This is a genomic window from Lysinibacillus sp. NPDC097231, from assembly GCF_044761885.1.
Lineage (GTDB): Bacteria > Bacillota > Bacilli > Bacillales_A > Planococcaceae > Lysinibacillus.
This window is the reverse complement of record NZ_JBIWDH010000017.1, coordinates 1-84,079: the sequence shown is the minus strand read 5'-3', so window position 1 is coordinate 84,079 and position 84,079 is coordinate 1. Positions and strand designations below refer to the sequence as shown.

Below are 84,079 nucleotides of genomic sequence, written 5' to 3'. Positions count from 1 at the left end.
AGCACAAAGTGAAAACTCCTCTCGTGGTTTGTCTCAGCAACAATTACGATACGTGAGTTTTCACTTTTTTTCTATACTTCAATGTAAATTTATTGAATTTTTATATGGTCAACCCCAAGTTATGGTGAAGAGCCCAAAAATACAAAGCTAGTTTCATAAGAACACCCTAGAGCAAGTTAAACATGGCGAAGAAAGAAACAATTAGATTGCCCATGCTATGTATACCCCAGCTTGTAATTATAGAGCCATTGGATTTTTGTTCATCGATCCACCCCATTAAATAACCTGCTAATCCGGTAGACATCACAAGCAACACAACAACTCCAAAAGGAATAACAGATAAAGATAACAGCATCAATCCGTGAATACTACCAAATAGTAAGCTTTGCACAATATTTCCAATCCGAAAACCAAATGTATGCGCAAATCTTTTTAATAAAAAGCCTCTAAAAAACAGCTCCTCTGACAAGCCCGTTTGGATAATTGCATAGAGAAGTGCAGGGATCAACCCGGAAAAACCGAGTCCTGCAAAACGTTTAAATGCTAAAAGTGAGCTGTCTACAAAAAAATAGATGATCGAATAATTCGTTACGAATAAAAAAACATTTATGAGTAAAAACCATACTAAATAATTACCTTTTTTCTCTATGACAGGCTTTTTAATGCCAATCCATGTTAAAAATGATTGTTGCTTTCTCGCAGTGAATAGCCACCAAAAAAACGGAATCACTGAAAATAGAATGACTTGCATGATGGCACTTATAGCACTATTAATAATCATCATTTTTCCCCCTGCTTTTAAGTTTTTTATGAAGAGATCATGATCATGTCTTTATGTTAAGAATATAAAATAGCGGAGTGAAAATCAAGATTAATTTAATGATAATCATTAAATTATTATTCTTTATGATTAAATAGTAAATGCTAATCATAAAAATACAGCGACTAGAAACATCTTAGTCGCTGTCATTCCTTATTCGGATTTCGTTCTATAAAATCAGTAATTTCATCCTTTAAATCATAAACCAACGTGAAATATTGATGCTCGCTCATAGCACCCTTCTCTCGCCACTTTTGCATTTCTTGATAATGAAATTCCAAAAATTAACTTTCGATTTCTCGACGCTCAATGCCTTCCTTTGTTGCCATATCGACAATCGACAGTCCGTCTTTCCAGTATTGATCATACACTTCTTGCGTAATTCCAAGCACTTTACAAATAGCATCATAATCGTATTTCACATGATAAACTACTTGACCTTCCTCGCCATTGGCATGTTGTTGAATGACATTGTTGGCATACCCAACCGGGGCAAAACTCATCATAAGACTGCTAATAAGAAATATTTCTTTGAATGGTACCCTCATGTTAAACCTCCTTAATGTTTTCACTAGTGTGTGAGGTTTTAACAATCATATTCCTATGAAGATAACCGATTACAATGCCTTCCGAAAAGAATAACACCATTTGTCATAACCTAATCGTTCCTCATAAAATCGATGGGCATCGTTCCTTTGAATGCCTGACTCTAAAGCAATATAGTGTGCACCCTTTTCTTGACCCCATTGATGAATATATTCCAATAATTTCTCACCATAGCCACATGAACGGTTGGCCTCGTCTGTTACTAAATCATAGACATAAATATGACGTTCATTGTAGAAATTAATTCGCCAGCTTATACCGGTCACTGCCACTATTTGCTTGTTCTTATAGAAAGCAAACAATGTATAGCCATCTTGCATCATTTCCTCTAATAAGAGAAGGTACTTTTCCAACGTTAATTCCGTGCGAAGCTGCACCATAATGGCATAAGCTTCAACCCATTCCTCACGTGTTGATAGTTGTTTGATGGTTTCTGCCATTTTTTCGAAACTCCTTTCCATTACCAGTACTTAATATAATGAAAAACTTCGTGATCTATTTTCATCCCAAGCTTGTCATATAGTTTTTGAGCGCGTACGTTATCTGACGCTGTTTCTAAGGTAATATAACGTGCATCCTTCTGCACGCAGTATGAATAACACTGTTCCATTAAGCGCTGTGCTACACCACGTTTTCTGGCATGTTCGGCCACAAATAAATCATTTAAAATAAAGGCCTTTTTCATCGCTACAGATGAGAAAACAGGATACAGCTGGACAAACCCAACCGGCTGCTCTTCTATATAAGCTAGAAAAATAATCGATTCGTCCTTCTGTAAACGCTCCATTAGAAATTGTATAGCCTGCTCTAAGTCTGATGGTTGACCATTAAATTGGCGATATGCATTAAATAAAGGCACTACATCTTCAACTGTTGCTAATGTTACTGTACAAATTTCCATAGACTCTCTCCCCATTTCTTTTTATATGTACTTCTTGTATGATGATAAAAAACAATCTGACATTTAAAAAGAAACAGTTCTAAACATTTCAACATGTCAAGGAGGGCAAATATGGATGATTTTATTTTTTTACTCACTAACGAACAGGCAAAATATAAACAGATTTACCAGCAAATCAAAACATTAATCGAGCAAGGTAACTTAAAAACGAATGATTCTCTCCCTTCTATTCGAAGGCTGGCTGATACTTTACATGTCAGTCGCAATACTACATTGACTGCCTATGAGCAGCTCATAGCTGAGGGATACATACGTGGGGAAGGGCGAAAAGGTTATTTTGTGAATGAATTTGAGAAAGTGTTCTTACAAGAGGAGCAACGACCAAGCGATCCCAATAAGAATCAAATAATTGGAGATATCATCATTGATTTTCGCGTAGGCGCCGTCGATCAACAGCATTTTCCTTTAAAGCTTTGGCGGCAGCTTGCCAATCAAGTATTACAGATGAAAAAATGCTATGGATATGGGGAGCCTTTCGGTGAAGCTCTTTTAAAGGAGCAGCTCGTACATTATTTGCTACAAGCGCGTGGCGTTCGTGTCGATTCAGAGGACATTATTATTGGTAGCAGCACACAGCAACTATTAATGTATTTAGGTTTTTTGTTAAAGGAGGAATTTTCAAGTGTTATCTTAGAAGATCCTGGCTACAACGGTGCACGAGAAGCATTTAAACTGCATGGCTTCCAGATAGAATCATTACCGGTATTTGAAAACGGTGCACAGCTAAAGCATTTAGCGCATTTACATTCACGTTTACTATATGTCACCCCTTCCCATCATTTTCCATATGGTGTGTCAATGAGCATTCAGCAGCGACAAACTTTAATCCAATGGGCAAAAAATGTCAATGGCTATATACTGGAGGATGATTACGACAGTGAATTTCGCTATACACAACAGCCATTTCCCGCTCTCGCCTCCATCGACAAGTCACGGGTCATCTATATAGGCACATTTTCAAAATCCTTTTTACCAGCTACTCGCTTAAGCTATATGGTACTACCGAAAGCACTTATTTCCCCATATAAAGAACGCTTTGCTGATTTTGAACATAATGCTTCGTCCCTACATCAACTGACAATGGCGAAATTCATGGAACAAGGGGAATGGACGCGGCATATTAAAAGAATGCGCATCACCTATAAGCATAAAATCACGGTTCTTGTACAGGAACTTCAACAACAATTCGGAGAAAAGATTACGATATTAGGAGCGCAATCTGGTCTTTATATATTGGTGAGGGTGCATACACAGCTTTCAGAACAGCAGCTCATTGAACGTGCAGAACAATACGGCGTCAAGGTCTACCCTACGAGCCCATATTTTTTTCAATACCAAGTCGATGAACCTATCATCCGATTAGGTTTTAGTAAATTGGTGCTGGATGAAATTGTCTTAGGTGTGCAGCTGTTGAAAAAAGCTTGGATAAGGGAATGAACAAGGAGCTGTCCAAAAAGAGGGTTTTTAACCAAAAATGAATAAAAAGTGAAAGGCAGAAACGTTGATTTGACAACGTTTCTGCCTCTTCAATTTCATGTGATTTTACTCCAAAAGGGACTTATGGGACAGCCCCTTCATTCATGATCTCGATAATCATAGGTTTCATCAGGCACATCCAATGTCACGCCATTAATATTGACTGTATCATCGTCGTTCCAGTAAATGTGGGCTTCATTTTCTCGATATTGCCAATAAATCTTCTTCGATTTTTTATGTTCTTTATTGAAAACTAATTCTCCTAAGACCGTAAAAGAAGTTGTTGCACCACCATTTGAAACGTAGGCTTTCACAGTATAGGTGCCATTTGGAGAAGTAGATTCCGCAACAAGCTCCTGTTTAAACCTACTCCAATCAAAAAACAACCAATACATGCTATATCCTATAATGCCAGCAAAAAACAAGAGCCAAATAAGTAACATTAGAAGAACTTTTTTGTATACTTTTTTGCGTTCAAGCTTCTCAGCCTTCTCCACCTACATCCCCCCCAATCTGTTCATATAGAGACGATTTCACAGAAGAAGTTGTTTCCTTAATTAGGGATTTCATCGTATTGTATGGAGCCGGACGAGGTTGCCGCTGGCCTGAGCGGTTTTCTCTCTTACCTGAGCGGTTCTCCCGCCACAGGACGTAGCGTTCTTAGACTGAGTTATTCTATTTCAGCGGATGTTTGGACACCGCTGAAGGAAGTTAAAAGTAATCAATAAATGTTGGGATGCCCACCGGTAGCACTGCTTCTAGTAGCGCAATTTCAATGGTATTGCCCTGTAAACGTTCAATTTTTTCTAAATAGCTTGGGCGTTTATAGCCTAGTAGCATGGTGGCAAGTGTTTGTACCGTGAGCTGAATGGCATTTTCGGACATTGTGTCACTGACCTTTTCAACCGTAACCTTTCCACCCTGCATTGTGATGACAAATGTGCCATTATTCCATGCCACAATACGATCACTGACCGCTAGTCGAAGCTGAAAATCATTTCCCATAAATGGATAACGTAGCAAAAATTCTTTGACATCGACTATTCGTGCCATAAAATATGGGGATACCTTTTGAATGATTTCACTATCCTCTAATAAAAACGCAACTGCCTCATTACCAGTTGTTTTTCCATAAACATTGTAGATCATTGAACTATGAGCAGAAACAAAATTCCATAGGCCTTTTCGCGCCTCTTCCTGCAAATAGACAATTTCATCAATGTAATAATTTTCCTCCATAATACGATAAAACATATAGCCCTGCGGCATATCATCCTCGTCATAATACACCGCTGCCTGAAGGATTACATCACTATCAATAAATTTCTCTTCCCAAAAATCTTCCTGAAACTTCTCATTCCAGGCAATGCTATTACGTACCATCACACCATGCGTTCTTTGCGCATAGCGTGCATAAATAGCTACAACATCATTATGCTTAGGATCGACACGTCGTATTTTTCCGTTTAATCCTGCGTAGTGAGGAAGCTGCGTATCCTTAACCTGAAACTCCACAATATCACTTATAATTTCCCAACCCTTTTTGCGGTAATACGGGATAGAATATGGAAATAAATAGGAAATGCATTGTCCTTCATTTCGCATGCGTTGTAAGCATTCCATAATGAGGCTCTCCATCAGACCGTGCTTTGAATATTCAGGATATGTTCCTACTGCCGTTATGCCACCCATTTCGTAAATTCTGCCATGAACATTTACCTCAAAAGGAAGGCTTAAAATTTGAGATACAAGCTGTGAACCATCGAACCAACCAATTGCGTGTCCCTCATTAAATTGCTTACTTTTAGCATTGACAAAGCGACGATCTTTATGAATAGACATGGACATTTGAAAAACATAATTCAGTAAATCTATCGACTGTGCCATTTCATTTAATTGAATTTCTCGCATGACTAAGCCTTTTCGTTGATTCATGATTCTCTCTCCTCATCAAATAACTCTTATAAAATGGTTTCCGGTGCATTTAAAAAGCGCTTCGTAACAATGTAATGAATGGTATCCTCATAGCGAATAGACTCCATGTCTCCGTTATCAAAACTGTAGATGGTCGCATTCGGATAGCCAAGCAAAATTGGTGAGTGCGTAGCTATAATAAACTGAGCCTCATGCTCTAAATCTTTCATAATTTTCAGGAGACTAAGCTGTCTAGTTGGTGACAATGCCGCTTCAGGCTCATCCAACAAATAAATAGCCTTCCCTTTAAAGCGATGCATAAATAGCGATAAAAAGGACTCGCCATGTGATTGATGATGCAACGACCTACCACCAAAAGCAGCATACTTTTTCCTTTTGTCACGTTCTTCTAACAAATCAATATGACTCGCAAATTGATAAAACGTTTCCGAACGTAGGAAAAAACCATTCGTCACTTTTGGCATCCACGACAAACGGATATATTCCCCCAGTGAAGACTCCGCCTTATGTACTTCATATAAATTTTGACGCCCCCCCCCTGCTGTATTAAAATCACAGCGATCTGCAATTGCCTCTAGCAGGGTGGATTTACCAGAGCCATTTTCCCCGACAAAGAAAGTCACATTGGTAGGAAACTCTAGCTCCTGTAAACCTTGCAAGCTTGGAATATTAAAGGGATACACATCTTTATTTACAATGTTATCCTGTAACACCTTACATGATTTTAAATACATTTCATTTCCTCCCTAGTACTAGTATACCGCGCACTTGCTACTCTGAAACCGCCCTTTTTTCCAAATATAAGCTACAGACACCTAAAATAAACAATACACTTATCCCTATAAGGGAAATAGGTGACCAAGATAGCCTTGGATCAAACATTTGAAAGAAAAATGTGAATATTGGGACAAAGCATAAACTCATCATTACTATTAAAGTTGAACAATACTGAATTCCTACCTGCAATAAATACATCGGCAGCATGACACCCATTGCTGTGACTGCAACTATCCATAAAATATTTCCCGAGAAATAATCAAAAAATATGTCGAAAGTTGCAGAAAAAGATAATAAAATTATGCCATAATAGCGATTAGCCAAAATCATTGAGGTTGTCCAACCAGCCTCACTCAACCTCTTTGAATACATTGTACAGAGAACAGCCCCAATCCCACAGCCTACACTCGCTATTAATGCCAGAATCACTGGCAATGTTATGTCCATGTGAACAGCTGATTTCCCACTAACTACTGCTACTATTAATATAGTACAAGCAATAAATGTACCTGATGCAATTACCCATTGTGCTTTTGGAATCGATTCTTTGGCTAAAACAGCTAGTATCAAGACAAAAAGCGGCCCTATGCCCATCTCAAGCGCACTGACAATCGCTGACTCTACATATTTTAAAGCGAAATAAAAGCCCATAAATGCTAACACCGATGCGGCATTCAGCTTCACGACATGACGAATATTTCCCTTCCATACATTCTGTTGTTTATGTTTGCGCGCAAAGAAAGAAAAATAGATAGCTGTCATGAAAAAACTAATGCCCGTAAATAAAAATGTTGGCACCTCTTGCACCTGCTTGGCATAAAACACCTGGCTCATCGATGTTAGAAGAGCCGATATCACAAGAGCAATTAACCCCACTGTTGTTGCCTGTTTTTTTGTTATTTCCACCCCATTATCCCCCTTTTTCCGACACTAATCTTTATGTTTTACCGTTTTGTCGATGAAGCTAAGCTTTATATGAGCAAATTTCCTAGCGAAACGTTCCCTTTCCTCTCCTTCCATTTCCCAAAATAAAAAAACTCCGTCTCTAATAAATATAGAGACGAAGTTATCCGCGGTACCACTCTGATTAGCTAAAAAGCTCACTTTCCTATAACGGTAGTTGCCGTTTATGCTTACTTCATTCAGCATAAAAACTCCTGGACGAGTTCACAAATGGTTTGCGATGATTTTCACCAGCCATCATCTCTCTAAAGCAAACTACATTCACTACTACTTCCAATCATTGTTAAATTATTTCGATAATAATTCATTTCAACTTTTTCGTCAAGCCCACAAAGACGCTCAAGTTAAGTGAACTTTCTATAGGGCAATAGATTTCCCACATATATTTCTTACTTCATTTCCAAACACAGCTTCCTATCAAACGTTCTATATTTTTAGTCATCATCATACATTGAGGAAAACCTTTCACTCTACAAAATTGACCTATACATTTTGCCTACGTTGTTACAACAGAAAGGTAAAATCACGCTCCCCTTCACTACTGGGAGGCATTTTTAAAAATATAGTCATAAGGAGAATTGGAAAGATGTTTGTGACACATTTTTATGAAAACAAGACGTCCGTTTTAAGTCAGCTGCTCGTAAATCTACCTACTGTCGAAGAAAATATTAAAATTAAAGGTCGTAAAGCAAAAGTTGTTCAGGTTATTCAATTAGACGACCACAACTATCAGGTGAGTATAATTTTTGAAAAAGTGCCTAAAAAGCAACCAATTAAAGAACTTGGAAAGAAAAAGAGATAGCTCTTTCCTTTTCATCTATAACGCTATCGTTCAAAGATGCAATGATAGCGTTTTTTCTTGATAACTCATTGCAAATCATTCTCAATGAACATTATCTTCCTCAAGCAAAATTATTGACTTTTTAATTGATAACAATTATCATTATCAATAGATTATTTCTTTTCTCCAAATTGCTTAATTCAGAATCCCCCTCTTTTTTGAAATAAGCATGTATCAAACGGATATTCTTACATCAGACTAAGAATGTCCGTTTTTTAACTATATTTTGGCTGTTTCAGCGGAATATTTACATAAACAAAGGAGCTGTTTTACATGGATTATCGTATTGAAAAAGACACTATGGGTGAAATTAAAGTACCTGCAGATAAAATTTGGGGAGCGCAAACACAGCGCAGTAAAGAAAATTTCCAAATTGGTACCGAACAAATGCCAATTGAGTTGGTTCAGGCAATGGCTATCTTAAAGAAAAGTGCTGCTATCGCTAACAACAAACTTGGCAAACTGTCAGATATCAAGACGAACGCCATTGTGCGCGCAGCAGATGAAATATTAAATGGTCAGTGGGACGATCAATTCCCTCTTGTTGTTTGGCAAACTGGTAGTGGTACACAGTCTAATATGAACGTTAATGAGGTCATAGCACACCGTGCGAACCAAATCTTAGAAAATGCTGGTGAAGCTGAGCGCATCCATCCAAATGATGATGTCAATAAATCTCAAAGCTCCAACGATACCTTCCCAACAGCTTTGCATATTGCAGGGGTATTAAAGGTTGAGGATTATTTATTACCAAGACTTCGCTTATTAAAGGCAACATTAGATGAGAAAGCTGAGCAATTTAAGGATATTATTAAAATTGGTCGTACACATTTACAGGATGCGACGCCACTTACTTTAGGTCAAGAAATAAGCGGCTGGGCAGCCATGCTTGGGAAATCTGAGCACATGATTATCCAGAATATTAACTATATGAAGGAACTAGCAATTGGAGGTACAGCGGTTGGTACTGGTATTAACGCACATCCAGAATTCGGAGATCGTGTTGCAGCAGAAATTAGTGAATTAACAGGTAAACAGTTTACCTCTGCCGCAAATAAATTCCATGCCCTAACAAGTCATGATGAAGCAGTTGTCGCACATGGCGCATTAAAGGCTCTTGCGGCTGACTTGATGAAAATCGCCAATGATGTACGCTGGTTAGCAAGTGGCCCTCGTTCAGGTATCGGTGAAATTACGATTCCAGAAAACGAACCAGGCTCATCCATAATGCCTGGTAAAGTGAATCCAACCCAAAGTGAAGCGATGACAATGGTTGTTACACAAGTCATTGGCAATGATGCAACAATTGCCTTTGCCGCTTCACAAGGTAATTTTGAGCTGAACGTCTTCAAGCCAGTGATTATTTATAACTTCTTACAATCGACTCGCCTATTAGCAGATACAATGAAATCATTTAATGATCATTGTGCTGTAGGAATTGAGCCAAATACAGAAGTACTTGATCACAATTTACAAAATTCATTAATGCTTGTAACAGCATTAAACCCTTATATCGGCTATGAAAATGCAGCTAAAATTGCGAAGAAGGCCCATAAAGAAGGTACAACATTGAAAGAAGCAGCAATCTCAACAGGTTTACTAACAGATGAACAATTCGATGAATATGTTGATCCTGCGACGATGATTTATCCGAATGTAAAATAAAATGAATGCAAGTTGACACATAAAGCAGACCAAGCGTTGGTATATTAACGTTTTAGATAAAGAATCATTTTTTGAACCAAGCATGTTTATGTAAATTACGGCATGTTTTTGGCCGAGTGAAGCTAGATTGAGCTAAAAAAATACGGCAAGCGTGTGTACAGGAATGTGTGAGTCAAAAAGAAAGATTGAGGCTAATATGCTTCAATCTTTTTTATTTTCTAGTATGCGTTTTTACTAATGCTCTATATAATAAAATCATATTAGCTCAATTTTACAGTAATAATTAATATATCACCCGTTTACCGAATAAGGAAAAGAGTGATTTTAATGGAAATCAACTCTTTATAACCTGAATTTCATAAGAAATATCTTTTTTTGGTAGCTCAGAGTTCTTGAGAATTAATAAATCTTCTAACTCCTTTTTCAAATTTTCGCTGGATAGCTCACTGGTCTTAGCAATTGTTATTTTTAGTATTGGTTCAGGTTCAATTAAAGGAAGATAAACTTGCACATCGTTATAATTCTTTTCCTTTATATAATTAAATACAATACTTTCAACCATCGACATAAAATGCTCCGTCTCAACTTCTTGTAAACTTTTTTTTGTAATATCGATGTTGAATTGGCTCAAATCCGTTCTATTTATATGTTGCTCTAAATACCTTTTCAGTTGTTCTTCACTTTTAGTTTCATCCATTACAATTAAAATTGTTGAGTCCGGGGTCTTTTGAAAACTAAATAAGCCAAATTCATCCCACGCATTATCAAGGACAGATGCAATACGGTTCCATCGTTTCTCATTATTATTGTCATTATTAGAATAACTATCAAACTTGTTGGTATATATGTTAGTTACTAAGACGACTACAACAACTATTATTAAAACAGAAACAAACTTTTTCATGACATTTCCTCCCCTTCAGATATATTTTAACCAATCTGCTCCATTAGCTGCATATAAAAGAGCTGAGCATGCGGTCAAACTGAAATGGTTCTCTTTGTTCAGCTATGTACTTAATTTGTTATCCTTAAGAAAATCAACGATCATTTTCTTTTCATGCTCTAGCATCATATGCATGTGTCCGCACTCTTTTAGCATATGTACGGTGTTATTTGGGATGATTCTTTTTGCTCTTGGTAATACTTTTCTCGCTGGAAATAAACAATCTTTTTCTGCTGCGATAATAAGTGTTGGTGCTTTACACTTTTGCATTAATCGCTCATTCACATTGGATGGCATCCCTACTTTTGTTTTAACATGATCAAAACTATCTTTCACCATATCCAAAGTATCTTTATCAAGAATGTCTTCTTTAATAGCCATAAATAAAGCCGTTTCTTTTATATATTTTTCTATCTTTGTTAGTTTATATTTGAGTAATGGTATCATCATTTTCACAGTACTGATTGGAAAAGCATTATTAATTCCTGATGGCACAATTAATACGGATTTTTCTACTTTTTCTGGAGCAATACACATTAGTTTTGCCAAAACTCCACCACCAAACGAAACCCCTAAACAAGCTATTTTATCAAATCCAAGCCCTGTAATAACGTCATTTGCCCACTTTCCATAATCATAATTTCTAGGAGAGAGACTCACTTCATCACTTTTTCCAGGATGGCCAATAATATCAACCGCATAGATGTGAAAATCCTTAAGCAGGAATTTATAAGTTAGTAAATTATAGGCTGTCGTACTATTCCCGCCATGAAATACTAGCAATGGTTCACCCGATAGATTGCCAGTTTCAATGATATGTGTTCTTCCAAAACGACTATGAACATAAACATCCTTACATGAATAATCCAATTTCTTCAACTGAGCATCATAAAGCTTTAATGACATTTCTCTTCCAGACTGTGTTTTGTATATACTCATATAGTCCTCTCCAATATCTAAATTTGCCTACCACGTCCTGTTACGCTACCTTACTGAGTCTACCTTTTACTAGTATAATAAAAGCGCGCTCAAATTCTAGATGTGACTTCTAGATGTGAAAAATTGAGTCCCTCTTTTTCTATAAGGATTACATTATCCTTCTTAGCCAATTCATACTGCCGATGCATCTGCAATTCCCGAACCAATAATTAGATAATCGGCATATTGGTCTGTCATCAACTATCATCCTTTTGTGAATTACTCATTTCTGTTGTTTTTTTAGAGAAACTATTAAATTTTATTTGAAAAATTGTATTTGTTAGAATCCCAGCAACCAAGCCCCAGAACGCAGCCCCTATACCCAAAAAGGAGATACCTGATATTGTAACTAGAAAAGTAATTAATGCACTTTCCTTTTGAGTACCTTCCATTGCGGATGCAAGGCTTGTACTAAGTGAAGCAAATAGAGCCAAGCCAGCAATGACTGCTATAAACTCACTAGGAAGTGCTTGGAAAATTGAGGCCATTGCAGCTCCAAATATACCAAAGATTAAATAAAATAATCCACATGAAATACCTGCAATATATCTTTTATTTTTATCTTCATGAGCTTCTTTTCCAGTACAAATTGCCGCAGTAATTGCCGCTAAATTAATAGCATGAGACCCAAACGGAGCCAATAAAATAGAAAATATACCCGTTGTTGTAACTAATGGACTGATTGGTACATTATATCCATCTGCTCTTAATACCCCTATACCCGGCGCATTTTGAGACGCCATAGTCACAATACATAATGGGATGCCAATTCCAATTAAAGCATCAAACGAAAATGTAGGAGCTGTAAAAATAGGATTCACTAAAGATATATCAATACTTTCAGTCTTTAGATTTCCTGTAAAATATGTAATCAATAACCCTAAAAATAATGTAATGACAACCGTATAACGTGGTGAAAGCCTTTTAAAAATTAAGAAACACAGTATCATCGGAAAAACCAATTCAGGTAGATTTCTTAAAGATGTAAAAACTTCAACTCCAAAGTTTAAAAGAATTCCAGCAAGCATAGCAGTTGTGATCGAATATGGTATTCGATTCATTATTTTCTCAAATAATCCTGTCCATCCTAAGAATGTAATGATTACTGCAGAAAAAATGAATGCTCCAATAGCATCTGTATAGGAATAAATTGACCAACTTGAAACTAGCAAAACCACTCCTGGTGTGGACCACGCTGTTATAATTGGAGCTTTAAACCAAATACTCAATAAAATACAGGTTATCCCACTACCTATAGAGATTGCCCATATCCACGAAGATAAATGTGCATCACTTAAATGCGCTACTTGAGCAGCTTGGAAAACAATTACTAATGGCCCTGCATAAGACACCATTGTAGCTATTAATCCGACAACTACAGCTGATATTGATAAATCTTCTTTTAACATTCCTATATTAATGGAGTGTCTTGAATTCTTTAACACAAAGCAACCCTTCCCCCAGTACCCGTTTTCATTAGATTTATTTCCTTTATCACTTCACTTTTCTATGCTTTTTATACTAACACAACAAACGCTCATCAAAAACCATTTTTTTCCACATTCTAAAGGTATCGAGATATCTAATATGTGAAAGATTGGCTGTATAAAAGAAAAACCAGAATGGAGAAATCCATTCTGGTTAAAGTCTAACTTTTAGGGGTCACTTCATTGTGGAGTGGTCATATTTCTTATCTTTATAAAGTTGTACGTCTTGCTTCATTTAGTTAAACCTTAAGTCAATATGCTCTAACGGCCAACAGATGATGCTTGTTGTACCCATTATTTTTTCTTTAGCGATAAATCCTACTTCTGGATCTCTACTATCCTTACTTATACGACGATTATCACCTAATACAAAGTAATACCCTTCAGGTACAGTAGTTTCACCAAAATCTTGTTCTAACGTAAAATCGTAAGTGAGTAACCCAGAATCTGTTAATTCCTTCTTGTATTGATCTAAATAAGGTTCACTGTACTTCTCTCCGTTTATGTATAGTTGATCATCCTTATACTCGATTTTATCTCCTGGTAGACCAATGACACGTTTAATATAATTTTCTTCTTTCATTTGAATCACTACAATGTCAAATCGATCAATCGACTTAAATTTCGGACCGATTCTGTTAATAATAACACGGTCGTTTTCTTCAAGTGTCGGCATCATTGAAGCACCTTTTACGAGTACTGGCGTAAATAAAAAATGCTTGATTACAAACGCAACCAATAGAGCGAATGCAATTGCCTTTAGCCATTCAACAAACTCATTTTTTTGTTTTTCCTGTATTTGTTCTTCCAAAATATCACCTCCAAATGTTTATATTAATTAATACGTATAAATAAATAAAATGGTTTCAATTTTTCGTTAGTATATCCAAATATTCCTACACAACCAAAAAAGCACAGGCCAACATTCATCGAATACCTGCACTTTTAATAAGAATTTTAGAATTTTTTTATTTCAATGGTTGTTGCAATTGAGCTTAAAATACCTATCGTTCCTAAAACTAATAACGACTTCGATGGGCCAATAATTCCCAGTGTCAATCCTCCTACACCTACGACAGTTGTAAAATACCTACTATATTGCAGTTTCGATTTCGTTACTCTTGGTGTATTTACGTCTACACCAACCATCTTATTTACCTTAACTAAAGCGGCATCCAATTGTTTAATCATTTAATTTACCTCCGTTAGAATTAATTTATCAACATACTAATAGCCGGATTAATCAACAGCAAAAAACTGGAGGCTAAAATATATATTCCATATTTTTTCTTTCTTAAAGTACAATACAAGCCAATTATAAACACCACAAGTGCAAGTCCAATTGATATGTAGCTGAATATTCCAATTGAATTATTTTGTTGCAAGATATCTAATATTAAATTTTTCATTAGTATTCCCCCCTAAATTTTTGTTTGCGTATTGCTTATCGAGACACTATGGCTCAATTTTATTTACCAAAAAAAAGATTTGGCAAAAATTTATTTTCGAATCTAATTAGTATCATTTAGATCAGTCCTTTCATGTTGTACTTTAATTGTACGAATCGATTTTCTCTTTTTTCTTACTCATTCCTAACAAGTTTATTAATTTTAATAGACTTTTTGGGCAGTTGAAATAAAAACTCCTCAGATGATGTAAGGCAATAGAGTGATAGGACGAATATCAATTAATCCTTTTTTGATTAGAATTTTTTCGGTATGACTCTAAGTTTAGGAACCTCTACAAAGTTAACCTTCAGGAAAAGAAAAAACGAATAAGCTAGTACGTATATACTTGATTACTCGTTTTTACTGTGTTTTATTTTTTAATCGGAATTTCCTTATCAAAAAAGACGATTGATGCAATTTCCTTGTCATTGATCACATTTTCAAACGTTTTAACCGTAAAAAATTGAGTGCCATTCTCCGTCAAATGCAATCCGTTAAACAGGCTTGTCGTTTCTGATGTACCGTCCTGATACTTTATTGTGATCGGGTAGTCATCCAGGTGTTGATTTACGCCAACTTCCTTTAATGAGCCGGCAGCTTCGTTAATTTCATTCATTGAACTGCTCTCAATCTTTAACGAAATCGAAATCGGTGAGACGGAAATCGTTTTAAGTACCGCCCCATAACCAAACATAGAAATGCTTTTGTTGACCTCATAAGGAGTAGAGTACGCCTTGAAATCTAGCTTAAAATCTGTTTCCCAAGCACCTGGTATGACTGTTGTAAAGATACCTGGAAATGGATCTGCCGCTTGTAAATCTTTGAGTTGGAAATGAACGTTTTGACCGGCTATGGAATTTTTCGTCATGATACTCATAACCAAGCTAATTTTATTGTCACTCCAATTGCCATCGTCAAGCACGTCGAATCCTACACTCATATAGTCCTGATTTGTCGTTATATCGTATCCCAAAAAGCGGTATCGCGCTGCGTCTAATACCGTACCCTCCGGTGCCGTAAAATCCATTAAAATATAGGTCAAATTACTGTCGCCTATCACTTGCTTAATATTAAGTGTCCCATTGTTGTTTTTTACCTGTTTATCAACCATATAAGCCCCATTTGACAAATATGTTTCTTGTTCCTGATTTACCGGATTAAGAAATTTCATAAACGTTTCATCCAACCCTATATAGGCCGCTGCAAAAGCGGTTGTGGCTAGACAAACTATCAACAAGGCAGTCAATACTGCAGGTCTTAAACGTTTCGCTAGTGTATATCCCCTGTTTTTTTTATTTTCAACCTTGCTTGGCACTAAAATGTTATGTAACATCTTTTCCTTTTGTTCGATCTTAGGTGTAAGGGCTTCGAAAAGCCGATTGATATTTTTGTTACTCAATACAATTCCCTCCTAAGTCAATTTTAAGGCGTTTACGACCTCTGGATAGTTGCGTTTGAATCGTGCTTTCTTTGTATCCCAACAACACTGACATTTCTTTTATCGTGTAGCCCTCGAAATAGTACAGATATAAAACTGTTTTGTATTTTTCAGGAAGTGAAAGCAGTCTTGCAAGTACCTTCCCAGATGGTTCATTACCATTCCAAGAAGAAACCTCTGGTAAAGCGTCTAAGGCAACGCGCCGGGTTTTCCACCAATTTTTAAGCACATCTTTACAGTAATTTCTGGTGGTTACCGTCAACCACGCTTTTTCATGCTCATGGTCATTAAAAACCATTTGATATGTAATAAGTTTTAGAAATACAGATTGAACAGCATCTTCTGCATCAACGGGATTTTTCAAATAGATATAGCAAAGCCTGTAAACTAAATCTACATGCCGTTGATAGAGTTCAGCCAATTCTTTATCCGTATGCAATAAAGAATTGTTCTCCATTTTTTCGCCTCCTGTAAATAACACGATTGGTGACTTAGAAAAATCCCATTATTGTAAAAAAATTTTTATAATACGTAAATTGTTGTGTTTTTATTTTTATGGATAGAAACAGCATAAGCGACAAACAGCACCCATCTCCCTCCATGAATTTATGTGTTTTATCTTACTTTCCTCTGCTATGCTAAAAGTAAACTGATTTTATTGGAGGGGGATAAAATTGACACCAGCTGAATTAATTTATTTTAGCGTGATTGCTTTTGCTCTATTAATCATTATTTTACTAATCACTTTCATTTTTAGAAAACGAAAAAAAAGCGTATTAGCTATTATTATTGTGCTGATTATTGGCTATATAAGCTATATTGCTTACTATCCTACTTTAAAAATCAAAACTCATGCAGAAAGATATATTCAATTAGAAACTTATTTAAAGCAAACATATCCTAATCAACAATTTTCGATAACGCCTGAGCACTTTGAGGATGGCTATACAGTTGGTCAGTTTAGTGTGAATGCAATGGAAACACCTCAAATTGGTGTCGACCTTAGAGTTGATAAACATGGAAAAGTTAAGCAAGTCTCTACATGGTCAAATGAGGAATACCCTACACAAGAGAATCTATGGAGGGTGCTCAAATTTCACCTTTTTGAAGAATATACACTCGATAAAAATATACCTGTCATTACAAAAAAAGATTTTTGGTTTAATGGAGATGGATTAACTGTATTTGCTTTAAAGATTGATGATTCACCAGCCATTGCTGTTTTTACATATAGTACAGGTGGATACAGTTTTCAACATTTTGTCGAAGGTAAACCTGATGAAGTGATTTCTGTTGAAACTGATGATTTTGTCTTTGCCTATATGGATGAAAAGTATACGGGCAAAGCAGCAACAATTACTACAAAGTCTGGGAAACAATATGAATTAAATCCAGATAATCAAAAAATGAAATTAACTATTATTCCTATTGCTAAATAATCTTTCATAACTTTACTTTCATACTGTAAAACGGTTGTTATTGAGGATTTTCTACAGTTGGTTCATAATTAGTATTAAAATCTGTTACTGCGTTTCAACATTCATTTTTACTCTGCAATGTTTTCGCCCGCTACATAAAATATCCATTTCAAAAAGGAGCTGAATGATATGCAACCATTTACCAAAAATGTGATAGCTGTGATAAAGAATATACCAACTGGTAAAGTAATGACTTATAGCCAAGTGGCAGCATGTGCGGGTAGTCCTAGAGGAGCAAGACAAGTTGTAAGAATACTTCATACAATGAGTGAAAAATATAATCTTCCTTGGCATCGTATCGTAAACATCAAAGGGGAAATAACTTTTAAAAATGCAGCGTATCAAAAGGCTCTGTTAGAAGGGGAAGGGGTTGTTGTTACACAAGCCCTTACGCTCAACCTAGTGGAGTATCAATATAAAATAGACCCCATGGATTATGATTTCTGAAACATTCTTAAATACTTAATGATTCAAATGCTTCTTGAAACTCTTGCTTTCTTTTTCGAACTGCAAAATAAATTTTCTCCATGGAGTATATTGCAAATAAACCTTCCTTAGAAATATAAAACAGCGTAGTTTAAATCCCATACTACGCTGTTTAAGAGGTTTTTCATAAATAATTATTTAATACTAACTACTTTTTAACCTCTTTTACATATTCCCATGTTTCACCATTATCTTTTGATTGATAAAGTGCACTGCTATTACCATTATAATCTCCATCTGATCCTTGTCCAACTAACATATTTAAAACGCCATCTTTCTCATAAGGCATACCGGGAGAATCGAAAGGACTTATAGACTGCCCACTTTCTAATGTTACTTCTTGAGGTATATAATTTACCTTTTCAAAAGATATGCCCCCATCATTTGTACGATACATCTCTCCGTTAGTACCAGAAGGGCTAATTGCTCCTATAAACCCAAGTTTATCATTTATAAAAGTTATTCCTGATACACTACCAATTCCTCCGTTGAATGGATCTTCATTGATAACCTCCCATGTTTCAGCCCCATCTTTAGTTTTACTTAGTGAATAGAAACTACTTCCTAATGCTTTATCTGTAAGATTTAGTTGATAACCAACTTCTTTTGATAGGAAAAACTGTTCCTTGTTATTAGTTACCTCTTGTTGCTCCTCTTTAGAACTATTATGATTTGACGTATTATTTGATTGACTCCAACTTGGGTCACCTATTAAGTTATACCTAGCTGGTACTACCTCTTTCTCTCTTCCAGGGACAAATATGGATACTGTATATCCAATTATTTCAGATGTTGCTATTTCAAGGTGATGCTCCTTACCTTCCTCATTAATATTAATAATTCCCTCTGTGTTATATCCCCAATTTCGTTTACCAAAATAAACTAAGCCATACTTACTTTCATTCCACTTACTAACGACTTGCTGAATTGGAATAGCATTAACCGTTTTAATTAATGGTTCTACTAATTTATCACCATCATAATCAGCATTTGCATATCCATTTAGCCAGAAAGTAATCTTTTGTGACTTATTTTTATCATAAGTTATTAAGCAACTTTCTTCTTTCCCATCCACATTTTCCCCATAAACAAATGTATCAAAAGATGTGATTGTTCCGTCTGAATTAAATGTAAGCTTAAAATCACTTGCCATATATAATTTTTTTGGCAAAGTATATTTCTTATTTATATCTTCAAAAATACCTTCTACCCCATCTTCATATATATTATTATGTTCAAATTTAACAGATCTTTCATTTTTTAATCTTTCTATAGTCCACGCAAGTTTCCCACCATAATTTGTTGCACTTTTATAAATCTCAACTCCATAAAATAATGTAATTACCATAATAGTTATTATAGAAATATATCGCCATGCATTTGATTTTTTAGAATCATATTCTCGATCTTTCATCATTCTAATTGTAGTAAATGCAATAATAGATATTAAAAATACAATGCATAATAGTAAAAAATAAATATTATTATTAATTCTCCCATACTTACATAATGAAGCTAACTCATAGCAAAAAATCCAGTATCCAATTATTAATATTGGATTTGTTAATAATGATCTAAGTATCACTTTTGTGTTTTTCCTAAATATAAAAATCCCCCCTAATCTAATTATTATTAAGTTCCCGTCCTGTTTACAAAAAAACCTATTTAATTTAGTATACCAGTTTTAAAATACTTCCAATTACAACTTCTTCAGGATAAATAAATGGATGGTCCGTTTTCATAATTCACTTCCCCAAAAAAGAGCCTATTCAAGACTACTAATCTTGAATAGGCTAACTTCATTTTAAAAACCAAACTTATTTATGGTACTTGTTCACCAGAACTAATATTAAACTGTATAACTTCAATCAAAGTTGGCTCTGTTTTTTTCTTTTAGTAGTACTAACTGAATGAGAGAGACTTTCTTTTTATATCAAGTTCATTATATTCTCCATATTCTTCATTTATCTCTTACACCGGCAGAGATACCGTACCCCACTTAAAAGGGAGACAGCTTTGCCTCCCCTTCTTTCCCAGTCATGTATCAAGACTTCTACCTCCGTCATTTTCCCAACGATCAATATCATCCCAGCCGTCTGGTATTCCCCCACCTCTAGGAATGGATCCATTGCTTGCTACGAAAATATTCACCATATCATCAATGACATGTTATACATCATCCTTTTTATTAATATTCTTTTCTATTTTATGTCATGTACTATGTTTTAGTTCATGAGCCAAAAAGGAAGTTTGATGCACATTGTATCTTGAGTGATTTTTACTTTAGTCAGAAATAATGATAACATTTTCTGCCACGTACTTCTGGTCGCCTAAGCCAGCTCGTTCAATTAAATTAAAGGATACTTTTTGCCCCTGTTGAAGGTATCTAAAGTTGTCTGGAAATCGTTCTCTATCATATGAAATAGAGCTAAAATGAACGAAAACATGTATTTCTTCCTCATGATCAAGCATGATACGTCCATACCCTTCTTCTTCTTTAAACCATTCAACAGTTCCCTCTCGTTTCAAATCAGCACGCTCCCTCTAAGCTCATTATTTAAATTTGGATAACTTTACCTATATTATACATTTTTTAAAGAGAACTGTCATATTCAATGACAAAACCCAGCAAGCAAAGGTGCTTAGCTGGGGTATCATCATGCCTTCCATCGTCCCATCACAATCGTATGATAGTAATTGCCATCAGAAAGACGTTTATCATTTTTTAAAATTCCTTCTACTGTAAAGCCAAGCTTTTCATAGAGCTTAGTCGCTTTGTCATTTTTCCCTAAAACTTGCAAGGCTATTTTTTTAATATCATTGGCATCAGCCCAGTCTATAGATGTTTTCAAGAGATTTTTACCGATGCCGTAACCCCAGAATTCTTTAATAACGCCTACACCAAATTCCACTTTGTGGGCCAATCTTTTTAATGGTGACCCTGCACATCTTGAGAATCCAACGATACGGTTATCGACAACTGCTACTAAGCATATATTTCTTGGGCTCTCCGTATCTACGCGAATAATCTGTTCAAATCCTACTATATCAATATAGTCTTCTCCCTGTTCTCGATCGAAGTTCTCTGTTTCTCCATCCAGTTGTACCCTTAGGTCAGATAATGCTGGAGCATCTTCTATATTCGCGGATCGAATTGTGTACCGGAGTCCATTTACATGAAATTCTTGGTTATTTATTAGCATGATAAAACCTCTCTACTTAAAAATATTTTGCCCAATGTTAACAAAGCGGTTATGCCAAATCGATTCGTGATGCTTGATAATTTGTTGCGCATCTAATACTCGACTATCAACTGTACTATGCGCACCTTCTATTAAAATATTATGATGATATCCATGGCTATAAGCACTGCGAATGGTTGTATCAAGACAAAATTCTGTTTGGGCACCAGCAAAAATAAGCTGTTCAATTTTTTGTTCCTGCAAATATTGCGCTAATTCTGTTTGATAAAAGGCATCCCATGTTGTTTTTTGAATCACCTTATCCTCTGGCTGTCGAAGAAGCCCATGATAAAGCTCCCAGCCCGGCTTGCCGAATGCGAAATCATCATCTTCATTTGAATCTGTGTGTTGGATAAATATAATTGGGACTTCGCTGTGACGTGCACTTGTTATTAAAGAATTAATGTTTGCTACCACTTTTTCTGAGTCAAATAAGTAGTTTTGGCTATCCAAAAAGAAAGCCTCCTGCATATCTATAATGATTAATGCTTGTTTCATGTAATTCTCCTTTAAGAATTCGATTTTAACTCTACTATTTTACAGAAATTTTTGTCCTATTTAAAGAAAATTATGAAAAACGAGCATCCCAACAGGGGGATAATGTTATGTTGCTTGCCTTAATTATCTAAGTTTTATGCATTTTCTAACATTCATCACGGTATACTTTTCTGTTTATTCTTTATGATGCGAGCTGTAGCAAAGATACCTAATTGCCCCAGTACGTCACTTGCCTCCCGCTCCTGTCATTATTAGTTGCCACCATGACATAAGAAACCCCTCCATTGCACGAAGCTACGAAGGGGTAAGAAATTAGAGTTATTTCATTAATTCTTCAACAAATTCAAGTGGTACATATGTTTTTCCTGGTTCTAATAAAGCTGGGGCTACTTCAAAATTACGAAGTGCTTTATTATATCCGTATTCTTTTTGATCGCGGGTAATTGTATAAGATAAAGCGCCTTTTGAAATAATAGCACCTTTTCCTGTTGCTTCTACTTTAAAGCCTAACTCCTCAACAATTAAACGAAGCGGTACCATTTTTGTACCTTTTACTTCATAAAAATCTTTGTTAATAATTTCTTGTACAACAGAGTTAGATGGAGTAGATGGTGTTGATGGTTCAACCTCCCCTGGTTTCTCTGCAATCGTATCTAATACAACTACTTTTGAAGGTGGTGTTTGAGCTGGAATGCTCATTGTTGCAATTGTATAGAACACTAGTAAATGCTGCTCCGCTAAATCCTCTGCCTTTACTTCTTTACCAGATAGGCTAAGTAATTCTGATTCTTTCCCAACATTTAGTTTTAATGTGTTATCTGTATTAACTAAATCTTTATTGAAAAAGTCAACTTCAACCGTTCCTATTTCTTTTGTTTCCACAATAATTACCTCTGGGTTATATTGTGGTGGATAAATCATCAGCATTGGCTTGTTTGCATATGTGTAAGCCATTACTTGATCACCTTTTTGCAGCTTTACTTCTTTACCAGTATTATCGAAAACAAGTGTAGTATCATTCACAACAAATACATTTGTATTTTCGCCTTCATTAACTGTGTAATATGTAGCATTATCACGTTTTTCTACATTTTCTATTGTACCAGCAATTTTAATAAAAATCGGCTGAACTTGTGGTTGCTCCATATTATCAGTAGCGCTCGTTACAACTACTTCTCCTTCGTTTGCTGATGCAGATGGAACACCGATCGCGCCCCCTATTAATAATGCTGACATAGCAAATGGTACGACTTTCGTCATTTTCATAAAAAAGCATCTCCTTCATTCACGAATTCATAGAAGTAGTCGATTATAAAATGAAAAAGGTTACAACATTACCCTAAAAAGCTTTAACGGGTATTCATCTGTGGCGCGCGGGTTTTACCTTCTCTTCCGCGGGTATTTCATCGCAAAGCGCGGGTTTTCCCTCCTCTTCCGCGGGTATTTCACCACAAAGCGCGGGTATTTCCAGCTCAAATAGCATTAAAATATAAATTGGAGTCGATTTAGAACTCGTTGTAAAAAGTATTGATTTTCACTTTGCTTTGTTCGGATTTCTAACGCTACTTCTGGTTGATCGGTAATGACTCCGCTGACATTTTTCTCAATAAATTCATGTAATGAACGATCTTTATTTAATGTCCATACAAACAAATCGATTTTTTGTAGCTTCATTTCCGCGATCAGTTGCTCGGTTACCCATGATTCCTCCAGTGCAATAAAATCTACTGTTTCAACGATAGGCCCGATATTTAATGCATAGACAATACCCACCCGCAAGTTAGGTGCTATTTTTTTCAACTGTGTCATCATTTGTGCATCTGCTGATTGTACATAGTGCGTATCTAACACCTTATAAGCGCGTAGCTTTTCTACCAATTTAGGCAAGACATCTTCTGTTTCTTTGCCATGGACCTTTAATTCAATCAGCAGGCCAACGTCTAGAGCTTTTGCGATTTCAATAAAATCGTCTAATGAAGAAATTTTATCGCTATAGCCATTGGCATGAATCGTCAGCGTCTTTAATTCACCAAGGGTCATATTGGCGATGACACCATTTTTACCTGTTAATCTTCTTAACGTTCGATCATGGAAAACAACGAATTCTCCATCTGCCGTTTGCTGAATATCAATTTCGATGAGGTCTGCACCAGAACTAGCTGCGCTGACAAGACCGCTGATTGTATTTTCTACATTGCCTTCTGTATAGCCACGATGCGCAATAATCTTCGTATCTGGTGCATAGACACTTTTCTCTAACGAAATAACATTCATCACACTTAAAATGACGAAAATTACGAAAGCAATGAGAGTCAATGGCTTAAAGCGCTTTTTCTTAAATTTTTGTGTAAGCGTTGATCTGCGTGAAAAGGAAGTATTATAGGTAATGGCAACCATTACTTGTGAATACGTAGCTTGCAGTAAACTAAATAACACGACAAAGACCATTTCTAAAAAAGCAAGCGTCATCCCCGCTGTAACAAGTGCTGCACTCGGCATGAAACGCTCCAAAATATATAATGGCAATGTGCTAATAATCGTAATCCCAAATAGCACAAGTAAATGTCCCATCAACAGCATGGCTAATAAAACAAGCAGTTGAAACAATCCACGTCTTGAAAAACGCCAGCTTTGTAGCAGTGAACGAAGAATAGATATCCTTGGTTGAATTGTAAAAATTGGCAACGTCAAAATGCTTCGTACACCCACTAATACAAAGACACTAGTAACCGCAATATAAAGTAGTGTGCCAGAGCGCGTGCTCAACATTTCATCTGTCAAAAAATGTGGAATAGAGATTGCTTGCGTCAACGTTAGCGGAAGCAAAAATGAAGCTAATGGCAATAATAGTGCAAGATAGATTATCAAGAAAATAACTTGCACACTAAAAAAATAAATGACTTTACGATTAAGCTGCTGCCATATGTGCAGAAATCGATAACGAATACCCCGTTGTTGGTGAAAGGCCATTAAAAAAAGAAAGCCCATTTCATAATAAATAAATAGCATGATTAGCATGATTAATAGAAATATCATCGTGATAACAAAGGGATGAGCAATAAAGCTTTGAATATTTTGCTCAGTAATATGTGTAAAGCCAGTTACTTGCAACATTAGCTTAAATACGATAGTTGACACAGGAATAATAAATAAAAACTGAAATAACCTAGTCAGAGCGAAAACTTGGATATAATCAATGCGATAGATATAAATATTGTAGATGGCTTGTTGCATTACTTGTCCTGCTTTGTGCATTCACTCACCCCAGTCCATACCATCGTCTTCTTCATCTTCCAATCAAATTGAATTTTGTCCCATATAATATGCGAGGAAGAATCATAAGATTTATGTATTTATGGCGTCTATAAACATTTTCTTGAAACTTTTTAGCAGGAAGGACAGTAAATAACATAATCGATACTAATTGAAGGGACTTAACAATTATGAAACAAACCATTTTTAACCTGGGAGATGTCGTCAGTACAACCGTAATTCTTGTTATTTTCCTCGCCATATTTTTCGTGATGATAAATATGATTAAAAAGATGAAATCTACGGCTCCTCTTCCTCCACAACAAACACTTCCGCAAAAAGTAGATGACTTAACATTACGTGTAAAAAATCTCGAACAACAACTAGAAAATTTAACTGAAAAACGATAGTATGTGCTACAAGCATTCTTGGAGAAATTAAAAATCGCCGTAAGGATTACCCTTCACAGCGATTTTTTTCATAAAGTAAAGCTTTATTAGAGTGAGTTTCTTCATCCCCACTTTTACGAACGGTACATTTCACTCCTGACTTCTTTTAAATTACTGTCCTTCATAAACAATACGGCCATCTACAACTGTATAGGCAACTTTGACATGTGGAATGTTTTCAATATCTATAGTAAAAAGATCTTCTTCTAGAATAGTGAAGTCTGCTGTATAGCCATCTTCAATCTTACCTCGAATATGATCTTGTCCGATAATTTGCGCCGCTCCAACAGTGTAAAGTTTTACAGCCTCAAAGCGTGAAATTTTCTCCTGAGGATTGTAGCCGTCATGTGTCTCTCCAAAATTCCTTCTTGTCACTGCAGCATATAGGCCATACAAGGGATTGGGTACTTCAATTGGGGCATCACTACCACCTGCAACAACCAATCCACAATCGAGAAGCGATTTTAATGGATGCAAGCCTCGTACACGCTTCTCCCCCAGCCTCGCTAGTTCTGCCGCATACTCCCCTTGTACAAACTGTGGCTGCATATCGACTGCGACAGGTAATGTAGCTAGTTTTTTTAAAATACTTTGATTCACTAAGCTACAATGAATAACACGATCTATTTGACCTTCACGAGGTGGATGGGCGAAAAATACTTCTAAAATGGTTTCTATGGCTAAATCTCCAATGGCATGCACTGCCACTGTTTGTCCATGCGTGCGTGCAAGTTGCACATACTCCACTAATTGTTCTTTTGAATGTACAAGCATACCGTTATTGTCTGGTTCATCACAGTACGGTTCACATAGTGCAGCAGTACGCCCCCCAAATGCTCCATCGATAAAGATCTTCATCGCACCAAATTCTAAATATGGAGAAGTAGTTTCGTTCATATTTGCCACTTCTTCAAATACCGTGTGATGTTGTAATAAATGAACTTTAAACGATTTCTGTGCCTCCACAATCTTACGAAAAGCAGTAATTGGTTGAATCGGTGGGCCGTAATAGCTCAAATCCTCAGAATGCCCACCTACTAAGCCGTATGATTGAAGGGAAACGATCGCCTTTTCGAGAGCATCCTCTATATACGCAGGCGTAATATGAGGCATATGGTTGACGATCATATACAACGCGGCATCTTTTAAAACACCCGTTAGCTGTCCGTCCACCTTATCAATCACGCCGCCCTCTGGCGATGGTGTCTCATTGGTAATGCCTGCAAAAGCTAGCGCCTTGGAATTAGCCAAGATTAAATGATGACAGCTTCGTTTGATGATTAAATGTGCTTCACCCTGTGCGTCAAGCTCTGCTAATGTCGGATAAATTGGAACGTCGAATTGTGTTTCATTAAGCCCTATCGCAATGACCCAATCATTAGCAGGAACCTTTGTCATTCGTTCACGAACAATGGCCAGTAGCTCGTCCTTACTTTTGACGTTGGACACATCAATATGCTTTAGTTTTTCCCCATAACCGATGATATGTAAATGACTATCGACAAAGCCTGGATACATCACTCTTCCATGTAAATGTTGGATAGAAGTAGCTTGTGGCGACAAGCTATCAACTGAGCCTGTCGCCACAATTTTCCCTTCATTTACAAGGACTGCTTCAACTGTTTCGCCAACATGTGCCATTGTGTAAATTTTCCCACCAGTCCATAACGTTGCCAAAACAATTCCTCCTATGCTGTTGCTTCAATTAAACGAGCTGATTCTAAACGGCGTCGAACAACAACACCAAGCCATGCAGCTAACACTGCTTTTACTAAACCTAGAATAATAAATGGTGCTGCTCCACCCATAAATGCACCCATCCATGTTAAGCTCATCGCAAATTTTAACCATACTGTACCAAATGCCAAAGTTACAACCATTCCGATTACGTTTGAAACAATTGCATGTGGAATCGTAAGACCAAATTTCTTTAAATAAAGACCCATGATGATAGCTGTTGGTAAAAAGCCAACTATGTAACCGCCAGTTGGGCCAAAGAGAATACCAGGACCACCAGAGAAATTGCTATATACTGGTAAACCAGTTGCTCCTATTAAAATATATAATAACACCGATAATGTACCTAGTCTTGTACCTAAAATCGTTACGACTAAGCCTATCGCTAGTGTCTGCCCTGTAATCGGTACAGGTGATAATGGAATTGGGATACTTATTTGTGCTAATACTGAGATAATTGCTGCTCCAAAAGCCGTTAATACGTATTGATATGTACTACTATTTTTCAAACTAAACTGCCTCCCCTTGTGCGTTAACTATATATGAAAATAAGTTAACACAAAGATAAAGCAAATAAAAACTGTTGTCAATCAATTTTGAAAAATTGCGATAAAAAAAGAAATTACTATAGTGAACTAGCAATTTCTTTTCATAAAAGCCATTACCAAAGTGGTGTATTCGTGGGATCGTCCTCTTGTAATTCAAATAAATAAGGGGTTATTTGATAAATCAAGAAAATTGCACCAACTAGATAACATCCAATTCCAATAAAAAGGTTATCAAAAAAATAATGTGTAAAGATAATCAGCGGCAAATGCATATTGACCATGCCTGCTAGTTGCATGGATTTCTTTGAACGGTATTGTTTTTTTCCACAATTAGGACATTCTATTTCTCCGTTTTTCCAATAAAATTTATGTGCTTGTTTTAAGGCCCATTTTTCACCACACTGAATGCATGTAGGTAAGCCAAATCGCTTTTTTTTCAATCGGAGCTTTGTGAAAATGGCGACAATCATAAATAAACTAATTAAAAGAATACCTCTAAACCAGTCATTTTCTAAAACCACCCACATGACTGACGTATCTACTTCTGGTTGTGAAGCTGTTTGATGCTGAGTTTTTAACGGTTGATTTTTATTCTGTAATAATAAAAAACTAAAGGAAATCACTATGATTATAAACGTCGTAAGCACAGCTCGATATTGCCAAGGACTACTACCTCTTCGCGTGCTTTTTCGACGAGCTTTTTGAGCAATCGCCTGTTTTTTTTCATCAGTGAGCTTTACTTCTTGAAGTTCTCTTAATACATCTTCTTTAAATTGATTCATGGCGTAACACCTCCCAATCATAGTCACCGATAGCTGCTGCAAGTTGTTTTCTAGCACGTTGTAATCTTGTCCGTACGGTTCCTTCTGGACAACGCACGAGCTGTGCAATTTCCACGGTCGTCATATCCTCGAAATAATAGAGAATAAGCACCTCTCTATATGTCACAGATAATCTAAACATAGCTTCCACTAGCTCTCGTTTTGTGGACTTAGCAAGAAATTCTTTTTCAGGCGTAACTGCTGTAGTACGCCCTGTTATTTTTTCAAAGAGTGTCAGTCGTTTACTTTTCCAGCTACGCAAATAATCATGGCTACGATTGACCGTCATTTTCACTAAATATGTACGTAATGATGATTCCTGACGAAATTGCTCCTGCTTTTGATAAAAAGCGATAAACACATCCTGCACAATGTCCTCAGCCGTTGCTTCATTCTTTACATATAAATAAGCAACCTTCAGTAAATAATCACCGTGCGCTGCAATAATTTCTTCAATATCCATCGTTGTCCTCACCTTCTTTCTTAAACTACTGACGGACGCCGCTACATTTCCGATTCAAATTAATGAAAAATTTTTTCTTGCCTTAAGTGGGGGTGCTCTCATCCCCTCTATTGTTAGTCTTCACCAATCGGGCTTTTACGGCTCATTAAAGCGGGATAAAAACACCCCATAATCGTTAGTGTATATTCTAACAATTACGGGGTTGAAATGGTGATGCTGACAAACTTAAATACCGATCTCTCGCATTTTTACCATGACTTTATTCATACGGTCATCAATATCTGTGCCTGTGAATTTCTGAAACCTTATTTCACTTACGATGTTGCCATCGCCCATAAACAGTATACGCTCAGTCCTAGCAGCAATCTTTGGGTCATGCGTGACGAGCAGTACGGTAGTTCCTTCCGTGTTTATTTCAGAAATAATGTCCATAATTTCCTGCGCAGATTTTGAGTTAAGTGCGCCAGTCGGTTCATCACCGAAAATAATTTTGGGATTGTTCATAAGGGCGCGGCAAATTCCTGCTCGCTGAAGCTGACCTCCCGAAACTTGGGTAATATCACGCTTTTCCAGTTCCCCAATGCCAATCTTAGTCATTAAGGCTCTTGCTCTTTCAGTAATCTTCGCTACGTTTTTTCGATTATCCCGCATGGAAGGAAGGATGATGTTATCGAGAATGTTTAGATTTTTTAGCAAAGTCGGCTGCTGAAATATAAAACCCATTTTAGTTCTGCGTAGATCGGCAAGTTCCTTTTCACTAAATGCAGATAGATCACTACCATCAAACGAAACCTTTCCGCTGTTAATGCCGTCCATTCCACTTATTGCATACATCAGTGTTGATTTACCTGAGCCTGAGGGTCCCATAATCGAAACGAACTCTCCCTCGTTGATGGCAACTGACACGCCATCGAGAACATTATGCTGTTCATTGTCTACTCCGAAAGATTTTACAATATTTTCACCGATAATAATCTTCTTCATAATCTACTCCTTCATATTGTCAGTTATTTGTATGTGACCCGCTCTAGCTGTGCCAATAATCGTTGCGATAAGCACGGCGCATATCATTAATAATGGACTTAATAGGTAGGCCGAAAGTGGATGCACCACAAAGTTAAATGACGACGCTCCAAACGACGAGATAACCGCACTCGCCATTACTTCTCCGAGCGTATTTGCTAGAAGTGTCCCAAGAACGATTCCTACAATCAGCACAAATACCGAACGCGCCATAAACTGTAAAGTAATATCCGAGTTTGTAAAACCTAACGATTTCATGACAGCAATAGTGTACCTGTCCTTTGCGACAAGCATTTTCATAAACAAAAGCGTCACCAATATCGTTATTATCAGCGCAACAACTACTGCAGCATAGGAAGCTGTACCGACAGAGCTAATTGTCGAGCCGAATGTTTGTGCCATATATTCATCAATGCTCGAAACCTTTGCAAAATTAAATGTATCCACATATTCTGAAATTTTTTCTGCAACAAGAGATTTATCCGAAAGCTCTACGTAAATTACGCACCACATTGTATCCGCTAAATGGTCCTCAAAAACAGCCTTTGCCGTTTTACCACCATTCGTAATGTCAGAATAAATGCCACAAAGCGTGAGAGTTCTCTCCTTGCCATCAACAACTAGTGTGATGATATCGCCGATTTTTCTGCCTAGTTCATCAGCATTCATAACGGAAAGTGCTATTTCGTTTTCAGTGACAGGTGCCCTGCCCTCAGAATACTCTACAGGGAATATCGAATGGTCACCAAGCTCAATTTTTATGCCTTGTTCAGATCCATTGTCCGTTTTTACTTTGAATGTTTTGGTCGTAAGCACAGCATATTTTGTGATTGTTTGGTCGTCCTGTAGCGTCTTTACAATTTCCGAGGCTTTGCTAGATATATTGTCTGTTTGCTGAACATCAATGCGCAAATCACTACTTCCTATCCCCATATAGGTAATGAAATTTTTGGAGGAAATCGTGTTATATAGGTTCTGTGGAACGATAATGATAAATGTTGAAATCACAAGTACCGCAAGCATTGTAGCGTAAAGACTTTTTCTTGTTAGAACATCTTTTATGCCAAGAAAAATATTGGTATTAAACAGCCTGTTTCTGCTCAAATAAAAATGTTTTGCGCCTGCAGATTTTTCCTGGGAAGTGCCAAAGCGTATTGCTTCCGCGGCCGATATTTTCCGAAAGCATTTCAGGACATTGCTGACATAAGCAATAATTGCTAGAAACACGAGCAAGATGCCGACTATTCCGAAAAATAAAGCGCTAGAAGAATTGTCACTTTCCCCCATATAAAGTCTTATATTTTCCAGAAGCATGCCTCTAAATACAAAGGAAAGTGCAAATCCGATCGTACAGCCAACTGCCGCAAGCATTGCGTATTTGGCTAGATAAATCTTTTTTATGTCGGAAACGCGGAGCCCTATTGCCTTCATAACGCCTATTTCACGGTAATCGTCTTCGATTTTCGCTAGTAGTGTAAAGCGTATGCACATAAATGCGATGGTCACAACAAGTACACTGACTAGGAGTATGACTGCAATCATTAGCCCATCGGAAATGGCATTGAGCATTTTGAAAAGTGGATATGTAATGGTTGGTCCGTTTGCTTCCAGTCCTGCGGAGGTGTAGGCTGCTTCAAATGCACCAATGGCAGATATGTCCTTTAACCGGAACTCAATCAGAAATTCCGTACTTCCGAAATTCTTGAGAACCGCATAATCATTTTGACTAACAAGAAACCTCTTGGACGAGGCAAGTAATGAATTCATTTGAGAATCGCGGAGAAAGCCAGCAACGGTCAATTTCTTGCCGTTAATCACAACCTTGTCACCAACTTTTACAGTACCATCCTTCATATAGCCTACCGGAGCATAAATCTCTCCATCGTTCACATTGATAATATGACCATCAAGATCTAGAAGATAATCAAATTTTTTGCTCTGTGTGCTGAAGCCGTTGTCCTGTACACTATCCGCAAGCGATTTTCCGTCAATGACAATTTGCGCACCGTCCACATTGAGAAATTCAAGCACCTGATATTCATCGACATGACTGTTGTGCTTTGCAAAATCGGTAAGTCGTTCAATATCAATGTCCCCCGAATGCATCTGCATAAAATGCGGCGTTTTCGACTGCTTCATTAGCGTATCAATCGCACCCGAAAGATTTACGATAAGTATTGCCGAAAGAGCAACAAGCATAGCCGCAGTAGCAACAAACATCATAGTTGTCACTGTTATCAGTTTGCTTTTTGCGATGTCATTACGGATTATTCTGTTATACATAGGTCACCTCTTTTTTCAAGCTTTTTTAGCATTTACATGTTGTGAAGCTAAAAATCAAATGATCGCCTTCGAACAAAAAAGTTGAGGTCATAAATTCAAGGAAGGATACGACCCGAGCAGTTCTCCTTTGCACCTGAGCGATTTTCTCTTTGACCCGAGCAGTTTTCCCTTGCACCTGAGCGATTTTCTCTTTGACCCGAGCAGTTTTCCTTTGTACCTTCCCAGACATCACAGGCACAAAGGAGGAAAGTCCGTTTCCTTTTACTGAAATAGCATGAATAATTGCCCTGAATTATTCAGTGCCGTTGCCAATTTCTCAACCTTCATTTCCGCTGCCAAACATCTTCATCATGTACATCAGACTTCCACTTTCGACACCGAGTAGCCTTTCTACGTTAAATATAAAAGCTGGTATTCGTAAAGCTCGCTCTTCATTCGTCATGTCCACCATATCATCATCGAAAACGGTATTCGTATATGCCACAACCATTTCCATACATTCATACGGATGCGGCGTATTGAATAGCCCCTGCTCAATGCCCTCGCGGATGATTTCCGTCAGTATTGCCGGGACGTTATTGATGATGACCTTTTGTATTTTTTGATGCATCAACGCGTTTTGTGGCTTATGAATATGATCAATAATTTCCTTACCGTTGCCACCACTTATATTCAGTGCCATGACAACGCGAATAATACGCTCATTGACCTCTATATTCTTATCAGCGGCAATTTCCTTCGCCGCTCCTAAGATAGAGAAAGTATAGCGCTCAATCAACGCGTCCATAATATCTTCCTTCGACTTGAAGTGATAATACAGCGTGCCCCGCGCAATTCCAACCTTTTCAAGAATATCGTTTGTACTTGTTCCATCAAAGCCCTTCAGAGTGAAAAGCTCATCAGCTGCATCAAGTATATCGTTCCTACGCTCCTCAGCTTTTTTTATAACTCTCATCATAACAATTCCTCCACATTTAGACCGACTGTCTGTCTATTTTGTAATTCCATATTAGCATGTGTGATTAACTATTTGCAAGAGCATTTGGATTAATTTTGAAATCATCACAATATTGTGTACGAAAAAATCTGCAAACTTTCCCATGAAAGTTTGCAGATGATTAATTAATGTGAAACTTAATCAGTAAATTTCTCTCTTTCCTCTAAATAATTTTTATACGCTTCTTCGACTTTATCACTTTTAGGTACTATTTTTTTATGAATATCGTTTAACAAATATAATCCTCTAAAAATACAACCCATAACAATTCCAATAGCAATAAGACCACCCAAAAATGGGCCAACCATTAATACTAATATCCATCCTAATACTAAACTTAAAATTATGGATAAAAACAAATACATGTAACCCCTCCATCTTTGCTTAAAACCTTTTTTAACGCTTGTGCTATTTACTCCAATTTCAGTTAACCAAAATTTGGTTGTACCCCCATCTGTTATAATAACACGTATTAAAAGCTCGGGGGTGGTAAGCATGATTTACAAGCAAACGGAAAAGACAATTGAAACGAACCGATTACTGCTACGTCTATTCACGAAATCGGATGCTCATGAAGTTAGCACAATGTGTAATAATTATAAGCACATTGAATTTACCTTATCCTTATCCTCTAGAATGTGCGCTTTCATGGATTGAACATCATGAGAAAAACTTTGAATTAGAGCGAATGTACGAATTTGCGATAACCGACAAACAAAGCGGACAGTTATATGCTGCTATTGCGCTTTCCAATCATCCGCAATATCAAAATGGGGAAATGGCTTATTGGATTGGTAAACAATACTGGGGAAAAGTTTTGGAACGGAAGCAGCGAAAGCCATGATAGAATTTACTTTTAGCGAAAAAAATTATCATCGTGTGTATGCACGTTATTTCAAATCAAATCCCGCATCTGGAAAGATCATGGAGAAGTGTGGCATGGACTATGAGGGTACTTTGAAAGACCCTGTTTTTAAAAACGACTCTTTCGAGGATATTGTCTATTACGGAATAATCAACCCCAGTGTTAAGTAGTTGATGAATAGCTAGAGCCGATCCTATAAATATAAGTATCAGCTTTTTCAAATTCATGTACAATAATAGGCAAAGTAAAGTACTGAACGAACGGAATAAAAGTGAAACTATACATTCTGAAGGGGAACCTGGTATGAAAATTGCTATAATAGCTGACATTCATGGAAATAAAGATGCCTTACAAGCTGTACTAACTGATATTAAAAAACGAGGGATTCAATCTATATATAATTTAGGAGACAGCTTATACGGTCCTTTATTCCCATTGGAAACTTATGATCTTTTAATAAAACCAAATATTCATAGTATTAAAGGAAATTGCGATAGAATTTTATTAGAGCAGGAAACGTCTAATTTAACAGTTCAATATGTACAGAATTTATTATCGGATGAGCATAGGACGTGGATTTCCGACTTACCTAGTTTTTTACAAACGGATGACTTCTATTTTTGCCATGGTACACCAACAAGTGATGAAATATATTTGTTAGAAGAAATGAGTTCTAATGGTTCAGTCCTTAAAGAGTCTGAGACTATTATGAATTATGTAAGTGGTATCCCTCAAAAGCTTATTTTTTGTGCACACACACATATACCAAGAGTTGTTTATCTCCCAAATAATAAAATAATTATTAATCCTGGGAGTGTTGGATTACCGGCTTATGAGGATGAATTACCAATCTATCACAAAATGGAATCAGGTTCACCATTTGCAAACTATACAATAGTTACAAAACAAGAAGATGAGTGGCTGATAGAGCAATTACATATTCCATATAATCGGGATGAAGCAATTAACGAAAGCGAAAAAAATGGTCGTTTAGATTGGGCTAGAGCACTGAAAACAGGAAGAATTTAAAATAAGGGAACTTTAATAACTTTATTGTCACTTTATACCTAGGACATAATATCGTTTTTCAAATCTAGTTCAAAGAGGCACCTAAAAGTTTGGAAGTGCCTCTTTTTCTCTACTATCTATTATTTACTATTTCCCACATCACTATAATGATTATAGATTGTGATTTGGTTTCTTCCATTACGTTTTGACGCATAAAGTGCTTCATCCGCATGTTGTATCAGTTCTTCAACCTCTGTAATTTTACCTAGTTTGTTTGTGCTTACTCCAATACTAAATTCCAAATGAACATCTTCATCATTGATTGCTAAGGATAGAGAAGTTAATGTTTGATAGAGATTTTCTGCCATCGTTTGGACAGATTCGCCTTCCTTTAATTGACTAAGGACAATAAACTCATCTCCTCCAAAGCGAGCTACAATGGACTCAAATGGTTGAAAATAATTTTTTAATGTTGTAGCGGTAGTCGTCAACGCATCATCCCCAAATAGATGACCATTTGTATCATTAATAGTTTTAAAATGATCTAAGTCCACCATCATTAACGCTAATTGCTGATTTTCTGCAGAAGCTTTTGCCACCATCTTTTTCGCATTTTCATCAAAGTATCGCCGATTATAAATATTTGTTAGCGGATCAACGTTGGAGGTTTTTTCAAGTTGTTTCTTCTGGTCGTTATACTCCATCTCGAATAAGACATGTGTATAATTTTCTCTTTGAATCTCTAATAAAATATTTATAAATTCCTTTTGTATCGCACACAAAACAATTCGATTACCTTGCTCCTCAATCAAATTTACTAATGCATTGTAGATTGTTTGCAGCAACGCTAAATCATTATTTTGTAAGGCATAATACTTCGACTTTTGATAGAAATCAATGGCCTCCCCAACACGTCCCTGCTTCTCACAAAGTAAGGCGTATGCATTTAACACTTCTAATTGTACCTTTGAATAGGGTGGCTGTTGAATCGTCACTAATAATTCTTGCAATATTTCATTTGCTGCATCAAATTCCCCTAGCCAAATTTGTGCAACAGCTAAATTGATTTTAGGATGGATAACCCCTGTATAAGGATTTTCATGCTTTGTCTCAAAAGCATTGGCGTAGTATAAGCTTTTTAAAGCAAACTCTTTTGCTTTTTGGTAGCTTCCTAATGAAATTTCTAAATCACTTAAATTATTATAAATTTTCCCCATACTCTCGACATGTTGAATACGTTCAGCAATTTTTAATCCCTTGAGCATAAACTCCTCTGATTTCTTTAAATGACCGAATGTTCCCCAATAAATGGAGGCTAAAATATAATGATGGATTAAATCAATATCGTTGCCGTATTGAAAGGTTAATTCACGATATTGCTCCAACACCCCTATTGAAACCTGTAAATCACCTGTTTGAAAATAACTTGCACAACGATAGCGTAATAAAAGGATAGCTTTATCATACATACTAAGTGCAATAGCACTGTCAATTGCGGCACTGCTTAATTCTATATATTCTAAAAAGCGATTCGCATTATATAATTCATTTAACGAAATCCACAATTCTTCAAATTCTTGTGTATTCATACCGCCCCTCCTCGTATTCACCCTTACTTCTTTAATACTACCTATACACATAAAATATTACAATTCTTCGGACTCATTTATTTTCAAATAAATAAGTAATTTAACCTAAATAACATTTCGAATGATTATTTCCTCCTAAAAGTCTTTTGTCGATCTCTCTAAAACCGACTTATTCTATGACTAAATAATTCTGTATGACTTGGTGTATTTTTTATGACAGTACCAAAACTATAATTTTCTTCCAAATAAAAAACAAGCCTCTTGTATAGAGACTTGTTAAGATTCTTTAATACCTAATATCTCCTTTAACTTTTCTGATCTTTCCTGATCAAGGTGGATTGTACCGGCATCAACTTTATGGAGATAAAGTGAGTGACCATAACTAATCCAAACATCCACGCGCACTCCCTCAAGCATAAATGAATATTTTGGTGGCTCCTTCATCTTGTCATGATTGTCTGGCGTCTGCCAATCCGTTAGCTGGAAAAATTGAATGACTTCCTGTTCATTTTGAATGTCGAGCTTCGTCGTCACAGGAGGTTCAGTGTATTCAATAACTTCGATGTTGTTTAATAAGCCATAAGTGGTGGCAACCCCATTTTCCTCATGAGTTTCACTTCCTGATGATTCTAAAGAAATGTAATCTCCTCGTTTTACAGGGAAATCATCTAAGATTGGATACCATGTAGCATTATCATATTGCTTCACGATTTGAGCTTCAGACAGCTTTTCTAAATCTTCTGGAATGGCTCCTTCCACAAATAAAAAGGCATTGGATTCTATTTTTATGGCTGTTCCCACATAGATCAAGCCACGTGAATTTGAATAATTACGGATACCCATTTCCTTCTGGAATGCTGTTGCCTGCTCGGCAAAATGTGCTTGAAAATAACGAAGGGCATCGTTGGCAGCTATTTGATGGGCTGACATAGAGAAAGTTGGATATTTTTCATCATAAAGTGTATTGAGCTTTTTCCTCGCAGCATACATCGGTAACATCGGTTCAATATACATCTTAAAATATTGGTCGAGCCCTTGCTCTTGAAAAAGCTCCGCATACGGCGTTGATTGTTGAAGCAGGACAAGCTCGTCATAGCGCTCTTTTTTCTCCGCTTCTAGCTCTGCCTTAGACGTTGTCATGCCTAATGATTTTGCATAATAATAATAGGCAACTAGTTGCTCATATCTATTAAAAGCTTCGGATTTATTAAATTCATCGTCTTGTTCTCCCCACATAAAATGCGTAACATTTTCAAAATGCTCCAGCTGCGTCTCGTTAAACATCTGTGCAGATTGTTGCGTTTCCTTATTCAATAGCTGCACTAAGACAAATCCTGCTAAACATAACGTTACGATGGCCGTTAAAAGCGCGAAACGAATGGGCTTTTTTGGTTTGACCTTTTGTTGCTGCAAGATACGTTTTTTGACACGCTCTTTACTCGCTACCATATCCCCTGCCACTTTCACCAATTCTATTTGCCATTTATTCATGCCCGAGCACCTCCCATTCCTCCTGCTTTAGATGTGGCTTCAGGGCTTCTCTTGCCCTTCTTAACCTTGTTTTCACCGTGTTTTCTGCAATCCCTAGAACCTCTGTTATTTCTGCAATCTTCAATTCTTCATAATAATAAAGGATTATGGGCTCTCTATATGGTAATGGAAGTTTTAAGATAGCTGCCCCAATATGCGATCTTTCCTCCGCTTCAATTAGTTCATCGCGCTGCTTGTTGGCATACGTCGGAAAGATTTTTTCTTGTAAAATTAATTTTTTATAATGCCAGCTTTTTAAATAATCTTTGCATTTATTAATCGTTAGCGTGGATAAATAAGCACGTAGCTGTCCGCGCTCCTCGTAGACATGCTGAGAAAATTTGATAAAAACCTCCTGTACAATATCCTCTGCGGTATGCTTATTTTTCACGTAAAAATAGGCGAGACGAAGTAAATGCTCTGCATGTTCATCGATAATTTTTTCAAGTATGCCGTTCACCTCCCCTTCTTACACTATAAACGACTGCCAATAAATGACCGTTTCACTTTTTTCAAAAATTCCGATAAATCACCTTGACCTTGGAGCATCCTCCAATGTTTCGATTATTTCAGGAGGTGATCATATGCAAATCAAACAGTTTGCAGCAAAATATCATTTATCTACTGATACTGTTCGTTACTATGAAAAAGAAGGTTTACTTCATCCAAAGAAACAAGACAATGGGTATCGAGTGTATGATGACACTTGTGAAAATACGATTAAGTTTATTCTAGTATTGAGACGGCTTGGCTTTACATTACAAGAAATAAAGCATCTGCTGACACTTGAACAAAAGCCTGTTTCAGCATCCTGTAATGAAGAAACCGTACAGCTATTCTCTGCAAAAATCACACACATCGAACAGCAATAATTGTTTTATCAGCAAGCACTTCAATCCTTACAGCTAACTAAAACCTTAATGGCTGATGGGAAATTTGCAGAAAATCAAGTAGTGATCGCCTCGCTTCTAGAGGATATGTATCAAAAATTACAGGCTGGTCGTGGTCATCATGAAACTACGTAAAATTATTTCTCTTGAATATCTAATAGTCTTTTTACTATGTGTATTTTTCTACTGGCAAATATCGGACATAGGCTTTGTGACGATGTCTACACCACTTTTAATGGCATCATTTATGTGGCTAGCTCATATCTTTTTAGACCGCGCGCTCTGCTATGGCTTAAAATATGACAAAGTCTTTACTAAAACGCAATTACAGCAAATCGAATAAAGTTTGGAGTTTATCGAGAGTTTTTTTAAATTTATCGAAAAAATTTGCTCATTTATCGATAAAAATTTGAACTTATCGAAATATAACCATTGGAGGCCACCTATGTTATTAAATTTAGCTCTTCGCTTTGTATGCTACAGGACGGACGCAAATAGCTACAATCTTTGCCATAGTAATTACCATTAACCAGATTTTATTATCCGTATTTAATCAACGAGCATAACAAAAAAATCCACTCTATAACAGAATGGATTTTCGAAATATATTAAATAAATCGCTTAAACATTGTTTCATATAACGCAACAATTAGTACGCCACCTAGTATAGGAATGAAAGAACTAAAACTGAAATAAAAGCCTTCATCATTGTATTCACCGAAGAAATGGAATTGCAGCCATGAAACGTCATACGTTGCACCTACACCATATAAAAAAGCTGTACTAAATAAAAACAACGCGAAACATTTTATACATTCATTCCTCTTCATACCATTCACCTCACTTCATGATGGTCATTTGATTGGCATAGGCAACTAAATCTTCTTTTGTCAGTTCTGGATTTTCTCTAATGATATTGTATTGGTAACCATTTTCCTGCCAGCTAATCGTTAAAAATTCACCTAACTCCATAAAGGTACCCTTTTGTCCTCGCACCTCAATTGGTTTTTCATCTTGAGTGTCACCAAACTCGGTATAACTCTCGGTAATTTTAAAGACTGAAACTGAAAAAGCAGGTTGCTCATCTTTTTGATATTCAAATGAAAACTCTGGACGTTCCTCCATCTTCATATCTTGGATTGTCGATAAAGTTACACCATTTTCTTCTGGCACCATTAAAAATTCATCAAGCTGCTCTTTTACAACATCCAGTGTTACTGCCTCAGGTTCCTGCGTAGTTATTTCTTCTATTTTAACATCTTCTGGAATATCTACTGTAAATTGCGCTTCATCAATTTTTGCATCTATATCTATTTTGGTATATTCCGTAGTCATTTTACTTCCTGCACTATTCATTACGGTTTTTAATGTTTGCCACGTTTTTTTATCGATCCATACTTCCATATCGCCAATTAATGTATCAGCCTTTTTAGCTTTCGCTACCATTTTGTACGTATCTCTGCCTGCAATTTTCTCTTCTCCGTCAATCTTTATATCATGCGTATCCTTCACCATATTAAATAACATTTCCGCCTGATCCTTCGGTGATTGCAGACCATCCAAATCACCTTCTTTATAATTCATCTTCTGAGCAGTTTTTTCAACAACATCATACATTATGATTTGAGAGCCATTATTGACGGAGATGAAATGCTCCCCATTTTCAGTTGTCATGTCAATGCGTCTTTTACCATCCTTTGACCACTCCTTAACATGAGCTATCCCGCCAGCCTCGCCCATATCCATTGTAAATTCGCCGTAATATGGTAGTGGTTCTTTCGTTTCTTGTAACGCTTGATCAATAATTTCCTGTGGTGAATACGATGCCTCCGTATTACAACCTACTAAGCTAAATGTAAGTGCAGCAACTAAACCAGCTGCACGTAATGATTTTTTCCAATTCATCATCAAATCTCTCCTTTATAATGTGGTATCCAACACAGTACAGCTGTTCCAAAGTTTTCTTTGGATACAAGTTCAACTGTCCCACCATGTTTTTCTATGATTTGTTTCGCAATATTTAAGCCTAATCCAGTGCCTCGCTCTCCAGCCTTTGTTCGTGCTGTATCTGCTTGGTACATCGGCTCAAATAGCTTTTCAATTTCTTCTTTATTGATCCCTTGACCGCTATTTTGTACTATCATGTAGATACCTTCTTGCTTTGTCAGTGCAGATTTTACAAAATCAAAGCACCATGTAGGGCATTTCCCAGCATTTACGGCTGCTAAGCCTATTGTGCTACCTACTTTCCCATAGCGCCAAGCATTACTCATTAAATTATCGATCACCCGTTGAAGTTGCTTCGGATGCACGGCGAATAGACCTTCAACTTCACAACTAGCTGCAAGCGTATATCCTTGATCCTCACATAGCGTTTCATAATCAGACAAAGCCATCTCAAAAAACTCTGCCCCATCAACTGTAACTAGTTCTAAATCATAGCTAGAAGATTGGAGTAATGTGTACATCAGTAAATCCTCAAACATATGCTTCATCGTTTCAGCCTTTGTTAAAATAATCTCTCGATATTCGCACTGCTGCTCTTCCGTTAACGCCTTGTTTTGCAAAGACTCCGCATATGCTTGAATAGAAGTAAGAGGCGTTTTTAAATCATGTGAAATACTAGCAATCATTAGCTCCTTTTGCTGTTGTTCCGTTTTTAAGTGAGCGCGTGCCAGTTCAATTTCGTCCTGCATGGCAAAAAAAGTTTGTGCAAGTTCACCAATTTCATCTTTTCTTGTCCCTAAATTCGATGCCACCTGTTCTCCCTTTGCAAAGGCACGCATTTGCCTCATTAGTTCCTTTAACGGTCGATTCAATTTACGATTAAGCAGCATTATAACCGCAGTATAAATGAGGAGAAACAGTAGTATTGAGCTAGCTATGACAAGCCAAGAACGATTTTGTACTCCTTGTACCCAGTCCGTCCTAACTAATTGAACTTCATAAATGCCAGCAAATTCTCCTTTTTCATAAACAGGTTCTTTATACGTAAAGGCATTGTACTTTTGCTTTAAATCATATAAATCTGTAAATATTTGATCCTTAGAGATAAATCCCGATTTCAACGGATTTGAGGAATACAAAACAAAGCCTGATTTCGAGTAAAGTGTAATCGCGAGCTGTTCATTCGTTAATGCTTCTATTTCTTTGATATCCGCATTTTTTTTATAATGCTCAGGATTGTCGAGCACAGATTTAACCTTATTAAGCTCTGTCCACTTTTCGATAGACTCGAGAACGTTTTTATCGTGATAATAGGCGTTAACCCATACATAAAGGGTATATGCACCAGCAATCGGTAAAACCATTACGATGAAGAAAGTAATGAGTAACCATGTTTTAATTTTCATAATGCTTCCCCGATAAAGCGGTAGCCCTTACCCCATACAGTCTGAATAAAATACGGGGTTTTAACCGGATCATTTAGCTTTTCTCGTAGTGCCTTTATATGTACCGTTACTGTATGAGTCTCATCCACACTTGCCTGCTGCCAAATATGCTGATAGAGCGCCTCTTTTGAAAAGGTTTGGCTTGGATTTTTCGCAAGTAATTTTAACAACGCAAATTCCTTTTGTGTTAAGGCAAGCTCTTCATCATGAAGACTCGCTGCTTCCTTGTGCCAATCAATTTTTAAGCCATGCGCAAAGGATATTATATCTTCCGTTATTTCTTTTTTGTTATAACGTTTCCAGCGACGTAGATGTGAGGCAACACGTGCCTTTAACTCCTCTAAGCTAAACGGTTTCGCTATATAATCATCAGCCCCCTGCAAGCCCTCCACCTTATCTGCCTCTTCCTTACGCGCACTCATCATTAAAATAGGCACTTCACTTTCCCAGCGAATATTTTGGCAAACCGTAAGCCCATCCATTTCCGGTAGCATCCAATCAACTAACACTAAATCGAACGCACCCGTTTGAAAATCAGCCACTCCTTCCAGTCCTGTTGTCGCCCAAGTAACTTGGTACCCCTCTTGTTCAAGAGTATCCTTCACTATACGCCCAATCGCCGTATCATCCTCAATCAGTAAAAGCTTTTCTTTCATCTGTCTTCCTCCTGTACTTACCTTACTATGGAAAATTACATTTTTTCCGAACTTTACACTTTCTTTATAATTACCATAAATCGACTTTTAGGTTTGCACAAGAGGTGTATGCATATTGCTGTTCCTATCTGTCGGTTTGGACAGGCTATCCATCACTTCGGCTACTATATCCGTCAGTTCGGCCAAGCTATCTGTCACTTTGATGTTACTATCCGTCACTTGCCCTTCTATCCGTCATTTCCGCGGGTCTATCCGTCATTTCGACCGCGCTATCCGTCACTTTTATTTTTCTATCCGTCAGTTCCCTCTCTACTGCCACTTTCTCTGTTCTATCAGTCAGTTCGAACAGGCTATCCGTCTCCTTTGCCCTTCTATCCGTCATTTCCGCCTCTTTATCCGTCATTTCTCTCTACCGCCACTTTCTCTGTTCTATCAGTCAGTTCGAACAGGCTATCCGTCTCCTTTGCGATTCTATCCGTCATTTCTGCCTCTTTATCGGTCGCTTACCTCTTTATCGCCGATCTCAAAACAAAAAGGAATGCACGCAAGTTGTGCATTCCTTCTTTATATTAGAAAAATAAACCTAAGAAAAAGTAAATAGTTGCAGCCATGACTGCAGAAATTGGCATTGTGATTACCCATGTTGTCACGATTTTTCGTGCCATGCCCCATTTTACACCTTTTACACGATGTGCTGTCCCTACACCCATGATGGATGAAGAAATAACATGTGTTGTTGATACTGGTAAGTGAATTAATGTCGCTCCAAAAATGATCGAAGCAGAAGCAAGATCAGCTGCAACTCCATTTACTGGACGGATTTTCATAATCTTACCACCAACTGTTTTGATGATTTTATAACCACCTACAGATGTACCAAGACCCATGGCACAAGCTGCTGCAAAACGTACCCAGAAAGGAATATCATCAGTATGATGTAAGCCACCAGCGATTAAAGCGAGCGTAATAATCCCCATCGCTTTTTGCGCATCGTTTGTTCCGTGCGTAAATGATTGTAATGCTGCCGTACCTATTTGCATTGTTCGAAAGCCTTTATTTGTGCGATATAAATTCATATCCTTAAAAATAATTTTAAATAAAGACATCATTAGGAAACCAGCTGCAAACGCGAGTAGTGGCGAGAAAATAAGTGCCTGAAGAATTTTTATAAAACCACTATAGTTCAATGCATTAAAGCCTGCTGCTGCAATGGCAGCCCCCGCCACAGAACCGATTAAAGTATGTGAAGAACTAGATGGAATGCCAAAGTACCATGTTACTAAGTTCCATGTAATTGCAGATAATAATGCTGCTAAAATAACGACGGAACCTGTAACATCTCCGTCAAAAGCATTCAAGCTGAACGGGTCAACAATATCTTTTGTTAATGCTTTTGCCACCCCAACGAATGTAATTGCTCCGATGAAGTTCATAGCCGCAGCCATATATACTGCAGTACGAGGCTTTAATGCCCGTGTTGATACAGAAGTTGCTATCGCGTTGGCTGTATCATGGAAGCCGTTAATAAAATCGAACACAAGTGCGAATAAAACGACTAATATTGTTATCAGTAATATCGTATCCATTTCGTACACTCCATCTTACGCGTTACGCATAATTATTGTTTCAATTGTGTTTGCTACTGTTTGGCAGCTGTCTGCAATATCTTCAAATTGCTCGTAAATATCCTTGAACACGATAAGACGCAGTGGGTCCTTTTCTTGAATAAATAGTTGCTTCATAGAAGAACGGAAAATTTCATCGCATTCACGCTCATAGTCTTTGATTTGAATAGAATGTTTACGCATTTCAACAAGCTTTTTGCTGTTTAGTAGCTCCATTGCTTGTACCATTTCGTCTGTGCTTTTTGCAATGTATGTTAAAAATTGACGCATCGGATCTGTTACTTCTGTTAAATTATACATATTAAAATGAGCAATGCAGCCTTCCATGCCGTCAATGACATCATCTAATTTATTGGCAAGTGCTAATATATCTTCACGCTCAATAGGTGTCATAAATGATTTATTCAGCATGACAATCAGCTCATGAATCAATTTATCTCCACTTGTTTCATATTGTTTCATTGTAACAGCGATCTCTTTTAGCGCATCTATATCTTGAATGCGTGCATTATGAGCAAAGTAAATACCTTCATTGACATTTTTAGAGATTTTTAATAATGCTTTAAAAAATGGATCTTGCTTATTTGAGTTGAACATTATGTTCCTCCTGTTGGATAGAATATTGTCGTTTTCTGCAATCATCATAACAAAACCTTTACACAATTCTACAGATTTTTAAACATAAACGAGTTGAATTTACAAAGATGTAATATTAAAATTGCCACATTTATTTTCAAGGCATTTTCCAAGTTACAAACGTTGGAAACCCCATAATAAAAATCACCATTTTATCTTTAAATATTACGGATTTTTCTTTTATTTTTATAAAAATACTTGAAAAAACTTTTTTTCTCTTTATTTTGTTTTCGTTATAAATGTTAAGGAATTGTAAACGATTTTTACATCAATTACGCCTTGACATCATTGCTGACGGTGAAATGTCATTGTGAATTATTTCAATTCACAGTACTCTTATATGAAAAATGTATTCTTTACAATTGACGAAGGACGTGTGTCTACATATGGATATCGATTTACTATCGCTCGTAATACTATTAGTGCTTGGTTTTATCGCATCCTTCTTGAATGCGATAGTCGGTGGCGGTGGTTTGATTTCATTACCTGCGCTAATGGCTGTTGGTTTACCACCTAGTACAGCTATTGCCACAAACAAACTCGCCAATACAATTAGTAATGGGACAAGCATGCTAACATTTTTACGTGCTGGTAAAGTTGACTTAAGAAAGATTGCGAAAGTAATGCCTTTTATTTTTATTGGCTCATTCATTGGTGCCTATACCGTACACCTTGTATCACCAGCCATTTTAAAACCTCTAATGCTTGTTATGCTCGTTCTAGTGACCGCTTATACGGTGTTCAAGAAAGATTGGGGACAGCAACCAGATGAGCGGACATTAAGTACAGTAAAGAAGATCGTATTTATTGGCGCTTTTGCAGCTATTGGGTTTTACGATGGTTTCTTTGGACCTGGTACTGGTTCATTTTTTATTTTCCTTTTACTCATGATGGGAAATGATTTCTTACAAGCTGCTGGGAATGCCAAAGCGTTTAATTTTACATCGAATTTAGCAGCGCTTATTATGTTTTTACTATTAGGAGAAGTCAATTTTTTATACGGACTGCCAATGGGCTTCGTCATGATATTTGGGGCAATCTTAGGTTCTAAATTTGCGCTGAAGCGTGGGACAAAAGTGATGCGATTCATTTTTATCATCATGACTTGTACATTGATTGTCAAAAACGCATGGGATTATTTCAGTATCCATTAAGATTAGAAATCGGTAGCGAACAAGTTACCGATTTTTTTCTACTCATTCAGTGAATATAGGAGAAGAACAAAGCGCAACTTATTAATTCAATTTTCAGTCAATTGACAAAAATTATAAGCGTGCTATAATACTTTTTAGCTTCACCGCGTTGAAGCGAAGAAGTAAGTGTTGGGAGGATTAGCATGTTTCGAATTGAAGCAAAAAGTAACCCTCGATTTATTGAGGCTAGCTTCATCATACTTTTAATTATTGCCACGATGGCATTCAGTATCGGGTATCTACAAGCGACACCCCATATTCCTATTATTCTTATTATTTCAATTTTAATTGCCTATGGACTTTTAAAGAGAGTCCCATTTCGCGAATTAGAAGCTGGTATGATTGCAGGTGCAAGCGCTGGACTTGGAGCAGTCTTTATTTTCTTCTTTATCGGGATTTTGATTTCAAGCTGGATTATGGGTGGGACAATTCCGACGCTTATCTACTATGGTTTTTTAACGGTTTCACCTAGCTTTTTCTTCGCCATAGTCTTTCTGATTTGTAGTATCGTTGGTATTTCAGTTGGTAGCTCATTAACAACTGTTGCGACTGTCGGCGTTGCTTTCATGGGGATTGCTGGCGCAATGGATATTTCATTAGCCATTACTGCTGGTGCAATTGTTTCAGGCGCATTCTTTGGTGATAAAATGTCTCCCCTATCAGATACAACAAATCTTGCATCTGGTACGGTTGGTGTAGACCTTTTCGAGCATATTAAAAATATGGGTTGGACAACCATTCCAGCTTTCGTCATTTCAATTGTTCTTTATGCAATCTTATCACCAACAGGAGCAGATACTTCGTTTGAAACAGTTGAGCAATTTAAAGCGGGGTTACTGTCAACTGGACTTATTCATTGGTATACATTATTACCAATAGTTGTTCTTGTTATTATGACTTTTTATAAAGCGCCTGCACTGATCACTCTTGCAGTCGTATCCATTATTGGTGTTGGACTTGCCTACATACAAGAACCGATTGCCCTGTCAAATGTCTTTAAAATACTTTTCGATGGCTATGTATCTACTACAGGTAATGAAAGCATAGATGCTTTACTGACGCGTGGTGGTTTGAACAGCATGTTATTTACAATTGCCTTAGTATTACTAGCATTAACAATGGGTGGTCTATTATTTACGCTCGGTATTATTCAAAGTATTTTAGCAAAAGTTGAGAGCTTCTTTACAAGTGCCGGCTCTGTTATTACAGGAGCTGCCATTACAGGAATCGGTGTCAACACCTTAATTGGGGAGCAGTATTTATCGATTTTACTGACTGGTGAGGCTTTTAAAGCACAATTTGCAAAGGTTGGACTTGCCCCTAAAAATCTATCACGTGTCATGGAGGACGCAGGTACTGTTGTCAATCCTCTTGTTCCTTGGAGTGTTTGCGGGATCTTCATCGCTAGTGTACTAGATATACCAACAACTACTTATCTACCATTTACCTTCTTCTGTTTACTAGGACCAATTCTAACGGTACTATTTGGGTGGAGTGGCAAAACATTAACAAAGCTTGAAAAATAGTATCTGGGTAGCTGATGGAAACGACAGCTACCTATTTTTTGTTTAGCTATAAATCTTCCCCTCTAGTGCTTCGATTAAGAATCTTAAAAAAATCCTATACTTCAATTTGCTTAACATTCTAAATATTTAATTTTATGTTAATATTAAACTATACAATGGGGAGGTTTTTACATGTCAGCTATGATAACTTTAATGGAAGATTTCCAGAAATTTTTTATGCATTATCAAAACGTATGGAATAGTTGTAATGCACTGGAGATGAATGCTTTTATGTCAAGAGATATAGCCATACGATGGGCAGGACCTGAGGCTAGTATTTCGGATTGGGGATACGAGGAAGCTAAAGATGGGTGGGTAGAGGCCTATCAACAATATGAAGGCCAAAATCCGAAATGGCACTTTAAAGATTTGCACATTACACCTGCATCTGAAAATGAAGTAATTGCGACGTTTTGTGTTACTTTTGAAATCAACGGGCAACTTGTAGATGCAGCAAAACTATTTGTTCAAAGATTCCGAAAAGAACAAAATGATGAATGGACATTAATGAGAGAGTATTGTGAACATTTACGTTCTGAATGTATTATTTCTAGAGTATAATGAACCTCTATATTCCAATTTGGAATCAAAACTCATGATTTTCTACAATTCTGTTCACTCCAGTCCTCTGTTATGCTCAAACAAAGGAGATGAAGTGATATGACAACAAAATGGAATGCCAATCTATACGATCAAAAGCATGACTTTGTTTCAAAATTTGGAGAGAGTTTAGTAGACTTACTAGCCCCACAAAAAAATGAAGACATTTTAGATGTCGGCTGTGGCACAGGTGATTTGGCACATGAAATTGCAGCTTTAGGGGCTACTGTTCAAGGAATAGATGCCTCTACAGAAATGATTATAGCCGCTCAGAAAAAATATCCGGACATAACATTTCAAGCTATAGATGCTACTGCCCTTCACATGACAAATCAGTTTGATGCAGTCTTCTCAAATGCAGCACTGCATTGGATGAAGGAGCCGGATCAAGTCATTCAAAATATTTACCATGCACTGAAAGATGGCGGTCGCTTCGTAGCAGAAATGGGTGGGCACGGCAATATTGCTTCTATTGTATGGGCACTTCAAAAAAGTATGGAGGCTTTCAAGCTACCGTATATAGAGGAATATTTCCCATGGTATTTTCCAACATTAGAAGAATATCAATCGAAATTAGAGGATGCTGGCTTTAAAGTTGAGATGATTACGTTATATGAGCGACCAACACCTCTTCAGGGCGAGGATGGACTACGTAATTGGCTAGTAATGTTCAGTCATAATATGCTACAGCATTTATCTGACAACGAAAAAGAAAAAATTTATGCGAAATGCGATGAACTATTAAAGCTAACTTATTACAAGGATCATCAATGGGTCGCTGATTATTGTAGACTACGCTTTGTTGCTATAAAAAAATAATAAAAATAAAGAGGCTGGACATAAGTATATTTTCAAAGCAAAATTTAAAAATTTCACATTAGAAAAGCGCGAGAAATCAACGTTTCTAAAATTGACTTCTTGCGCTTTTTAAGGTTTTGAGCAGTTTTGTCCCAGCCACTTTTTCTTCTTATGAACGAGGTAATAAAATAACAATAACACCAATCAAACAAATGCCTGCTCCAACCCAATCCAAGACATCTGGTTTTTTGCCGTCTATTCCCCAGCCCCATAAAATGGAAAGGACAATAAAGACACCTCCGTAGGCTGCATAGACCTTTCCAAAGGTTGGGAAGGATTGAAAAGTAGCGACAACCCCATATAAAGCCAACGCAATACCACCTAAAATTCCCCAGTAAACGGGCCTACCTTCTCTTAGCCAAAGCCAAATTAAATAGCCACCCCCAATCTCTCCAATTCCAGCAAGGATAAATAATAATGTTGCAATAATCATATTTTCACTCTTTCTACAACAATCTTTTCAACTCAATTATACAGGGAGAACAAAAAATTTCGCTTCCCTGTACTGAGTGACATCAGAAGAATTTTTTCAACCTGTAATACTCCACATCGCTCCCTTTAGAGATTCTTACTTATAAGTCCACCAACTTAATTATTGAATATAAATCTCCCAATTCACTAAGTCTTTTCTCCAGAAGACTTTCTATATTCTCACTTAATGGCAATTGTTCAGATGAAAACGAGGCAAATTGTAAGCTTTCACCAATCATAACTGAATATTTCCTATGTTGAAACATTGTAATATCATTCGAATCATTACCGAATGCTATTTATTCTTCTACACCTCGATTTTGTCTCTATTGTTTTTTGGGGTTAGCGTTTAAATGAACTTTTAAATACTGGATAAATGGATGCTCTACTATATCTGATTTGCGTGTACATATAAATAAACTTTGCTGAATATCTGCTTGTTCAACATACACTCGAGCTAGTTTCCCATTTGCAATACTTTCTATCACACTATAGGAAGGAGCTAAAGTCATACCGTACCCTGCTTCCACCACTTTAATCGATTCATGTAAACCCTGCATTTGAAGTCCTAATTTAGGTAATGGGCCGTTAAAAGTGTAAAAAAACGACTCCAATAAATCAAGTGTTGAACTACCACGTTCCCGATAAATAAAATCCTCATTCGATAATTCGTAAATGGGGACAGTTTGATTTGCTAAAGAATGTGAAGGGTGAACAATAAACCAAAACGGAATATCTACTATTTTTTCAAACTGTAAATCAGGGTGACCAATTTTACTTTGCACGACAAAACCAAAGTCTACCTCATAATTCAGCACTTGCTCTTCCACGGATTTTACATTGCCTAACGACACGAAAAATTCAATGTGAGGATTACTAAGCTTATACCTTGCTATTATAGGCGGAAGTATATAGTTAATTGGTATATAAGAAGAAGCAATATGTATTTTGTCTTCCTTTGCTAAAAATTTACCGAGCTTTTCATCAATTTGAAACTTTCCCTCGGGAGTTAATTGAATGCCACGTTTGGCGCATTTATAGCCACTCTATTATCAGAACAAATCATGAATATGGTAGCATGTGTAAGTTTAATTTCCGCATTTTTTATTGTACTTGGCAGTAATAAATTTATTGTGAAGGATATAAAAGAAATACAGGAACAGCCACTTAATAAACTCATTCCGTTTATGATCTCCATATATGACGGTGGTTTTGGACCAGGTTCAGCTCTTATGAATATAACCTATTTTCTGAAAAAGCAATATATCTATATAAAAGCGGTTGAGTTAACAAGAATTATCACGTTTTCAAGTTGTACAGGTGCCTTTCTCTTCTATTACTTTACTGGCATTGTTAATTGGGGAATTGCTATTCCTGTTTCAATTGGCTCTATTGTTGGATCTTTCTTAGGTTTAAAGTTAATTCCTTATATCAAAACAAAATGGATTCAGATTTTACTACCAATCATTTTTTTCTTGCTAATTGTTCAGGTCGTATCAGATTTATTGATATAAGTCACTCTATCTGTTTCTCACTAAAGAGCCAAGTTCTATTACTTTCTTTCGGCCAGTGTACAACTATATCATGGAAAGACACTATGAGAAAGCCTGAACAGCATAACTGGAGGTGCTAGTCCTATCATCGCTGCTGCTGGATTTTCTAAATCAGCTAGCATATCGAGCATGCAGGTTTCGAATTGTGGACTGTTAAAGATATAATCCCTACGCAAATAGACCCCCGATTAACCATAGTGCCTGTTTTAACAGCATCGACTCACTTCCATATTGTTATTTATCCCGCTCTAACAGGCAGCAGCATTTTATGACCTCTACCCTTTGGTGTCGTTGTAAATAGTATGGCAAACCTGTTGGAACGCCTCTATATCTGCTGATACATATTTCGTTAAAAAGTAGGTATTCGATACAATATGCGAAAATTCCTTTAGCGAATAGCTATGAAGCAATTGCTGCTGATATTCCGTTTCGATGACACTCTTTGGTAAAAAGGCGATGCCTAGACCTTGTTTGACGAAGTTTTTAATGACCTCTGTTTGATGAATATGCATGCTTTTATAGCTTGGCAATTGTTGCAGTACTTGTTGGACTTCCTGCCAGTAAGGTGCATATTCATGTGTTAATATTGTTTCCTGTTGTAAGAGCGTTAAAGCATCTGTCGCCCTTTTCGACATCGGTGCAATCAATTGAAGGGGCTCCTCTGCAAGGACAACTGTATGAATGTCACGTGTCGATGTCAGTTTGGACAAACCGATATCTACTTTGCCTGCATGGACCGCTTCCCCAATTTCATTAGATTTTAACAGTTCAATTGCTATTTGAATGGAAGGTTTTTGCTGCTGAAATGTGTGAATGATTGCTGGTAATGTAGAATTGGCAATTTGAGGTGCAACACCAATCGTTAGCTGGGATGTATAACCATTCATAAAAGATGTTGTATTCTGTAATGCTTCATCAAGCGTCGCCACGATTTTTTCTGCTTGTTGGAAAAAATAGGAGCCGATATGATTTAATTTCACTTGTTTCCCCTGCCTATCAAAAAGGGGTGTTTGCAGTTCTTTTTCTAGATGCTGAATATGCTTTGTTACCGTTGATTGTGTTATAAAACGTTGTTCTGCCGTCTCACGAAAATTTTCTGTTTTAGCAGCAACGATGAAAGTACGTAACCATTCTGATTCCATAGACAAGCCTCACTAGTTTTTCATTCATTATAACGAAAATTCCCTTTGTCTGGAAACCTCTTCAAGAACAAAAAAAGTAGTTGAAGATCCCCACTCTCCAACTACTTATAACGTTATCACGATTCATGAACAGCTTGCTTCACTTTTTCTAGTATTTCATCAGCTGTAGCTAATTGCAATGCTTCTGTTGCTAATGCTTGCATATCCGTTACAGATAAATTTTTAATTAAGGAACGAGTTTTTAAAATGGATGTTGCACTCATTGAAAATTCATCTAAGCCTAAGCCTAGTAATAATGGAACAGCATACTCATCCCCTGCCATTTCACCACACATGCCAGCCCATTTCTTTTCTTTGTGTGCCGCATCAATGACCATTTTAATAAGACGTAAAATCGCAGGATTATATGGTTGATATAAATAGGATACTTTTTCATTCATACGATCTGCTGCCATCGTATACTGGATTAAATCATTTGTACCAATCGAGAAGAAGTCTACTTCTCTCGCAAAAGTATCTGCCATCACTGCTGTTGATGGAATTTCAACCATAATACCAATTTCAATCTGTTCGCTAACGGCTATGCCTTGTGCCAGTAAGTTTTCCTTTTCTTCTAAGAGAATCGCTTTCGCATCACGGAATTCTTGTAATGTCGCAATCATCGGGAACATTATTTTTAGGTTACCGTAAGTGGATGCACGCAGTAATGCTCTGAGTTGGGTACGGAAAATATCTTGATAATCCAAACATAGACGAATCGCGCGATGGCCAAGGAATGGATTCATTTCTTCTTGGAGCGCTAAATATGGTAAGTTTTTATCTCCACCGATATCCAGTGTACGGATAACAACCGCTTTTTCTTCCATACCTTCTAATACCATTTTATATGCTGTAAATTGTTCGTCCTCTGATGGTAAGTTTTCGCGTCCCATATATAAAAACTCTGTACGATATAAACCGATTCCTTCTCCACCATGACGAAGTACGCCCTCTAAATCATCGGGTGATCCAATATTGGCAGCAAGTTCAACTTGAACACCATCTTTGGAAATCGTTTTTTCATGAAGCAATGTTGCCCATTCTGCTTGTTGAGCAGTAAAGTCTTGTGCTTTTTTTCTATAGGTTGCAACAACGTCTTCTGCTGGATTCACAAGTACATTACCAGTTAAACCATCCACTATTAATAAATCACCGTCTTGAATGGTCGTGGTCGCTGTACCTGTCCCTACAACCGCTGGAATTTCAAGTGAACGTGCCATGATGGCTGAGTGAGATGTACGACCACCAATATCTGTTGTAAAGCCTAGTACAAATTTACGATCTAATTGTGCAGTCTCTGAAGGTGTTAAGTCATTTGCTACCACAATTACTTGCTCACTAATGTTACTTGGATTTGGAATATGTACACCGAGTAAATGTGCTAAAACACGGTTTGATACGTCTTTAATGTCTGCAGCACGCTCACTCATATATTCATCATCCATACCTTCAAATAATGATACAAACATCGTCGAAACTTCATTCAATGCATATTCTGCATTCACAGCTTCATCAGCAATTTTTTGGTTGATTGGTCCAATTAATTCTGGATCTTTGACAACAAGTAAATGAGCACCAAAAATCGCTGCTTCTTGTGCGCCTAGCTTTTCCTGCGTTAGCTGCTGAATAGCAGCTAGTTCTTCTTCTGTTTTTTCAAGTGCGGCTGCTAAGCGTTGCTGTTCTGCATCGATATCCTGAATGGCTGTTTTCGTGAACGTTAAATCTGGTTGTACTAAACGACAAGCTTTTGCAATGGCAATGCCGTCAGATGCGGCAATACCTTTGAGTTGTATCATTGTGCTAGCCCCGTTTCTGAAATTAATTTCGTTAACGCAGTAAACGCTTGTTCTTCATCCTCCCCTTCTACTTGTAGTGTGAAAGTTGCACCTTGTTTTAAACCTAATGCCATAATGCTTAAAATAGATTTTAAATTCGCTGTTTTTTCTTCTGTCTTTAACTCTACGGAAGAAGCAAATGGTGTTGCTGCTGCTACGAGCTGGCTAGCTGGACGTGCGTGAATACCTTGTGGATCTACTACTATAAATTGTTTTGTTTTCATTGTTCATTCTCCTCTTTTTGTAAGTCTGTTAAAATGATAACATTCGGATGTTTTGTTAACACACTTGCTGGTACAGCTTCTGTATATTCAGATGCAAGCACACGTTCTAATACAGTACGTTTAGCTTCTCCAACAGCGATTAACAAAATGCACTTTGCGCGAATAATAGATTGAATGCCCATCGTATATGCTTCGGTTGGCACTTCATCAACGGAATCAAAGAAGCGTGCATTTGCTTGGCGCGTTGATTCTTCAAGCGTTACAAGATGTGTCAGCGAATCAAATGACGTTCCTGGTTCATTGAAACCGATATGACCGTTTTGTCCGATACCAAGCAATTGAAAATCTAATGGATACTGTTGCAATAATGATTCATAACGAGCCGCTTCCTCTGTAGGATTATCAGCTAAACCATTAGGTAAATGGGATTCTTTAAATGGTTTGTGGTGAAATAAATGTTTGTACATATAATATGCGTAGCTTTGTTCATGTTTAGCACTTAACCCAACATATTCATCTAGATTAAAGCTCATACAATTGGTAAAGTCGGCATCAGTTTCGCAAATTTTAGCATATAGCGGTTCCATTGTACCACCCGTAGCTAGACCAAACGTTGTAGCACCGTCATTTTTAGCATTTACGATAATGTCAACTGCTCGAGTGTATAAATCTTCTTTGGAAGAAAAACGTTCTAATTTCAATTCTTCATTCCCCCTTTTTATCACAACTAGCACTTAGGCTTCGTAGATCACCTTGCCACCCTTAATCGTTTGCTGCAACATTAAATGTTCATCTAGAATCACAACGTCCGCATCAAACCCTTGCTCGATTTGACCTTTGTTAGCCAATTGTAGTTGTTGTGCTGCATTATAACTCGACATTTTAACAAGTTCTTCTAACGTGCAGTTCGTGATGAGTTGCATATTGCGTACAGCTTGGTCCATTTTTAAAACACTACCAGCAAGAGCTCCATTTGATAAATGGGCGCCACTTTCAGAGACGTGAACCAATTGACCACCTAAATCATAATCACCATATGGCATTCCTTTCGCTCGCATTGCATCGGTTATTAAAATAATACCGTCTGCTCCTTTTAAACGATAGGCCATATTTACGGCATCCTTATGCATATGAATAAAATCAACAATGATTTCTGCCTTAATTTCCTCTAATAATAATACACCACCGACAACACCTGGATCTCGATGATGGAATGGGCGCATTTGGTTGTATAAATGTGTGCCTTGTGTTGCACCCTGACGTACCGCTTCTTTCATTTGCTCAAAGGTTGCATCAGAATGACCGATTGAAACGACCACACCACTTTGGGCAATGGCTTGAACTACCTCAAATCCATTTGGTTCTTCTGGAGCCATTGTAATTTCTTTAATTTTATTGCCACTTAATTTTTGCCACTTTGTAAATACAGCAAAATCAGGTGGTACGATATGGTCAATGGGCTGTGCACCTACACGATTTTTTGAAATAAATGGACCTTCAACATGAATACCTAGAAGTTCCGCCTCATCTGGATTTGAAGCAAACTGCGCAATAGTATCAAGGGCACGTTCAATATTTTGATAGCTTTGTGTCATGGTCGTAGCTAAAAAGCCTATTGTGCCTTCTTTAGCAAGTGATTTTGCCATCGTATGAAGGCCTTCATTTGAAGCATCCATCGTATCCATTTGAGCGGAGCCATGGATATGCATATCGATATAACCAGGGATTAAAAATTTGCCTGTACCATCTAGTTGTTGCACATTGTCTACGTGTATTTGTTGCGCAATTAGTGCAATTTTTCCATCCTTCATGAAAACATCGACATGTTCCTTTCGCCCTGTTGCATTAACGACTGTGATGTTACGGATTAATAAATTCATTCAAAACATCTCCTAGGATATATAGAAAAGGCTTTCCTACTATTTAAAGTGATCATATCAACTATTGCTATTTTGATATAGCGTTAAAATCAGCGTAGATTTCTGCAGGAAAAGAATGAAGTTCATGCACCCCTACAGAAAAAAATCAATTTCGCCTTGGTGTAATTGCGTTCGGAGGCTTTATCTTCATTTCACCACTTATTGAGGTGGGAGTCGAGTCTTCTGTATATGTCACTATGCTTTCGATACAAAAAACATTTGCTGAATGAAGATAAAGCGGATTTACCATATAAGAGAATGTTCTTTTTGTTTGATAGACTTTTTTAGACAGCATCTCTTACTTTTTCATAGAAATAATGTTATTAGAACCTGCTCGTTGGAAACCTGTTTTTTCAAGTGTTATTTCTTGTCCCATTAAACTCGTGAAAACAACTGGTGTAACGATAGAAGGTACTTTGTCCTTAATGCTCTCAAAGTCAACTTTTAATAATGTATCGCCACGTTGAATTAATTGACCATCAGTAACCATCGTTTCAAACCCTTCACCATTTAGAGTGACAGTATCTAAGCCGACATGAATTAATATTTCCACACCTGTATCGGATTTTAAACCAATCGCATGCTTCGTTGGGAAAATCATCACTACTTGCCCATCAAATGGTGCATGAACTGTACCACCTTTTGGATGAATACCAAAACCAGGACCCATTATACCTGATGAAAATGCTTCATCTGGCACTTCAGATAACGGTATTAAATCACCCGTAATCGGCATTTCGAAATCATTAGAAGAAACAACCGCTGCTTGTCCTGCTGTCTCTTCTCCAACAGGCACTTCTTTTTGTAAATCTGCAAGGGCAGGAGCTGGATTACCTTTTTTCAGGCGATCTTTCATAGCTTCTGCTAAAAACTCTACGGATGTACCGATAATCACTTGTACGTTTGTTTTACTAATACGCATAACACCACGCGCACCCGTTTGTTTTAATGTTTTTTCATCTACCTGATCCGCATCACCTACAGTCATACGAAGACGTGTTGTACAGTAATCAACTTGCTTGATATTATGTTGTCCACCTAGTGCTTCAATTGTTTTGTAAGCACGGACATCTAAATCATTGGATACAGCTGAATCAGCTTCTGCACCTTCCTCATCTTCGTCTTCACGGCCAGGTGTTTTTAAATCTAATTTGATGATTAAGAAATAGAAAATGACAAAGTAAATAGCTCCAAAGCCTAATCCCAACGGCAATAATAGCCATGGTCTATCTGCTAAACCAAAGTTTAAAAGATAGTCTATTAAACCTGCCGAAAAACCGAAGCCATCACGGAATCCAACAATATATGAAACGGCAAGTGAAATACCTGTTAATACTGCGTGGATACCATAAAGTACTGGTGATAAGAACATAAATGTAAATTCAATCGGTTCTGTTACACCTGTTAAGAACGCTGTTAAAGCGATGGATACGAACATACCACCAACTGCTGCACGTTTTTCCTTTTTCGCTGCAAAGTACATAGCAAGACAAGCTGCTGGTAACCCAAACATCATGATTGGAAAGAAACCTGCTTGGAAATGTCCAGCTGATGTGTCACCTGCTAAAAAGCGATGAATATCCCCTTTGACAAGTTCGCCTGCAGCATTTGTAAATTCGCCAAAGTCAAACCAGATTATTGTATTAATAACATGATGTAAACCGACTGGAATTAATAGACGATTTAAGAAACCATACATCCCAACACCAAGTGCCCCTGCACCGATTAACCAGTTCCCTACAGCATCGATACCACCTTGAATTGGTCCTCATACAACAGCTAAAATACTACCTAAAATCGCCATGGTGATGGACGTTATAATCGGCACAAAACGCCGTCCACCGAAGAATGACAGCCATTCTGGAAATTTCACATTATAAAATTTGTTATAGAGTATACCTGCTGTAATTCCGGCAATAATACCACCAAATACACCCATATTTAAATCTTCATTCACGGCTGCTAATACTGCGACTAACACCAGATGTGCAATGGCACCTGCTAACGCTGCACCACCGCTATTATCATGTGCTAAACCCATCGCGATACCGATTGCAAAAATAATTGGTAAGTTACCTAAAATGGCATCACCCGATGCTGCCATAATACTTGCAATACGCTGGACAACTTCATTTGGCACTGCACCAAGCATGTCGCCAGAGCCTAAGCGAAGCAGTAATGCAGCTGCTGGTAATGTAGCGATTGGAAACATTAACGACTTACCGATTTTTTGTAAGAAAGCTAACATTATTTATCCCCCTTTGGTATAGTTGTCTAGACCACTTTAAAAGCGGTTTCAGTAATTGCTATTAATTATATTCCCACTCTATGAAAAAATAAATACTTTTTTTGAAATGGCGAGTGAACATCCTTCTATTTAATGCTATTTTTTCTTTATGAAAGATTCATTAAAAATGTATGTTGAAACGAAGCTATATATATTGATGTATAGTTTAACCAATGTCTCAGTTTCTTATGTAAAAATAAACTGCAGCCCAATACAAATTGGGCTACAGTTCAAAAGTTGTTTTACGTAATATCAGTGGAGATACAGAAATTGATTAATTTTCAAATTACGCTGTCACGTCGCGCTTCATAAAGGACAGATAGCTGACCACAAGGAAGATAACTGCGTAAATCGCAAGAATTGTAAGTGAGAATGGCATTGTGATTCCCTCTATCATAAGGTTATCATTTTCATACTGTGTTAAATTCGAATGTGTGAGCCAAATATATTTAACAATTTCAAATCTACTTAATAACATTACAATCATTCCGCCCATAAAGGATAAGAACATCGTTAAGCCAATCGCTAAAGAGCTTGAACGGAAAACTGAGCCCACTAAGAAGGCAAATAATATCGACATAACAAAGTCGCCGCCAGACAGTAAATAGTGATATGCTAAATCATTCCATACGGATTTTTCTACAATCTGACCATTGACCATTTCTAACTCAACACCAGATACACCACCAAATAATACGAACCCAGTTAAAGCACTAACTACTACATGAACAACAAATAAAAACAGCCCAAATATGAAGGTGGTGGTTAATTTTGATGTTAATATTTTTGCTCGTGACATCGGACGTGTTAACAGCATTTTTATCGTCCCTGTTGAGAATTCACTTGAGACAATGCTAGCTGCTGTAATCACTGTAAATAATGTCACTAAAGTCAGCAAGGTACCTGTAAATGACATAAAGCTTGCCATGCTTCCTTCTGTTTGAGACGGTACATCATTTTCTAATCGATACTCAGAAATAGCAATTTTCTCCTCCAAGTCTTTTTTATCCTCTTCAGAAATACCATCACCTTTCAACATATCTTGATAATTATTAATGGCCTGCTTTTCATTTTCCTGCCACGATATATCCTCTGTCGTTTTTGTTTCATAGTATTTCATCATAATACCAGGACCAATAATAAAGAGGATAACTAACGCGACCATTGCCCAAGTTCCTTTTTTATGCCATAATTTCATCCATTCATTTTGAATTAGCCTCAGCAATTTGGCCACCTCCTGTCATTTCTAAGAATTGATCCTCTAATGTTTTTTGATGTGGTTGTACAGCAAATAATTGGATTCCTTCATGGACAAACTGCGTGATGAGCGTCGGGATATCCTCTTTCTTTATTTCCACCACGTAACCATTATTCTCCGCAACAAAATTGTAATCGAGCTTTTGTAGTTGAGCTGCAACCTGATTATTTGGCTTAGCTTCAATGTAATAAAACGAAGAAGTTTCAATGTTGATATCACGAATATCGATAAGTTTACCGTTTTGTATAATCGCTACTCGATCACACATTAACTCAATTTCGGATAATAAATGACTCGAAACAAATACAGATACCCCGTCTTCAGCAGCAATTTTACGCAAATACATACGAAACTCACGAATACCTGCTGGATCAAGACCATTTGTTGGTTCATCTAAAATTAAAAACTTTGGTCGATGAAGTAGCGCCTGTGCTAATCCTAAGCGCTGACGCATCCCAAGAGAATACGTCGATACCTTTTCATGAATGCGCTTCTCAAGACCAACTTGCGTAACTACCTCTTCAATACGCTCTTTTGTAACATTTTTATGCATACGCGCAAAATGCAGTAAGTTTTTATAGCCCGTCATAAATTTATACATTTCTGGATTCTCTACGATAACGCCAACCTTACTTATGGCCTCCTCATAATTATCCTGCAAGACAAGGCCATCAATAATGACTTTTCCCTCTGTTGGATGCATAAGCCCTGTCATCATACGAATAGTAGTTGTCTTCCCTGCACCATTTGGTCCTAAAAATCCAGTGATTTGACCTGGATATAAATCGATATTCAATTGAGAAATTAGTTGTTTACCACGAATGGTTTTAGATAAATTTTGCAATTGAACAATTGGTTGTGTTGTCATTGATTTCACCCTTTCTTATAATACGCCTTCATCCATTGCACAGCGTCCTTATTTGTAACATCACGAATCGTCTCGACTTCCTCATGTGCAATAATCGAACCATTTTGCAGTAAAATGATCTGATCTAGAATTGGCTCTACCTCATATAACTCATGTGTTGATAACAGTATTGTTTGGTGTTCAATATCTGTAAATTGAATTAACCCTTTAATGAGCTGCTCCCGCACAATTGGATCAAGTCCGGCTAATGGTTCATCCATTAAATAATAGGGCACTTCTCGCCCAAGGGTTGCGGCCATTTTCATGCGGCCACGATTGCCCTTTGATAACTGTCTTAACTTGCTATTTTTATCGACCTGTAAAAACTCTGCAACGATACATGCCTTATCATACGAAAAGTCTTCGAATTGGGAGGCATAGTGCTGAAACAGCTGCTCTCCCGTAAAAAAATCATAAAATAAATCAGTATCTGGTAAATAAGCAATCTTATCAGCGCTTCTACGTGTAACAGGGGATCCATTTAGCAATACCTCACCTTTAGATGGACGTAATAGGCCTGCTAATACTTTTAACAATGTCGATTTCCCACTACCATTTTCTCCAACTAGACCTACGATTTGTCCAATTGGAAGGGAAAATGACACCTCCCGAAGAATCGGCTTTTTATAACGAAAAGAAACATTTGATAGCCGTAGCATTTATTTCACCTCACGATTTATTTTGTAATACAACAAGCATCTCTTCCTTTGAAAATCCAAGTGCCTCAATGGACGTTAAAAAATGATCCGCTAATTGATTTTTCATATTTTCTCGTAAGAGCACAATTCGCTCTTCATTGGTAGTAATAAATGTACCCTGTCCTCGTTTAGTTTCCGTTATATTCATCGCCTCTAGCTCCTTATACACGCGTTGCACGGTATTTACATTAACCCCTGTCTCAACTGCATATTCTCGCACAGAAGGAAGTCGATCCCCTTGCATTAGCTTCCCTTTCAAAATGTCGCCACATATTCGATCAACAAGCTGACTATAAATTGGTTTATCACGAGAAAAATCGATAGTCATCGTAAAACCACCTTTTCAAGCCACTTTGCCGCTACGATATATAGCAATGTCATCAGCAACATAAATCCGACCTGTTCTACAACATAGATGGAGCCTAGCTTCAATTCCGTTGTCGGCGATATAAATTTCGGTAAATACGGTTCCATTTTGCTAAGTGGAATGCCTATATGTTGAAATATATCTTGGTAAAGCTGGCTTGTCGTAAATCGTAACCATTGATTTGTCGTAAGGAAAAACGCTGCCATCGTCAGAACAATTGAAAAACCGCCAATAAAATGTTTCATTTGCAAATAAAAGGCTAAAAAAAGTACGAGCATAATATATAACACTAACTGCAAAATGGCAATAATTCCAATAATTAGTATTACCAAAAATATAATTTGTCCAAAGTTCGCTATATACTCATCTTTTATGCTGTACACAGCAATACTTGTAAAGAGCAGATTGAACAGGGTATAGCCAATTATTGATGAAACCATCTTTGCTCCGATAAGCGTTGTCATAGCGCTTGTTGAATGCAGCCATATCTCTTTTACCTTTAAATCTGCACGCATACTAGACAAAAATTGTAAGACGGAATAAAATCCACCCAAAATGAGCACAAGTATGGTATAGGATAACTGACTATCTTGTGAGAAGCCGTCGACAAATTGTCTTAAAAAATAAGGAACGACCAATGACAGCACGATACCTATAAAGACGCCAACCAGTAACCTTGCTCGATAAAGCACCCATTCTTTTTTTAATAGCCCAGCAAAACTTTTCAATGTCAACACCTCGTATCATAGTGTACTAGTCAAATAGTACACTATGACTCCCTAGTTTGCAAGTTCCAAATACAAGAAAAAGGAAGAGTCTGTATTGTCAGGTCTCTTCCTTTCAGATTTGAAAAATGATTGTGAGAATAAAATACTAAATTCTTAAAGCTATCTTTTTGAAGAAGAATTCCTCATTTAATAAGATTTTTCAAAAAACTGTGTCTTATCAGTGTATTCATTTAGTGATCAACGAGGCTTTAGGTTCAACATTAAAACTCTATATATCGCAGTATATTTAGTGATAGAATTAAATGTAAGTTAATGTATAAAGAGAGGAACACAAAATGGCCGAAGTGAAAAAAATAGATTACACAATAGGAAAACAAATACGCGAAAGTTTACAGGCTGACTGCCAAAGCTGCTTTGGTCTATGCTGCACGGCTTTAAATATTATTGCCTCTAGCGACTTCGCCATAAATAAGGCAGCTGGGACACCCTGCCCTAATTTACAGTCCGATTTTAGCTGTCAAATTCATCGTAACCTTAGAGATCAAGGCTTTAAAGGTTGTACGGTTTTTGATTGTTTAGGAGCAGGGCAAAAGGTTTCACAAACAACCTTTCATGGACAAGATTGGCGGCAATACCCTGAAGTTTCTGAGAAAATGTTTCGTGTCTTCCCTATTATGGAACAGCTCTATGAAATGATTGCTTATGTAGCAGAGGCATTATCCTATAAGGTAGATTCACCACTATACAATAAACTACGTTTACAGTTAGAAAAATTACAGTATGCAACAGAGCTTGAAGCAGATGCATTATTAACGATAGATATTGCAAATTATCGACAGCCGGTGAATATTTTACTGCTCGAAACAAGTGAGCAAATTCGCCAAAGCCATATAGCAAAGATAGCTAATGGAAAAAACTCTCGAAAGTTTGACTATAGAGGAGTTGATTGGATGGGAAAAAATTTTGTAGGTAAGGATTTAAGAGCGACCAATCTACGAGGAGCTTATTTAATTGCTGCTAATCTACAAAATGCAGATTTACGAGGAGTCGACCTTATTGGTGCGGATTTACGTGACGCAAATTTATGCGGCGCCAACCTTTCTACAAGTATGTTTTTAACCCAAATGCAAATTAATTCAGCACAAGGCAATCACCAAACAAAATTACCTTCCCACCTGAAACAACCTTCTTATTGGGTTGACTAAATGGAAAAAGGGCGGATGAAAAAATTTATTCATCTACCCTTCTATTTATTTATTAGCTCATCGCATAACGTAGAAGATGTGAGCAATTTTTAAATGGACAGACACTCCACCACATGAGTAAATCCCACTTTTTAATCACTAAACATTCTCCTAAACCCCTATTAATTATATTATAATTTTCCATTTAATAACGAATGTAATATTTCCCATGCTATAATGAGAGGAATTATAATAAAGAGAGATAGATTAACAAAATAGATATATTTAATAGAAGAGAGGTGAAATCGATGGAGGAAGTTTTAAGCGAACTAAAGCAAATCAATCAACATCTTGGGTCAATCGAAAATCGTCTTGGGTCAGTGGAAAATCATCTTGAATCAGTGGAAAATCGTCTTGAGTCAGTGGAAAATCATCTTGAGTCGGTGGAAAATCGTCTTGAGTCAGTGGAAAATCGTCTTGAGTCAGTGGAAAATCGTCTTGAGTCGGTGGAAAATCGTCTTGAGTCAGTGGAAAACCGTCTTGAGTCAGTGGAAAACCGTCTTGAGTCAGTGGAAAACCGTCTTGAGTCAGTGGAAAACCGTCTTGAAATAGTAGAATTTGAGCAGCAACAAATCAAACAAGCTGTTTTAGAAACGAACGAAAAAGTAAACCGACTAGCAGTTATTCAAGAAAGTCAGCACCGCATTATTGAATTACTATCAGCCCGCTCGATTCAGCAGGAAGCTGAGTTAAAAAAAATAAGTGAATTACAAGGTGTTGTCTGAAAGTTCCTTCATAAAAATTCTAGCATATTTTTAAATGGTAAAAATCCGATTCGCTCTTCTCGGACAAGGCACGAGGAGCATCTGATGCAAGCATAGTTGCGAGCAATCTCTGCTGGACCTCGTGCTCTTTCTCTCCCCGTAGAAGTCTACGCGGATTTTCACCTAACATTCCCACTCTGTTTTAAGCGTAAAGTATATAAATTAAAATGCAGTAATATCGAGGTTTTTGGGATACTATCAAAACATATAAAACGTATTAAAAAATATAAAAAGTGCAATTGCACCTAATCAAAAGAACCTGATATCTATGATTTAAAAAATTCAATATTCATCGCATCTATAATATCATTTGAATGGTATGGTATCGACCTTTTTAGTAGAACAGAAGCGCCCTTGCTACCCCATCATGGCAATATCGATAAAGAAAGGGTCATAGAAATACTGAGATTCATATTTAAAACCGTTGTGAAGCAAAATAAATCTAAAATATCTTTTCCTTTAAATTGTATGTATTGATTAATCCCTATATTATTTTTTTCCTTTTCCTAAAAACAAAAAAACTACTGTCAATATCAATAAAAAAATAGGTATAAAAGCAACATATTTCCAAGCGTTATTTGCTCCAAAAAAATAATAGGCAACTGGTATGGATGTAATTGTACTTATGAGCATATAAACCCACGAGAACTTAACTACTGCAAAAACAAGGGCAAAGATTGAGATAACAAAGAAAGCGCTCCAAAGTAATAACATTAACATCCTCTTTTCACTATTTTATAAGGTTACTTAATAAAATATCTTTCCATTTTACATACTAATTATTCTAAAAAACAATAGAGCTATCGTTAATAGTCAATTAAATTGACTATTGAGATAGCTCTTATTATTTGATTACCATGTAAAAACATATTTATTGATCAATCCTCTGTAGCTGTTATTTGCAATATTCCTTGTGAATAAGTAAACGATTTACCATTGATGATAAACGGTTGACTTAAATCAAGCCCTATCCCTTTCGCGAATTTTTGGAAATGTTGCGTAAACATAGCATCATCATTCATACTATCCACAGATTTTTTTCCTTCCGCTAACCTAGAAAGGCTCATAAAGACAGCCACAAGTTCATTTGATTCTTGATGCTCAGGTAGTGAGTAGGACTGTCGCATTTTAAGCGCTGCTTCTTGCTCTGGCGTTACTTTTGAACCAACTCCTGTCCACTGTATCATAGGGCTAAAATTTGAATTAAAGCCACCACCAGTCAAAGCTGTGCCATTAAGAGGTTTGCCATTAACTGTGCCTAAATGATAGTACACACCGTTAGTAATAGTGATAGAATTGGTTCGTTTATCAACAAGCTGCGTAGGCGTCGCTTCTTGATATATGGCATTACAAGATTGTACAAATTTCGCATATTTTTCACGCGATGCTTCGATTTTTTCTTGTTTAGTATCTGTTTTAATGTCTTCCATTTCAATAGACTTTTGATTTTGATTTACTTGAAAACTAGCAATAGTTCCTAGACTTTTAAACGAAATAGATTTTATTTCCACAAATTATTCCTCCCCAACATTAGTTGTACTGTAAGACATTCCACAGCTTGTACAAATACCCCAATTTAGCTGCTGTAACAACGGCTGTATCAGAAATAGAGCTTGTATTTCTAAATCCCAATAACCATAGTCAGACCACGAGTTGAGTGTAGGAATAAATAGTAGATGGTGAACTTGAACCAGCGCTATTCGTAGAAGCTGCTGCTGCATTTTGTGGGATCATTAATACTAAAAACGATAGCTCTTAATTATTTGAATTGCCATGTAAAAACATATTAATTGTCAATCTTCTGTAGCTATCATTTGCAAAGTTCCTTGTGAATAAGTAAACGATTTTCCATTGATGGTAAACGGTTGACTTAAATCAAGCCCTATCCCTTTTGCGAATTTTGGGAAATGTTGCGTAAACATAGCATCATCATTCATGCTATCCACAGATTTTTTTCCTTCCGCTAACATAGAGAGGCTCATAAAGACAGCCACAAGTTCATTTGCCCCTTGATGCTCATCTTGTGAATACGACTGACGCCGTTTAATTAAAGCCTCTTGTTCAGGCGTTACCTTTGATCCGGTCGCTGGCTCTTTAAACATAGGATTGAAATTAGAATTAAAGCCACCACCAGTCAAAGCCGTGCCATTAAGAGGTTTGCCATTAACTGTACCTAAATGATAGTACACACCGTTAGTAATAGTGATGGAATTTGTTTGTTTATCAACAAGCTGCGTAGGCGTCGCTTCTTGATAAATGGCATTACAAGATTGTACAAATTCTGAATATTTCTCACGCGATGCTTCGATTTTTTCTTGTTTAGAATCTGCTTTATCTATTTCAGTGTTAAAAGAGTTTTGATGTTGCTGCGCTTGGAATGTAGAAACCATTCCCAAACCTCCAACGGAATTAAACGAAACTTTCATCAACTATTCCTCCATTTCAATTGATGTTAGTCCTACTATCTCAACAAGGTCTGCTTCCTCCAAAAGAGTACCCGTAGAAGATTCACTTAACATGAATTCACCAGATTTTGCACTTACTGAATCGGTCCATAAAAGTGTTAAAACAGGCTGTATATAACCCGAACCACTGAATTTGGATGCTTGGAATTTAGTTGACCATTTTTGTTTAACAGGTTGCCCTGCAAAATTATAGTTGTAGAAACCTGAATCCATCAAATCCCCAGCTCCACTCTGTATAAACAAACCAACAGCAGTTGTACTATAAGTCATACCACAGCTTGTGCAAATATTCCAATTTAATTTAGCTCCTGTCACAACTGCTGTATCTGGTATAGAACTTACATTACTTAAATCCCAGAAACCTTGCGCAGACCATGTATTGAGGCTATAAGCATAAATAGTAGATAGAGAACTTGCACCAGCGCTATAAGTAGAAGCTGCTGCCGCATTTTGTGGGATAATTAATACTAAAAACGATAGCTCTTAATTATTTGAATTGCCATGTAAAAACATATTAATTGTCAATCTTCTGTAGCTATCATTTGCAAAGTTTCTTGTGAATAAGTAAACGATTTTCCATTGATGGTAAACGGTTGACTTAAATCAAGCCCTATCCCTTTAGCGAATTTTGGGAAATGTTGCATAAACATAGCATCATCATTCATGCTATCTACAGATTTTTTTCCTTCCGCTAACCGAGAGAGGCTCATAAAGACAGCCACAAGTTCATTTGCTTCTTGACGTTCAGGTAGTGAATAGGATTGTCGCATTTTAAGTGCCGTTTCTTGCTCTGGTGTTACAATGGACGAACCCGGTACTTTCCATATTTTAGGACTGAAGTTCGAGTTGAATCCCCCACTTGCTAAAGGCGTACCATTCAAAGGTTTGCCATTTACTGTTCCTAAATTATAGTAAATACCTGCTACAATATTAATAGAATTTGTTTGTTTGTTGACAAGTTGAGTTGGAGTTGCCCCTTGATAAATAGAATTGCTAGATTGTATGAATTCTGCATATTCTTTACGTGAGGTTTCAATCTCAGCTTTTTTAGAATCTATTTCACCTTCACCTTCACCTTCTTCTATTTTAAAAGGGTGAAAGCTTTGATTGGTTTGAAAATTAGCAACCCATCCTAGATTCCCTATTGAATTCACTATAACTGCCATCGGTTATTCCTCCTCTAAATTAACCAACGTTACTTCTTGTTTTTCAACAAGGCTATCTTTATCAGCAAGAATTCCATTAGGTGATTCATTTAATATAAACGAACCCGATTTCGCACTCGCAGAATCTTCCCATAATATAGTTAAATTAGGTTGAATATATCCAAAACTATTAAATTTCGTTGATTTGAAACTAGTAAACCATATTTGTTTTACAGGTTGACCACCAAAGTTATAGTTGTAAAAACCTGAGTCCATCCAATCACCAGATCCATTTTGAACAAACAGACCCACAGAAACCGTATTATAAGTCATCCCACAGCTTGTACAAATGCTCCAATTTAACTTAGCTGCTGTCACAACGGCTGTATCAGGTATAGAGTTTATATTTCTTAAATCCCAAAAACCATCTTCAGACCATTGATTGAGGCTATAAGCATAAATCGTAGATGGTGAACTTGCACCAGCACTATAAGTAGAAGCTGCTGCCGCATTTTGTGGCATAATTAATACTAAGAACAATGCGAAAATTGAGAAAAATGAAGCTAATTTTTTCATAATAAAACTCTCCTTTTTAATTGAATTATGATTTAAGTTTCAAAACTCCTAATAGCATTGGTTTATTCTTAATTTAAAAATCAAATAGTCCACTAACATTAATATTTGTAGTGTTTGTGGATGGAGTACCAATAGCAAGATAATAATTTCCATCAGAAGCTGTTAGGGGTAGAGTGAAAGACCCACCAGTTATACTCCCTCCAGAAAAGCTATCAGACCAATACTGGGCACCTGTAGTGGCATGAATAAGCCCTACTTGAACTTTTTGTCCTGTTGGATTCCATGTAACGCTTTTAATACTTACCATTTCACCTTTTTTTATATAGTAAGCAATATTTGACTTAGCATATTGATTTACGCCAAGAGATGAAGAAGATACTTGTACACTTAAAAAAGGTGTTATTTCTTCAAAAGCTTTTTCTTTTATGAAGTTATCTTTTGCCTCACTAAGCTCTACTACTAAATTTTCATCTTCTAAATCAGTTACTAAAACCTCCATAGCACTTGCAGAATTATGACCTAACGTTACCATTAGAGCTAAACTAAACGTTGTTACCATACTTTTTTTTAACATTTCTCATCACCTCCCTTCATTATTTGTCAAAAAACAAAAATATCCATTATATTTTAAAGAAATTACTTTTAAGTAAAAAAAATACCTGAAAAACAATAAAAAATTATCCAACCATATACGTATAGTAAGCTATAAGGATATTCATATGAAAAATTCTATATAAAAGGTGCAAATATAGAACTTCCTTTTTATTCTTTTTCCAAAATCACCTCATTATTTTCAATCTGTTTCAGAATTTTTGCCCATTCCTCTTTAGAAAACCTTGATTCATCTGATAATTTAACTGAAATTATCTCTGAGCTACTTTTTTCAACTTCTTTTTTATCATGGTCAACCTGTTCTAGTGGTATTACTTCGTTTCCTTTTTCTGGAACAGACGGTATATTTTTATGAGCAAATACCGAACTGACAATCCCAACACTTCCAAAAACTAAAAATAGTGTAATAGCTATAACAATACTCGACTTACTTACTTTTTTTACTTTTAATATCCTTACCAATCGCTTTTTTAATCTCATTTGTCCAGTTGTAAAAAAAGACGTTGAATAGGGCGAGCTTGCATGTTGATTTGTACGTTGTATCATATTTAAGATGGTTTCGCCATATTTTTTTCGCTCTGAATGAGACAGTTTCATCACAACATCTTCATCACAAGAAAACTCACACCACTTTGTTATTTCCTTATGTAAAAGATAGATAAACGGATTATACCAATGAAGCATTGTCACTACGATCATGGCTCTTTTTATCCATAAATCTTTTTTCTTATAATGCGTCAATTCATGGTTGATAATCATGGTTAGTTCTTCATCTGGAATCGCATACATAGGCAACACAATCGTTGGCTTAAACATTCCCACTAAAATCGGGCTAATATTCTCCCGACAATAGGCAAGGTTGACACTATATTTCAAGTTCTTATCCCTTCGCTGTCGCTCTAAAATAGACCACACTACATGTTCTTTAGGCACTGCAACAAAGTTTTTATGTATCTTTTGATAAAAGCCTCGATACATATACAAAAACCATAAGCCTGTTCCAATAGCACCAATTAGCCAAGCAACAAACACAATTTGTACAAAGATTTCTGATAGGGATATAGTGTTTTGTTGGACAATCGGTAGTCTTCCTAACTGTAAAAACTGATTGTCTTTTTTAAACAAGAGAGGCACATTTAATATGAGAAAAATAGGCACAATGAAAAAGAAAAGTGCTAATTTTCTACTCCAGTAATACCATCTAGCAGCGAGTGCCTCCCTTGAAATCGAGGTAATACAATATGAAATAATGAATATACTACTGCCAGCAACTGATAAAGCCATCACAATATTCAACCATTCATCCATCTTTCCACCTACTTATCTGAAAACCAATCTTTCAATTCGTCTAATTCATCATCTGTTACTTTATCACCGTAGAGTGTCACTAAAAAGGTTTTCACAGACCCTTGATACATCGTATCTAATAAACTCTTAGCTTCCTTTTTTTTATATTCTTTAAATGTTAAACAAGGACTGTAAATATTAATACGCCCTTTTTCTCTTGTTACAGACAATAACCCTTTATCTACTAATCTGGATAAAAAGGTAGCAATTGTTTGTCCTTTCCAACCTTTTTCTGAAAAGATGTCTAACAATTCACTTGATTTTACAGCTTTATTCATTTTCCAAATAACTTGCATTACTTCCATTTCTGTATCTGTTAAATTTTGTAATTTTAACAAATTACCCATCTACTTTCTATAATTATAAATTTGCTATATTGTTACTACAAGTTTATAGTAACAATACTATAAACTTGTAGTAACTGTCAATATTTGGTGATATATAATTTTATCTGTTTTTTTATGACGAAATAGCAGAAAAAAGTGAATAGATTTTTACTGAAATCGTTGTCTTCTAAAAACTTCATAAAGTTATCTTATATTTAATTAGATTTTTTTATTTCAAATTAAACAAAATTGCCACCTACCTAATTTGATTAACACAAGAGTCTTCCTAAAAAATTAGAACCACCAGTCTAACTGGATTTTATAGATTGTCCGTTGAAAGCGCTTTGTACAAAAGCAAAAGGCAATCGTCAAATCCACTTGGATCTGGTCTTTGAAGAAATGAATGCGAAGCGCAAAGTGGATGTCGAAACATGTTCGGTGACATCAAGGGCAATTGGTTGTTTACGTGATCATCCGCCTCGTTACTTTAAGTCACAAGAAAAAAGTTCGATTTGGAAAACTACTCGTTCTCCAAATCGAACTTTTTATTTAGGGACTTTCAGGACAGCCTTTTTTGAGTACTCTTCTACAGATATATTAATAATTTTTTCTTCTCCAACAGCTACAGTTTTGTTAGTTAATGATTGATTGATTGTTTTCAGCAGTCAAAGAAGGATTCACAATGGGTTTCCCCTTCGAATTTGTAAATTTAATTTGTTCAGGGGCTGAACCCTTTTTATAGATGATCGATTGTAAATCTAAATTTTCAGCGCCTCTTATTTCACTGACTTTTGGACCTTCAATTGTGAGTGTTTTCACGCTATTGCCCTTAAGGTCAATAATCATCCCTGCTTTCGCTGGGCTAAGAATAACATCAGTCGTCTTAAAGCCTTCTCCATGTAGCTCCGCGTAGGCACCTTTCAGGAATACGCCTTTTGGAATAATAGATTGAGCATCTAAATGCACTGCCACACTTGGTTTATTTATTGTCAATTTGTTCTTCTTGAAGTTCTTATAGTCATATACTATTTCAGGCTGAATCGGTTCAACATTTGAACCTTTATTAACATCAATTTGAATCATTACAGGATCATGGTCACTTGCACGACCAGCCATGTCCGTAAAATCAGCATTAATATGAAGAATATCGACATCTGTTTTATCTGCCAGATTGTTTGACACTAAAATATGATCTAATACTTGTGAGTTCCCTTGAAATACATATGTGTAACGATCTGAAGCATCCACTTTATTAATCATATTTGTCATCAATTGACCTTCATGGATTTTAAGAGCATCCGCAAATTGATAATCATTGAAATCACCTAAAGAAACAATATTTGCATCTGGATTTTTTGATTTAATGTCCCCAACAAAATTATAAACAATATTGGCGATTTTTTTACGTTGCACTTCACTTCCATACTGTGGGGGCTGAATCGCACCAAATAAAGGAGTATCTCCAGTTTTTGAATTCCAATGATTTGCGATAACAATTACATCTTCATCTTGGAATTTAAATTGTGCTGCTAAAGGTTTACGACTACTATTAAACGCTCCATTTGCTGGATCAATACGCCCGGGATTCAGTGTTAATTTTCCATCTGTATAACCAACAGCTGTTGTGGCATCTCCTGCTGGCATACCTTCCTTCAGCTTAACTCGCTCTGGATTATAAAGGAAGCCAACTCGAATATTCGCATCTGGTGCTCCACCATCTTGATTGTTAATTGGATCGATATTAACATATTGATACTCGACACCACCTACATCTTTAATAGCGTCGATTAATCTTTTATAGCTTTGATCTGCTTTGGAATCACCTGCAGATGGCCCGTTATTATCCTGCACCTCTGTTACACCAACAATATCAGGGCTGCCCATATCTATACCAATTGCTCTTGCCAGTTTTTTCGCTTTATCATCAGTAGTTGAAGTTTTATTATTCGAGAAGTTCTCCAAATTGTACGAGGCAATTGTTAACTTATCTTCTGCCTTTACAATTTTTGTTCTCTCTGGTGATGTATTTCCTTTTTCATATGCTGCCTTCATTTCATCTAAGGAAGCATAGATTTTAAAGTTTTGATAGGAATAGCCTACGATTCCTGTAATTGGCCCTTTAAACTTATCACCTGTAGCAACCTCAAAATCACGTGCAGCTCCATTCGGTTCTAATCGGAATTGAACTCTGTTTGGGTTTGCATTATCTTTCTCATACAATACCCCACCGTGAATGGTGTTTGTTGGTTCATCCTCAAGTACCGTTACTAAATCTCCATGCTCCTGTGGCGCTACCGCTTTCACGTTGCCAACTTCTACTCTCATACCTTCAATACTTTCCCAAAAATCAATAGCGTCGATTGTTGGATTAAAAATGCCAAGCTGATCACTGTCGATTTTACTAAAAGACATTTTTAACTTATCAATATTAATTGCTTTTGGTAATGCTACACTACTTTTAAGTACTTCTACTTTCCCATTTTGATCGTTACGCACATTAATTTGTGTAGTTTTTAAATCTGATTGCTGCCTGTCATCATATCCATCGTAAGCATATTCGCTTACTTTACCTTTAACAGATACTAAATCCCCTACCTTTACTGGCCATGGTTTATTGCCACTGTACAGAAAAATTCCTTCAGAAGTATTTGGATCATTATCAACTAATTCATCTGGAGTTTGTATCGTATAATACCAATTATTATTTAACGTAAATGAATAAGTTACGATTCCTTCAATTCCTTCAACTGTCTTGCCATCAAATGTTGAAGCATGCCCTGCACCTTGAATATCATGAATTTGTAATTTATCTGCAAAGATATAATCAAATGTAGTTATTTCACTGTATGTGCCATCTTTAGCTTTAACTATTGTTTTTAAAGTAGTATTTTTGCTAATCTCAATTGGTGTCTCATATTTAAGACTTTTATCAGTTGGTTTCGTGCCATCCACTGTGTAATAAATTTCTGCATTTGCCGTCGGTGTTGTTAATGTAACTGTTGTTTTCCCAACAAACGTCCCACTTCCAGGAGATGCGATAGCAGGTTTTAGTGCTGAACTATCCTCTACGATATCTTCTTTTGATCGAGGAATGACTTGATAGTCTTTATCAAACTGTTGAACAATACCAGTGATAGATTCATAGTTTGTACCGATAGTTAATCCCAGCGAATTTGTTTCATCTCGTACGAGGAAATTCGTTCCGTCATTTGCAGTAAAGTTTGCCCATCCAGCCCCTTGCTGAACATCTGTAAGAGTAACATTATTCACTGTTACTAGCTGTGATTCGCTATCCTCATTTACTTGAGCTCCTGTTACTACCTTTGGAGAAGGTACACCGGCATTTTCAACTTTTTCAACGATTGTAGCACCATCTAATTGTAGTAACCCTCGATAGTCAGCTAACTTTCCCTTTAAAGTAACTTCATCTCCGACAGACATAGCGAGACTAGTAGGTCTTACGGCAATACCACCTGTATCATCTTGGACTGAGAACGTATTTTTCAAGCCCGCTGCAACTCTACCTTTGATAGTGACCGTTTCACCTACACCTTTATTTCGAGCATCTCCAATTGAAAGAATTGCCGGTGCTTCGGGGTCAACAGGCTCACCTGAATCGTTATCCATTACGTGTTGGCCTAAATTGGAGAAATCATCTACTAAAAATGAATTCCATTCTGATGCTGAATTAAATGGATCATTAATATTTGTATCGCCCGTCAAGACTGAAGCCTTTCTTACTAAAGTTACATCTTTAGCAAAATCTGCTGAAGAACCAACTTGTCCAATGGAATCGACTATTTCACCAGATTTCCTTAATACGACTGGATCATTTCCATTGAAATTAATAACCGTTATGTTTTCTAGATTTCCTTTTGCTTTAATGTTTGGATCTGCATCTTTATGATATAAAACATACGTAGCACCGTTTTCTAGAGTACCTGTCAGACTCACTTTATTCTTCGCGCTAACTTCCCCGTTCGTATGAAGCTCTAGCGTATAATTACTTAAATCAACCGCGGCGCCTGTACCATTATATATTTCAATTGCTTTATTGAAGGAACTTCCTTCAATATACTCTGAAATGATTAAATCCGTTGCAAGTGTTTCAGCATTTACAGTGATGGGGGCTACTGGTGCGGCAATACTTGCGACTAGAGATGTTGCTAAAAAGGCATTTATCGGCTTCTTCCAATTCTTCTTTGACATCAAATCAATTCTCCTTTCAATTTTAAGGATGATAGTTTTTTTAAAGTACAAAAGATAAGATCATTTTCGTATGCAAGGTTGTCATCATATGCGTTAATGCAATTAAAAACATATTTCCCCATTACATATATATGTAAACATATTATTATTAATTCACTATTTTTATAGTATTTATATTATGTTAATAAATTGTAATAATAGAAAAACACACAACTATAGAGAATTTAGAAATTTATAACATACGATAAACAAAATTGACACTTAGCTAAGTTGCTTAACTCTAAAAGAACGGGCAAATTACATTTACGTCAAAAGAAATAGCCTCTTAACCAGTTACTGGTCAAGAGACTATTATCCATTCAACCCTACATTTTGCAGAAGTGTGTTTCTTTATTGCAGATGACACCTTAATTTCATTGACACAATGGTCTTTCTAAAAAATAAAAGGCAGATGAACATATATCCATCTGCCCTTCTACTTATTTATGTTTCTTTTTATAGATAATCGTAGCTACAACAAGCACAAGTAAAATCGCTTGTCCAAGCATTGTTTCTACAGTTGGATAGAAGCCAATAATGTTGACAACTGGCAAGCCATCTACGATTGTCGTTGAAACTGAATCTCTCAACTGCAATGTATGCAGACTGACACCAATAATTTTAAATGCTAGTACATAAATTAACACTGTTGCCACAGCGAAAAACTTATGAATTGGAATTTTCCCACTTGCTTTAAATAACACTAGTGCAAAAATAGCTAATACTAAAAGTGCCACTCCAATACCCAACATAAATTGAGAGGTCTCCATTTTAGGTGCAATCCCAGCGTAAAATACAAGTGTTTCTGCCCCTTCACGGAAGACAGATAAGAAACTTATTGTAGCCATTGCAAACACCGAGCCACTTGAGATTGCATTACCCATTTGTTTGGAGATATAGCGATTCCAACTTGCCACACTTGATTTACTATGCAGCCAAATACCAACGCCAATCATCATTGCTGCAGCTAACAATCCGATATAACCTTCCATTAACTCTCGACTTGTATCAATTGTCGCAGATTGGAAAATTGTCGACATTAAAATAGCTGCTACCGCTGATAGTAAGATCCCTGCTAGTGCACCAATATATATCCATTTACGCATTGTCTTTTGCCCTGATCTCTCTAAGAACGATGCTAATGCTAAAATAATGAGTAATGCCTCTAAGCCCTCACGCAATAAGATTAGGGCTGCATCCCATAAAGTATAATCTGAGTCCCCTTGAATTAGCTCTATTTCTGTGCGGAAAGTATTCAGCTTACTTTTAATAGCTTTTTCATCCACTTGAGACTTCAATAGATCACTAACAAGAATTGGCATATCACTTTCAATTTTTGTATACAGACTACCGTTACGTGTGGAAATATCTATCTCTACACTTGGCCATATTTTAATGAATTCTCGAATTTTATCAGATGCAGCCTGATAGTCTCCTGCATCGATAAAATCGTTTGCCTCATCGATATAAGCAATTAATGTTGCTAAAGAATATTCTCCCTCTATAGCTTCGGCGGTCTCATTCCCTGCTACAAAATCCTCGATGGATTGTTTTAAATCTGCATATTGTGATTGCATTGAGGCTATATCTGGTTTTTCAGATGCAAGTGATATCCGTATAAAGGCCATTTGTGTTTCAATTTGGCCGTACATGGCAATGCTTTGCTCACGTACAGGACGTTCAACCTTTTTCCATTTCGCATTAAAATCCTTATAAGCCGCATCAATTGTCGGTATATCACCACTTGCTAATGCTTGTTCAAATGCTTTCATAATAGGCTTGAATTTCGTACCAAACTCTGCTCGCTGTGCCGCTTCATCCACAGGATTTTCAAGCTTTTCTAGCGCGCGTAAGGCATTTGATAAAGCAGATAGCGCCTCTATACGTCCATCCTTTGAAGTAGCTTTTACTGCTTGTGCAAGAATGTCATTAACTTTTTCTTGTGCTGCCTTTTGTTCTGATGTAACTGAAGCCCAGTCCTTGGCAAACTGATCAAGAGCACGCTCTGCCTCAGCTTCCTTGTCCTGCTTTGTATTGATTAGCGCATCACTAATAGAAATGTATAAGTGACTATAAGATTGTGCTGCCTGCACAGGCACAGCTAGTACCAATAATAAGCAAAGTACTATGCTACAGCGCGTTAAAAAGTGCTTCACCTAAATAACTCCCCTTTTGTACACCAGGGAAGCAAGCAAACACTGCACTGCCTCGATGGGTAATGTACTCATTCATTTTATCCATGCGCCCTAAACTATTTTGAACTGTTATAAATTGGGCTGGGTCTTTTTGATAAGATATAAATATTAGCCCCGCATCATGTGCTCCTGTTTTAGTCATAACACCTGATGCATAGGAATACGAACGACGTAGCATACGGGCACCCGATTTACGTGCCAAATGTACATGAGAAGTATCTGGCATAATATACTCTCCCTTGTTATCCTTCGCTTCTACATCAAAATCATCAAATTCCTTCGTTTTACCAAGTGGTGCACCACTATCGCGATAACGCCCAAATGTTGCTTCCTGATCTTTCAGAGATGTACGATCCCATGTTTCAAGATGCATTTGAACCTTACGAGCAACTAAATAAGAGCCACCTTTTAGCCAGCCTTTATCGACCCATACCACTTTGTTTAAATCTTTTTCATCCGTAATCGATGGGTTGACCGTACCATCCTTAAATGCGAATAAATTACGAGGTGTTCCTCCACCAGCTGGGAAAGAGTTGAAGCCTGCCTGTGACCATTTAATTTCAACCTTACCAGATGCTGCACGCACTAGATTACGGACTGCATGAAACGCCACCTGTGGATCATCCGCACATGCTTGAATACAAAGGTCTCCACCTGTAAATTCTTTTTGAAGCTGATCTTTCGGGAAATGCGGTAAATCCTTTAACTCTGCTGGCTTTAAATGCTGAATACCAAGCTTATCGAACAAAGATGGCCCAACACCTATTGTGATAGATAAATTCGATGCATCTAAGCCTGCAGCCTCACCTGTGTCTCCCGTTGGAACTCTTGTATTTGTTGTTAAATCTACCATTAATTCACCATTCATTAAACGTACAACAAGAGGTGTCCATTGTTTGAACAACTCTTGTAGGTCTTTCTTTGAAGTAAACAAAACATCCAAAGAAGCAAAATATATATTCGTTTGAACGGGTGTTACAATGCCAGATTGATGTTTGCCATAAAAATCAACTTTATTACGTGCTGTTGTGCTGTCCGCAACGGGCTCGAACACATCGTAGCCCATTGCTTTCATAACACCACTTAAGCCAGAAGCACCAATAGCGACACCAGCTACCCCTATGCCTGTTAGCTTTAACATATCACGTCTAGATATTTTTTTATTGCTCCATTTTTCATCATTCGACGTTGTCATTTATAATCACTCCAAAATAATTCCCATTTGGCTTAATGGTTCTCCAAGTTGATTTACAGCTGCTGCAAGCGCCTTTGTATGTTCTTCTGTTAATTCCTCATAAGAAATATATCCGCCGTCAGTTGTTGCATGCTGTGCCAATAAATCATCCACTGCTTTGAATTTTTCATCTAATGTAGCTACTAAATCTTTGTCTTTCGCTTCTAATTTTGGACGTAGGATTTCAAAGATTTTTTCTGCGCCTTCGATATTTGCTTTAAAATCATAAAGGTCTGTATGAGAATAGATTTCTTCTTCACCAGAGATTTTAGATGTTGATACTTCATTTAATAAATCTACAGCACCGGTGATCATTAAATCTGGCGTCACTTCAACAGTTTGAACTAATGCATGTAATTCTTTTGCATCTGCTAATAATTGATCTGCAATAGCTTCATAGCCCGCAGTTTTATTTTCTACCCATAATGCATGTTCAAGCTTATGATAACCCGACCACTCTTCCTCGCCCTTACCTTCTTCTTGGATATCGGCTAAACGACCGTCGATACGTGGGTCAAGATCACCAAAGCTTTCTGCGATTGGTTCAGAACGCTCGAAATACATACGTGCTGGTGCATAGGCTGCTTTTGCGCTTTCAATGTCGCCAGCTTTAAATAGAGTCACAAATTTTTCTGTTTCTAGTAAGAACTGATCCATTTGCTCTAAAGCAAATTGTTGATAAGCTGCTAGTTCAGTAGATAAATCAACCTTCGAAGCTTGTTCTACTTGCTCTGTTGCAGGTTTATCTTCTTTTTTAGTTTCATCTGTATTGCCGCAGCCAGTCATAATTATGCCACCTGCAACTAATACTGACAATAATGATGTTTTTTTCATGCTAAGTACCTACTTCCGAAATAGTTTATATCGAGAATGATAATGATTATCATAGTCGATTGCAAGAAGTATTTTTATTTAAAGAAAAAAACGCTATCTTGTAGTTGGAATGTATAGTCAACTAGCAAAATAACGTTTTACCTACAATACAATTATTCTAATCTATGAAATTTTCGCTTGTTTTAAATTTTCATATTTCCCATATAAGAAATAATATAGAATAATTGACACTAAAATAACGAATACCATCGCGAAGAAAATGGCACTGTACCCCGACGTCGGCACGAAGAATCCTAAGAAATAAGGACCGACCCCTAAGCCTAAATCATATAATATAAAATATGTCGAAGTTGCAAGTCCTAACCGCTCATTTGGTGTAACCTTAATAGCTATTGCTTGCGCTACTGAATTGAAATTGCCATAACCAATCCCTATGCAAGCAGCAGCTAGTAAAAATACAACACTACTTGTCGCCCAACTAAAGGCATACATACCGATTGCAAAAATGACTAGACATGGATAGATAACAATGTTCGCACCTCTAGTGTCTAATAATTTCCCTGTAAAAGGACGTGTCGCTAAAATAACAATCGCATAAATGATAAAGAAATAACTTCCCGCTGATACCAAATCAAGCTCTTTTGCGTAAAACGTCATAAATGACATAACCCCTGAGTATGAAAAGCCAATAACGAGTGCCACAAAAGCAATTGGCACAGCACGCATTTCAATAAAATTGGACAGCTTAAAGCCTGCTTTTACTACTGAGTCTTTCGCCTTCTTCGGAGCATCAGGAACAGTAACGATAAAATACATTAAAAAGCAAATAATGGTTAATACAGAATCAACTGCAAAAATCATACGATAATCCTCAAACAGCTGTGTTAAAAGAATACCTACAAACGGGCCGATTGCAGTAGCTAAAATGGCACTTAAACTATAATAGCCAATCCCTTCACCACGTCGTTCAGGCGGCAAAATTTGTGCAATAATCGTTCCTGTTGCCGTACTTGCAATACCAAGCGCAATCCCCTGTACTAAACGATTAATCATTAACAGCGGCAAATTTCCTGCGATAAAATAAGATATCGTTGACAGCATAAACAATAATAATCCACAAAATAATGTCTTTTTACTGCCCCAATCTCCAATAACCCGTCCTGTCCCAAGACGTCCAAATAAAGTACCGATAATAAAAATACTCGATACAAGCCCTGCTGTACTAGTGGAAGCCCCAAAATGCTCAACAGCATAGCCTGCAATCGTTACCATTAATAAATAAAAGATTAACGTAATGGTAAAGTTAATCAGTGAAACGATTAAAAAATCCTTTGTCCATAATTTCTGTCTAGATACTTCCACTTTTTTCTCTCCTACCGATTTATGTTTGCACAAATTTTCGCTAAAACTTGTGTTGCAATTTCAATATCCTGCTTTGGGACACCTACGAGTGCCTGTTCAAAAAATGGTTTTAAATGCGCCTTAATTTCATACACAAGCTCTTCACCATGAGCCGATAATTGTACCAGCTTTTCGCGCTTATCCCTCCCCGCTACAGTTTCCACATAGCCAAGCTCCACAAGCTTTTGCACAAGCCTCGTCACACTCGGCTTCTCAATAGACATAAAATTCGCAATATCAACGAATGTATGTGGCCCTTTATCCATCAATAATCGAAGAACAGCCCATTGTGAGCTATACAACTGATATTGCTCTAACTGCACATTCACTTGATTGATAAACGGTCTGTACATTAAGCGGTACTGATTAAAAAAGTCTTGTTCGATCGTCAAAAATACCACCCCTATTCAATTGGTTAGCCTAGCTAACTATATACCTCAAATATCTATTTGTCTAGTATGAATTATGCCCGCTATCCGTCGGTGTCATGGTCCTTTCCGTCGCTTTGAGACTTCTATCCGGCGGTGTCGCCTTGCTTTTCGGCGCCGTTAGTTCTTTCCGTCACCCTGAGATATCTATCCGGCGGTACCTTGCTTCTTTCCGTCACTCTGAGACTTCTATCCGGCGGTGTCGCCTTGCTTTCCGGCGCCGTTAGTTCTATCCGTCACCCTAAGATATCTAATCGGCGGTACCTTGCTTCTATCCGTCGCTCTGAGACTTCTATCCGGCGGTGTCGCCTTGCTTTCCGGCGCCGTTAGTTCTTTCCGTCTCCTTGAGATATCTAACCGGCGGTACCTTGCTTCTTTCCTTCGTTTTGAGACTTCTATCCGGCAGTGTCGCCCTGCTTTCCGGCGCCGTTAGTTCTATCCGTCTCCTTGAGATATCTAACCGGCGGTACCTTGCTTCTTTCCGTCGCTTTGAGACTTCTATCCATCGGAGTGGCCTTGCTTTCCGTCACCGCTAATTCTATCCGTCTCCTTGAGATATCTATACGGCACTACCTTAGTTCTTTCCGTCGCTCTGAGACTTCTGTCCGGCGGTGTCGCCTTGTTTTCCGGCGCCGTTAGTTCTATCCGTCTCCTTGAGATATCTATACGGCGATTCCTCTGTTCTTTCCATCACTCCGAACCTTCTATCCGTCACAACACTTCTAGCCAAAATTCAGACCGCTTGAATTTTGGCTCTTTAATTAACAATCCTATACTTCCTATGCCTTTTTGTTCCCTTAGCTGTCAAAGGTAACTTTTGTAGTAATTTATAAGCTATATTCGGTGAATCTATTTTAAAAAACTCACAAAAGCTTTTATTTGTTAACGTTTCGCCTACTAGCAATCGAAAATCTTCAAGAGTCCTAAAAATAGCCTCTTGATCTACTGTCCCGCACCGCTGACAATACCATTTTGGGTAACGATAGTTCATCGACTGTCCATTTAAACAACTTTCACATAACACACCTTTCACTATATCCTGGATAGGCACTGCTATTTCTTTTTTGATTGGTTTATGCATGGACAATAATTTAGTAGAAAATCGAAAGAGCTCTTCCTCATCCACCACTCTTTCTTTATGCTGCTGTAACAATTTTCTAATGTGATAACGTAAACCTGAAACATGAAAAATTGGCTGTCCCCTTAAACTCTTCGATAAAATTGCATTTTTCGTTGCTAAAACGACAGTGTAATAAACAGGAATCTCAAGTTGTGACTGTTGTAACATCCCCTTCACCCACTCCTTATGTCGACTACCTTGATGAAATGGATTGGTCATTCCCTCGACATCACCTTCTACTGTAGTGCGTGTAAATTGATTAAAGGATTCATCAAAATCCAGAAAGCCTGTTACATTTTTAATTTCTAGTATCAATATAAATTGCGGACATAGTAGAACGGTGTCTATTTGATGTGTAGTACCAAAGTGATTGTGTATTTGTAAACCATGAAGAAAATAATGAGGTTGAGGTAAAATAATTTCAAGCCATTCTGCATCTACTCTTTCCTCCCCAGCAAAGCCAGCGTGTATACGCCTTAACTTCTCAAAATAATTCATGTATTCAGTATGTGTACTAGGTAATCTTCGTATCAAAGCTTCTAAAATTTTGTGCTGCTCCGATTCCTGACGGTCTAATAAAATCATTGCTTCTTCACCTCCCTCTATAAATGTTGATATATCAACGGTTTGACCCGTTTTTAAGAGTGATAAAAAATTTTTTTATCACAGTTTTTACATAGTCTTTTCTAG

The 84,079-nt window shown here is 36.9% G+C and carries 87 protein-coding genes, 2 pseudogenes and 1 other annotated feature; of the genes and pseudogenes, 18 read left to right on the top strand and 71 right to left on the bottom strand.

Features of this window, described 5'->3' with window-relative positions; translation table 11 throughout:
- Window positions 1-166: 166 nt before the first annotated feature.
- The 5 genes from ACIQXF_RS12190 to ACIQXF_RS12170 form a co-directional block, all read right to left on the bottom strand.
- A complete protein-coding gene (locus ACIQXF_RS12190; protein WP_402783201.1) occupies window positions 167-784 on the bottom strand; it encodes a CPBP family intramembrane glutamic endopeptidase in 618 nt (205 codons plus the stop codon).
- A gap of 182 nt (window positions 785-966) precedes the next feature.
- Window positions 967-1,101 (bottom strand): hypothetical protein, encoded by a 135-nt coding sequence (locus ACIQXF_RS12185; protein WP_402783199.1) that lies wholly within the window; start codon window positions 1,099-1,101, stop codon window positions 967-969.
- A 3-nt stretch (window positions 1,102-1,104) separates the two neighbouring features.
- The gene (locus ACIQXF_RS12180) at window positions 1,105-1,368 is read right to left on the bottom strand and encodes a hypothetical protein (protein ID WP_402783197.1); all 264 of its coding nucleotides are present in this window, start codon (window positions 1,366-1,368) and stop codon (window positions 1,105-1,107) included.
- Between the two features lie 69 nt (window positions 1,369-1,437).
- A complete protein-coding gene (locus tag ACIQXF_RS12175) occupies window positions 1,438-1,866 on the bottom strand; it encodes a GNAT family N-acetyltransferase (RefSeq protein ID WP_402783195.1) in 429 nt (142 codons plus the stop codon).
- A 20-nt stretch (window positions 1,867-1,886) separates the two neighbouring features.
- Window positions 1,887-2,327: a GNAT family N-acetyltransferase gene (locus ACIQXF_RS12170; RefSeq protein ID WP_402783193.1), complete on the bottom strand. Its 441-nt coding sequence runs from the start codon at window positions 2,325-2,327 to the stop codon at window positions 1,887-1,889.
- A gap of 111 nt (window positions 2,328-2,438) precedes the next feature.
- Between ACIQXF_RS12170 and pdxR the strand changes: the two genes are divergently transcribed.
- Window positions 2,439-3,824: a MocR-like pyridoxine biosynthesis transcription factor PdxR gene (gene pdxR / locus ACIQXF_RS12165; RefSeq protein ID WP_402783192.1), complete on the top strand. Its 1,386-nt coding sequence runs from the start codon at window positions 2,439-2,441 to the stop codon at window positions 3,822-3,824.
- A gap of 137 nt (window positions 3,825-3,961) precedes the next feature.
- On the opposite strand, the gene ACIQXF_RS12160 is transcribed toward pdxR, so the two are convergent.
- The 4 genes from ACIQXF_RS12160 to ACIQXF_RS12145 form a co-directional block, all read right to left on the bottom strand.
- Window positions 3,962-4,360: a DUF5412 domain-containing protein gene (locus tag ACIQXF_RS12160; protein WP_402783190.1), complete on the bottom strand. Its 399-nt coding sequence runs from the start codon at window positions 4,358-4,360 to the stop codon at window positions 3,962-3,964.
- 214 nt (window positions 4,361-4,574) lie between these two features.
- On the bottom strand, window positions 4,575-5,798 hold the full coding sequence (locus ACIQXF_RS12155) for a GNAT family N-acetyltransferase (protein ID WP_402783188.1): 1,224 nt from the start codon (window positions 5,796-5,798) through the stop codon (window positions 4,575-4,577).
- A 26-nt stretch (window positions 5,799-5,824) separates the two neighbouring features.
- Window positions 5,825-6,532, bottom strand: a complete 708-nt coding sequence (locus ACIQXF_RS12150) for an AAA family ATPase (RefSeq protein WP_402783186.1) — start codon at window positions 6,530-6,532, stop codon at window positions 5,825-5,827.
- Window positions 6,533-6,569: 37 nt separating this feature from the next.
- Window positions 6,570-7,481 (bottom strand): DMT family transporter, encoded by a 912-nt coding sequence (locus tag ACIQXF_RS12145; RefSeq protein ID WP_402783184.1) that lies wholly within the window; start codon window positions 7,479-7,481, stop codon window positions 6,570-6,572.
- A gap of 147 nt (window positions 7,482-7,628) precedes the next feature.
- Window positions 7,629-7,828 (bottom strand) — a binding site (T-box leader).
- A gap of 296 nt (window positions 7,829-8,124) precedes the next feature.
- Here ACIQXF_RS12145 and ACIQXF_RS12140 point away from each other — a divergent pair.
- Window positions 8,125-8,340, top strand: a complete 216-nt coding sequence (locus ACIQXF_RS12140; protein WP_402783182.1) for a hypothetical protein — start codon at window positions 8,125-8,127, stop codon at window positions 8,338-8,340.
- A 312-nt stretch (window positions 8,341-8,652) separates the two neighbouring features.
- Window positions 8,653-10,044 carry a class II fumarate hydratase gene (fumC, locus tag ACIQXF_RS12135; RefSeq protein WP_402783180.1) on the top strand — a complete coding sequence of 464 codons (1,392 nt, stop codon included), beginning with the start codon at window positions 8,653-8,655 and terminating at the stop codon, window positions 10,042-10,044.
- Window positions 10,045-10,378: 334 nt separating this feature from the next.
- Here fumC and ACIQXF_RS12130 read toward each other — a convergent pair whose 3' ends face one another.
- From ACIQXF_RS12130 to ACIQXF_RS12095, 8 genes are all read right to left on the bottom strand, one after another.
- The gene (locus ACIQXF_RS12130; protein ID WP_402783178.1) at window positions 10,379-10,948 is read right to left on the bottom strand and encodes a YolC/YozM family protein; all 570 of its coding nucleotides are present in this window, start codon (window positions 10,946-10,948) and stop codon (window positions 10,379-10,381) included.
- Between the two features lie 102 nt (window positions 10,949-11,050).
- On the bottom strand, window positions 11,051-11,926 hold the full coding sequence (locus tag ACIQXF_RS12125; RefSeq protein WP_402783176.1) for an alpha/beta fold hydrolase: 876 nt from the start codon (window positions 11,924-11,926) through the stop codon (window positions 11,051-11,053).
- 236 nt (window positions 11,927-12,162) lie between these two features.
- On the bottom strand, window positions 12,163-13,410 hold the full coding sequence (locus ACIQXF_RS12120; RefSeq protein ID WP_402783174.1) for a benzoate/H(+) symporter BenE family transporter: 1,248 nt from the start codon (window positions 13,408-13,410) through the stop codon (window positions 12,163-12,165).
- Between the two features lie 277 nt (window positions 13,411-13,687).
- Complete coding sequence (gene lepB, locus ACIQXF_RS12115) at window positions 13,688-14,263, bottom strand: signal peptidase I (protein WP_402783172.1); 576 nt, start codon at window positions 14,261-14,263, stop codon at window positions 13,688-13,690.
- Window positions 14,264-14,409: 146 nt separating this feature from the next.
- Window positions 14,410-14,643, bottom strand: coding sequence for a hypothetical protein (locus tag ACIQXF_RS12110; RefSeq protein ID WP_402783170.1), 234 nt, complete (start codon window positions 14,641-14,643; stop codon window positions 14,410-14,412).
- A gap of 20 nt (window positions 14,644-14,663) precedes the next feature.
- Window positions 14,664-14,861, bottom strand: coding sequence for a hypothetical protein (locus tag ACIQXF_RS12105; protein WP_402783168.1), 198 nt, complete (start codon window positions 14,859-14,861; stop codon window positions 14,664-14,666).
- A 409-nt stretch (window positions 14,862-15,270) separates the two neighbouring features.
- Window positions 15,271-16,299: a hypothetical protein gene (locus tag ACIQXF_RS12100; protein ID WP_402783166.1), complete on the bottom strand. Its 1,029-nt coding sequence runs from the start codon at window positions 16,297-16,299 to the stop codon at window positions 15,271-15,273.
- Entirely contained in the window at window positions 16,292-16,795 is a 504-nt protein-coding gene (locus ACIQXF_RS12095) for an RNA polymerase sigma factor (protein ID WP_402783164.1), read from the bottom strand. Before ACIQXF_RS12095 ends, ACIQXF_RS12100 begins: the two co-directional genes overlap by 8 nt.
- Window positions 16,796-17,012: 217 nt before the next feature.
- Here ACIQXF_RS12095 and ACIQXF_RS12090 point away from each other — a divergent pair, with 217 nt between their 5' ends.
- Entirely contained in the window at window positions 17,013-17,777 is a 765-nt protein-coding gene (locus tag ACIQXF_RS12090; protein WP_402783162.1) for a hypothetical protein, read from the top strand.
- Between the two features lie 168 nt (window positions 17,778-17,945).
- Window positions 17,946-18,263, top strand: a complete 318-nt coding sequence (locus ACIQXF_RS12085) for an MGMT family protein (RefSeq protein ID WP_402783160.1) — start codon at window positions 17,946-17,948, stop codon at window positions 18,261-18,263.
- A 187-nt stretch (window positions 18,264-18,450) separates the two neighbouring features.
- Here ACIQXF_RS12085 and ACIQXF_RS12080 read toward each other — a convergent pair whose 3' ends face one another.
- From ACIQXF_RS12080 to ACIQXF_RS12055, 6 genes are all read right to left on the bottom strand, one after another.
- Window positions 18,451-19,929, bottom strand: coding sequence for a WD40/YVTN/BNR-like repeat-containing protein (locus ACIQXF_RS12080; protein ID WP_402783209.1), 1,479 nt, complete (start codon window positions 19,927-19,929; stop codon window positions 18,451-18,453).
- A 656-nt stretch (window positions 19,930-20,585) separates the two neighbouring features.
- Window positions 20,586-20,831 carry a cold-shock protein gene (locus ACIQXF_RS12075; protein WP_402783158.1) on the bottom strand — a complete coding sequence of 82 codons (246 nt, stop codon included), beginning with the start codon at window positions 20,829-20,831 and terminating at the stop codon, window positions 20,586-20,588.
- 128 nt (window positions 20,832-20,959) lie between these two features.
- Window positions 20,960-21,505, bottom strand: coding sequence for a GNAT family N-acetyltransferase (locus ACIQXF_RS12070; RefSeq protein ID WP_402783156.1), 546 nt, complete (start codon window positions 21,503-21,505; stop codon window positions 20,960-20,962).
- A 12-nt stretch (window positions 21,506-21,517) separates the two neighbouring features.
- Window positions 21,518-22,042 (bottom strand): cysteine hydrolase family protein, encoded by a 525-nt coding sequence (locus ACIQXF_RS12065; protein ID WP_402783154.1) that lies wholly within the window; start codon window positions 22,040-22,042, stop codon window positions 21,518-21,520.
- A gap of 318 nt (window positions 22,043-22,360) precedes the next feature.
- Complete coding sequence (locus tag ACIQXF_RS12060) at window positions 22,361-23,308, bottom strand: stalk domain-containing protein (protein WP_402783152.1); 948 nt, start codon at window positions 23,306-23,308, stop codon at window positions 22,361-22,363.
- Window positions 23,309-23,524: 216 nt separating this feature from the next.
- Window positions 23,525-25,297 carry a glycerophosphoryl diester phosphodiesterase membrane domain-containing protein gene (locus ACIQXF_RS12055; protein WP_402783150.1) on the bottom strand — a complete coding sequence of 591 codons (1,773 nt, stop codon included), beginning with the start codon at window positions 25,295-25,297 and terminating at the stop codon, window positions 23,525-23,527.
- A gap of 188 nt (window positions 25,298-25,485) precedes the next feature.
- On the opposite strand from ACIQXF_RS12055, the gene ACIQXF_RS12050 reads away from it, so the two are divergent.
- Entirely contained in the window at window positions 25,486-25,704 is a 219-nt protein-coding gene (locus ACIQXF_RS12050) for a hypothetical protein (RefSeq protein WP_402783148.1), read from the top strand.
- Between the two features lie 150 nt (window positions 25,705-25,854).
- On the opposite strand, the gene ACIQXF_RS12045 is transcribed toward ACIQXF_RS12050, so the two are convergent.
- From ACIQXF_RS12045 to ACIQXF_RS12010, 8 genes are all read right to left on the bottom strand, one after another.
- Window positions 25,855-27,420 carry an amidohydrolase gene (locus ACIQXF_RS12045; protein ID WP_402783146.1) on the bottom strand — a complete coding sequence of 522 codons (1,566 nt, stop codon included), beginning with the start codon at window positions 27,418-27,420 and terminating at the stop codon, window positions 25,855-25,857.
- An 11-nt stretch (window positions 27,421-27,431) separates the two neighbouring features.
- A complete protein-coding gene (locus ACIQXF_RS12040; protein ID WP_402783144.1) occupies window positions 27,432-27,989 on the bottom strand; it encodes a biotin transporter BioY in 558 nt (185 codons plus the stop codon).
- Window positions 27,990-28,141: 152 nt separating this feature from the next.
- Window positions 28,142-28,810 carry a TIGR04104 family putative zinc finger protein gene (locus tag ACIQXF_RS12035; protein ID WP_402783142.1) on the bottom strand — a complete coding sequence of 223 codons (669 nt, stop codon included), beginning with the start codon at window positions 28,808-28,810 and terminating at the stop codon, window positions 28,142-28,144.
- Window positions 28,797-29,312 carry a sigma-70 family RNA polymerase sigma factor gene (locus tag ACIQXF_RS12030; RefSeq protein ID WP_402783140.1) on the bottom strand — a complete coding sequence of 172 codons (516 nt, stop codon included), beginning with the start codon at window positions 29,310-29,312 and terminating at the stop codon, window positions 28,797-28,799. Before ACIQXF_RS12030 ends, ACIQXF_RS12035 begins: the two co-directional genes overlap by 14 nt.
- A 225-nt stretch (window positions 29,313-29,537) precedes the next feature.
- Entirely contained in the window at window positions 29,538-30,296 is a 759-nt protein-coding gene (locus tag ACIQXF_RS12025; protein WP_402783138.1) for an ABC transporter ATP-binding protein, read from the bottom strand.
- A gap of 3 nt (window positions 30,297-30,299) precedes the next feature.
- Complete coding sequence (locus tag ACIQXF_RS12020) at window positions 30,300-32,618, bottom strand: ABC transporter permease (RefSeq protein ID WP_402783136.1); 2,319 nt, start codon at window positions 32,616-32,618, stop codon at window positions 30,300-30,302.
- A 316-nt stretch (window positions 32,619-32,934) separates the two neighbouring features.
- Window positions 32,935-33,573 (bottom strand): TetR/AcrR family transcriptional regulator, encoded by a 639-nt coding sequence (locus tag ACIQXF_RS12015; protein ID WP_402783207.1) that lies wholly within the window; start codon window positions 33,571-33,573, stop codon window positions 32,935-32,937.
- 179 nt (window positions 33,574-33,752) lie between these two features.
- A complete protein-coding gene (locus ACIQXF_RS12010; protein WP_402783134.1) occupies window positions 33,753-33,980 on the bottom strand; it encodes a hypothetical protein in 228 nt (75 codons plus the stop codon).
- A gap of 130 nt (window positions 33,981-34,110) precedes the next feature.
- On the opposite strand from ACIQXF_RS12010, the pseudogene ACIQXF_RS12005 reads away from it, so the two are divergent.
- Together ACIQXF_RS12005 and ACIQXF_RS12000 are read left to right on the top strand one after the other, a co-directional pair.
- A pseudogene (locus ACIQXF_RS12005) lies at window positions 34,111-34,650 on the top strand (GNAT family N-acetyltransferase).
- Window positions 34,651-34,783: 133 nt separating this feature from the next.
- Entirely contained in the window at window positions 34,784-35,509 is a 726-nt protein-coding gene (locus ACIQXF_RS12000) for a metallophosphoesterase family protein (RefSeq protein WP_402783132.1), read from the top strand.
- Window positions 35,510-35,628: 119 nt separating this feature from the next.
- On the opposite strand, the gene ACIQXF_RS11995 is transcribed toward ACIQXF_RS12000, so the two are convergent.
- The 3 genes from ACIQXF_RS11995 to ACIQXF_RS11985 all read right to left on the bottom strand — a co-directional run bounded on the left by ACIQXF_RS11995 (window position 35,629) and on the right by ACIQXF_RS11985 (window position 39,067).
- On the bottom strand, window positions 35,629-37,077 hold the full coding sequence (locus ACIQXF_RS11995; RefSeq protein WP_402783130.1) for a tetratricopeptide repeat-containing diguanylate cyclase: 1,449 nt from the start codon (window positions 37,075-37,077) through the stop codon (window positions 35,629-35,631).
- A gap of 276 nt (window positions 37,078-37,353) precedes the next feature.
- Window positions 37,354-38,568 carry a hypothetical protein gene (locus ACIQXF_RS11990; protein WP_402783128.1) on the bottom strand — a complete coding sequence of 405 codons (1,215 nt, stop codon included), beginning with the start codon at window positions 38,566-38,568 and terminating at the stop codon, window positions 37,354-37,356.
- Complete coding sequence (locus tag ACIQXF_RS11985; protein ID WP_402783126.1) at window positions 38,561-39,067, bottom strand: sigma-70 family RNA polymerase sigma factor; 507 nt, start codon at window positions 39,065-39,067, stop codon at window positions 38,561-38,563. The genes ACIQXF_RS11990 and ACIQXF_RS11985 overlap by 8 nt, the downstream gene beginning before the upstream one ends.
- Window positions 39,068-39,191: 124 nt before the next feature.
- Here ACIQXF_RS11985 and ACIQXF_RS11980 point away from each other — a divergent pair, with 124 nt between their 5' ends.
- Genes ACIQXF_RS11980 through ACIQXF_RS11970 form a run of 3 tightly spaced genes read left to right on the top strand, consistent with a single transcriptional unit; the run spans window position 39,192 to window position 39,840 of the window.
- Entirely contained in the window at window positions 39,192-39,479 is a 288-nt protein-coding gene (locus ACIQXF_RS11980; protein WP_402783124.1) for a MerR family transcriptional regulator, read from the top strand.
- A complete protein-coding gene (locus ACIQXF_RS11975) occupies window positions 39,480-39,632 on the top strand; it encodes a hypothetical protein (RefSeq protein ID WP_402783122.1) in 153 nt (50 codons plus the stop codon).
- Window positions 39,619-39,840, top strand: coding sequence for a DUF4260 family protein (locus ACIQXF_RS11970; protein ID WP_402783120.1), 222 nt, complete (start codon window positions 39,619-39,621; stop codon window positions 39,838-39,840). Before ACIQXF_RS11975 ends, ACIQXF_RS11970 begins: the two co-directional genes overlap by 14 nt.
- Before the next feature lie 265 nt (window positions 39,841-40,105).
- Here the strand turns inward: ACIQXF_RS11970 and ACIQXF_RS11965 are convergent, their stop codons facing one another.
- From ACIQXF_RS11965 to ACIQXF_RS11935, 7 genes are all read right to left on the bottom strand, one after another.
- Window positions 40,106-40,294 carry a hypothetical protein gene (locus tag ACIQXF_RS11965; RefSeq protein ID WP_402783118.1) on the bottom strand — a complete coding sequence of 63 codons (189 nt, stop codon included), beginning with the start codon at window positions 40,292-40,294 and terminating at the stop codon, window positions 40,106-40,108.
- 43 nt (window positions 40,295-40,337) lie between these two features.
- On the bottom strand, window positions 40,338-41,405 hold the full coding sequence (locus ACIQXF_RS11960) for a LolA family protein (protein WP_402783116.1): 1,068 nt from the start codon (window positions 41,403-41,405) through the stop codon (window positions 40,338-40,340).
- Window positions 41,405-42,850: a HAMP domain-containing sensor histidine kinase gene (locus tag ACIQXF_RS11955; protein WP_402783114.1), complete on the bottom strand. Its 1,446-nt coding sequence runs from the start codon at window positions 42,848-42,850 to the stop codon at window positions 41,405-41,407. The genes ACIQXF_RS11960 and ACIQXF_RS11955 overlap by 1 nt, the downstream gene beginning before the upstream one ends.
- Window positions 42,847-43,545, bottom strand: coding sequence for a response regulator transcription factor (locus ACIQXF_RS11950; RefSeq protein WP_402783112.1), 699 nt, complete (start codon window positions 43,543-43,545; stop codon window positions 42,847-42,849). The genes ACIQXF_RS11955 and ACIQXF_RS11950 overlap by 4 nt, the downstream gene beginning before the upstream one ends.
- A 208-nt stretch (window positions 43,546-43,753) precedes the next feature.
- On the bottom strand, window positions 43,754-43,948 hold the full coding sequence (locus ACIQXF_RS11945; RefSeq protein ID WP_402783110.1) for a hypothetical protein: 195 nt from the start codon (window positions 43,946-43,948) through the stop codon (window positions 43,754-43,756).
- Window positions 43,949-44,114: 166 nt separating this feature from the next.
- Entirely contained in the window at window positions 44,115-45,131 is a 1,017-nt protein-coding gene (locus ACIQXF_RS11940) for an inorganic phosphate transporter (protein ID WP_402783108.1), read from the bottom strand.
- 15 nt (window positions 45,132-45,146) lie between these two features.
- Window positions 45,147-45,767, bottom strand: coding sequence for a DUF47 domain-containing protein (locus ACIQXF_RS11935; protein WP_402783106.1), 621 nt, complete (start codon window positions 45,765-45,767; stop codon window positions 45,147-45,149).
- A gap of 425 nt (window positions 45,768-46,192) precedes the next feature.
- On the opposite strand from ACIQXF_RS11935, the gene ACIQXF_RS11930 reads away from it, so the two are divergent.
- The 4 genes from ACIQXF_RS11930 to ACIQXF_RS11915 all read left to right on the top strand — a co-directional run bounded on the left by ACIQXF_RS11930 (window position 46,193) and on the right by ACIQXF_RS11915 (window position 49,983).
- On the top strand, window positions 46,193-46,960 hold the full coding sequence (locus ACIQXF_RS11930; RefSeq protein ID WP_402783104.1) for a sulfite exporter TauE/SafE family protein: 768 nt from the start codon (window positions 46,193-46,195) through the stop codon (window positions 46,958-46,960).
- A gap of 182 nt (window positions 46,961-47,142) precedes the next feature.
- Window positions 47,143-48,525, top strand: a complete 1,383-nt coding sequence (nhaC, locus tag ACIQXF_RS11925; protein ID WP_402783102.1) for a Na+/H+ antiporter NhaC — start codon at window positions 47,143-47,145, stop codon at window positions 48,523-48,525.
- 171 nt (window positions 48,526-48,696) lie between these two features.
- Window positions 48,697-49,125: a hypothetical protein gene (locus ACIQXF_RS11920; RefSeq protein WP_402783100.1), complete on the top strand. Its 429-nt coding sequence runs from the start codon at window positions 48,697-48,699 to the stop codon at window positions 49,123-49,125.
- Window positions 49,126-49,224: 99 nt separating this feature from the next.
- The gene (locus ACIQXF_RS11915) at window positions 49,225-49,983 is read left to right on the top strand and encodes a class I SAM-dependent methyltransferase (RefSeq protein ID WP_402783098.1); all 759 of its coding nucleotides are present in this window, start codon (window positions 49,225-49,227) and stop codon (window positions 49,981-49,983) included.
- A 148-nt stretch (window positions 49,984-50,131) separates the two neighbouring features.
- Here the strand turns inward: ACIQXF_RS11915 and ACIQXF_RS11910 are convergent, their stop codons facing one another.
- From ACIQXF_RS11910 to ACIQXF_RS11900, 3 genes are all read right to left on the bottom strand, one after another.
- Window positions 50,132-50,455: a YnfA family protein gene (locus ACIQXF_RS11910; RefSeq protein WP_402783096.1), complete on the bottom strand. Its 324-nt coding sequence runs from the start codon at window positions 50,453-50,455 to the stop codon at window positions 50,132-50,134.
- A gap of 139 nt (window positions 50,456-50,594) precedes the next feature.
- Window positions 50,595-50,792 (bottom strand): HAD hydrolase family protein, encoded by a 198-nt coding sequence (locus ACIQXF_RS11905; protein WP_402783205.1) that lies wholly within the window; start codon window positions 50,790-50,792, stop codon window positions 50,595-50,597.
- Window positions 50,793-50,819: 27 nt separating this feature from the next.
- Window positions 50,820-51,434, bottom strand: a complete 615-nt coding sequence (locus tag ACIQXF_RS11900; protein WP_402783203.1) for a LysR substrate-binding domain-containing protein — start codon at window positions 51,432-51,434, stop codon at window positions 50,820-50,822.
- A 72-nt stretch (window positions 51,435-51,506) separates the two neighbouring features.
- Between ACIQXF_RS11900 and ACIQXF_RS11895 the strand changes: the two genes are divergently transcribed.
- Complete coding sequence (locus tag ACIQXF_RS11895) at window positions 51,507-52,007, top strand: sulfite exporter TauE/SafE family protein (RefSeq protein ID WP_402783094.1); 501 nt, start codon at window positions 51,507-51,509, stop codon at window positions 52,005-52,007.
- Between the two features lie 314 nt (window positions 52,008-52,321).
- On the opposite strand, the gene ACIQXF_RS11890 is transcribed toward ACIQXF_RS11895, so the two are convergent.
- The 11 genes and pseudogenes from ACIQXF_RS11890 to ACIQXF_RS11840 all read right to left on the bottom strand — a co-directional run bounded on the left by ACIQXF_RS11890 (window position 52,322) and on the right by ACIQXF_RS11840 (window position 63,459).
- The gene (locus ACIQXF_RS11890) at window positions 52,322-53,188 is read right to left on the bottom strand and encodes a LysR family transcriptional regulator (protein WP_402783092.1); all 867 of its coding nucleotides are present in this window, start codon (window positions 53,186-53,188) and stop codon (window positions 52,322-52,324) included.
- 116 nt (window positions 53,189-53,304) lie between these two features.
- The gene (gene ptsP / locus ACIQXF_RS11885) at window positions 53,305-55,023 is read right to left on the bottom strand and encodes a phosphoenolpyruvate--protein phosphotransferase (RefSeq protein ID WP_402783090.1); all 1,719 of its coding nucleotides are present in this window, start codon (window positions 55,021-55,023) and stop codon (window positions 53,305-53,307) included.
- A complete protein-coding gene (locus ACIQXF_RS11880) occupies window positions 55,020-55,286 on the bottom strand; it encodes an HPr family phosphocarrier protein (protein WP_402783088.1) in 267 nt (88 codons plus the stop codon). Before ACIQXF_RS11880 ends, ptsP begins: the two co-directional genes overlap by 4 nt.
- Window positions 55,283-55,987: a glucosamine-6-phosphate deaminase gene (locus ACIQXF_RS11875; RefSeq protein ID WP_402783086.1), complete on the bottom strand. Its 705-nt coding sequence runs from the start codon at window positions 55,985-55,987 to the stop codon at window positions 55,283-55,285. Before ACIQXF_RS11875 ends, ACIQXF_RS11880 begins: the two co-directional genes overlap by 4 nt.
- Before the next feature lie 33 nt (window positions 55,988-56,020).
- Window positions 56,021-57,166, bottom strand: a complete 1,146-nt coding sequence (nagA, locus tag ACIQXF_RS11870; RefSeq protein WP_402783084.1) for an N-acetylglucosamine-6-phosphate deacetylase — start codon at window positions 57,164-57,166, stop codon at window positions 56,021-56,023.
- Window positions 57,167-57,503: 337 nt separating this feature from the next.
- A pseudogene (nagE, locus tag ACIQXF_RS11865) lies at window positions 57,504-59,453 on the bottom strand (N-acetylglucosamine-specific PTS transporter subunit IIBC).
- A gap of 325 nt (window positions 59,454-59,778) precedes the next feature.
- Window positions 59,779-60,726 carry an ABC transporter permease gene (locus ACIQXF_RS11860; RefSeq protein WP_402783082.1) on the bottom strand — a complete coding sequence of 316 codons (948 nt, stop codon included), beginning with the start codon at window positions 60,724-60,726 and terminating at the stop codon, window positions 59,779-59,781.
- Complete coding sequence (locus ACIQXF_RS11855) at window positions 60,695-61,618, bottom strand: ABC transporter ATP-binding protein (protein ID WP_402783080.1); 924 nt, start codon at window positions 61,616-61,618, stop codon at window positions 60,695-60,697. The genes ACIQXF_RS11860 and ACIQXF_RS11855 overlap by 32 nt, the downstream gene beginning before the upstream one ends.
- Before the next feature lie 5 nt (window positions 61,619-61,623).
- Complete coding sequence (locus ACIQXF_RS11850; protein WP_402783078.1) at window positions 61,624-62,316, bottom strand: ABC transporter ATP-binding protein; 693 nt, start codon at window positions 62,314-62,316, stop codon at window positions 61,624-61,626.
- Window positions 62,317-62,326: 10 nt separating this feature from the next.
- Window positions 62,327-62,683, bottom strand: coding sequence for a GntR family transcriptional regulator (locus tag ACIQXF_RS11845; RefSeq protein WP_402783076.1), 357 nt, complete (start codon window positions 62,681-62,683; stop codon window positions 62,327-62,329).
- The gene (locus tag ACIQXF_RS11840; protein ID WP_402783074.1) at window positions 62,680-63,459 is read right to left on the bottom strand and encodes a hypothetical protein; all 780 of its coding nucleotides are present in this window, start codon (window positions 63,457-63,459) and stop codon (window positions 62,680-62,682) included. The genes ACIQXF_RS11845 and ACIQXF_RS11840 overlap by 4 nt, the downstream gene beginning before the upstream one ends.
- Window positions 63,460-63,785: 326 nt before the next feature.
- Here ACIQXF_RS11840 and ACIQXF_RS11835 point away from each other — a divergent pair, with 326 nt between their 5' ends.
- A complete protein-coding gene (locus ACIQXF_RS11835; RefSeq protein ID WP_402783072.1) occupies window positions 63,786-64,655 on the top strand; it encodes a pentapeptide repeat-containing protein in 870 nt (289 codons plus the stop codon).
- Window positions 64,656-64,942: 287 nt separating this feature from the next.
- Window positions 64,943-65,419, top strand: a complete 477-nt coding sequence (locus ACIQXF_RS11830) for a hypothetical protein (RefSeq protein ID WP_402783070.1) — start codon at window positions 64,943-64,945, stop codon at window positions 65,417-65,419.
- A 917-nt stretch (window positions 65,420-66,336) separates the two neighbouring features.
- Here ACIQXF_RS11830 and ACIQXF_RS11825 read toward each other — a convergent pair.
- From ACIQXF_RS11825 to ACIQXF_RS11750, 16 genes are all read right to left on the bottom strand, one after another.
- A complete protein-coding gene (locus ACIQXF_RS11825; protein ID WP_402783068.1) occupies window positions 66,337-66,969 on the bottom strand; it encodes a hypothetical protein in 633 nt (210 codons plus the stop codon).
- 3 nt (window positions 66,970-66,972) lie between these two features.
- Window positions 66,973-67,179, bottom strand: a complete 207-nt coding sequence (locus tag ACIQXF_RS11820) for a hypothetical protein (RefSeq protein WP_402783066.1) — start codon at window positions 67,177-67,179, stop codon at window positions 66,973-66,975.
- A 72-nt stretch (window positions 67,180-67,251) separates the two neighbouring features.
- A complete protein-coding gene (locus ACIQXF_RS11815; RefSeq protein ID WP_402783065.1) occupies window positions 67,252-67,848 on the bottom strand; it encodes a hypothetical protein in 597 nt (198 codons plus the stop codon).
- A 39-nt stretch (window positions 67,849-67,887) separates the two neighbouring features.
- A complete protein-coding gene (locus tag ACIQXF_RS11810) occupies window positions 67,888-68,238 on the bottom strand; it encodes a hypothetical protein (RefSeq protein ID WP_402783063.1) in 351 nt (116 codons plus the stop codon).
- A gap of 206 nt (window positions 68,239-68,444) precedes the next feature.
- Window positions 68,445-69,089, bottom strand: coding sequence for a hypothetical protein (locus tag ACIQXF_RS11805; protein ID WP_402783061.1), 645 nt, complete (start codon window positions 69,087-69,089; stop codon window positions 68,445-68,447).
- Between the two features lie 3 nt (window positions 69,090-69,092).
- Complete coding sequence (locus tag ACIQXF_RS11800) at window positions 69,093-69,644, bottom strand: hypothetical protein (protein ID WP_402783059.1); 552 nt, start codon at window positions 69,642-69,644, stop codon at window positions 69,093-69,095.
- Between the two features lie 73 nt (window positions 69,645-69,717).
- On the bottom strand, window positions 69,718-70,218 hold the full coding sequence (locus ACIQXF_RS11795; RefSeq protein ID WP_402783057.1) for a hypothetical protein: 501 nt from the start codon (window positions 70,216-70,218) through the stop codon (window positions 69,718-69,720).
- Window positions 70,219-70,406: 188 nt separating this feature from the next.
- Window positions 70,407-71,564: a M56 family metallopeptidase gene (locus ACIQXF_RS11790; protein WP_402783055.1), complete on the bottom strand. Its 1,158-nt coding sequence runs from the start codon at window positions 71,562-71,564 to the stop codon at window positions 70,407-70,409.
- A gap of 8 nt (window positions 71,565-71,572) precedes the next feature.
- Window positions 71,573-71,950, bottom strand: coding sequence for a BlaI/MecI/CopY family transcriptional regulator (locus ACIQXF_RS11785; protein ID WP_402783053.1), 378 nt, complete (start codon window positions 71,948-71,950; stop codon window positions 71,573-71,575).
- A 612-nt stretch (window positions 71,951-72,562) separates the two neighbouring features.
- Window positions 72,563-76,138, bottom strand: a complete 3,576-nt coding sequence (locus ACIQXF_RS11780; protein WP_402783051.1) for a chitobiase/beta-hexosaminidase C-terminal domain-containing protein — start codon at window positions 76,136-76,138, stop codon at window positions 72,563-72,565.
- A gap of 479 nt (window positions 76,139-76,617) precedes the next feature.
- Window positions 76,618-78,333 (bottom strand): FTR1 family iron permease, encoded by a 1,716-nt coding sequence (locus ACIQXF_RS11775; protein ID WP_402783049.1) that lies wholly within the window; start codon window positions 78,331-78,333, stop codon window positions 76,618-76,620.
- Window positions 78,308-79,567, bottom strand: a complete 1,260-nt coding sequence (efeB, locus tag ACIQXF_RS11770) for an iron uptake transporter deferrochelatase/peroxidase subunit (protein ID WP_402783047.1) — start codon at window positions 79,565-79,567, stop codon at window positions 78,308-78,310. The genes ACIQXF_RS11775 and efeB overlap by 26 nt, the downstream gene beginning before the upstream one ends.
- A gap of 6 nt (window positions 79,568-79,573) precedes the next feature.
- Window positions 79,574-80,440, bottom strand: a complete 867-nt coding sequence (gene efeO / locus ACIQXF_RS11765; RefSeq protein WP_402783045.1) for an iron uptake system protein EfeO — start codon at window positions 80,438-80,440, stop codon at window positions 79,574-79,576.
- 162 nt (window positions 80,441-80,602) lie between these two features.
- A complete protein-coding gene (locus ACIQXF_RS11760) occupies window positions 80,603-81,802 on the bottom strand; it encodes an MFS transporter (RefSeq protein ID WP_402783043.1) in 1,200 nt (399 codons plus the stop codon).
- Between the two features lie 11 nt (window positions 81,803-81,813).
- Window positions 81,814-82,242, bottom strand: coding sequence for a MarR family winged helix-turn-helix transcriptional regulator (locus tag ACIQXF_RS11755; RefSeq protein WP_402783041.1), 429 nt, complete (start codon window positions 82,240-82,242; stop codon window positions 81,814-81,816).
- A 784-nt stretch (window positions 82,243-83,026) separates the two neighbouring features.
- Complete coding sequence (locus tag ACIQXF_RS11750) at window positions 83,027-83,974, bottom strand: nuclease-related domain-containing protein (protein WP_402783039.1); 948 nt, start codon at window positions 83,972-83,974, stop codon at window positions 83,027-83,029.
- Window positions 83,975-84,079 lie beyond the last annotated feature (105 nt).

Excerpts from the sequence above, each read along its gene's own strand:
- ACIQXF_RS12190 (WP_402783201.1), bottom strand. The coding sequence starts at position 784 with ATGATGATTATTAATAGTGCTATAAGTGCCATCATGCAAGTCATTCTA.
- ACIQXF_RS12180 (WP_402783197.1), bottom strand. The coding sequence starts at position 1,368 with ATGAGGGTACCATTCAAAGAAATATTTCTTATTAGCAGTCTTATGATG.
- ACIQXF_RS12175 (WP_402783195.1), bottom strand. The coding sequence starts at position 1,866 with ATGGCAGAAACCATCAAACAACTATCAACACGTGAGGAATGGGTTGAA.
- ACIQXF_RS12170 (WP_402783193.1), bottom strand. The coding sequence starts at position 2,327 with ATGGAAATTTGTACAGTAACATTAGCAACAGTTGAAGATGTAGTGCCT.
- pdxR (WP_402783192.1), top strand. The coding sequence starts at position 2,439 with ATGGATGATTTTATTTTTTTACTCACTAACGAACAGGCAAAATATAAA.
- ACIQXF_RS12155 (WP_402783188.1), bottom strand. The coding sequence starts at position 5,798 with ATGAATCAACGAAAAGGCTTAGTCATGCGAGAAATTCAATTAAATGAA.
- ACIQXF_RS12150 (WP_402783186.1), bottom strand. The coding sequence starts at position 6,532 with ATGTATTTAAAATCATGTAAGGTGTTACAGGATAACATTGTAAATAAA.
- ACIQXF_RS12140 (WP_402783182.1), top strand. The coding sequence starts at position 8,125 with ATGTTTGTGACACATTTTTATGAAAACAAGACGTCCGTTTTAAGTCAG.
- fumC (WP_402783180.1), top strand. The coding sequence starts at position 8,653 with ATGGATTATCGTATTGAAAAAGACACTATGGGTGAAATTAAAGTACCT.
- ACIQXF_RS12130 (WP_402783178.1), bottom strand. The coding sequence starts at position 10,948 with ATGAAAAAGTTTGTTTCTGTTTTAATAATAGTTGTTGTAGTCGTCTTA.
- ACIQXF_RS12125 (WP_402783176.1), bottom strand. The coding sequence starts at position 11,926 with ATGAGTATATACAAAACACAGTCTGGAAGAGAAATGTCATTAAAGCTT.
- ACIQXF_RS12110 (WP_402783170.1), bottom strand. The coding sequence starts at position 14,643 with ATGATTAAACAATTGGATGCCGCTTTAGTTAAGGTAAATAAGATGGTT.
- ACIQXF_RS12105 (WP_402783168.1), bottom strand. The coding sequence starts at position 14,861 with ATGAAAAATTTAATATTAGATATCTTGCAACAAAATAATTCAATTGGA.
- ACIQXF_RS12095 (WP_402783164.1), bottom strand. The coding sequence starts at position 16,795 with ATGGAGAACAATTCTTTATTGCATACGGATAAAGAATTGGCTGAACTC.
- ACIQXF_RS12085 (WP_402783160.1), top strand. The coding sequence starts at position 17,946 with ATGCAACCATTTACCAAAAATGTGATAGCTGTGATAAAGAATATACCA.
- ACIQXF_RS12070 (WP_402783156.1), bottom strand. The coding sequence starts at position 21,505 with ATGCTAATAAATAACCAAGAATTTCATGTAAATGGACTCCGGTACACA.
- ACIQXF_RS12065 (WP_402783154.1), bottom strand. The coding sequence starts at position 22,042 with ATGAAACAAGCATTAATCATTATAGATATGCAGGAGGCTTTCTTTTTG.
- ACIQXF_RS12060 (WP_402783152.1), bottom strand. The coding sequence starts at position 23,308 with ATGAAAATGACGAAAGTCGTACCATTTGCTATGTCAGCATTATTAATA.
- ACIQXF_RS12055 (WP_402783150.1), bottom strand. The coding sequence starts at position 25,297 with ATGCACAAAGCAGGACAAGTAATGCAACAAGCCATCTACAATATTTAT.
- ACIQXF_RS12050 (WP_402783148.1), top strand. The coding sequence starts at position 25,486 with ATGAAACAAACCATTTTTAACCTGGGAGATGTCGTCAGTACAACCGTA.
- ACIQXF_RS12035 (WP_402783142.1), bottom strand. The coding sequence starts at position 28,810 with ATGAATCAATTTAAAGAAGATGTATTAAGAGAACTTCAAGAAGTAAAG.
- ACIQXF_RS12030 (WP_402783140.1), bottom strand. The coding sequence starts at position 29,312 with ATGGATATTGAAGAAATTATTGCAGCGCACGGTGATTATTTACTGAAG.
- ACIQXF_RS12025 (WP_402783138.1), bottom strand. The coding sequence starts at position 30,296 with ATGAAGAAGATTATTATCGGTGAAAATATTGTAAAATCTTTCGGAGTA.
- ACIQXF_RS12020 (WP_402783136.1), bottom strand. The coding sequence starts at position 32,618 with ATGTATAACAGAATAATCCGTAATGACATCGCAAAAAGCAAACTGATA.
- ACIQXF_RS12015 (WP_402783207.1), bottom strand. The coding sequence starts at position 33,573 with ATGAGAGTTATAAAAAAAGCTGAGGAGCGTAGGAACGATATACTTGAT.
- ACIQXF_RS12010 (WP_402783134.1), bottom strand. The coding sequence starts at position 33,980 with ATGTATTTGTTTTTATCCATAATTTTAAGTTTAGTATTAGGATGGATA.
- ACIQXF_RS12000 (WP_402783132.1), top strand. The coding sequence starts at position 34,784 with ATGAAAATTGCTATAATAGCTGACATTCATGGAAATAAAGATGCCTTA.
- ACIQXF_RS11995 (WP_402783130.1), bottom strand. The coding sequence starts at position 37,077 with ATGAATACACAAGAATTTGAAGAATTGTGGATTTCGTTAAATGAATTA.
- ACIQXF_RS11990 (WP_402783128.1), bottom strand. The coding sequence starts at position 38,568 with ATGAATAAATGGCAAATAGAATTGGTGAAAGTGGCAGGGGATATGGTA.
- ACIQXF_RS11980 (WP_402783124.1), top strand. The coding sequence starts at position 39,192 with ATGCAAATCAAACAGTTTGCAGCAAAATATCATTTATCTACTGATACT.
- ACIQXF_RS11970 (WP_402783120.1), top strand. The coding sequence starts at position 39,619 with ATGAAACTACGTAAAATTATTTCTCTTGAATATCTAATAGTCTTTTTA.
- ACIQXF_RS11960 (WP_402783116.1), bottom strand. The coding sequence starts at position 41,405 with ATGATGAATTGGAAAAAATCATTACGTGCAGCTGGTTTAGTTGCTGCA.
- ACIQXF_RS11955 (WP_402783114.1), bottom strand. The coding sequence starts at position 42,850 with ATGAAAATTAAAACATGGTTACTCATTACTTTCTTCATCGTAATGGTT.
- ACIQXF_RS11950 (WP_402783112.1), bottom strand. The coding sequence starts at position 43,545 with ATGAAAGAAAAGCTTTTACTGATTGAGGATGATACGGCGATTGGGCGT.
- ACIQXF_RS11945 (WP_402783110.1), bottom strand. The coding sequence starts at position 43,948 with ATGACGGATAAAGAGGCGGAAATGACGGATAGAAGGGCAAAGGAGACG.
- ACIQXF_RS11940 (WP_402783108.1), bottom strand. The coding sequence starts at position 45,131 with ATGGATACGATATTACTGATAACAATATTAGTCGTTTTATTCGCACTT.
- ACIQXF_RS11935 (WP_402783106.1), bottom strand. The coding sequence starts at position 45,767 with ATGTTCAACTCAAATAAGCAAGATCCATTTTTTAAAGCATTATTAAAA.
- ACIQXF_RS11930 (WP_402783104.1), top strand. The coding sequence starts at position 46,193 with ATGGATATCGATTTACTATCGCTCGTAATACTATTAGTGCTTGGTTTT.
- nhaC (WP_402783102.1), top strand. The coding sequence starts at position 47,143 with ATGTTTCGAATTGAAGCAAAAAGTAACCCTCGATTTATTGAGGCTAGC.
- ACIQXF_RS11920 (WP_402783100.1), top strand. The coding sequence starts at position 48,697 with ATGTCAGCTATGATAACTTTAATGGAAGATTTCCAGAAATTTTTTATG.
- ACIQXF_RS11915 (WP_402783098.1), top strand. The coding sequence starts at position 49,225 with ATGACAACAAAATGGAATGCCAATCTATACGATCAAAAGCATGACTTT.
- ACIQXF_RS11910 (WP_402783096.1), bottom strand. The coding sequence starts at position 50,455 with ATGATTATTGCAACATTATTATTTATCCTTGCTGGAATTGGAGAGATT.
- ACIQXF_RS11890 (WP_402783092.1), bottom strand. The coding sequence starts at position 53,188 with ATGGAATCAGAATGGTTACGTACTTTCATCGTTGCTGCTAAAACAGAA.
- ptsP (WP_402783090.1), bottom strand. The coding sequence starts at position 55,023 with ATGATACAACTCAAAGGTATTGCCGCATCTGACGGCATTGCCATTGCA.
- ACIQXF_RS11880 (WP_402783088.1), bottom strand. The coding sequence starts at position 55,286 with ATGAAAACAAAACAATTTATAGTAGTAGATCCACAAGGTATTCACGCA.
- nagA (WP_402783084.1), bottom strand. The coding sequence starts at position 57,166 with ATGAATTTATTAATCCGTAACATCACAGTCGTTAATGCAACAGGGCGA.
- ACIQXF_RS11855 (WP_402783080.1), bottom strand. The coding sequence starts at position 61,618 with ATGACAACACAACCAATTGTTCAATTGCAAAATTTATCTAAAACCATT.
- ACIQXF_RS11850 (WP_402783078.1), bottom strand. The coding sequence starts at position 62,316 with ATGCTACGGCTATCAAATGTTTCTTTTCGTTATAAAAAGCCGATTCTT.
- ACIQXF_RS11845 (WP_402783076.1), bottom strand. The coding sequence starts at position 62,683 with ATGACTATCGATTTTTCTCGTGATAAACCAATTTATAGTCAGCTTGTT.
- ACIQXF_RS11835 (WP_402783072.1), top strand. The coding sequence starts at position 63,786 with ATGGCCGAAGTGAAAAAAATAGATTACACAATAGGAAAACAAATACGC.
- ACIQXF_RS11830 (WP_402783070.1), top strand. The coding sequence starts at position 64,943 with ATGGAGGAAGTTTTAAGCGAACTAAAGCAAATCAATCAACATCTTGGG.
- ACIQXF_RS11820 (WP_402783066.1), bottom strand. The coding sequence starts at position 67,179 with ATGCAGCAGCAGCTTCTACGAATAGCGCTGGTTCAAGTTCACCATCTA.
- ACIQXF_RS11815 (WP_402783065.1), bottom strand. The coding sequence starts at position 67,848 with ATGGTTTCTACATTCCAAGCGCAGCAACATCAAAACTCTTTTAACACT.
- ACIQXF_RS11805 (WP_402783061.1), bottom strand. The coding sequence starts at position 69,089 with ATGGCAGTTATAGTGAATTCAATAGGGAATCTAGGATGGGTTGCTAAT.
- ACIQXF_RS11800 (WP_402783059.1), bottom strand. The coding sequence starts at position 69,644 with ATGAAAAAATTAGCTTCATTTTTCTCAATTTTCGCATTGTTCTTAGTA.
- ACIQXF_RS11795 (WP_402783057.1), bottom strand. The coding sequence starts at position 70,218 with ATGTTAAAAAAAAGTATGGTAACAACGTTTAGTTTAGCTCTAATGGTA.
- ACIQXF_RS11790 (WP_402783055.1), bottom strand. The coding sequence starts at position 71,564 with ATGGATGAATGGTTGAATATTGTGATGGCTTTATCAGTTGCTGGCAGT.
- ACIQXF_RS11785 (WP_402783053.1), bottom strand. The coding sequence starts at position 71,950 with ATGGGTAATTTGTTAAAATTACAAAATTTAACAGATACAGAAATGGAA.
- ACIQXF_RS11780 (WP_402783051.1), bottom strand. The coding sequence starts at position 76,138 with ATGTCAAAGAAGAATTGGAAGAAGCCGATAAATGCCTTTTTAGCAACA.
- efeB (WP_402783047.1), bottom strand. The coding sequence starts at position 79,567 with ATGACAACGTCGAATGATGAAAAATGGAGCAATAAAAAAATATCTAGA.
- efeO (WP_402783045.1), bottom strand. The coding sequence starts at position 80,440 with ATGAAAAAAACATCATTATTGTCAGTATTAGTTGCAGGTGGCATAATT.
- ACIQXF_RS11750 (WP_402783039.1), bottom strand. The coding sequence starts at position 83,974 with ATGATTTTATTAGACCGTCAGGAATCGGAGCAGCACAAAATTTTAGAA.